The 115,343-nt window shown below is 46.8% G+C and carries 94 protein-coding genes, 1 pseudogene and 1 riboswitch (1 of these 96 running past the window's edge); of the genes and pseudogenes, 24 read left to right on the plus strand and 71 right to left on the minus strand.

The window, feature by feature from the left end:
- Positions 1-90, plus strand: a 90-nt coding sequence (locus HQN88_RS20595) for an IS3 family transposase (protein WP_173115701.1), incomplete at its 5' end; no start/stop codon positions are given.
- Between the two features lie 66 nt (positions 91-156).
- Here HQN88_RS20595 and HQN88_RS20600 read toward each other — a convergent pair.
- From HQN88_RS20600 to HQN88_RS20680, 17 genes are all read right to left on the minus strand, one after another.
- Entirely contained in the window at positions 157-1,845 is a 1,689-nt protein-coding gene (locus tag HQN88_RS20600) for a hypothetical protein (RefSeq protein ID WP_173116038.1), read from the minus strand.
- 29 nt (positions 1,846-1,874) lie between these two features.
- Entirely contained in the window at positions 1,875-3,992 is a 2,118-nt protein-coding gene (locus HQN88_RS20605; protein ID WP_173116040.1) for a phage tail protein, read from the minus strand.
- 393 nt (positions 3,993-4,385) lie between these two features.
- On the minus strand, positions 4,386-6,620 hold the full coding sequence (locus HQN88_RS20610; protein ID WP_173116042.1) for a putative baseplate assembly protein: 2,235 nt from the start codon (positions 6,618-6,620) through the stop codon (positions 4,386-4,388).
- 67 nt (positions 6,621-6,687) lie between these two features.
- Positions 6,688-9,762 carry a baseplate J/gp47 family protein gene (locus HQN88_RS38450; RefSeq protein ID WP_173116044.1) on the minus strand — a complete coding sequence of 1,025 codons (3,075 nt, stop codon included), beginning with the start codon at positions 9,760-9,762 and terminating at the stop codon, positions 6,688-6,690.
- Positions 9,763-9,811: 49 nt separating this feature from the next.
- Positions 9,812-10,213 carry a GPW/gp25 family protein gene (locus tag HQN88_RS20620; RefSeq protein WP_057309160.1) on the minus strand — a complete coding sequence of 134 codons (402 nt, stop codon included), beginning with the start codon at positions 10,211-10,213 and terminating at the stop codon, positions 9,812-9,814.
- A 33-nt stretch (positions 10,214-10,246) separates the two neighbouring features.
- Positions 10,247-10,972: a phage baseplate assembly protein V gene (locus tag HQN88_RS20625; protein WP_173116046.1), complete on the minus strand. Its 726-nt coding sequence runs from the start codon at positions 10,970-10,972 to the stop codon at positions 10,247-10,249.
- Complete coding sequence (locus tag HQN88_RS20630; RefSeq protein WP_173116048.1) at positions 10,972-12,060, minus strand: phage late control D family protein; 1,089 nt, start codon at positions 12,058-12,060, stop codon at positions 10,972-10,974. The genes HQN88_RS20625 and HQN88_RS20630 overlap by 1 nt, the downstream gene beginning before the upstream one ends.
- Before the next feature lie 4 nt (positions 12,061-12,064).
- Positions 12,065-12,691 carry a CIS tube protein gene (locus tag HQN88_RS20635; protein ID WP_068664317.1) on the minus strand — a complete coding sequence of 209 codons (627 nt, stop codon included), beginning with the start codon at positions 12,689-12,691 and terminating at the stop codon, positions 12,065-12,067.
- Between the two features lie 397 nt (positions 12,692-13,088).
- Positions 13,089-19,070: a hypothetical protein gene (locus HQN88_RS20640; protein ID WP_173116050.1), complete on the minus strand. Its 5,982-nt coding sequence runs from the start codon at positions 19,068-19,070 to the stop codon at positions 13,089-13,091.
- 90 nt (positions 19,071-19,160) lie between these two features.
- A complete protein-coding gene (locus tag HQN88_RS20645) occupies positions 19,161-19,607 on the minus strand; it encodes a phage tail protein (protein ID WP_173116052.1) in 447 nt (148 codons plus the stop codon).
- A gap of 17 nt (positions 19,608-19,624) precedes the next feature.
- A complete protein-coding gene (locus tag HQN88_RS38455) occupies positions 19,625-19,807 on the minus strand; it encodes a DUF6760 family protein (RefSeq protein ID WP_081787256.1) in 183 nt (60 codons plus the stop codon).
- Between the two features lie 11 nt (positions 19,808-19,818).
- Complete coding sequence (locus tag HQN88_RS20655) at positions 19,819-20,190, minus strand: phage tail assembly protein (RefSeq protein WP_173116054.1); 372 nt, start codon at positions 20,188-20,190, stop codon at positions 19,819-19,821.
- A 106-nt stretch (positions 20,191-20,296) separates the two neighbouring features.
- Positions 20,297-20,731, minus strand: a complete 435-nt coding sequence (locus HQN88_RS20660; protein WP_056612231.1) for a phage tail protein — start codon at positions 20,729-20,731, stop codon at positions 20,297-20,299.
- A gap of 41 nt (positions 20,732-20,772) precedes the next feature.
- Entirely contained in the window at positions 20,773-22,506 is a 1,734-nt protein-coding gene (locus tag HQN88_RS20665) for a phage tail sheath family protein (RefSeq protein WP_173116056.1), read from the minus strand.
- A 126-nt stretch (positions 22,507-22,632) separates the two neighbouring features.
- On the minus strand, positions 22,633-23,436 hold the full coding sequence (locus tag HQN88_RS20670) for a beta-sandwich domain-containing protein (RefSeq protein WP_173116058.1): 804 nt from the start codon (positions 23,434-23,436) through the stop codon (positions 22,633-22,635).
- Between the two features lie 13 nt (positions 23,437-23,449).
- A complete protein-coding gene (locus tag HQN88_RS20675) occupies positions 23,450-24,028 on the minus strand; it encodes a Pvc16 family protein (protein WP_235550420.1) in 579 nt (192 codons plus the stop codon).
- A gap of 222 nt (positions 24,029-24,250) precedes the next feature.
- Positions 24,251-26,452, minus strand: coding sequence for an ATP-binding protein (locus HQN88_RS20680; RefSeq protein WP_173116060.1), 2,202 nt, complete (start codon positions 26,450-26,452; stop codon positions 24,251-24,253).
- Between the two features lie 153 nt (positions 26,453-26,605).
- On the opposite strand from HQN88_RS20680, the gene HQN88_RS20685 reads away from it, so the two are divergent.
- Together HQN88_RS20685 and HQN88_RS20690 are read left to right on the plus strand one after the other, a co-directional pair.
- Positions 26,606-27,718 (plus strand): GGDEF domain-containing protein, encoded by a 1,113-nt coding sequence (locus tag HQN88_RS20685; RefSeq protein WP_173116062.1) that lies wholly within the window; start codon positions 26,606-26,608, stop codon positions 27,716-27,718.
- A 130-nt stretch (positions 27,719-27,848) separates the two neighbouring features.
- Positions 27,849-28,496 (plus strand): SOS response-associated peptidase, encoded by a 648-nt coding sequence (locus HQN88_RS20690; protein WP_173116064.1) that lies wholly within the window; start codon positions 27,849-27,851, stop codon positions 28,494-28,496.
- A 31-nt stretch (positions 28,497-28,527) separates the two neighbouring features.
- Here the strand turns inward: HQN88_RS20690 and HQN88_RS20695 are convergent, their stop codons facing one another.
- The 5 genes from HQN88_RS20695 to HQN88_RS20715 form a co-directional block, all read right to left on the minus strand.
- Positions 28,528-28,950 (minus strand): DUF1284 domain-containing protein, encoded by a 423-nt coding sequence (locus HQN88_RS20695; protein WP_173116066.1) that lies wholly within the window; start codon positions 28,948-28,950, stop codon positions 28,528-28,530.
- Entirely contained in the window at positions 28,947-29,528 is a 582-nt protein-coding gene (locus HQN88_RS20700; RefSeq protein ID WP_173116068.1) for an NUDIX hydrolase, read from the minus strand. The genes HQN88_RS20695 and HQN88_RS20700 overlap by 4 nt, the downstream gene beginning before the upstream one ends.
- A gap of 103 nt (positions 29,529-29,631) precedes the next feature.
- Positions 29,632-32,997: a cadherin-like beta sandwich domain-containing protein gene (locus tag HQN88_RS20705; RefSeq protein ID WP_173116070.1), complete on the minus strand. Its 3,366-nt coding sequence runs from the start codon at positions 32,995-32,997 to the stop codon at positions 29,632-29,634.
- A gap of 200 nt (positions 32,998-33,197) precedes the next feature.
- Entirely contained in the window at positions 33,198-33,794 is a 597-nt protein-coding gene (locus tag HQN88_RS20710; RefSeq protein ID WP_173116072.1) for a TetR/AcrR family transcriptional regulator, read from the minus strand.
- Positions 33,795-33,966: 172 nt separating this feature from the next.
- Positions 33,967-34,746: a sporulation protein gene (locus HQN88_RS20715; RefSeq protein WP_173116074.1), complete on the minus strand. Its 780-nt coding sequence runs from the start codon at positions 34,744-34,746 to the stop codon at positions 33,967-33,969.
- A 328-nt stretch (positions 34,747-35,074) separates the two neighbouring features.
- Between HQN88_RS20715 and HQN88_RS20720 the strand changes: the two genes are divergently transcribed.
- Entirely contained in the window at positions 35,075-35,446 is a 372-nt protein-coding gene (locus tag HQN88_RS20720) for an iron chaperone (RefSeq protein ID WP_173116076.1), read from the plus strand.
- A gap of 434 nt (positions 35,447-35,880) precedes the next feature.
- Here HQN88_RS20720 and HQN88_RS20725 read toward each other — a convergent pair whose 3' ends face one another.
- The gene (locus HQN88_RS20725; RefSeq protein WP_173116078.1) at positions 35,881-37,293 is read right to left on the minus strand and encodes a hypothetical protein; all 1,413 of its coding nucleotides are present in this window, start codon (positions 37,291-37,293) and stop codon (positions 35,881-35,883) included.
- A 150-nt stretch (positions 37,294-37,443) separates the two neighbouring features.
- Between HQN88_RS20725 and HQN88_RS20730 the strand changes: the two genes are divergently transcribed.
- Positions 37,444-37,659, plus strand: coding sequence for a hypothetical protein (locus HQN88_RS20730; protein ID WP_173116080.1), 216 nt, complete (start codon positions 37,444-37,446; stop codon positions 37,657-37,659).
- 54 nt (positions 37,660-37,713) lie between these two features.
- On the opposite strand, the gene HQN88_RS20735 is transcribed toward HQN88_RS20730, so the two are convergent.
- From HQN88_RS20735 to HQN88_RS20755, 5 genes are all read right to left on the minus strand, one after another.
- Positions 37,714-38,778 (minus strand): polysaccharide deacetylase family protein, encoded by a 1,065-nt coding sequence (locus HQN88_RS20735; protein WP_173116082.1) that lies wholly within the window; start codon positions 38,776-38,778, stop codon positions 37,714-37,716.
- A gap of 109 nt (positions 38,779-38,887) precedes the next feature.
- Complete coding sequence (locus tag HQN88_RS20740) at positions 38,888-39,865, minus strand: polysaccharide deacetylase family protein (protein ID WP_173116084.1); 978 nt, start codon at positions 39,863-39,865, stop codon at positions 38,888-38,890.
- Between the two features lie 11 nt (positions 39,866-39,876).
- A complete protein-coding gene (locus HQN88_RS20745; protein ID WP_173116086.1) occupies positions 39,877-40,137 on the minus strand; it encodes a YqkE family protein in 261 nt (86 codons plus the stop codon).
- A 45-nt stretch (positions 40,138-40,182) separates the two neighbouring features.
- Positions 40,183-42,018 (minus strand): APC family permease, encoded by a 1,836-nt coding sequence (locus HQN88_RS20750; RefSeq protein ID WP_173116088.1) that lies wholly within the window; start codon positions 42,016-42,018, stop codon positions 40,183-40,185.
- Positions 42,019-42,118: 100 nt separating this feature from the next.
- Positions 42,119-42,269, minus strand: a riboswitch (cyclic di-AMP (ydaO/yuaA leader).
- 795 nt (positions 42,270-43,064) lie between these two features.
- The gene (locus tag HQN88_RS20755) at positions 43,065-43,733 is read right to left on the minus strand and encodes a hypothetical protein (protein ID WP_173116089.1); all 669 of its coding nucleotides are present in this window, start codon (positions 43,731-43,733) and stop codon (positions 43,065-43,067) included.
- A gap of 296 nt (positions 43,734-44,029) precedes the next feature.
- On the opposite strand from HQN88_RS20755, the gene HQN88_RS20760 reads away from it, so the two are divergent.
- Positions 44,030-45,472, plus strand: a complete 1,443-nt coding sequence (locus HQN88_RS20760; protein ID WP_246320366.1) for an MFS transporter — start codon at positions 44,030-44,032, stop codon at positions 45,470-45,472.
- A gap of 43 nt (positions 45,473-45,515) precedes the next feature.
- On the opposite strand, the gene HQN88_RS20765 is transcribed toward HQN88_RS20760, so the two are convergent.
- The 4 genes from HQN88_RS20765 to HQN88_RS20780 are packed head-to-tail and all read right to left on the minus strand — an operon-like array spanning position 45,516 to position 49,934.
- On the minus strand, positions 45,516-46,373 hold the full coding sequence (locus HQN88_RS20765; protein WP_173116091.1) for an MBL fold metallo-hydrolase: 858 nt from the start codon (positions 46,371-46,373) through the stop codon (positions 45,516-45,518).
- A 22-nt stretch (positions 46,374-46,395) separates the two neighbouring features.
- A complete protein-coding gene (locus HQN88_RS20770) occupies positions 46,396-48,036 on the minus strand; it encodes a type 2 periplasmic-binding domain-containing protein (RefSeq protein ID WP_173116093.1) in 1,641 nt (546 codons plus the stop codon).
- A 33-nt stretch (positions 48,037-48,069) separates the two neighbouring features.
- On the minus strand, positions 48,070-48,972 hold the full coding sequence (locus HQN88_RS20775; protein WP_173116095.1) for a carbohydrate ABC transporter permease: 903 nt from the start codon (positions 48,970-48,972) through the stop codon (positions 48,070-48,072).
- A gap of 14 nt (positions 48,973-48,986) precedes the next feature.
- Positions 48,987-49,934 (minus strand): ABC transporter permease, encoded by a 948-nt coding sequence (locus HQN88_RS20780; protein WP_173116097.1) that lies wholly within the window; start codon positions 49,932-49,934, stop codon positions 48,987-48,989.
- A 287-nt stretch (positions 49,935-50,221) separates the two neighbouring features.
- Here HQN88_RS20780 and HQN88_RS20785 point away from each other — a divergent pair, with 287 nt between their 5' ends.
- Positions 50,222-52,513 carry a response regulator transcription factor gene (locus tag HQN88_RS20785; protein WP_173116099.1) on the plus strand — a complete coding sequence of 764 codons (2,292 nt, stop codon included), beginning with the start codon at positions 50,222-50,224 and terminating at the stop codon, positions 52,511-52,513.
- 62 nt (positions 52,514-52,575) lie between these two features.
- Here HQN88_RS20785 and HQN88_RS20790 read toward each other — a convergent pair whose 3' ends face one another.
- The 4 genes from HQN88_RS20790 to HQN88_RS20805 form a co-directional block, all read right to left on the minus strand.
- Positions 52,576-53,805, minus strand: coding sequence for an NAD(P)/FAD-dependent oxidoreductase (locus tag HQN88_RS20790; protein ID WP_173116101.1), 1,230 nt, complete (start codon positions 53,803-53,805; stop codon positions 52,576-52,578).
- 211 nt (positions 53,806-54,016) lie between these two features.
- Positions 54,017-54,904: a glycine betaine ABC transporter substrate-binding protein gene (locus HQN88_RS20795; RefSeq protein WP_173116103.1), complete on the minus strand. Its 888-nt coding sequence runs from the start codon at positions 54,902-54,904 to the stop codon at positions 54,017-54,019.
- Between the two features lie 4 nt (positions 54,905-54,908).
- On the minus strand, positions 54,909-55,739 hold the full coding sequence (locus HQN88_RS20800; protein WP_173116105.1) for an ABC transporter permease: 831 nt from the start codon (positions 55,737-55,739) through the stop codon (positions 54,909-54,911).
- Positions 55,736-56,938, minus strand: a complete 1,203-nt coding sequence (locus tag HQN88_RS20805; protein WP_173116107.1) for a quaternary amine ABC transporter ATP-binding protein — start codon at positions 56,936-56,938, stop codon at positions 55,736-55,738. The genes HQN88_RS20800 and HQN88_RS20805 overlap by 4 nt, the downstream gene beginning before the upstream one ends.
- A gap of 221 nt (positions 56,939-57,159) precedes the next feature.
- On the opposite strand from HQN88_RS20805, the gene HQN88_RS20810 reads away from it, so the two are divergent.
- Positions 57,160-57,732: a GbsR/MarR family transcriptional regulator gene (locus tag HQN88_RS20810; protein ID WP_173116109.1), complete on the plus strand. Its 573-nt coding sequence runs from the start codon at positions 57,160-57,162 to the stop codon at positions 57,730-57,732.
- A gap of 111 nt (positions 57,733-57,843) precedes the next feature.
- Here the strand turns inward: HQN88_RS20810 and HQN88_RS20815 are convergent, their stop codons facing one another.
- The 5 genes from HQN88_RS20815 to HQN88_RS20835 form a co-directional block, all read right to left on the minus strand.
- Positions 57,844-58,608: an EcsC family protein gene (locus HQN88_RS20815; protein ID WP_173116111.1), complete on the minus strand. Its 765-nt coding sequence runs from the start codon at positions 58,606-58,608 to the stop codon at positions 57,844-57,846.
- A 33-nt stretch (positions 58,609-58,641) separates the two neighbouring features.
- The gene (locus HQN88_RS20820; RefSeq protein WP_173116113.1) at positions 58,642-59,031 is read right to left on the minus strand and encodes an iron chaperone; all 390 of its coding nucleotides are present in this window, start codon (positions 59,029-59,031) and stop codon (positions 58,642-58,644) included.
- Between the two features lie 108 nt (positions 59,032-59,139).
- Positions 59,140-60,174, minus strand: a complete 1,035-nt coding sequence (locus tag HQN88_RS20825; protein WP_246320367.1) for a polysaccharide deacetylase family protein — start codon at positions 60,172-60,174, stop codon at positions 59,140-59,142.
- 454 nt (positions 60,175-60,628) lie between these two features.
- Complete coding sequence (locus tag HQN88_RS20830; RefSeq protein WP_274318781.1) at positions 60,629-62,323, minus strand: ATP-binding cassette domain-containing protein; 1,695 nt, start codon at positions 62,321-62,323, stop codon at positions 60,629-60,631.
- Entirely contained in the window at positions 62,314-63,165 is an 852-nt protein-coding gene (locus tag HQN88_RS20835) for an energy-coupling factor ABC transporter ATP-binding protein (RefSeq protein ID WP_246320368.1), read from the minus strand. The genes HQN88_RS20830 and HQN88_RS20835 overlap by 10 nt, the downstream gene beginning before the upstream one ends.
- A 141-nt stretch (positions 63,166-63,306) precedes the next feature.
- On the opposite strand from HQN88_RS20835, the gene HQN88_RS20840 reads away from it, so the two are divergent.
- Positions 63,307-63,918 (plus strand): biotin transporter BioY, encoded by a 612-nt coding sequence (locus tag HQN88_RS20840; RefSeq protein WP_173116119.1) that lies wholly within the window; start codon positions 63,307-63,309, stop codon positions 63,916-63,918.
- A gap of 109 nt (positions 63,919-64,027) precedes the next feature.
- Here HQN88_RS20840 and HQN88_RS20845 read toward each other — a convergent pair whose 3' ends face one another.
- The 9 genes from HQN88_RS20845 to HQN88_RS20885 form a co-directional block, all read right to left on the minus strand.
- On the minus strand, positions 64,028-65,545 hold the full coding sequence (locus HQN88_RS20845) for an extracellular solute-binding protein (protein WP_173116121.1): 1,518 nt from the start codon (positions 65,543-65,545) through the stop codon (positions 64,028-64,030).
- 52 nt (positions 65,546-65,597) lie between these two features.
- Complete coding sequence (locus HQN88_RS20850) at positions 65,598-66,464, minus strand: carbohydrate ABC transporter permease (RefSeq protein WP_173116123.1); 867 nt, start codon at positions 66,462-66,464, stop codon at positions 65,598-65,600.
- Positions 66,465-66,486: 22 nt separating this feature from the next.
- Positions 66,487-67,434 (minus strand): ABC transporter permease, encoded by a 948-nt coding sequence (locus HQN88_RS20855; RefSeq protein ID WP_246320369.1) that lies wholly within the window; start codon positions 67,432-67,434, stop codon positions 66,487-66,489.
- Between the two features lie 174 nt (positions 67,435-67,608).
- The gene (locus tag HQN88_RS20860) at positions 67,609-69,207 is read right to left on the minus strand and encodes a response regulator transcription factor (protein ID WP_173116125.1); all 1,599 of its coding nucleotides are present in this window, start codon (positions 69,205-69,207) and stop codon (positions 67,609-67,611) included.
- Positions 69,188-70,942: a sensor histidine kinase gene (locus tag HQN88_RS38460; RefSeq protein WP_173116127.1), complete on the minus strand. Its 1,755-nt coding sequence runs from the start codon at positions 70,940-70,942 to the stop codon at positions 69,188-69,190. Before HQN88_RS38460 ends, HQN88_RS20860 begins: the two co-directional genes overlap by 20 nt.
- A 5-nt stretch (positions 70,943-70,947) precedes the next feature.
- Entirely contained in the window at positions 70,948-71,811 is an 864-nt protein-coding gene (locus HQN88_RS20870; RefSeq protein WP_173116129.1) for an AraC family transcriptional regulator, read from the minus strand.
- Positions 71,812-71,943: 132 nt separating this feature from the next.
- Complete coding sequence (locus HQN88_RS20875) at positions 71,944-72,327, minus strand: Rieske (2Fe-2S) protein (protein ID WP_173116131.1); 384 nt, start codon at positions 72,325-72,327, stop codon at positions 71,944-71,946.
- Positions 72,324-73,454: an amidohydrolase family protein gene (locus HQN88_RS20880; RefSeq protein ID WP_173116133.1), complete on the minus strand. Its 1,131-nt coding sequence runs from the start codon at positions 73,452-73,454 to the stop codon at positions 72,324-72,326. The genes HQN88_RS20875 and HQN88_RS20880 overlap by 4 nt, the downstream gene beginning before the upstream one ends.
- A 160-nt stretch (positions 73,455-73,614) precedes the next feature.
- The gene (locus HQN88_RS20885) at positions 73,615-76,737 is read right to left on the minus strand and encodes a fibronectin type III domain-containing protein (protein WP_173116135.1); all 3,123 of its coding nucleotides are present in this window, start codon (positions 76,735-76,737) and stop codon (positions 73,615-73,617) included.
- 497 nt (positions 76,738-77,234) lie between these two features.
- Between HQN88_RS20885 and HQN88_RS37370 the strand changes: the two genes are divergently transcribed.
- Positions 77,235-77,810, plus strand: a complete 576-nt coding sequence (locus HQN88_RS37370) for a hypothetical protein (protein ID WP_216855773.1) — start codon at positions 77,235-77,237, stop codon at positions 77,808-77,810.
- 57 nt (positions 77,811-77,867) lie between these two features.
- Here HQN88_RS37370 and HQN88_RS20895 read toward each other — a convergent pair whose 3' ends face one another.
- Positions 77,868-79,265, minus strand: coding sequence for an ADP-ribosylglycohydrolase family protein (locus HQN88_RS20895; protein WP_173116136.1), 1,398 nt, complete (start codon positions 79,263-79,265; stop codon positions 77,868-77,870).
- Between the two features lie 84 nt (positions 79,266-79,349).
- Positions 79,350-80,204, minus strand: a complete 855-nt coding sequence (locus HQN88_RS20900; protein ID WP_173116138.1) for an AraC family transcriptional regulator — start codon at positions 80,202-80,204, stop codon at positions 79,350-79,352.
- Positions 80,205-80,411: 207 nt separating this feature from the next.
- Here HQN88_RS20900 and HQN88_RS20905 point away from each other — a divergent pair, with 207 nt between their 5' ends.
- On the plus strand, positions 80,412-81,893 hold the full coding sequence (locus HQN88_RS20905) for an S-layer homology domain-containing protein (RefSeq protein WP_173116140.1): 1,482 nt from the start codon (positions 80,412-80,414) through the stop codon (positions 81,891-81,893).
- A 141-nt stretch (positions 81,894-82,034) separates the two neighbouring features.
- On the plus strand, positions 82,035-83,213 hold the full coding sequence (locus HQN88_RS20910; RefSeq protein WP_216855774.1) for a hypothetical protein: 1,179 nt from the start codon (positions 82,035-82,037) through the stop codon (positions 83,211-83,213).
- A 95-nt stretch (positions 83,214-83,308) separates the two neighbouring features.
- Here the strand turns inward: HQN88_RS20910 and HQN88_RS20915 are convergent, their stop codons facing one another.
- The 3 genes from HQN88_RS20915 to HQN88_RS20925 all read right to left on the minus strand — a co-directional run bounded on the left by HQN88_RS20915 (position 83,309) and on the right by HQN88_RS20925 (position 84,991).
- A complete protein-coding gene (locus tag HQN88_RS20915; protein WP_173116142.1) occupies positions 83,309-83,590 on the minus strand; it encodes a putative quinol monooxygenase in 282 nt (93 codons plus the stop codon).
- Positions 83,591-83,603: 13 nt separating this feature from the next.
- Positions 83,604-84,341 carry an NADPH-dependent oxidoreductase gene (locus HQN88_RS20920; protein ID WP_173116143.1) on the minus strand — a complete coding sequence of 246 codons (738 nt, stop codon included), beginning with the start codon at positions 84,339-84,341 and terminating at the stop codon, positions 83,604-83,606.
- 191 nt (positions 84,342-84,532) lie between these two features.
- A complete protein-coding gene (locus HQN88_RS20925) occupies positions 84,533-84,991 on the minus strand; it encodes a MarR family winged helix-turn-helix transcriptional regulator (protein WP_173116145.1) in 459 nt (152 codons plus the stop codon).
- 287 nt (positions 84,992-85,278) lie between these two features.
- Between HQN88_RS20925 and HQN88_RS20930 the strand changes: the two genes are divergently transcribed.
- The gene (locus HQN88_RS20930) at positions 85,279-85,734 is read left to right on the plus strand and encodes a hypothetical protein (protein WP_173116147.1); all 456 of its coding nucleotides are present in this window, start codon (positions 85,279-85,281) and stop codon (positions 85,732-85,734) included.
- Positions 85,673-86,209 (plus strand): LamG domain-containing protein, encoded by a 537-nt coding sequence (locus tag HQN88_RS20935; protein WP_173116150.1) that lies wholly within the window; start codon positions 85,673-85,675, stop codon positions 86,207-86,209. The genes HQN88_RS20930 and HQN88_RS20935 overlap by 62 nt, the downstream gene beginning before the upstream one ends.
- A 442-nt stretch (positions 86,210-86,651) precedes the next feature.
- Here HQN88_RS20935 and HQN88_RS20940 read toward each other — a convergent pair whose 3' ends face one another.
- Positions 86,652-87,353: a response regulator transcription factor gene (locus HQN88_RS20940; RefSeq protein WP_173116152.1), complete on the minus strand. Its 702-nt coding sequence runs from the start codon at positions 87,351-87,353 to the stop codon at positions 86,652-86,654.
- Positions 87,350-89,560: a sensor histidine kinase gene (locus HQN88_RS20945; RefSeq protein WP_173116154.1), complete on the minus strand. Its 2,211-nt coding sequence runs from the start codon at positions 89,558-89,560 to the stop codon at positions 87,350-87,352. Before HQN88_RS20945 ends, HQN88_RS20940 begins: the two co-directional genes overlap by 4 nt.
- Positions 89,561-89,806: 246 nt before the next feature.
- Here HQN88_RS20945 and HQN88_RS20950 point away from each other — a divergent pair, with 246 nt between their 5' ends.
- The 5 genes from HQN88_RS20950 to HQN88_RS20970 all read left to right on the plus strand — a co-directional run bounded on the left by HQN88_RS20950 (position 89,807) and on the right by HQN88_RS20970 (position 94,423).
- Complete coding sequence (locus tag HQN88_RS20950) at positions 89,807-90,223, plus strand: MarR family winged helix-turn-helix transcriptional regulator (protein ID WP_173116156.1); 417 nt, start codon at positions 89,807-89,809, stop codon at positions 90,221-90,223.
- Positions 90,224-90,334: 111 nt separating this feature from the next.
- Positions 90,335-91,177, plus strand: a complete 843-nt coding sequence (locus tag HQN88_RS20955) for an SDR family oxidoreductase (RefSeq protein WP_173116158.1) — start codon at positions 90,335-90,337, stop codon at positions 91,175-91,177.
- A gap of 218 nt (positions 91,178-91,395) precedes the next feature.
- Complete coding sequence (locus tag HQN88_RS20960) at positions 91,396-92,061, plus strand: hypothetical protein (RefSeq protein WP_173116160.1); 666 nt, start codon at positions 91,396-91,398, stop codon at positions 92,059-92,061.
- Between the two features lie 89 nt (positions 92,062-92,150).
- Positions 92,151-92,849 (plus strand): response regulator transcription factor, encoded by a 699-nt coding sequence (locus HQN88_RS20965; RefSeq protein WP_173116162.1) that lies wholly within the window; start codon positions 92,151-92,153, stop codon positions 92,847-92,849.
- Positions 92,846-94,423 carry a sensor histidine kinase gene (locus tag HQN88_RS20970; RefSeq protein ID WP_173116164.1) on the plus strand — a complete coding sequence of 526 codons (1,578 nt, stop codon included), beginning with the start codon at positions 92,846-92,848 and terminating at the stop codon, positions 94,421-94,423. Before HQN88_RS20965 ends, HQN88_RS20970 begins: the two co-directional genes overlap by 4 nt.
- Here HQN88_RS20970 and HQN88_RS20975 read toward each other — a convergent pair.
- Positions 94,385-96,310 carry an ABC transporter permease gene (locus HQN88_RS20975; protein WP_173116166.1) on the minus strand — a complete coding sequence of 642 codons (1,926 nt, stop codon included), beginning with the start codon at positions 96,308-96,310 and terminating at the stop codon, positions 94,385-94,387. The genes HQN88_RS20970 and HQN88_RS20975 overlap by 39 nt on opposite strands.
- Positions 96,297-97,064, minus strand: a complete 768-nt coding sequence (locus HQN88_RS20980; RefSeq protein WP_173116167.1) for an ABC transporter ATP-binding protein — start codon at positions 97,062-97,064, stop codon at positions 96,297-96,299. Before HQN88_RS20980 ends, HQN88_RS20975 begins: the two co-directional genes overlap by 14 nt.
- A 189-nt stretch (positions 97,065-97,253) precedes the next feature.
- Here HQN88_RS20980 and HQN88_RS20985 point away from each other — a divergent pair, with 189 nt between their 5' ends.
- Together HQN88_RS20985 and HQN88_RS20990 are read left to right on the plus strand one after the other, a co-directional pair.
- Complete coding sequence (locus HQN88_RS20985) at positions 97,254-97,925, plus strand: response regulator transcription factor (protein WP_274318784.1); 672 nt, start codon at positions 97,254-97,256, stop codon at positions 97,923-97,925.
- Positions 97,922-98,956, plus strand: coding sequence for a sensor histidine kinase (locus HQN88_RS20990; RefSeq protein WP_173116171.1), 1,035 nt, complete (start codon positions 97,922-97,924; stop codon positions 98,954-98,956). The genes HQN88_RS20985 and HQN88_RS20990 overlap by 4 nt, the downstream gene beginning before the upstream one ends.
- A gap of 382 nt (positions 98,957-99,338) precedes the next feature.
- Here the strand turns inward: HQN88_RS20990 and HQN88_RS20995 are convergent, their stop codons facing one another.
- The 4 genes from HQN88_RS20995 to HQN88_RS21010 form a co-directional block, all read right to left on the minus strand.
- Positions 99,339-100,544, minus strand: coding sequence for a YhgE/Pip domain-containing protein (locus HQN88_RS20995; protein WP_173116173.1), 1,206 nt, complete (start codon positions 100,542-100,544; stop codon positions 99,339-99,341).
- 61 nt (positions 100,545-100,605) lie between these two features.
- The gene (locus HQN88_RS21000) at positions 100,606-101,229 is read right to left on the minus strand and encodes a TetR/AcrR family transcriptional regulator (protein ID WP_173116175.1); all 624 of its coding nucleotides are present in this window, start codon (positions 101,227-101,229) and stop codon (positions 100,606-100,608) included.
- A 154-nt stretch (positions 101,230-101,383) separates the two neighbouring features.
- Entirely contained in the window at positions 101,384-103,177 is a 1,794-nt protein-coding gene (locus HQN88_RS21005; protein ID WP_173116177.1) for a helix-turn-helix transcriptional regulator, read from the minus strand.
- Between the two features lie 121 nt (positions 103,178-103,298).
- On the minus strand, positions 103,299-103,877 hold the full coding sequence (locus HQN88_RS21010) for a sensor domain-containing protein (RefSeq protein WP_173116179.1): 579 nt from the start codon (positions 103,875-103,877) through the stop codon (positions 103,299-103,301).
- Between the two features lie 310 nt (positions 103,878-104,187).
- Between HQN88_RS21010 and HQN88_RS21015 the strand changes: the two genes are divergently transcribed.
- A complete protein-coding gene (locus HQN88_RS21015) occupies positions 104,188-105,537 on the plus strand; it encodes an erythromycin esterase family protein (protein WP_246320370.1) in 1,350 nt (449 codons plus the stop codon).
- 333 nt (positions 105,538-105,870) lie between these two features.
- Here HQN88_RS21015 and HQN88_RS21020 read toward each other — a convergent pair whose 3' ends face one another.
- From HQN88_RS21020 to dgoD, 5 genes and pseudogenes are all read right to left on the minus strand, one after another.
- Complete coding sequence (locus HQN88_RS21020; RefSeq protein ID WP_173116181.1) at positions 105,871-106,554, minus strand: ABC transporter ATP-binding protein; 684 nt, start codon at positions 106,552-106,554, stop codon at positions 105,871-105,873.
- Positions 106,554-107,675 (minus strand): ABC transporter permease, encoded by a 1,122-nt coding sequence (locus HQN88_RS21025; RefSeq protein WP_173116183.1) that lies wholly within the window; start codon positions 107,673-107,675, stop codon positions 106,554-106,556. The genes HQN88_RS21020 and HQN88_RS21025 overlap by 1 nt, the downstream gene beginning before the upstream one ends.
- A gap of 188 nt (positions 107,676-107,863) precedes the next feature.
- Positions 107,864-108,427, minus strand: coding sequence for a TetR/AcrR family transcriptional regulator (locus HQN88_RS21030; protein ID WP_173116185.1), 564 nt, complete (start codon positions 108,425-108,427; stop codon positions 107,864-107,866).
- Between the two features lie 220 nt (positions 108,428-108,647).
- Positions 108,648-109,972, minus strand: a pseudogene (locus HQN88_RS21035) (IS3 family transposase).
- Between the two features lie 113 nt (positions 109,973-110,085).
- Positions 110,086-111,234 carry a galactonate dehydratase gene (gene dgoD, locus HQN88_RS21040; protein WP_173116187.1) on the minus strand — a complete coding sequence of 383 codons (1,149 nt, stop codon included), beginning with the start codon at positions 111,232-111,234 and terminating at the stop codon, positions 110,086-110,088.
- Between the two features lie 258 nt (positions 111,235-111,492).
- Here dgoD and HQN88_RS21045 point away from each other — a divergent pair, with 258 nt between their 5' ends.
- Positions 111,493-112,158 (plus strand): FadR/GntR family transcriptional regulator, encoded by a 666-nt coding sequence (locus HQN88_RS21045; RefSeq protein ID WP_173116189.1) that lies wholly within the window; start codon positions 111,493-111,495, stop codon positions 112,156-112,158.
- Positions 112,159-112,477: 319 nt separating this feature from the next.
- On the opposite strand, the gene HQN88_RS21050 is transcribed toward HQN88_RS21045, so the two are convergent.
- Positions 112,478-113,215 carry a ThuA domain-containing protein gene (locus HQN88_RS21050; RefSeq protein WP_173116372.1) on the minus strand — a complete coding sequence of 246 codons (738 nt, stop codon included), beginning with the start codon at positions 113,213-113,215 and terminating at the stop codon, positions 112,478-112,480.
- Positions 113,216-113,400: 185 nt separating this feature from the next.
- On the opposite strand from HQN88_RS21050, the gene HQN88_RS21055 reads away from it, so the two are divergent.
- Positions 113,401-114,351 (plus strand): helix-turn-helix domain-containing protein, encoded by a 951-nt coding sequence (locus HQN88_RS21055; protein ID WP_173116373.1) that lies wholly within the window; start codon positions 113,401-113,403, stop codon positions 114,349-114,351.
- Between the two features lie 13 nt (positions 114,352-114,364).
- Here the strand turns inward: HQN88_RS21055 and HQN88_RS21060 are convergent, their stop codons facing one another.
- Together HQN88_RS21060 and HQN88_RS21065 are read right to left on the minus strand one after the other, a co-directional pair.
- Positions 114,365-115,180: an SPL family radical SAM protein gene (locus HQN88_RS21060; protein WP_173116191.1), complete on the minus strand. Its 816-nt coding sequence runs from the start codon at positions 115,178-115,180 to the stop codon at positions 114,365-114,367.
- Between the two features lie 13 nt (positions 115,181-115,193).
- Positions 115,194-115,343, minus strand: partial view of a CLC_0170 family protein gene (locus HQN88_RS21065; RefSeq protein WP_173116193.1) — the 3' portion only. 51 nt of this gene lie beyond the right edge of the window; 150 of the gene's 201 nt are visible here — the last part of the coding sequence; the start codon falls outside the window, past its right edge; its stop codon occupies positions 115,194-115,196.

Consider the following 115,343-nt stretch of genomic DNA (forward strand, 5'->3'; position numbering starts at 1 on the left):
ATGAACTATTACAATCACGAGCGCATCAAGAAAAAACTAAAAGGCATGAGCCCGGTACAGTACCGAACTCATGCCTCACAGGCTGCATAACATAAATGTCTAACTTTTGGGGGTCAGTTCAGAACGATTGAACTTGTTCAGGACGGTCCTATCTACTTACTCCGTGTCACTACCTGCCGAAGCCGCTTCTCTCATGGCCGACAATGCTTCGTCCAAGGAATCTCCGCTTCCGCCGCTACCTTGCACGACGCCTGCCATTTCGGCACTGTATGCCCACCAACGAACACGCACATTGCCTTGCTCACCGGATTGTTGTACTTTCACGCCAATACGGAATGTGCCCTTCTGCGGGTAAGCAATCGTGCCGATTTTCACTTCAGGTGCATCCGACTCAAATTCGCTGCCTTTAAATACCTCCGAAGCCCCGCCATATACGCGGTCACCACTAGAAAGAATATCCGAGAATGCATCGCCGCTTCGCTCTTCTAAACTTGTGATGATCAACACATTCCCTTCTCCGAGTCCGTGTACAATCTCTCCTGAGTAGAAGCTCTTCATCGCACGCCCGAATGGAGATACAGCAATCTTCGTGAAGGGCTCAATTGGAATGTCGACATACCCGCTTACAATGCCGGCAATCCCGCTGCCACCGCCAGCTGGAATACCTAGATCAAATGACAGTTCGCTGATCAAAGGATTGTAATTGACGTTCAACTCTGGCATTTGCCCTGGAGCCAAGGTTTTCACTTTGGACTTCGTTACGAATTGACCGGACGTTTCTTCTCGATATTGGCTGGCTTGACCGAGTCGGTACATGACCGACGTATTGTAGACGTATTCACCGAACGGTACTTGCTCAACCGTTTCTATGACATAAGTCGGTCCGACTTGAATCAAACATATTTTGGCCAAATAAATGCACGGCTCCGATGGGGCTTCCAAGGATGCTTCCAAGGATTGCTTCACGAAATCCGACATTAACCGCTCTTTCACAGCTTCAGTCACGATGCTAATCTCACCAATGGACTGTGCTTGCAGCTCTAGCTGCCGATCATCCAGCTTCAAAGCCCCAGTTCCTGCTTTCACACCGACTATCGCTTTTACAGCAGCAGTACTATCGGCACGAAGCAGCACCTTCATTTCATATTCGCTTTCTTGCGCATCTTGCGGCTCTTGGAACACAATCGTCGTCCCGTTGATCGCCTCTAGGCGATGAGCATCAAGCTCATATTGGAAGGACAATCTGCCAGCTTTCAGTGTTTTCTCAAAACGCAGCGTCATCTCGAACAATTGTCCCGGATTCACATAGCGCGGTGTCGTTTGCAGGACGCGTACCTGCTTATCCTGATACAGGACAATCGTCTGATCTGACAACGAAGCCAGCGGCAATGATGCTGGGTCTGGCGCATCCTCACGGATAAACAGACGATAGCTTTCCAACACACGATTATAATCATTAATTTCGTCCGAACGGACGGAAGAGTTCGCTACGGCGTGTACGGGTTCTTTTTCCTTTTCATCATAGGCAATACAGAGGTACACGTTCTTAGCGTACTGATTATTACTGAACCCATCCATCATGGACAGCTTCATCGTCATCGGAGATGGCACAACAATCTCCCGTCCTAAAGCATCAATAGCGGCACCCATTTCGACCGAAACGGACTTCTCATCCACGGCTACGACCTGCAGGCCTGTTAGAACACCAGAACCATGCAGCAACCGATTCATCATGCGGCGTTTATCATTGAAATACTTTTGCTCGGACTCGAAATCTCTGACCGTTAGCAGCTTCCCATAGAAATACCGATTGCGTTCAAACGGGTAATAACGTGATTTTTTCATAGGGATACCCTCACCTTCTCTACCATTTATTATTCGATTTCGGAATCTAGTCCCAAGCGCGTATGTATATCCATCCGTTTATCACGATCCACATCAATCAGCACCGTATTGTAAGGCATCGATGAGCGCTGATCGAGGGTTAATAAAGTTGGCTCAGACAAGTACGTATTAATACCGAGGTAGGTATGCATATCCGCATACATCCAAGGCTGCAGCACAATCAATTTGCCTTCAGTATAAGCCGGTTTCTGATCTTCAATAATGTGCTCAATCACTAAGCGCTGTTCATCTGTACGCACACTTTCTGGCCTCAGCAGTACGCAGAAGGTATACGGATTGTCGCCATACAACTGGGTAAAAAGCTGCCTCAGCTCTGATGTTTCTTGCATTTGCTTAAATTGAAAATATTCTAATATAAATGGCTCAGCGCCCGTGTAAATATGGAGCATATGCATCAAGCCCTCGCGCGTACCCCGCAGCTTGTATAGCTCAGGTGCCCGCTTGATAAGCTCTCTCAGCTTCTTCTCACCCCAGGCCTCGTGCTCTGTAATCGCGAGCCAACCACCCAACCATTCCAAGTACGGACCCGACACCGCATCTGGATCAAAATGACCCGAAATCCGATCAATCCTATCCTCCATATCGTCAAAAAATGTACTAAACATCGCTAGGAACCGCTCCAAGAAAGGGCTATGTTCCTCATCCTGTTGATACATCGGCGGCAAATACGCGATGAGCGAGGTGCGAGGGTAATACACCCTCAACTTGCGAATAAACGGTGATTTCTGCTCACTGCCGATCAGCTCGATTTTGAACCAGAGATATCGGCCCTTCGCATTCATCAGCAGCGCATCCTTTGGATTCAGAATCGGCTCTGACCAGAGATCGCGCGTCGCTCTTAGCTTTTCTTTAACCGAGATATTCGGATCCGTGAAATAGCTAGTGAGATTTACGTAATCCCCATCAACCATTCCTTCACTTTCGTCTGAGGCATAATACGAAAACCGAACCTGCGTCTCCTCTGGGATATCGGCTTCCAACCGTATTTTGTGCCACGTCGTCTCCGTCTCTGTCGTATCGAGATCAGCAGAAAAGTACACAGCCTCTGGCAATTGCGTATCTTCCAGCAGCATCGTCCGTGCTCGAAGATCCAGCAAGCTAATCTGGCCGCTTATCCGATCAAACACATACAGGCGATTGCGCCCATCCAGCACTAATTTATCTGTGCGTCCCCGGAAGCCTGTTACCTTATCCAATGAGGTACCGTTGCCGCGATATTTTAAAATAAACCGCTCCGTCACACCCTCTTGCTGCGCGTAACCGCTATCCCCTATATAGAGATTATGATTCGTATCAATGGAAATGCCGGCAAATCGCCCCTCCTGCTCCAATTGGAAATGGAACGGCTCTCGCCCATCCTCGTGGAACACCGTCACCGACCTAAGCTGGTTATCCAGCAGGGCAACCGTGCCATCTGCCGCCGCAGTATAATAGCGATCTTGCAGCTTCGAAATCGCAATAGCCTCTGGCATTTGGTGTGCGTCATGTTCATACACACGTATCACTTCGCCTGCCGAATTCCACTGTATAATGCCAATCCGACCATCCTTGGGGACTTCGGGACTTCCATTCATACCAACCGCAATATCCAAAGGAACCGCTATAAATAGCGTATTCGCGGTTTGAAGCTTCGTATTCAGAGATAGGGGATATAAACTTAAACCTTCCCAATTTTGAACCGCCCACATGGTTTGACCATTCGAGATGGAGTAGAGGGCAAGCCTTCTCTCCGTGCTCTCACTGCTATCAGCAATCACAAGAAGATCTGACATCGATGCAAGCATCGCTTGTGAGCTGAATAACTCGTGACCATGACGAAACAATAACTCCCTATGTCGACTTTCATCATCATAAATCCACACATTCGCCGACTCATCCAGCAAAATCAACTTCCGCCCAGGAGCCACCGTCATATCGCGAATAGGAGGAATCCCTTCAAGCTCATCCGTGCGAACGATGCGATGAATGCTGTACTTCTCCGATTGCTGGATTGAAAAACCTTGCTCCAACATATGAACATTCGCATCAAAGCCTTCTTCCCAATCCATTCTTTTGTTTAGCGAAAAAAATGTTTGTCCATCCTGCATCGTTCGTCACCTCTTTTCTATAGCTGAACCCAAAACCTGCTGTGGTGTATTGTCCGTCGCCTCAAACAAATTAAATGGATTTTATGCTGCTAATTTTGCTGATTCTCCCCATCTGGGAGCAATAGCTGGATTTCCTACAGTTAAGTTCCGCCAATATTCACCAAACTACCGATTCGGATCAAATTAGCTGTACTTTTTCCATCTAATCGCTAAATCCAAGGCAATATGGCAAAATTAGCTGTATATTTTACATCTATTTGAAAGCTAGCTACTCAACTGAGCACTACTTCTACTTCTACTTCTACTTCTACTTCTACTTCTACTTCTACTTCTACTTCTACTTCTACTTCTACTTCTACTTAAACATATCCCAACCGCCAACCACACCAGCACTTACAAATCCGTCTGACTAATCGTCTCGATCTCATGATTGCCAGAGTAGACTAACGCATATGGCGGGATATGAATATCCCCAGCGCCATCCTTGTGGAAGCCTGTGCCTTCGGCATCAAGCCAAATGTCCTGTACATACACGACACCTTTGATGCGGGAAATAACGCCGTAAATATCTCCCTTATACACGGTCCGTCCAAAACGCCAACCTTCCGCGCCCTGCCCATGATCCATCGGCTGAAGCAGATTGCGGAGCTCGATCGCGATGCGCCGTTGCTCGTTCTTATACTTCGGCTCCATCACCACGACGGCGTGGACGGTGATCTTAATATACTCTGCTGGAATGACATGCAGCTCCGTTGTCAAAAGCCGATGACGATCCAGATGCATCTTGATCGTCTGCAAGAACCCCTTGCCAGCCTTCGGCTTGTCGCTCTCGCTGTAAGGCACGACCACCACGGTCATCTGCGCCGGCGCCGATACCCGTGGGAAGTCTCGCATCCCCGGCTTATACAGCGGGATGGCTTTCACCCGCGCGACGCGGAGACCCGGCGCCGCCTTCGCGAGCGCCTCGTAGTCCTCGGCGGTCACCGCGCGCGTTGGCGCAGCCAGCTCGCGCTGCACGCGCAGCTTCGCTTGCGCGAGCGTCTCTACCTCCAGGCCGCCACGCGCCGGAAACGGATTCGTTACGTTCACGCCTGGCGAAGCCGTGAACCCGGTCACGAGGCCGTCCTTCACGTTGCCTCGTACGCCCCCGCCCGCCTGCAAGACCAGGAACCGAATGTTCGGTTCCACGGACTTGCGCGGCACTAACCCCGCTTCGTTATTCCCGAAGCGGATCGTCCCTGCAACAGCGTCGTAGACGTAGTGGCGGTCCGTCGACTTCGAGTTATCGAAGTCATCCACGGCCGTCCAGTCGTCCCAGACGAAGCTGTCTTCCCCCCGCGGGCGGTAGCCGACCTGCAGCAGCATGCTGCTGGGCTTATACACGCGTCCGCGGCTGATCTCAAGGGTCTGTCCAGGCAGGCCCTTGCTGCCTCCCACATATCGGCTGTAGTCAAACTCAGCCGTATAGGCAACAAGCCGCACCCGCTGCGCACCCTGCGGCGGGATACTGCCATGCACCCCGTCGCCGAAACGAAGACGGGTTATCCTACGGGCCGAATCCTGCTGCAATTCACAGCAGAGTTCAGTTGGCCCGCAAGTACTTAAATCAGCGACCGTATGCCAGTCGCGCCAACGGCTCTGCTCGTCCAGTACTTGAATCGTGTGCAGGCCGTTATAAGCGAGATACGAGCTCAGCTCGAAGCTCTGATGTGGCTCTCCCGAAGAACTGAAAGCCGTCACCTCGCTAAAGGTTTCCTGCTCCACTGCCTTAACGGCATTGAGCGTAATCTTCTCAATTTTGGGAGCCAGCTCGTAGCCGTCCTCCTCCAGTGTACAGCAGAGCCAATAGCGGCCCCGGTCATCGGCCGGATACAAGGACATGGGCTTCATTTCCGAGGTAATGAAAAACTTAAACTCCCCACTTTGCGAGAGATGAACCGTGGTATCGCTCTTCGGCTCAATCGGCAGCCAACTCTCCGACTGTCCATCTCCGCCTGCTCCTGCGAATGACCAAGCAACTTTGGCAGATGAAATCATCGGTGCCAACTTTTCTGCATGATGGCTTACGGTCACAGGATAGCGGTCAAACAAATTAAAATAGATCGAAATCTCCGTATCCATTGGCAATGCCTGATCAAAACCGAGATACAGATGGGCTCCCTTGCGGGCATCAGCACCAAACGCATAGAAAGCAATTTTGGCCTGATTGTTTGACGTATAATCAGCAGCAGCCGTTTCCGTACGTACGAGCACCTTCTCCAAGGCAGCTGGAACTACCTGTACCGTACTCTGCGTCTCAAAACGCAGCTCCATCGCGGACAGCGGCGTCCCTTTAGGGAGCACAAGCTGCTGCGCAGCGCCAGTAAATGTCACATCGCAAACCGCGGACACCGCATCACGAGGACGAATCCCCAACAGTTTTAGAAACTTACGTTCACTGCGCTCCGTCACCCGATTTAAGTAATATTGCTGCATCTCTGTCATCCATGACATCAGCTCCAGCAGCGTAATCCCTGGATCATGCTCATTCTCATCTGTCCATTCTGGAAATAGTTTTGGAATCGACTTCCGCGCCTCCATCACCATTTGTTCGAACATCCGGTCATCTAAATTGGGAATTGGCAGCACTTGTGCTCACCTCCTTAAAGTTTTCTTTAGAAAACTAGCTTCGTAAGAGTACGCTTAAAGTTTTCTACTATAATACGTTCACAACCACCTTGTGCTTACCGCTCACAATAATGCTATGCGGCAACGATGGCAGACGATTCACATCCAACTCCACGCGCTCGCCGTCTTCGATTTTGTAGACGGTCATATACAGTTTTTCCACATGGCTGATCGCTCGAATTGATTTCAACAGCGCGTAAAAGACGGAAGGATGGATCTGTGCACCGATGGCCCAACCTTTATTATCAAAATTGCCCGTTAACGGGTCAAGGAATCGATTTAATTTCTCAATCGCCTGAATTTCCGTGAGAACGACCGTATCCATCCCCTCAACAGCGACAATAGCTGAAACCGATATTTCCATATACACGGGCTCAATAACCTGCAAACGTTCGGGGAAAGCAACCAAACTTGAGGCACGCCCCAGAATGAATCGTTCCACTTGTTTTTTTAGCTCAGGAAACGTTGAACTGCCTAGTTGGCCCTCTTTTGGCAAAATAACAAGCGTCATTGCTCCGATTTCTTTCTTCATATACGCATTCCGATTCGGAATACACGTCACCTTCGCGATGTTCGGATAGGCTTCTCTAGCCAACCACTCGTAGTCTTTAGAGGAAACAGCTCGGTTACGATGCTTCAACATCTCTGGTCCTCGCACTAACGCAGACTCCAGCTTCTCCGCTTGACAGCCGCCTGATGCGGGCTCAGGGTTATACACCTCACCCACAAAAGCTATCGAATCCTGCATCTGATTGATCTGACGAGCAGGGACATTGCCGATTTGGCCCATAGTAACTTGGTAGGTGACTTTCATTTGCTCTAGTCCGCCCTTCGGCGGGTGCATCCCATGAACACCATCCCCTACACGTATGCGTCCAAAAGTGTGGTCAATCACATAATGCCGATCTCGGTTACTCGATAACGTCAAATCGCGAACCGAGGTCCAACGAACCCATACCTGCAGAATATTGCCCTCTGAATCACGGCGAATGTCCATAAGTGGCGTTCCAGATAATTCATACTCGGAGATATCCTCTTCCGTCACGAACTCGGTCTCATCCACCCATACTTCCTCAGAAACGATTCCTTGTCTGCTGAGTTGGTATTCCGTTTCTTCCAGTCCTTTGACCTCAGGAACTTCACCTGTAATCGTCTCCTGCTGGAGGACATGAACCGTATTCATATACACACCTTGAATCGTCGGAATCTGTACATGTCCCGTCACATCATCATAGATATCATCCCGATTTGTAGCCCGAATCCAGTAACCTTCTTGACCGAATAGAGAGACGCCTGCAAAATCAGATGGACCCACGAACTGCACCGTACCGCTTTGCGTCAAGCCATTCGTTTCATCGATAACCTTGAGTGCCACCCACTCTGGCGGCGTACCTGGGAGCAAACCTGCTCGCAAATACTCCCACTCTAGCATAGGGACGTCATGCTCCGAGAATCGTTGTTGTTTAATCGAGACGAATATTGAAATAGGACCTTTCACAGGCGGTGTATCAAAAGAAAAACATAACGCTGGATGGCTTCCCTCCAAAGGCTGGAAGGGTTCAAATCCACCTGCCAATTGACGGCTATGCTTAGTCCGTTCTTCGAAAACGGTGCTATTATAGGACAGACAGCGATCTGCTTGATAAAGACGATCCTCATATTCATACGTCAGCGCTACGTCGTCAATCCAAGGTGATAAATATAAGGCCTGCGCGATATACGCATTTTCGATATGTAAAATCCGTGCTCGAATCCAGCGATTCTCATTCCCGTTCACATAAGTAGCCTGAAGATCAGGCGGACAGCGGAACTCAATCTCCTTGCGAACCTTTTGCTGTACAGGGTAGTAAAAGAGCTTCTCTGCATCCTTGCCCACATCAAGCCGCACCCACGTCGTACCATTCCAATATTCCCAAGCCACTTGAAGAACCGTCACATGCACAACAGGTGCTTTATCGAACTTGTTCTTCTTCATGACCATTTTCCAGTCAACTTGATCTGCGTTTTCCGCCCCAAAACGATGCTCAATCGCCTGCAGCCCGAAGCTCAACTTAATATCACCATTGGTTTTCGTAAACACTTCCTGACTGCCAATATAGAAGGAGCCATACAGAGCGAATTGATCACCAAATGGATAGAACCCCGAAGGATCCGCATCAATATCATTGTAAAACATCTGATCAGGGGGAATACCGCCCGTTTCAAGTGTATCTACATAGTCTGTTTTGAAAGAAATATGATCCATAGAAAGCCTGCTGTCAGCGAGCGTCGTACCACCAGATTGGAGTGGCTTTAATCGGCATTGAATCCAGCGACCGCTCTGGCCATTCACTTCTTTGAGAGCAAGCTCTTCACGGACACTTTTGAGCAAAATAATCCGATTGCCCTGCGCCTCAACGGCATCAAATGCTTTCCAACCATCAGCTGTTGCGTACAGCCATTCCGTAAGAGCTGGATCTGCCAGTTGGCTGGACATCCCGAACTCCTCAAAGCGTTTCGTCGAGTTCCGGAATTCGATCTCAATCCGTGCCGGATTGGTTACCGTGAAAAGGGAACTGTGCTCTAAGTACAAGGCATGCTCCTGCAAATTATCCCCATCCTGAAGACGAAACAACTTCTTCGGAAACGCATAACCGTGACGACTAGCAAGTAAGAAGTCATCCGTAACGCGGACAATGATATCCTGTTTGCGACTCGTCACATAAATGCTCGAGAGCACGGCCGGCGTCAACAATGCACTGCGTGCCGTTTCATATAGAATCGTATCGGCCTCTATTGCAGCGGCAATTTGCGTGCCAGCCGAAATAAACACAGATTCTTTCGTTCCTTCGTTTAATGCAAATGTCAGGTAGCTACTAGCCGGTCTTGCTGGAAGCAGCGTGACATCGAACATATTTAGAAATGAGATCAGGTTCTTCGTCGGTACGCGATTCAATCGCTTAATATTATCGTGAAACATATCCGCAAACATCAGGAATAAGGCTGAACCCGGATCCGGGTTCTCTGGTGTAAATCGCCACTCCGGCGTATAGTACGGCGCCATTTCCTTCATTTGGGCAATCAGATCAGGTATGTCTCTGGGATCAATTTTGGGAGGTTGCACAGCTCCACCTCCTCTCTGCACGTATCGTCATCGCTTCCGCATCCTCTTTCTATTTCGAACCTTCAAATAAATAAAACGGATAAACTTGGTTAAACAAGTTGTTCGTTGTACGTACCTGATAGGCAATATGAATCATGACTTTAGCGGGGTCATCTGCTTCTGGAATAGCTTTCACTTCAACCTCGTGAACCCTCGGCTCCCAGTTGCGAATGGCTTCTTCAATGTTCGTTTGCAGCAAATGAAGCGTCGTATCGTCGGTTAAACCGAAAATAAATTCCTGAACGCCGCATCCAAAAGAAGGACGCATAACACGTTCACCTTGCGTGGTGCCCAAAATGACGCGAATCGCTTCAGCGATGTCTTCCTCATACTCGGACATTCGGATTCTTCCTGTTGCAGGATCAACCTGAATCGGGAATTTCCATCCTCGTCCCAAAAATGCTTCCGACATCTCGCCACGCCCTCTCGCTAATTGATTTTGAATCTAGTTAATTTTCACCATACTACCTTTGATGTTAATGATTCCATCTGACTTTAGGTCCAGTGTTGCCCCTGCCTTTAGCGCCATGGTAGCAGATGCTTCTATGTTAATTTGCGTAGATTTAATTTTAATTTCCTTCGTACTCTCAATGCCAACCTCGCCCTTAGCGTTCAAGGTAATCTTAGAGGTTTGGCTGACGACCGAAATTTCATTCGCCGATCCGCCTTTGATCAGAATCTTATTGTTCCCACTGGAGTCAGTAATCGAAATGCTCTGATCCTTGTCCTTGAGTTCAATAATCTGGCCTTTTTTCGTTTTCAGCGTGATACTCTCGTCTCCGCTCTTATCATTGAATGACAGCTCATGACCTGATTTGGTTTTAATCATACGCAAATCATTCTTCTCTGCGGGTGTTGGCGGCATATTCTTCGGATTCCACAGCATTCCAATCACAAATGGCATCCGCAGCTCACCTAAATGGAAGGCAACCAGCACCTCATCCCCAACCTCCGGGATAAAAAGACTGCCCATTTCCTTACCACCCATTAACGTCGCGATACGGACCCAATCTGTCTCCGTTTCGGTTTCTTGCATCGGCAATTTAAGCTTCACACGTCCCATTTTATCAGGATCGGTGTTATTCGTAACCACTGCTACCATGACGCCGCCAATCTTCTGACTAGCAAAATCGGACATACCACCAATTGTTATATCGGGAGTTTTGAACATTAGACCGCATTCCCTCCCAGTTGAAACCGAGTTGTATAACCTTCATCGTCGAAAATGTGGGTCGCTCCCGTAATATAGTACGGTTGGTCGAACGTCTTACCAACACCACTCAGCTTGATATAGCGCCCGGCGCGAATCTCTGGAATCCCAATACATTCCCCGCTGCCGCTAACCAGCTTCATTGCACGGCGATTTAATATCGCATCTGCGTAACTTTTGGCTTCCTCCACAGAGGTAACATTCGTATACATATGCTCGATGAAATCACCTTTTGAACCTAAAATATCTTTGCCCGTTTTGCTGTTGGAACCGAGCTTCGCCACGCTTGCTGACTTGCCTTCGATAACTTTTAACTCTTTATTATCCCAAGCTCGTACGGTTACGCCCGTAATTTGCTCGGCTAAATTGTGATCTATCATTAAACTGCGGAGCGTCTTCCCCATTTCCAGCGTCATCACGGCTGTCATCGCCGTTAATGGCTTACGGAAATACAAATTTTTCCCCACAACGAAGAAATCATAGTTAACTAAATTCGCTAAATTTTGAATGAAGTGATAGTCATTGATCTGACTCTGTGATAGTGCCGGAAACACCGTTGTCGTGGCATCCACGTTTGTTTTGAAGCCATACGTTTTGGCGATTTCTTCAACGACCTCACTATATTTTTTCTTATTCCAAGAGCGCGACTTCGTCCCTTTCATCATGAGATAAGAAATATCCATCCCACGTACAACGAGACCAGGGGCACCGTCTTCTGGGAAATCTACCACAACGGACGTAATTTGTCCCGTAAACACAGGCGTAAATTTGTCTACATAACCTAAACCAATATCAATGGCTTTACCTAATGTGAAAGTAGATAGCCATTGGAATTCATTCTTCGTAACATCGTACGCATTCGCTATTCGAAACGAAAAAGAGTCTGCCGTGCCATCAATCGTTGTATCCACGCGTAGATTATCCAGTGCGATATCATCCGACAGCTTCGTGCCATCTACTTTAATATCGTAGTAAGGCGCGTAAAAATCACCATATTTTTTGGCCAGGTCGTCAAATGTAAAAGAGCTCGTATCCAGATCTAAGGCCATTGGCTTAATCCAACCTCGGAACTGAAATGCGGCGTCCCGTGGCTACTTTCATTGGATTATCGATCCCATTCGCTTTGGCGATTTCTCGCCACATCGTTGGATCCTCATACTCAGTGGCGGCTATCGTCCACAGTTGATCCCCTTGGTTCAGCATCTTCAATTTCGTTCGATCTGCCGAATGACGTGGAATTTGCTTCAGTTGATCTTTCTTGCTTAGCGTAGATTTAAATGTAACTTTCAGCTTAGCCCGAACAGGAACACCTGTATCCAGGAACATCGTAAAATGCTGATTTACACCGACGACAACTCCCTTAAAATCCAGTGAACCCCATACGAATCTGCATAGCGGCGGTGCATGGATCTCTTTCTCCACATCGAGGAGACCTGAAATCTTTGTCGTCAACTGACGAACGTCCGTCCCTTTCTCGTAAGTATCGAAAAAGAAATCCATGGTGAGTGTTGTCGTACCCCCGCTCACGAACTGAGCAATTGGCATGGACAGACCCGGCACTGTTTTCCAGTCGTAGTTATTGCTCGTGTCAATCGTATACTCACCTGGGTTAAACATGACTTGTACATTTTCTGTTTTACTGCCTTTATGTACAATAATCATTGCTTTCTTAAGCGCCATAGGAATCCGTCCTTTCTGCCGTAATCATTGATATCAGATCGAGTGTAGCTTGCTGGAGTTAGTCGGTTTTATCGACTAAGTTCACTACAATTACTGCTGGAGTGATTGAGTTAGTCGGTTTCATCGACTAACTTCACTACAATTGCCGATAGAGTGATTGAGTTAGCCGGTTTCATCGACTAAGTTCACTACAATTGCCGATAGAGTGATTGAGTTAGTCGGTTTCATCGACTAACTTCACTACAATTGCCGATAGAGTGATTGAGTTAGCCGGTTTCATCGACTAACTTCACTACAATTGCCGATAGAGTGATTGAGTTAGCCGGTTTCATCGACTAACTTCACTCCTTATGGAGAAATATAGTCCATTTACTATGTGCAATTTATATATAAAAGCTTATATTCCTCGACGTTGCCGTTCGAATTTCATCTTTTTCTCGATTTCTCGGTACACTTTGTCCGCGATTTTGGCGATATCCAGCTGTGGAAGCTGTTTAATCAGCTCTTGCAGCTGCTCTTCGCTTAATTCCGGCGGCGTCTGATCGACTGGTGCTGCTGGTGTTGGTTCAGAGTCTGCGCTCGCTTTGGTGCGCAGCCAGTCCATATCGAGCGGTGCATTCGCCAGTTGACTCGATGAAGCTTGTTTATGCTCCAGCATGCTGAGTGGAGAAGCGAGATGCTCTTGACTTGCTGATTGCAGGAGCACGTTCATCGCTGGCGTACCTTGATGGCTCGCGCCGATCGATGGCGGCTGCGTTCGCGACTGCATCGGCACGCTCATCGCTGGCGTGCCTTGGTGGCTCGCGCCGATCGACGGCGGCTGCGTTCGCGACTGCATCGGCACGCTCATCGCTGGCGTGCCTTGGTGGCTCGCGCCGATCGACGGCGGCTGCGTTCGCGACTGCATCGGCGCGCTCATCGCTGGCGCGCCTTGGTGGCTCGCGCCGATGGACGGCGGCTGCGTTCGCGACTGCATCAGCGCGCTCATCGCTGGCGCGCCTTGGTTGATGTCGGCTTGCATGCCGCCGCCGGGTCTGGCAAGCCGCTGCACCTGCGTGGGCAGCGGCTTGGTTAAGGCAGCAGCAGCCCAGCCTTGGCTGCTGCTGTTGGTGATGCTGGCGCTGCTTAGCGCGCCAGCTGTTGCTGCGGCTGCTCCGCCAGAGGCAGCCGCCTGCACGAGACTGCCCGTCCCCCGGGCGGGCAGTCGATGTTCCGCTGCGGCAGGCGAAGCCGCAGCCATTCCCGCAGGAGCAGCGCGAAGCGCTCCTGCGCTGCTCGCCAGCAGCGGCATGACACGCGGTGTCATGCTCGTGCTCTGGCGAGCTCTCGGCGCACGTGCGGCGCGCGCGACTGAGACCGTCTCTGCGGCCCGTGAAGCGGCCGCAGGCTCTAGGGCTTGCGCTTCTACCTGCGCGCTCACCATAGCCCTAATGGTTTGCTCCGCCGAATCCACTTGGAAGCCTTCCGCTTCCAAGCGGTTCTCCGAACCACGTGCTTCCCGCATAGGCGCGCGCTCACTGCCATCGACGATTGTGCGTCTCTGAAGATGTTCGGCTTGCGCCCCAGACCAGTTCACTGCTCCATGCTTTGGTGAGGCTTCACCATCAGCACCTTGCAATAATCCTTGCCTGATAGCCTGGGAAGATGCTTTATTGATCAATTGCCTAATTCTCGTCTCACTTGCCCGTTGAATCAGATTGCCAGTACCGATATTTCCTGTACCTGGTATCCGCTTCGAACTTTCCATCGTATTTTGACCAAGGATCTGGCGATTTGTTACATCAACAGATCGCTTAAGCGGAGATAAACTTGTTGTTCTTCCAGGAGTGCGTTGCACAGATAACTCTGAACCAACTGTTCTGTTTATCAGTCCTTCATTCTCACGTGTAGCAACTTGTCTCGCATTCTGCCTAATTTCGTTCTCAGATGATCTTTGCACGAAATTGCTACGCACTAATTCACCCGATGTGCGATGTGATTGAACATTGTCTAATTGATTAGCTCTTCTTACCTGAATGCCATTCGTAACGCCTAATGCACGTTGAACGAGCTCCCCAAGAACTGAGTTGCTTATGCCTCTAGCTTGCAGAGGATGTTCCATTCCGTTGTTCGGTTTGGATTGTCTGCTATTCTCACCAAAAGATGGCCGTTGTACAAACTCCCCACGTACAACCTCTCTTGCTGGCTGATTGCGTTGATTGTCTATCTCTCCATCCGTTCGGTTCAATTGAATCGGGGCAGCAGCATTAAAATTCTGTTCTTCGATATGTGCATCCAGCATTCCATTAGTAGAACTTATATTTTCACTGACCGAAGAAGTGCGTGCTCCTACTTCCCCTGCCACAGGTTCACTTGTTGGTTCCAAGCTGTCATCAAAATTCAGCTGTCTCTGGTCTTTCCGATCGGTATCAGCTAACCGCTGCACGTTTCCTGGATCTGCAATACGACTCATATCCAATGACTGCGCATCATCTGATCCGCTTGCTCGTCTTGTTACAGTGCCATTCTCGATTCGTCCGGCCCGAAGCGTAAGCTGACCTCTCGCCCATGCACCAGTTGAGCGCGAAATCGTTTCATCACCCTCGCTGCTTGTTGAAGATAATTGAGTGTGAGAGCTAAGGGTTGGTTTTCGAGATATGAACTCTCCTAAGTCAATTTTACGCTGAATACTAGCCTGCTGCTCTTTCACCTGATTCACACGGGATGGACGTCCAGCTCGTCTTACCATTTCAAGCGGTGTACGACTTACGGATTGAACTACCCCAACAACCGTTGTATCATTCGTTGGTTTACCCGTAGCATGTTCACTGACACTAGACTGTATGTCACTTGTTCCTTTAGCACTGTATGGCTTATTCTCCCTCGATGTTTCAGTTAAAAACAGACTGCGACTCTCTTGAACTAAACTAGCTGGTTGGCGAAAGCTGCGTTGACGCAGCTTCGGGCCGTCCGTCGCAATCTGGCTTGAATTCACGAAGATCATACTGCTTTGTGCTACTTTGGCTGCGATTTCAGCGGCTAAGGTTTGTCTGATAGTCGTCCTCTGAGAAACTGATCCTGCTTGATCCTCTCGTATACCAGGCGATTGTTGACCTGCCATCCTGTTGTTGGTTATTTGGGATGGGCGTAAACTAGTCCGCAATAGACGAACAACTTCTCTTTTTTCTATGTTTTTCTGCTCTATGGGTGTTGGAAGCAACGTTCCTATAGATCGAACGCTCGCTGCTGCAATTTTAGCTGCAATCTCAGTGGTTAACTTCCCAGCAGGACGATTCTCACTCACCACTAGTTTATTGCTATGACTCTGGTCTTCTTGCTTTATTGGTTCTTGTCTTGTATTAACGTCTTGCAAGCCTTGTGTAGTAGCAGAACGAAGTAATTCATCCCCCTTCATTTTGGGCTGCTCAGGAATTGCTCGTTGCAATTTACTTTCTGATATGTCCAGCTCTCGTTGGATAGGTAGGGTTCGGCTATCTACGCTTTGATTCTCCTGCTGACGGTGCAGCCGATTACTTCCAAGCTGTAACTCTCCGTTGAACGTTCGACTAGTATTCTTAGGAACTATAGCGGATTCCCTTAATCGCTGATCTCTAAACTTACTTATTGATCTACCCAACACATCTGTACCTAGATCAGGCTTTACTACGTTAAGTGACAATTGGGCAGAAGCCCTATTCGTTATGTCTTGCATTCGATCTTTGTTTAGACTATTTGTACTCCTAATGAAAGTATCATTATTAGAAGAGGGTTGTCTTTGTATGGTAACGAGCTGCTGCAACCAGCTCTCGTTGCTTTGAATTTTCTGAGCCTTTGAACGTCTATTTTCCATACGCGCAGGCTTCCTATACACCTGACTTGGATAAGCAGTCACAACCTCAACCTGTTTGGAAGCTAAACTTTCCTGCTCTGGCATTCCCACCGTCTCAGAATTAAATGTCGACTCAGCTATAGGTTGCACATCAGTTGGAGGAACTAAGTTCTCTGTGAATCCAACGATTGTTTCATGCGTTGTTTCTTTACTTGCCTCTTGGACATTACTATTTTTTCGTGGTCGTCCTCTTTTTCGCTTCTCAGGCTGGTCGATTGGTTGCAAAACTACAGGTTCTGCATAGCCCAAATCTTGCATTTGTTGTTCTTGCTTAGCTTGATGCTCTGCTTGCTCTTTTTGCTGTTGTTGCCGAAGGCGTGGTTCTTCTTGCTCAAGACTCACTTGAGACTCACGTTGTACGTCATGTTCATTGTTGTATTGCGCTGCTTGTAGTTCCGGCAATGCTTGTGGATTCTCTCTAATTTGTCGCTGATGGAATGCTTGTCGGTCCCGCTCATGCACTAAATTAGCAGCTTGCTCATTCTCTTGTGAAATCTGCGATTGAGCTTGTGCAAACTGTTGATGAGTCTCCTGATGCTCTAGCTCTTCTCGTTGTGTCCGTTGTTGCGTCAATTGCTGCTCTTGCAACTCTTCTCGTTGTACCCGTTGTTGCGTTTCTTGTCGCTCTTGCAACTCTTCTTGTTGTACCCGTTGTTGCGCCGCTTGCTGCTCTTGTAACTCTTCCCGTTGTACTCGTTGTTGCATCACTTGCTGCTCTTGCAACTCTTCTCGTTGCGCCTGTTGCTGCGTTCCCTGTTGTGCTTCTTGCTCTACTCTTTGTCTACTTTGTTGTGCTTCTTGTTGCTCTTGTGACTCTTCCCGTTGTACTCGCAGTTGAGCTTCTTGCTGCTCTTGTTGAATGCGCAGTTGTTCAATCACTGGCGACTGACTTGACACAGCGTCCTGTTGCTTTAATTCATCACGTTCTTGTTGTAATTTCTGGACTACTTCTATCAATGCCGCTTGCTCTTGCATCACTTGTGAAGATGGCTGTGACTGAGCAGTTTCCTGTTGATCACCTGCCTTACGCCAAATCTGTGTCGTGCTAGCGTCAATTCCTCTATTTCTAGAACGACTAGGACTAGATGAACTTGCGGAAGCATGCATAGATCTAGGTAAACGTGATGTTATGCTTGAAGCATTAATCGCCATTGGCTGTAAGCTGGAAGAAAGAAAGCCCTTCGCATTGGAAGCATTACTTCTACCTGTGCGTATTGCGTTTGCCGCTTGATCTCGTTCAGCGGGTTGTCGTTTGCTCGCTTGCGCATCTTGCCCTTCAGCATGTTTGCTTAGCAAACTGCGAATAAAACGAACTGTACTTGGCGATGACTCTTCCGAAAAAGGACCTTCACCCAGCTTTATCGACTTTCTAAATCCGATGGTTTGAGAATCAGTAGAGCTTGATCTTGGCACTTCAGAATCGCTCATGTTGTGCGAACTTTGCTGTGTCAACCCGCGATGACTCAGTGGCGTTTGCGTTACCTCCTGCAAGATTAACTTAGCCACATTGAAAAAGGATGGATTCGATTGCAGCCTATTTTGCCCTGTTAAACGGACATCAACTGCCTCATCGTCATTTCGTCCAAAACTCAACTTCCCAGCTTGGAACTGCTCAAGCCAAACGGAAGCACTTTGAATGGCTTCCACATGCTGAGCAACATTAGCATGATTCACCCTAGCCGTTGTATGTCCATCGTGCTCATTTGAACGGACTACACCGCTATCTTTATTGTCACGCAAAGCTTGTTTATATAATAAGTTAATTGTTTTCTGGCTAATATTCGTTGGTTGACCTGTATGTTGAACGCCATTCACCATAGGGCTCGGTTGATTTATCTTGCTGCTTGTAGAATGTGCTAGCATACCTATCGAAGCAACGAGCTGCCTCATCGAACGTTGCATAATCGGTGAGTTACGTTTATTAACGACGTTAATTGTTTCTTGTTTAGACTGTGTATGATTACGTTTAGCAGCATTAATTTGTTCTTGTTCCGCTAGGATTTGGGCTGCTAGTTCCTTTGCCTTCTTGCTTTTACGTCCCCTCTTCTTCTTGACAGGTACATCAACGGCTGATGGCATCTGTCCAGAGGAAACACTTTTTTCATCCTGATGACTTTCATCTATAAAGGCTTGCTTCGGTAATTGATATCCACTTTGTTTCACTAACTTCTGAATTTGCTGAATCGTTTGCTGTTTCGTGATGAGAGGTGCTGATTCTGGATGTTTCAAGCTTTGGAGCTGTAGCTGTAATTGCAGAATCCAAGCCCGATCACTCGGGTTCTTGATGGATGCTAATTCCTTATCTGTCAGCAAACCTTTCCCCTTAAAAATCAGGGCAAACATACCTAAATAATTATGACGATCCCATCCATACTTCCCCATAATGCCAGAGGCAAATTGCTTCGCCTGACGAGAAGTCTGACCGACAGTTGTAGTGCGTTTACCTTCAGCAAAGCGTAATGAACCCTTCTTCTTGTTCCCACGGGGTTTATGCGATTGTCGAGAGTTCATGAACAATCCCCCTAAAAGTTTTCGTCAGAAAACTGACTTCGTAAGCGTAAATCTTAAGCTTTGCTTTAGCAGTAACATCCTGCCATCATCTTATTTCTTAAAAATCGTCTTCAACCCCGCATGCACTAACTCGACCGACTCGATCGCCACATTGGCGTTGCCTGCATTGAGATCAGGTCCGTTCCATTTCACAGGAAATGCGCTTGTGAATTCCCAACGGCACATCTCTTTACCTTCGACGTTGTATAAAAGAATAGAGCCATTCTTACGACTAATTTTGCCTTGTGCAGCATTATTGTACCAATCCCACAACTCACTTGAGTTGCTGATACCTCTTTTGAGCACAATGTTCGGGTACTTCGTATGTTGAACCATGTAGTGAGGATGGGTGTTCAAGCCACCTTCCCAATACGGCTTTACTTCAATCTCCGACTTCATGCCTGTCACCTCGGAGAAACCTCCGACGATCAGTCCATCAAGCTCAACGAGAAAACGAAAGTTGCCGCCTACATTATGCAATTTGGATGGTTTAGCCATTGTTTGTTACTCACCTCTTACCGAAACACATCAAACGGATTGTCTGGCTGTTTTTTACCTTCTTCGTTCAAATTACGGTTGATACGGGAAATTTCCTCGCACCACGTACGGCGTTCACGGTGTTCCATGGACATAATTTCATCATGTGACCAATGAAAATAGTAAGCAATGAAGCCTACTTCTTCATATATTTTGTCAATGGGGTAGCCCGTTACGCCATCTCGTCCAAAAAAGACACGTCCACATCGAACTCGTGCTCACATTTCGGACAACTTGTATGAATTCTTGGCACGTCCATTTCGTTAATTTGGCGATAAAAGTTTTGCAAGAATGCCAAATCTGCTGTGAAGAACTTCTCAACGACACGTGTATCAATCGCACGCAAGTCCCCTAAATTTGTAATGACACGTGTAAGCAAAATAATCGTTAAATAGCCTGGGTTTTGCTGAACACGTTGGTCACGCATCGGTAAAATTTCATCCGCAGCTGTCGCTAAGCGCATAACACCTTTTTTGTGAAGCGTACCATTGTCATCTACATACCCTCTAGGGAGTTCGAATTCGTATTCTGTTTTGAAAGCCATGGTGTCATTACCTCCTTCGTGGTGAAAACAATAAAATCTTCTATTGGAACAAAAAGAAGAGTCAGGAACCGGAGGTATTCGCTCCGGCACCTACTCTAACTAAACATTACTTCGTACGTGTCATGCCTTCATGTGCAAGCTCTAAGCTCTCGATAGCAACTTCGTTCCCAGTCCCTTTGAAGCTTGGTGCTGAGTACTTGGATGGCCATGCTTCGATAACCTGCCAAGTAGCTACATCTCCGCCCTCTTCGTTGATCGCGATAATCGTGACCGTTTTGCGGGAGATTTTGCCTTGAATGGACTCTGACATCCAGTTGTACATATCCATGGAGTCTGTAACTCCCCATTTCAATGAGATGTTACCGTATTTAGCAAGACCCGGAAGCTTCCGAGGCGTGATGGTTTCGTTTCCTTCTCTGTATTCAATCACCGATAAGGAAGCATCAAATCCAGAAATTTCGCTGAATCCAGCTTGTTGAATACCTTCTACTTCAATTCTAAATCTAAAATTGCGGTATGGATCCCTACGTTCGCCAGCCATAATATACCCCTTTCCTAATATGCGTAATATCTAACGTTAGACTATTCTTCTCTTGTTTTCTGAGTAATACGGAAGATCACGAACTCGGCAGGTTTCACCGGAGCAACCCCGATTACGCAGATCAATCGACCATTATCGATATCATCCTGTGTCATTGTGCTGCGGCCAATGTTAATGTAGAACGCTTCAGAAGGACTTCCGCCCATCAAAGCACCATCTCTCCACACCCGCGTTAAGAACGCATCAATCGTCCGCTGTACACGCGCCCAAAGCTGTTCGTCATTCGGTTCGAAGACAACCCAGTTCGTGCCGTTCTTAATGGACTCTTCGATAAAGATGAACAAACGTCTAACGTTCACATATTTCCATAAACCGTTCGACGATGTTGTACGAGCACCCCATACACGAATACCTTGTCCTGCAAAATGACGGATCAAGTTAACGCCTTGCGGGTTCAGGATATCTTGCTCGCCTTTGTTATATTGGCAATCTAGGCCAACTGCACCGCGTACAACTTCATTCGCTGGCGCTTTTTGAACACCACGGGATTGGTCGGAACGGGAGTAGATACCGATGACGGAACCAGATGGCGGTATGTAAATGTTGCGTTTGTCTAATGGATCAAATACTTGCAACCATGGGTTGTACATCGCTGCATAAGAGCTGTCAAAGATGTTACGGTGCGTCATAACATCCGTTACCTTGGTTTTCTCGCGTGGAATATCGAGAACCGCGAAGCGGCTGCCCAAGTTTTCACAGTGCGCTACAAGGGATAATTGAACCGTAGGCTCAGTTACACCTGGAATCGCGATGATGGACACGACATCGTTATCAATGAAGGACTGAATCCCTGTACGTTTACCCGGACCACGGTCAACACCCATGTAAATATCAGGCGTTACATTCGCAATGGAACCGTTGCTGCCGCCAGACAAAGCGATTTGGAATTTGCCAACGGATTCGTTCTCGCCAGAAAGCACCTCGAAAGGAGCAATTGCGCCAAGATCTTGACCTTCAGTCAAATCCTTCACCGTAATAATGTTCGAGCGGGAAACAATTTTCTCGATGTGATTCGCTGCCGTGATGTTCAGGGATACCCGCTCATACGTCTCAGCTTCGTCACCGTAGAATACGTGAAGTGTAAATTCACTTGTTGTCAGTACTTTAGCAGGTAGCAATCCGCTATCAACAACATCGCCATCAAGAGCTTCAGACAATGAGATAATGTTATCTTGGGAAGCTACTACTTTGCTGTATTGCTTCACGCCTGCTGCTTCAAAAGCAACTACGTCGCCAACGTTAAAGCCAGCGTTGTTTTTAACGCGATATTGTGATTCGCTTAGCACTTCATAGATTTGCGTCTTAGCTTTGCTAGCTGGCACAACAACGATACGAACTTGGTTCCCCCATGTTCCAGGGTTCTTGGAAGCAATCTCTAGAATTGCTGATTCTTTATTCGTAGCCGCTTTGTTCGTTGCTACTTTCGCGTCAGTTGGCGCTACACGCATAACGAAACAGCGATTGCCTCCGTTTAAGTAGAAATGCTCTACCGCATAAGAAAGGAAACGATATTCGCCGAATTCATTCTCGGACAAGTAGCTACCGAATAAACGGTGGAAATCAGCTACGCTCGTAACCAGTTGAGGGACACCTTCAATTTCCCCTCTTTGCGCAAGCCCTATAAACCCGGCCGTACTTGTGCTTGCACCCTCAAGCGGTTGTGCTCCGCTGTCAAACTCTTCCACATAGACTCCAGGTGATAAATAGTCAGCCATTGTTCCCCAGTTCAGTCAGATGGCACTGCTTACTCATTAAATATGGCCAAAGACATGAAACCAGTTCTCTCCTTTCTGCTTGTCATTTTGTATAGAAGATGGACGTGTCCATTCTACTAATTAGGGTTACGCGAGATGTATCGTGCCTAGGTTAGTGGTTGTTCCTTCTACGACTGCGAGATCCTTGATCGTATGCTCGCTATCCGTCCCATACGTAATAACCAATTCGGTATGAAACGTCGGTATCCGATTGCCTCGAAAAGCAATGGCAACCTCTCCACGTTCCGTACTACGGGTTTCTTGAACGGGCAGCAGCATAGAGCCACGCGTATACGGCTTCGTCAATGGGTTCGCAAGTCGAAACCGTTTCTGGTGCTCCAGCACTTCGGAAATGCGGATGACTTCTTCCGCAGGTTGGGAACCTCTCCCTCGCAGCAGGTACACATCACCAACTACAATGCCTCCTGTAAATGACCCTAATGTCATTTCACTAGCACCTTTGTCGGCTTGATCAACCATCACGCGCGCGCGCGCGCAGTCCTCCGTCAGTACGGTCGACTGTAAGTGAGCATCGCGAATTGGAGAGCCAGCTGCGTTCTGAAGCATGAAGCGAATCAGTCCTGCCCCTTGAGAAAAAGGGTATGAAGGTAACGGTTTCATTTGAACAACTTCGATAAAATTGTGTGCGTTAACGGTGATGTTTGTGTGTTCCTGAAAATAGTACTCGCTATGTACCGATAGTCGGTATTCGCCGGGGGATAAGTCGTTAAATATATAGGAACCATTCGATTTACGAATTGCTTTCGAACGGGTGCCTTCTAGGTGAACTTTGGTCGTGTTGCCAAGAGGAGCTTGAGAGGTGAGTGCGTCAATCACACACACAACCAGGGAAACGCGGGATCTCAATTGTGAAATTCGAATCTGATCCACGGGTGAAATCCTCCTAACCTTGAATACGAAAATCGGTTTCCGAAACCCTTTTTGTTGTTCTGATGCGCGTTGAGTCAATATGTACAGGCCCCACTGTGTAAGCAACTGAGAGTCTGTAAGGGGTGTCTGAGAAATTCCACATGTTCATGAGGCTCTCACCTTTAAACGGATCCATGATAATACGAACTTCTTCATCTTGCTCAGCCAATGTACCCACTGTCATCGAACCTCGAAGGATCGAATGATCGTAGAATACTTGCATTGCTCTGCCTAGGATCCGATGCTCATCCAATGCTCTCGAAGAAAGTTCAGCTGGCGATTGTACCGTAACGATGTAACTTAAATCCACAACCATAGGAGGAAACTGAATCTCGTTCGTCCCTCTAGCTATCATATGCGTTTGTCGATTATTGCCGCTCTCACGAACATTATATAGATAGAGTGATAGATAGAAATCCCCTTTATCTACAGGTGATGCGAGCCCAATCATTTCTGGTTGCGGGATGGGATCTGGGGTCATGTTTTCTCTAAGTAGCTTGACTAAAGATGCACTTACATCAGCGATGACAGAATAATTGCCTATGAGTGTCACTTCCTGCCTCTAAATACCTATAAATCATGTGAAAAAGATGCTTAATCTGTCACTTTGTGTATCTTTTTCTATTATAAATGTAAACCGACAGGTTGACTATAGGATTCTTGTATTTATTTATGCTTTTGTCCCGAAAAATGACGATTTTTGACTGAAAATCGGCGTATATAACCGACAGAGGACAATCTCACACAAGTGTAAGATTGCCCTCTGTCTACTGATCTAGTAATCCTCCCACTCCTGCCGTGCGAGGATTTTACCCGATTTCTGCAACTCATGTCGAATGGATTTGATAATATGCCCCATGCGGATGGGTTCACCCGATTCAGCAGCCAAAAATGCAGAAGAAAGAACGACATTCTTGATGTTCCCTCCCGCAATCTCGTATCGCTGTGCAAGGTATTTGAAATCAACATCGTTGCTAAGCGGTGCAGCTGGCGGAAACATCGACTGCCATATTTTCTCCCGATATTCACTATCCGGGAATGGAAATTTAATGACATAATTGATCCGCCTCAAGAAGGCTTCATCAATATTATTTAATAGATTGGTAGCGAGCACAGTGATACCTTGGTACTCCTCCATTTTTTGGAGTAAATACGCTGTTTCAATATTCGCGTACTTATCATGTGAATCTTTCACTTCGGAGCGTTTTCCGAAAAGCGCATCCGTCTCATCGAAGAACAGAACCGCGTTACTCAGCTGCGCTTCTTCGAAGATTTCGTGCAGGTTCTTCTCGGTTTCACCGATGTATTTGCTAATCACCTGCGAGAGATCAACCTTATACAGCTCAAGCTGCAGGTCGCCGGCTACAACCTGTGCCGACATCGTCTTTCCTGTGCCTGGGGGACCGGCGAAGAGCATGCTGAGCCCTTTGCCGTAGGCCAGCTTCTTCTCGAAGCCCCAATCGTTGTACACAACGCCGCGATATTTCACTTGATTGCACGCGTTGCGGAGCTGATCCTTCTGCTCGGGTGGGAGGATGACATCCCCAAACCCATAGCGAGGCTCAATGCGCGTTGCTTTGCGCTCCAGCTTGTGCTGCACCTGCTGGTAGCACGCCTTATACAGCGCGTCGCTGCGCAGCGCGCCTGAAGTACCGGCCCCGGCAGCTGCTGCCTGCCAGGATGAGTACCCGCGCGCGAGCATGAGCGCGCGGCGTATTTGCCCCGGGGTGAAGCGGAATTTCCCACTCATCACCCGATAGTCCACATCCGCGCCGGCGCCGATCTCCTGCGCGAATGCCTGCCAAAGGCGCTCGCGCCCGCCTTCGTCAGGCACGGTAAGTTCATGCTCAAGGAGCAGCCGCTCCTTGGGCTTCCAGCTCAGTCGGTTGAACCGACCGGCTAAGAGAAATACCATGCCGCCATAGCCGTCGAGCAGCTCATGGAACCGACCGAGCCGCTGCTGCGCAGCCAAGTCCGGCTCTGCAGGGTAAAGCACCTCCAGCCGTGTGAAGCACAGGATGGCTTGATGAAGAATCGCTTCGCGAATCATAAGGCTAATCTGTTCATCGAAGCTCGACGCATGCAGCTGTACATCAGCGAGATCTACCAATAGCAGCGGCTTATGGAAGGAACGGCTGAGATGCTTCACCTGCAGTTTTTTGCCAGAACCGGCATTCCCCCAGAGATGGAAGGCAAGCCGTTTGCGTTCAGCTGCTGGCGCTTCGTACATATCCGCAATGAAGCCCCGTAATCGCTGTTGGAAGTCCTCCTGCACAAGCAAGGGGGAGATCTCATCATCCGGGTATATGATCTCCACAGCTGGCTTGAGTTTCGGGTCTAGCTCGCCTGAATCCAGCAGGAAGGTCACAATCCGTTTATCCAGCTGCAAGGGTCTAGATAGCAGCGTCTGTCCACTAACAACCAATGTGTCTGGGTGCAGCACATAGCGAGCCAGCCGACCGTCAGGTGCCATAAAGGTCGTACGCGCAGCCCTCATGTCCTCTGGACTCGTACAAGCAATTTGCAGCGCTAAGCTAATATTTGGCGTTTTGCTAGTTAAATCGTCCAGTAGAAAACCAAAAATCCGCTCATATTTCCGATCTAATTCCACGGCAAGCCCCAGCATGACAATGCGTTCTTCTACTGATGAGAAGCCGAAGACGGTGGATAGATAGGCTAATGGCAGGAATGTGCCCCCCTTGCGGCTTTCTGCAAGGCGACTCACAATCGCACTCTCTAGCTGTTCTATCATACTGAGTACGTCTTGCTCATCCTCATCAATCTCTTCTTCACTGCCAAATCCGCCAATAAGACGAATAAATTCATCCTCCGATACAAACATCCCGCGGAATGAATCTGTTTGTGGATCAGGTGTAAGCTTTTGACGGCGCTTATAGAGAAGCTCTAGCTTCTTATCTAGCAGTTCAAGCTCATCCTTATAATGTTCCCATGCATGCACATACCCTAGAGCTGTCATAGGCCTCCCCAATGACTATATATATTTTTTCAAAACGATTCGATTAACATCATTAATAGCTTGCCTAAAGAGGGGGTTATTCTTTACAATATCAGGATAAGGCACAAATCATTTCGACACCTACTGCCCTGAAAGGAAAGTGGCCACCTTCTGATGGAACAATTTCCAGCACATGATCCGACTTGGAATCGAAAACTCATTCTAACGTTATGGTGGATCCTCATCATTTATGAAGTAGCTGCTACGATTGCTCTAGGTTATGAAATTACCGAGCAGCCGTCGAATTGGTTCAATAGCTTTATGCGTTTTCAACTTCTCCCTACGACGTTGCAGCTTCTTCTTATGGGCCTAGGTTATTTGGCCATCCACTATTTGAAGAACTATAGTGAGTTTATCATGATCGTATGGACTATGACCATGGTTAGTATTTTCATCCTTTGTATTCCTGAAATGACGCACAGCTATGAGCTGCTTTGCATGCCGATTTTATTAGCCTCGATTTATTTTCATAAGAAATATGTTATTTTCGCCTTCAGTCTAGGTGTTGTCTATTTATTCATTCTATTCCTCATACCGATGATACAAGGACAAACAACAAACCCTTACGAAATTATCGTCTCTTTGACCACCTTGACCGCAACGTCTATGCTTTGTTTTGCCATTATGAGCCGTGGACTCGAACTGATTGCCAAGCTTAAACACTCTGTCATACGTGAGCAAGATCTGCTGATTCGTAACGTCATGATTGATCGTCTTTCCAAGGTCGATGCGCTTACCGAATTGTTCAATCATCGTTCTTTCCAAGAGCATACAGACCACCTCATTTCGCATATGCCTCATGATACACCACTGGAGCTTGCCTTAATGGACATCGATAATTTCAAACTTATTAATGATAATTATGGTCATTGGGTTGGGGATGTCGTGCTCAAAACGATCGGCTCCATTCTTAAAGAGGTGCTTGGACCAGATGATATGTCCTTTCGCTATGGCGGTGAGGAGTTTGCCGTATTATTCGTAGGGAAATCGCAACAAGATGTGCTTGCCATTTGCGAAGAAATCATGAAATCCGTACGTGATACGATCATTCCTGAAATGCCGGATCAAAGACTGACGATGAGTATTGGACTCGCGACCTATAATCGAAATACGATGAAAAAGGCATGGTTCCAGCTTGTCGACGAATGCTTGTACACCGCCAAACGCAACGGCAAAAACCGGATACATGTCCATGCTGCCGATATTCAAATGCCAATAGCTGAATAACCCTTACAACCAGGAGCAGAATGCTTCTGGTTTTTTCATATGGAATTGCCGTGGAAAAAAGTGTTAAGCCTTATACATGAATTGGTTGCATTAGGAAAACAATAATGAAAATCAAAATGAGGTGATAATCATGTGTCATTCCATAGCCATTCTGGCTGATGTTCACGAAGTCATGAAGCAATTCCGCGTAGATCGGCTCTTATCTTACAGTTCCAATCGGTATGAGGTCCGCCCAACTGAATCTGTATCTGCTGTGATGATCAATCGCAAGGGAGAGCGTATTTTAGATGAATTTCGCTGGGGGTTAATGCCTTTCTGGGCAAAGGATGCTGTATGCGGTGATCGCAATTCCATTTTCTCCAATATCGTGTTCGAGCGCATCGTCAAAAAACAACGTTGTGTCATCCCCTGCAGCAGTTTCTACGTGGGGCGAACGGAAGGTAAGGAGACGGAGTGGATTCGTTTCAAAATGCGGAGCGGCACGTTCGGCATTGCCGGACTGTACGACATTTGGCAAGCCCCTTCAGGGGGAGAGGAACTTCGCACGTGCATGATGCTTATGACGGAATCCAACTCTGTTGTCTCTCCGTACCACATAAACATGCCAGCTATTCTGGATGAGGAACAGATGGAGAAGTGGCTGCAGCCCGACCAGAAGGATAGTCGCCAGTTAAGATCCTATCTACAACCCATCGATGAGATGCGGATGGTCGCAAATATTCTTTCTTCCCCAGCTGAGAAGCTGGAAATAGGCTCCGATGTCAGTATTTTTGTATGAAAAAAGGACTTGCGCTTACGCGCAAGTCCTTTTACTTCCTCGGTACAGGCGGCAATGCGCCACCTTCCCCTACAATACGTACGCCTTCCGCACAAACACCATAAGGCTCCCAACGGCATGTCGCACAGAGATTGCTGATATCTGTGGGCTTTACTTCAAGAGCAACTTGACCGCAAATGCTGGACCAGGTCAGCTCCATCCCCACCTCCAAGCCAAGCTTGGCAACGATCTCTGCGTCTCGCTGATATACAGTCCGATTCTCACAATGCGCAACTTCATCCTTCGGAAATTCCGCACACAGATCGTCAGGTCCGAGCACAACGCGAATCATCGTCTCAGGCTCTGTGCGCAGCTGCTCATAGACCGTCGTCATATTTTCACAAAACGCTGGGGAATATCCCATTCCTCGGTAGCCTAACAAACAGAGCAGGTGATGTCCGCGAAGCCCAATCATACGTTGTTAACCTTGGGTACACGGTACAATCCGTATCCAGCCATCGCAATGACAGGTTCTTTATCCTCAATTAGACCATCCCCTTTGGCATGCAAGGCGACATCAATGAGCCATTTCGTGAAATCAGCCACTGGCATGGAAGCCATTTCTTCTAGGCTGTAAAAGCCTGCTGCATCTACCTCAACGCCATCCGGCTGAGGAATTCCGCTAATGTAAGTCATTTCGAAGGCTATGTACACATTATGAATGCTTCTTGGCAGATCGCGCACAGCAACCAGTCGTGAGACGGACGCCTCGACACCGGATTCTTCCAATACTTCTCGTACAATCGTCTCTTGAATCAATTCATGCTGCTCAATATAGCCACCAGGGTTCGTCCAGCGGCCTTTCCCAGGTTCTTGCGCTCTGCGCACAAGCAAAATCTTCTCATCCTTCATCACAAGCGCTCCGACACCGATGCTGTAGTTCCCCCAATGTACAAAACTACATTCTGGCGCTGTGCAGGCCCGTCTCTCCGTTCCATCCACATCACGCGTCTCCATGGCAGCTCCGCAGCTACTGCAAAATTTGACTTCCATCTGTCTCAGCTCCCTTGATCATTCATCGTCTAATCATCTATATGCAAGGATACTGCGAAAGATGGACAATAGGCAACCCTCTATTGCAACACAACAACCGCTCCTACTCTCGCGCCATCAATCTTGTTAGTATGACGACGGCTTGGGCTCGCGTTGCCGTACTGTTCGGCCCGAATAAATTATTGTCCAATCCATTGACGAGGCCCTGTTTTGCCGCTTCGGCGATATAGGCCAACGCCCAAGAAGGAATACTCGAATTGTCAGCAAATGAAGTTGATTGATTCATTTCTACAGTTAATCCCAACGATCTGACGATCAGCATGGTCATTTCCGCACGCGTCAGCGAACGGTTAGGACGGAAACTTCCATCCTCATAGCCGTTAATAATGCCCAGCTGAAGAGCCATTGAAATTGCCGGCCGTGCCCACAACCCGATGTCATCTACGTCGGCATAACCGGGCAAGCTCCCTGCTTCCGGTTGCTTCCATCCAAGGGACTTAGCCAACAACTGCACAAACTCAGCTCTTGTCACTTCGCGTTCTGGATGGAACGAGCCGTCTGGATAGCCAGCAACCCAACCTTGAGCTACTGCTCTGCGTATTTCTGCTTCCGCCCAATTTCCGGCAATATCATTTAGACCAGCAGGCTGTACAGGCAGTGCCTCGGTTGTAGTACGGTAAATGGTTATGGTATAAGTCTGCGACAGTCCACTTATGTGTGTTACCTGCAGCGCAACGGTGTTGTCTCCAGGATGTAATTCAATTTCCGCCTCCTCTTGGAGGTTCTTGCCTAGCAGGCTAACCTTGGCATCCATGTAAATTGTTTTTGCTGTAAAATGTATCTTCTTCGCGGCTGTTTTTGCCGTATACGAGCGTATGTCGCTTTTGAATGTTGGGCTTAGGACAAGTGTTTCCTCATCAGCTAGCAAGCTCAGGGAATCTAAATCTGCCGCATTAAATACGGGCTCGGTCGATTCGTTACTAACGCTTCGGATAATGTCCAAACGATATGACTTCTGCGTTATGCCATCTTGTGCTGTGACCACAATGGTTACGGTGTTTGAACCCGGGTTTAGTGCAATCGGACCGAAAGCACTACCAGTTGCCGCTGGGATGCCATTCATTATGAGCGTCGCATGGCTCTCGGTGGAGACAGGCGTCACGCTGATGGAAGAAACATTCGGCTCTACATTTACCGTATAGGCAAGCGTTTCGGCAGCAAACGTTTCATTCAATGCCCCCAAGCTTATTGTCAAAGCGCTTAGCGTAGCTTCGGATGATGGAGCTCGCGTGACGATGATGCTGTACGAGGTTGTCGTCGTGCCGTCCTGTGCTGTGACGAGCAGTGTAATGGTGTTCGCACCAACAGCAAGCGGGATCGGACCATAGACAGCGCCACTCACCGACGCTACATCATTAACCTTTAACGACGACAAACTATCTGTGACGGTCGGCGTCACGGTAATCTCAGTGACATCGTTCGCGACACTAGCCGTATAGGCGGTCCTGCCCGAAGTGAACGTTTCTTGGAAGGTTCCCGGACTTATTGTCAACGCGCTTAGCGTAGCTTCGGATGAAGGAGCCCGCGTGACGATGATGCTATACGAAGTCGTCGTTGTGCCGTCCTGTGCAGTGACGAGCAGTGTAATGGTGTTCGCACCGACAGCAAGCGGGATCGGACCATAGACTGCGCCACTCACCGACGCTACATCATTAACCTTTAACGACGACATACCGTCTGTGACGGTCGGTGTCACGTTCATCTCATAGACATTGTTCGCCACGTCTGCCGTATAGGTAGTTCTGCCGGAAGCGAATGTTTCGCGGAATGCTCCCGGACTTATTAGCAATGCACTTAGCGTAGCAATAGCTGAAGGTTCTCGCGTGACCATGATAGTGTAATCTTGCATTGTGGTACCGTCTTCGGCAGTGACGCTAACGGTAATTGTGTTCGGTCCCACAACAAGTGAAGAAACAGCGAACGGGCTCCCACTTGTAGCCTGCACGTTGTTTACTTTCAGTGTTGCACGACTGTTAGCAAAAGTTGGTGTGACATCTACCGATGTAACGTTATTGGCTACAGTAGCCGTATAGGCAAACGTTCCTGTATCGAACGTCTGATTGAGTGTTCCATTGCTAACGGTAAGCCCACTTAGCGCTGCATCCGTATATGGCGCACGGTTTACCTTGATCGTATAGGTCCGCTTTGCTCCGTTGATGGCCGTCACGACGACTGGAATCGTATTATAGCCTTTACTTAATGTAATGGAAGATGAGGCACTGCCACTGGTTACGCTCGTACCATTAACAGTAACACTAGCTGTAGTATCACTTAGTACTGGCGTAACCGTCGTTGTGGTAACGTTGCTCGCCACGCTGGCTGTGTAGTCTTGAGTGTTCGGCGAGAATGGCGACGGGTTAACTGTAACTCCGCTTGCTGTTAGCCCGGACAGCCGGTTGTCAGGCGACCCTAGCGACTGCTTCCATATGGTATTATAACTTTCGTATCCCACCATTTGGGCATAAGTGCTTAGATACAGCGCCCCCGTATAATCAAATCCGACATTAGCAGGAGCAATTGCGTTCGAGTTGCCTGTAAAATATACCGAGTTTTCGTTCAAACTTGAATCGAACCGGGTAACAAGGCTGCCAGCACTTCCATTGACCGCTACATACAAATAGCCGTCAGTATGCAAGCTGAAGCCTTTAGGAGCATTGATCGTACGAATCCATGTGCTCCCATCGGTCTTCAATTTGATGATTTTTCCAGCGCTATTGTTCCTATTGTTGCCGATGTATACGCCGGAACTGTCTGCAGCGATACCGAAAGGATTATCGATTGTCGCGTTTATGATCGGATCGGAGTCCAAATCGCCCGACCATATCTCTGGACTACTCGTTGAACTGAAGTCGTGCGCATCGAATTTGAGCACGCGATTATTATTCGTATCCGCGATGTACAGATCGTTGCCATACACAGCGATTCCCTGAGCATAATCTAGTCTGCCTACCGAAGGATTAACGCTACTGCCGTCCCATTTGATCATATTGCTGAACGTGTAAACACCGCTTGAAAAGGTAACATCAAATCGGTAAAGGTACCACTTATCCGTTACATAGATATGACCTGCCCCGTCCAACTTAATGGCTAGAGGCTCCATGAAGCTCCCAGAGGAGGCAGTTAACGTCCCTGCCGCTGTTCCGTTCGAATCGAATATTTTTACTGCGAAATTACTTTCATCGGTTACAAAAAAGTAGCCATTAACGGGATCGACATCCAGCCCGAATGGATCAAAACCGAGTGCCGCTGGATCGCCGGATCCACCTGCACCCATCCTCCAATCGGACGCAGCAAATACAGTCTGACTGTATATGGATATTGCCGTTAATATGATAGTTGTAAATAACACTGTTGCTAGAAAGGTCCGTACAATTTGCCGCCTGCCGGGCGAACTCCGAATGATGTCCATGAATATCTCTCCTCAAATGTTCAATTGGAATATCGCTCGTAAATGCTCGGTCGGTGCGGCAACTCTCGGACTGACTACCGAAATCGTTTACTAAACTGAAATTGAATATATTCCGTATAGTATATAATATGAGGAGCGCAAAGAATCCGTCAAGGAAATAGTTGTCATTTGAAGACGGATACGCTTACTAGCATGGTGCATCAAGACATTAACTTAACCAAGCCCTTGATATGTGCTATCGGGTCTGTGCCCCCAAATAAAAGCGAGAAGACGGCATACCCTTCGTTAAATGCAATCACTTGCATGGCAATCAGACGGACATCCTTATCAGGCGCGATCCAGCCCTGTACCTGCAAGGTGTTTACTAATGCTTCGATCCCCGCAATCCACTCGCGATATTTGTGTTTGAGCATGCTATGAATCTCCGGATCATGTTTGGTTTGCTGGTAGAAATCGATTAACACTACGATCCACTTGTCGAGACCTTTTAACATTTGCCCAAGGCGTGTAAGCGTAATTGAAAGAACTTCCTCAAGAGAAGTATCCTTAGGATTAAATTGTTTGGGAATTTCAGCCCATCCATCCGTTATTTGAATTTGATAATTAAGCACATGCATGAATAACATTTCTTTGCTTGTAAAATGACCATAAAACGCACCCTTCGTATGTCCCGTTCGTGCGACGATATCTCCGAGTGTTGTTGCCGCATATCCTTTTTCCGAAAAACACATCATCCCCGCCTCAACGAGCAACTGATAGGTAGCTTCTCTTTTCAACTGAAATTTATTTTTTGTCAAAGTGGCCGCCTCCTGTATCAGTATTTAAAAAGAATCCTTCTATTATTGCCCCAGTCATATTATAACAATGGAATACGGTTCAGTTAAGATATGAATTGACAAAAATATAAAAAGCCTCTCCACAACGGGAAAGGCTTCTTATCATTTATCACTATTGGATGACTACGAAATCTTATAAGTACCTGCGGATCAACTCAGCTAGTTCATCGGCAACGTGGCTAGTTCCTGAATCTAGTTGATTACGTTCGAATCGTACCCTCACAAACCTTTCATCCGTACCCGTCGCTTCGGCAAATAGGCCGGCAAGACCGCGCGCTTTGCGATCAATCTGCAGCAGCAAGTCAACACCGTCCTCGTCCGGGAAGAAAATAATTTCCAACTCATCCAGTTGGCCCCGGAATTGCATGGTGGGCACGAATTCGAATTCTTGAACGAAAGGCAAGCCGTTCTCTCTACCGATAGCTGGCGCATATTCACAAGTTACCTCGCGAAGTCGGAATCCAAGTTCATTGATTGCTTCCAGTACAATCTCAGAATGTGGATGTGGCCTTACTTGAAGCTGATCTTGATCCTTCGGATCAATCGCTTCTTTAATATCCAATCCTGTTTGTATCCACACAGGTGTTCTTCCTAAAGTTGCTGGCGTCATGTTGGGAAGCTGAAACGAGACTGGGAACTCATAGACCTGCTCTGCCTGGGCAGTAAATTCCCCGGTAAGCTGGAATTTGGCTACAGGAGCTTCTACTTGCATCTTTGTATCGTTCTGCTCCTTCAGATACCGCGTCATCACATAGGCATAAACGACACTGATTTGCTGATCGACGCGCCCCCCTTGAATCCGGACTACGCCGCTTATCATTTCCCCGGCATTCACTGTATCTTGATGGAGCATGAGATCAACTTGGGCCGCGCCGATCCCGACGCTCGCGAGCATTCGTTTGTATATAGACATGTGTAAATTGCCTCCTTATGATTCATATACTCCTGATACGAATTGAGGCCCCAGTGGTTTCACATGATGAAGACAAAATTGGATGCAACTGGATAATTGTTCCTTTTTCACTACCATGCTTAGGGGCTTGTAATTCCGTTTTGTGGTATCCTAATTACATCTATTCCTTTGACATAGTTGCCAGGTGCTCTTCTTTCGTCCAAGCTTCAAACACAAGCTCGCGTGAAGCATCCATAACACGGGGGATCACAATCTCCCGATCACCGACCTGTGCTGCGGTTTTTTTTGTTTCATTAAAGTGAATGATTTAATTTGAGGAGTGATACATGTGGAAGTTTTCGCAGAGTTTTTGGGACGTATCGATAATCAGAATCATCGGGATCGAACGGAAGAAGTTTTGACTTGGGTCTCTGAGAAGTTCCCCCATTTGGAGCCGAAAATCGCCTGGAATCAGCCTATGTTTACCGACCACGGCACATTCATTATCGGGTTTAGCGTAGCCAAACCTCATTTGGCTATTGCCCCTGAAAAGGTGGGGATTGTTCAGTTCGCTGATGACATTGTGCAAGCTGGCTACGATCACACCAAGGAATTGGTGCGTATCAAGTGGAATAGTCCGGTTGATTATTCACTACTCGAGAAAATGATCGCGTTTAATGTGGCGGATAAGGCTGATTGCTCAACTTTTTGGCGGAAATAGTACCATTCTATATTTACTAAGTGGCAGCTAAGATGGTCAAAGATGCGAATAGGCATCTTTTTTCGGGGCAAACGATGGAGTAACGACGAATTGATGCGAAAAGGCAACCTTTTGGAGCGAAAGATGCTATTCGGCCGAGTGAAGGCTGAAATTGTTGCCTTTTTGCATCTATTTCAGATAGCATGGTTAATTTGATATAAAAGGTTGTATTATTGCATTTCTCATGCGGCACAGCTGCATGTACGACGCGATTTGGGTGATTTAGAGGCTGTGTAGAACGGGGAGTACGGGTGATTCGGGATCTGAGGGACGGACCTCTGGGGCTCGCTATGGAGTCGGAGTCGAAATTAGAGAGTTAAAAATGGAAAAAAGCCCCCGCCACCTACATGGCTTGAGGCCCTTCCTTGTCGTGCGGTTCCTTCTCCGCCCTCTACTTAAACCAAAAACATCGCCACGATTGTTGTCACGGCTAGGCCGATGAGCACGGGCTTCAGATTCCGCCGCGCGAGCTCGAACGGACTCACACCGCAGATCGCTGCGGCCGGAATGAGCGCCCACGGGATCAAAGTCCCTCCGCCGACCCAGATGGCGGCTACTTGCCCTAGCGCAGTCAGCACAGCTGCGCCAGAACCAATGGCGGTCGCGAACAGCTGCGCGATGGAGCCCGCCAAGGAAATACCCGAGAAGCCGGAGCCATCGAGGCCTGTAATGGCGCCGACGATGGTTAGCGTCACGGCACCAATGGCTCCATTCAGCGGCACGACGCCTGCGAGTGCCACGCCTAGGTCGTTCACGATACCGTGTGAACCTTCTGGCAGTATTTTGCCGAATAGATCCGTAATCGCGGAGTCACCTAAATAGAAGAAGGCCGCAATCGGAATGACGGGACCGAAGACTTTGAAGCCGAATACAAAGCCTTCTATTAAATAGGAAGTGATCTTCTCCACGCCCGCATTTCGGTGAGCGATCAATGTGACTGCGATTAAGATAAACACCGCTGTTCCACCCACGAGAGCGGTTGCATCACCGCCTTGCAAATTCAAGACGAACATCGCAATGACATCTAAAGCGAATAACACGGGAATTGCAATGGCTAGACCCCGTTTCAAACGCTCCCCGATCAACACTTTGCTCTCTTCGTCAACAGGAACAAGCCCGCCACTTTCCTCTAACCGGCTATCGACGAGCCCGCTGCGCCATTTGCCGTTCTTCATATCACGCCGCATCAACCAGAAAGCTGTAATCGTCGTAACAAGTCCCATCACAATGACGAGCGGAATACTCGCTTCCATGACAGAAGCAACTGGCAAACCGGCTGCATCCGCTGTCAATTTGGGCGCTCCTTGAATAATGTAATCCCCAGATAGCGCAATCCCATGTCCGAAGAGGTTCATCGCCATCGCGGCGCCGAGTGCCGGCAAGCCAACGCGAACAGCAACGGGCAACAGCACAGCGCCAATTAGCGCAACCCCAGGTGAAGGCCAAAAAAACCAGGAAGTCACCATCATAATGATGCCGATACCCCAGAATGCGAGCGCGGGTGTTCTCAAAAATTTGGTCAGCGGCGCCACCATCGTTTCATTAATCCCCGTCCGAATTAAGACGCGGCTCATCGCCACGATAATGGAGATAATCATAATCGTCCCCATTAACTCTTTGGTTGCATAAATAAAGCTGTTAAACACACCTGATACAGAGCCGCTCAACGTCTCCGTTGCTAACAACCCTAATGTAAAAATACCCACCACACAAATCATCGTCGTATCTCTTCGTTTAACAAGAAGCGTAAGAATGAAACCAATGAACACTAAATAGACCCAATGAATCGGTAAAAGTTGAATATCCATCCTGCACCACACACCCTCTCAGCCCAAGCAGCAATTGGTGCTACATACTATGCTCGGCTAGGCGTAGGCGTTCGTCTAAATTCGGGCATTTCGTCACCTTGTGGTACAATAAAAAGAACTATTTTAACAAGGTAAGGGGATCATACACTCATGGCAAGGAATCAACGTTTACATACGGATGCAGATTTTCAGGAGGTTATTGACCGACAGGGTGTAGTTCGGATTTTTAAAGATGATCATATCGTCGACTCCAATGCCGTTGTTCTACGGTTCAGCGATACGACCGTGGTCGTACAAACGCGCGTCAGCGATTTGACCTATTATGATCGGGCAGCTTGTGAGTTTTTTGAGATGAAAAAAAGATAGGGTTCTGTTCATGAACAAAAAGAAGCCGCTGCACTGCGGCTCCCTGCCATTGTTTTACTTTTTATGATACAACTTCATTCTCCACATCAAATCATCTTCGGACATATACGACGTGCCGGCATGGATTCTATAAATCTCGTTACTTCCTTTGGTATTGATCCCTTCTTTGGTCGTAAAGAAAAGCTCAATTCCTAATTCCTTTCCTACCCCAATGACCGTTTCATTATAGGAACCAAAAGGAAAGGCAAGTAGACGATACTGTGGTCCTAACTCTTCCTCAATACGGTTTTCAGCTTTTAACAAATCTTGCTTAATTCTCTTACGATATTCATCGTCCGTTTCTAATCTCTTTTCATTTTCCAAATAAATGGGATTTGTAAGCATTGGCATAAGCGTATTGCCAGAACCCGCCTTAACTTTATCATGATGATCGTACGTATGAGAGTAAAAACTCATCCCATTCTGTTTCATTTCTCTCATTTGATCCCATGTTAAACGTGGTGCCTTAGGATGATCTATAGAATCAACGACGATAAATTTAGCAGCATGGAAACCAAAGTTAAGTAATTCAGGGTACGCGTGAGTATAGAACGATTCATAGCCATCGTCAAACGTGATTAAAACCGCATTTTGAGGAACCTGAGCCTCACTCTTCATGAAATGAAGAAAATGTTCCATCGAGATGACATTGTAATCTTCTTTCTTCAACCTTTGCAGGTGACTTTTGAATCTCTTGGGGGAAATGGTAATCCCGTTTTCTTTTTCATCAATGTGATGATAGGCCAGTACAATGACTTTGTCCGTATAATGAACCTTTTGTTTACTATAATCTGCTTGATCAAAAGCTAGCGCATTTACTTGACGCTGCCCTGGTTGTTGTTGCGTTTCGAGTTCTAGTTGTTGTACGACTGGCTTAACCTCTTGTTTGACTTCTTTTATGACAACTGGTTCTGCAAACTGTTCATAAGAGGGCGTACGCTGTTCTTCGCTTTTTACTTGTTCTGGACTAATCGTCTGCTCCAAAGACTTCGGAGAAGTTACAGGTATTACTAAATAAAGGCAAAATAAAAAGCTGGAAAACAAAAGAACAGTAAACGCCAAATTCGTTGGATTTTGCAAATTCAGTCTATTCATGCTGACAACAACCCCGTAGTTGAGATGATAATAAATTACGAAGATAGTATCATGAAAACGCTTTCTTGTAAACTATTTATTACACTACTTTCTCTTACGGTCCGGTTAAATCCATAGAGGCAAGCTGAACGAAGCGGAAGCCTAATTTACGCAGCTGCGGTATTGCTTTGATGACGCCCTCCGCTGTATCCTTCTCGGGATGATTCATGTGTGCGAGGACGATAGACCCATTCGTGGCCTTTGATATCGCGTTGTACACTTGCTCTGCGTTATAAGTCGCTCCCGCATCACCCAGCACGGAGTATCCCGCTAGATCAAATCCTAAATCATGCGCAACAGATACCGCGACCTCATCGTAAAATGCCGTTCCCGACCGGAAAAATAGGGGCCTTTTCCCCGTCAGCTTCTCTATCTGATCCGCATTGTCTTTCATTTCATGAATGACTTCTTTGATATTCTTCGTACCTGCAATACCGTAGGCTAACTTGCCTGTCACGGATAAGGGGCGGTGCTCGGTGCCATGATTTTCGATCTCAAACAAAGGGTTCGATGCCAATGCTCGAAAGATAGACGGATTCGCAGCCATCCATCTTGCATTGATGAATAACGTTGCTGGAATCTGCTCCTGAATCAAATACTTGATCAGCTTCTCATCATAACCGCTGCCTTCCTTCCCGCCGCAGGCATCAAAAGTAAGGGCTATCACTTGGTCCTTCGTATGTAATCGGGTTTTCACACCGGGGACACGTTCCCCCCACTTCGTAGGCACGACAGATGCATAACGAGCGATCAATGATTGTTCCACCGTCGCGAAAGCTCGGACTGACTCAGGTTCTTTTGCTGGCTCATTTGTTAAACTGCCTGAGGTTGAGTAGGACGATGTCGTCGGTTCAGGTGACGCTGTTGGGCTGCTCACAGGAGGTGCGGCTGATGGTGCAAGCGTAGGTGTTGGAGTTGCAGTTCCTGCAGGTACAGACGCAGTTGCAACCGCCGTTTCCACATCCTCAGCACGCTGCTCCACCCCACAACCTGCGAGCGCTAACATCGCACTCATGAAAAAAAGGAGGCACATCGTGCGCCCCCTCATTTATGTTTCCGCCAGTCTAATTTACTTTTCTCCAGCTGATAGGCAAAATCGTTCTCAAGACGCTTCTCTTCCGCTTTGCGAGCCGCTTCTACCTTAGCTCTCTCTGCGTCCTTCTTCGCTTGCTCTTCCGCTTTCATCGCGTCAGCCTGGGCTTTGAGCCCTTCCAGTATTTCCGGACGCAGCAGATCCTTCAGTGTTGCAGGTTTATCTTGCACGCTAGCCGCAGTTGGCGTCATTTTTGCTTTCTTTTTCACCATAATAAGGTCACCTCGTCTACAAGTTCTCCCTATTATTGTACACCTCTATTGATGTAAATGATACGGTACTGTTGCAACAACGATATCCTTATCGGCTTGAAGCTTCGATCGAATCCGTGCCGCAGATTGATTATGGAGCAGACGGTGCCACCATTTTTTCGGCATGAATTGCGGGAGAATAACCATGATCGACTGCTTCTCTGACACATGCGTATCGATGCGATCAATGAATTCAGCCAGCGGCTTCAGGATCGTTCTGTAACGTGATTTGAACACAACGAGTCGAACACCTGGATCCCAAATCTGCCACTTCTCCTGCATCGATTCTTCGTCCTCATCCGAGAAAGATACATAGAACGCAATAACGTTAGGTGAAAGCGATTTGGCATAGTTCAGGGTTTGCTCTACCGCTTTGTGAATCCCAGCCACAGGTACGATAATGACCGGCTCTTTGGTACACACACGGTCTTGTGTGATATCAATCCGCAGCTGTTTGGCTACGTCGTCGTAGTGATGACTGATTTTGGTAATGAGCCAGAGGAGAATCGGTGTAATGATAATGACAATCCAAGCGCCCTCGCTAAATTTGGTAACGGAGAAAATGATAAGAACCGCTAGGGAGACGATACCGCCCAGGCCGTTAATGATCAACTTCCCGATCCATCCAGCTACGCGCTCTTTGAGCCATTTACGAACCAGACCCGTCTGAGCAAGTGTAAAAGATAAAAATACGCCAATCGCATAAAGCGGAATAAGTGCATCGGTTTTACCTTTAAAGCCAATCAACAGCAGGCTGGCTAAAACGCCTAGCGTAATAATGCCATAGTGATACGAAAGCCGATCCCCACGGAAGGAAAACATGCGCGGGAAGTTTTTATCCTGAGCCATGATCGACGCCAAGATTGGAAATCCATTGAAGCTTGTATTCGCAGCCAGTACCAAGATTAGCATTGTCGCGATTTGCGTCGCGTAATACATAACGCCTCGGCCAAAGGCTTGCTCCGTCACCATCGAAAGAACCGAGGTATGACCGTTATGATCCGGTGCCACCCCATACCCTAAAGCAATCAACGTTACCCCACCGAAGACGATGGCCAGCAGGCCGCCTAAGGAGAGAAGTGTTCGTTTGGCATTTTTGACAGAAGGCGTTCTAAAATGCGGTACGGCATCGGAGATCGCTTCGATCCCCGTCACAGCTGAACAACCGGATGAGAACGCCTTGAGCAGTACGAATAACGTTAATGAGTTCGTCGATGCGCTTGGTGCGAATTCGATCGCATGCGTATTCATGGATCCTGTCAGTAAATCGAAAATCCCCTTACCCACTAACAATAGGATACAAAGAATGAAAAAATACGTTGGAATCGCGAATACGGTTCCTGATTCGGAAGTCCCTCGTAAATTCAGCCAGACCATCACCCAAACCAGTAAGATGGTCAGCGGAACAATGTAGGGGACAGCTGATGGAAAAGCAGAGGTAATCGCTGTGACACCAGCCGAAATCGAAACGGCCACGGTTAAGGTATAGTCAATTAGTAGAGATACACCCGTGAGGCGTCCCCACACCATGCCTAAATTTTCTTTCGTAACCATGTAAGCGCCGCCGCCCATCGGGTACGCTTCGATCACCTGTCTATAGCTCAACACGAGCAATAGAATCAACGCGATAATCGAAACCGCAATCGGCAACGAGAAGGCAAAAACAGCAACCCCTACTGTCGCGAGCTCTAACAGAATTTGCTCCGTCCCATACGATACGGATGATAAGGCATCTGACGACAAGATAGGGAGGGCTTTCCAGACAGGCATTTTCTCCGACTCAATCTCACTCGACTTTAGCGGCTTACCGAACACAATTTTTTTCAATGAATCACTTGTCATTTCGCCGTTGTTCCTCCATTTAAAGCTAATTTCACTCATCACACTTGGAAAATGGACGCAAAAAAACACAAGGATAGACCTTGTGTTTTGGACACATGTTCTCCTTTCTCACGATCGCTTACGAGGTTAGCTGCCGGGTTCGGGCCGCGAGAAATCTGCCCTAAAAGGTACTAGGATCCGTACCGTTATTCACCCCATGTTACTTGTGGTTCCCCCGCTTTTCTTAAAAGAAAATTAAGCGAAATATTCAACTGTTCAGGTACGTGTTGAATACTACTCTCTTCTACCAACATAGTAAAGGAGGGAAAAAACGTAAAAAGCTCTCTCCGACCTCTCGATTCCATCAATAATTCGCTTACAATTACCTGAATCGTTGATTATCTTCCATTCTCGTAGGTAATCGGGGTATTTTGAATAAACAGATTGGTTGCAATCCACAAAGTTAACCTTCCATGTGAGTTATGCACTGGATCAAAGGGATTTTTTCTTTAGGGCACTACCTCGTTGATGTGGTTGCCTGAGTTCCTTTTACCACTGCTGCACCCGAGTCAGTCGGTTTCATCGACTAACTTCACACCAATTGCCACTGCTGCACCCAAGTTAGTCGGTTTCACCGACTAACTTCACACCAATTGCCACTGCTGCGCCCTAGTTAGTCGGTTTCACCGACTAACTTCACGCCAATTGCCACTGCTGCGCCCGAGTTAGTCGGTTTCACCGACTAACTTCACACCAATTGCCGCTGCTGCACCCAAGTTAGTCGGTTTCACCGACTAACTTCACGCCAATTGCCACTGCTGCGCCCGAGTTAGTCGGTTTCACCGACTAACTTCACACCAATTGCCGCTGCTGCACCCGAGTTAGTCGGTTTCACCGACTAACTTCACACCAATTGCCGCTGCTGCGCCCGAGTTAGTCGGTTTCACCGACTAACTTCACACCAATTGCCGCTGCTGCACCAAAGTTAGTCGGTTTCACCGACTAACTTCACACCAATTGCCACTGCTGCGCCCTAGTTAGTCGGTTTCACCGACTAACTTCACGCCTCAGTTTCTACCATGCAAAAGGGCCACGGCCTTCTCAGTAAACATGAACTTATGGCTTCTAGCTAAACCACCACCAATGGGTAGAATGAATCCTTTCGCTTCTAACTTACGTACAATTTTTCCGCATGCCTCTCTTTTAAGCTGCAACCACTGGCTCACTTCCTTCAATTGAAATGGCTTATTACATAATAAAGCAAATCTCAGAACCTCCCGCTCATACACTGGTAGCTCGAGCATTCCAGCCCCCTGCGCATTGCCGAAACGGCCAATCCATTCGTACAGGTTTCTTTGGCAGAAACTCGCTTTTTTCTCTAACTGATCTCGGCTATACGGGAAATATGTGTACCCCAGCATCGCAACACTTCGCGCCCGTGCCCTTTCGAATGAGAACCGGTCCCTTGTAATTTTCTCAGCATGCGTAACAAAGCTTTCTTCCTCGAATACGATCCTCAGTTTGGGATGACATACGTCCCCATAAATCTTCACTCCCGACAAACTTATCATTTCAAATTCAAGTTCCAAACCTTCAACCGTCCCCAGTACGGGCAAAACTACCTCCTCCAAAAGTTTCTTCGTTCCCGTCAAATCCCTGCGCAGCATGTCCAGTCTCTGACCTTGTGCTTGTCGAACTTGCTCATTCCAAAAGATCTCATACTCCTTCTCAAACACGTCTACCGCCTCCTAAAAAAATAAAACGCCGCCAACTCCAACAAACAGGAGCTAGCGGCGTGTGCTTCACGCTTATATGATTGCATCCTCACAATACCAAATTCTCGAACACTTCGCAAAAAAACTTATATTTATTTCCATCAACAAATGTGCTAGGAGATAACCTGATGCTGAGCAACCGTGGAAGGCATAGTCCTTTTCCTTAGTAGTTAATCTACGGTCAATTCATTGACACACCCTACCCGTCATGATAAACTCTCACAAAATATATTATAGTTTGGATCGGAAGGTGTACAATGTCAGATACCGCAACCTCATCAGCTCAAGGAACAACGCAGGCTCAACCTGAGATGCCTAGCCGCTTACGAGAAACGCCTGTCTCTTGGTTGCTCTGTTTTACGATTGTACTTGTCATCATGAACACGATGATGTTCAATCTGGCTCTGCCCAAAATTTCCGTACAATTCGAACTTAGTCCCTCAACGGCGTCGTGGATTGTTACGGGGTATTCGATTATTTTCGCCATTGCATCGATCACCTACAGCCGTTTGTCCGACTTCGTGCCTATTCGCAGGCTGTACGTCATTGCCCTGCTCTCGCTCGGAGGCGCCTCCATTCTAGGGCTGTTCACGGACAGCTTCGGCCTATTGCTGTTTACTCGGTTGATTCAAGCATCCGGCGCAGGTGCGATTCCATCGTTGGGTATCGTACTCGTCACCCGCTACATTCCCTTGTCTCGTAGAGGCAGAGCCATGTCGCTCATCCTTTCCGCGGCTTCACTTGGCTTGGGATTAGGTCCCGTCGCTGGCGGATCCATCGTTCAGTATTTGGGTTGGCATTTCCTGTTCGTCATTACAGGGGTTACGCTGCTGCTTATTCCTATTTTCCTTATCCTGATTCCAAAAGAAAAACCAGCAAGCGGCTCGTTCGATTTCATCGGTGCTGTGCTGCTTGGGATTGGGACGACAGGGTTGCTGCTTTTCCTAACTTCCAAAAGCCTCGTTGCCCTCATAGCGGGCATACTTGCGATTGCCTTATTCGCTCTGCGGATTCGCCGAGCCTCTCAACCGTTCGTCTTGCCTGCACTCTTTGGCGACAGACCTTATATGGCGCTCAGCGCAATCGGCGTATCATCTTACATGATTAGCTTCGGCTTCTTGTTCCTTGCACCACAGATGCTTGCACGGGTTTTCGGCTTAGCTCCTCTTACCTCGGGACTGCTGCTTTTCCCAGGAGCACTCCTGGCCATGCTAGTGTCGAATCGTGTTGGACGTATCATTGACCGTTATGGGAACACAGCACTACTTCGTTACGTACCATGGTTGATGTTACTCTCTACGGTGCTACTGGCCCTGACAGCCAGCTTTTCCTACTACTGGATTGCTGCACTCTACATCTTGGTCAGCATAAGCTTCACAACACTTTCTAGCGCTGTATCCAATGAGCTCTCCAGGCAATTGCCGAAGGAACGCATCGGCTCCGGCATGGGCTTGTTCCAATTGCTGCAATTTTTCAGCGGTGCATTCGCCGTGGCTCTCTCAGGGAGCGCACTGGTCTGGCAGAAAGCCCTGCCGCTTGAGCGTGCTTTTGACAACCTCATCTGGGGGATGGCGGTCATTGCGATCCTCACCATAGGAAGCTCGATCCTATACAGAAATTATGCAAAAAAGCAGCGTCCCGACCTCGCCGCAACGGAGTCTGCCAAGAGCCCGGTTGTGGCTGCAACCGCGGCTGAATAAAAGCAAAAACGCGCACCGATATGTCACCGGTGCGCGTTTTCAATTATATCTCCATGCCATCCCACGCTACCGTAATCGGGCATGGGAATTGTTGCTCTTGAATCCAGCTAACTAAATCTGCATGTGTAGAGGTAAAGTGATTAATATGCGTAAGATAAATGCGAGAATTGGTATGCAAAGATCCTTGCTCTAACAGTTTGCGGAATAATTCCATACAGCTAAATGCGTCCAAATGTCCATTTGGTTGAAGGCCGCGGCCGGTGGTCAATCCAAATGTGCATTCACTAATCAACACATCCAATGAAGCATTCTCCAGCTCCTTGAACGTTTCCGGCAAGTACCAGCCAGAATCCACGCCGTAGTATATCTTCTGGCCATCCGGTTGCTGAATCAGATAATTCGCACAGTTCTCCCCCATATTGCCCAAATGATTCCCGCGAAGCGGCGTTACTTCCATGCCAGCAATAGTCACTGATTCGTTAAACGCCAGCTTATGAAAGGCCACTACGCCGCGAGCCTCCAAATCGGAAGTCATGCCTTTCATGATCGGCCGGTTTTGACGATAGAAATCGACGATGTCATAGGCTTGATCTGTAAAATAAAAATGCAGCGGTTCCTTCAAGCGTTCAATCGCCATATTTCGAACATTCATCATCATGTAGTTGAAATGATCTTCATGTGTATGCGTCACCAGTACATGCTGAAGCTTGGTAAAGTCGCCATATTCGATCGCTTGTTGAAAAGAATCTGCCCCTAAGTCAATACACATTCCCTCATTGATTCGGAACATCGAACGGCGGCGAATCTCTGCACCGCCTACCTCCCGTGCGTTGTTACACACGGAACAGGAGCAGAAGGGATTCGGTATGCCCTCTGCTGCACTTGTGCCGTAAAATCTCATCGTTAGTCCTCCTTCATGCTGATTACTTCTGATTCCAGCGGTCATAGGCTGCTTGATAGATCGCTAAATATTTATCCAGTTGCATTTTATTTAGCGTGCTTACATACTTATCCCACTCACTGAGCGGTTTAGCGCCAGTAATAAACTTAACAATATTCTCGTCTGCATAAGCTTCGATATCCGTTGCGTACGAGCTTAATTCGATATTCTCTTTTTCGGTAAAGGTAGGAATCATCAATTTTGCGTCAGGCACCAAGTTAGGACGAATGACATCTTTATTCGCAATCATTTCTGGAAGCACAGCAGCGCTTTGGTCAACCTTTTGCGTCACGCGCTGAGGGATTCCGCCACCTTGGAAAATTGTATACTCCGAGAGCGCTTCATCCACTGTGAGTCCGTTTGGATTTTTCGCAAATTCGTCCTTCAGCTTATAAAATCCATCACTGCCGATGGTATACGTAACACCTTCAATACCAAGTCGAGCCAGAGCCGTTCCTTCTTCGCTCAGGAAATAATCTCCCCAGCGCAGCGTTGCAGCGGGATTCGGGTTTTTGTTCGTAATCACGAATGAGCCTAAATCCCGAACTTTCGGGGAGATGCCCGTCCAATACACTTTGCCGTCGATGCCTTTTAGGACCGGGTTCTGCACGTAATTATTGCGATTTTTACCCATCCACAAATTGTTGTTTCCCTTCGCTACATAGCCAACACGCTCATCATCAACTTTCGCGATCTCCTGCTTCATATCCTGCGATAGAATTTCTTTATCGATTAGACCTTCCTGCCAGAGCTTATTAAAGAAGGTAATCATGTCTTTAAAGGTATTGTCCGTTGCGATATACCGAACTTTGCCCCCATTGTCTACATCCATAAAAGGTGCGATGATCCCGGAATTTCCTCCGAATCCCCAGCTGCCATAGAACGATCTAATAAATTGATCACCGTAGTTCTTATTGCCCTCTTTGTACCCTGAGATTGGAACTTCATCCGCTTTGCCATTCCCGTTAGGATCCTGCTCCTTAAAAGCTTTCAACACCTTATAAAACTCGTCCGTTGTTGTCGGCATTTGAAGTCCAAGCTTGTCCAGCCACTTCTTGTTGATCCACGAGGAAGAAATACGTCCATCTGCTTCACTAATGTTCGGAAGCGAATAAATATGACCGTCAGCCGAGGTAATCGATTTGCGGATACCGTCATTTTCTTTCATAAGCGCTGCCAGATTCGGTGCATAGCCAGCCTCAATCAAAGGATCCAACGGGATAATTTGACCCGCTGCTGCGTATGAAGTAATCAATTGCGGCGACAAATTCGCCCGCATAACAAAGTCCGGCAGATCATTGGAGGCAAACATCAGATTTCTGCGCTCATCAAAAGCGTTTTGCGGTACCGTATCCCATTTAATGACGACGTTCGATTTCGCTTCATAATTTTTCAAGCCTTTATGCTCGTTCCAATCCTTGACCAGCTCATATTTGGAGACCAAACCTTTCAATTGAACAGGCTCCTTTGCAATCGGCATACCTGTTTTATTGATATTCGCCTCTTTATTCGCTGCACCAGTTGCAACAGGCTCTGCACCTTTATCCTTATCGCTACAAGCGCTTAGTATTGGAATTGACGTTATCAGCATGGCAGCTGTCAGTAAGACTAATTTTCTTTTCATATTCGTTCGTCATCTCCTTGATTATTAATCATATTAACCTTTAAGAGCACCAATCATCATCCCTTTAACGAAATACTTCTGAAGGAAGGGATACAACATAAGAATCGGTCCGCTGGATACGATAATAACAGCATATTTGACACCTTCCGCAACGAGAAATTTGCTTGTATCCATTTCAATCGAATCCATCATCACGTTATCCGACTGGTTCATCACTAGAATTTCCCGCAGGAAGAGCTGCAGCGGATACAACGAACGCTCCTTCAAATAAATCATGGCCTCGAAATAGGAATTCCAATGATACACCGCATAAAATAACACAAGAACAGCCATGATCGGCGCACTCAGGGGCAGTACAATAGAGAAAAACGATCTGATATTACCGCTGCCATCCATGTACGCTGATTCATAGAGTTGCTCATCAATGTTGGTTTCCAAGAATGTACGAGCGACAATCATATTGTATACACTGATCGCTGTTGGCAATATTAATGCCCACATCGAATTATAAAGTCCCAAATTCTTAACAAGCAGGTACATCGGTATCATACCGCTGCTGAAAAACATCGTAATGGTGAAGAATATCATAAGCCCGCGACGCCATCGGAAATTTTTGCGTGACAACGGATAGGCCCCCATCATGGTCAATGAAATATTAACTAACGTTCCTACGGTTGTGTAAAGCAGTGTATTTCGATAACCAATCCATATCTCCGTATTCGTAAATACCCGTCGATAGGCTTCCACGTTGAATCCGCTCGGGATCAACCCGATTTTGCCGGCAATCACCAGTTTGGGATCACTGAATGAGGCACTAACGACATAGATCAGCGGGTAAAGCACAATTAACACAAGAATCCCGATAAATACATAAGTAATCGCCAGAAAGATCCGATCTCCGTTAGACTCTCGAATTTTGTGGGAAACGACCTCCATGTTCACCTCTCCTTTTAGAACAGACTGCTGCTGCTATATCGTTTGGCAATCTTGTTGGCGGCAAGCAGCAAAATGATGTTGATGACATTGTTAAAGAGACCCACAGCGGTTGAGAATCCATAATCCATATTGATCAAACCCGTCTTATAAGCGTAAGTGGAAATCACCTCTGAGGTTTCCATGTTCAAGCTATTTTGCATAAGAAGAATACGTTCGTAGCTGAGAGTCATCATTTTCCCCATGAGCAGAATAAATTGAATGACAATGACCGGCATAATACACGGCAGATTCACATGAATCATCCGCTTCCACCGACTAGCCCCATCGATTTGCGCAGACTCATGCAGTTGTGGATCTACAGCCGCTAACGCCGCGATAAAAATGATAGAATTCCATCCGCTATTCCGCCAGATGTCAGAACCGATATAGACACCAGGGAAGTAGTCAGGATTGGTCAAAAAAGGAATCGAATCGATTCCGATCATCCCCAGCAAATGATTCAAGTACCCATTTTCCCCACCGAGGAACAAATTAATAATACCGACAAAGACAACCGTCGAAATAAAGTACGGAGCATAAGTGATCGTCTGCAGCGTCTTCTTCAATCGCTCTTTTCTCATCTCATTGAACATGAGGGCGAGCATGATCGGAATAGGGAAACTGATCAGCGTTTTAAATAGATTAATAACCAGCGTGTTCTTCACAATGCGATAAAATTGGAATGAATTGAAAAGCCTTTCAAAGTTATCCAAACCAATCCAAGGACTACCCATGATGCCGTGGATGGGGTTGAAGCGTTTGAATGCGAGTTGTACACCATACATAGGTCCGTAGCAAAAAATTAGAAAGTAAAGGACAACAGGGATGACAAAAATTAGATAATCCCAATTGTTTCGCAGCCCAAACCTTTTATGGTTAGACCTAGGTAAGGGTGCATGTGCAGCCTTGGTCTTCGCAGTCATATAGCTGCCTCCTTCGTCGAACGATAGAAAAGTGGATATCCAGAATCGATTCGGCGCCTGAATCGGTTTCCTATGGCTCCGAGTATACGTAAGTTTGGAACCTCCGACAATGCTTGATAATCGGCTTTTCACAGCAAAAAATGGTTTCAGCCCCTAAACGGCACCCTGCATTTTTCTCAATACCTAGTCAATTTTCAGCTTTTTGCCCGCCATGAATTGATAACATAGCGCAAAATTTATATACTCGTAAGAAATCATGACCTATTCGACCAGGGGATGTGTTCAGTTTGCGGAAAGCGATTCAGTCCAAGCTCTATCGAAAATTTCTTCTCAGGCACCTTCTGATTCTAGCCGTAACCGGTCTATTATTCTTGGTGACCAATATCATTTCGCTATCAAATACCTATAATCGACTAATGGATAATACTCAACGATCTATGGCCAATACGACCAGTCTGCTGGATACGCGCATTTTGGACCTGCAAAAATTGACATTAACCTTGTCACGGGATACGAAATTGCTTCCCTATCAATTACAAGAATCATTACAATATCCGTATTTGATTGCCGATGAACTTGAAAAGCTAAAGGCTCTGTCTGCCGATCTCGACTCCATTGGCCTGTTCTATCGAAACACAGCCTACAGCTCGCTAAAAAACACGATTTTCACCGATACGGGCATTTATTCGCCTGAGAATTACAGCCGACTCGTCACCGATAGCCGAATCTCGCCAGAAATGCTGCAGGGCAAGCTGGAGAAACTGAAATCACCCATACTTCTGTCTTCACTGGCTAATGAAGATCATCCAGACGGCAAAGAACAAGTGCTGCTGCTCTTAGTTCCGCTTGACAGCACTCCTTTTTCGAGTGGCATTATGATCTACAAACTGAACTATCCGGCGTTGGTTAGTAATTTCCAGCAGACCATTGACAGCGGCAGCTCCCTGATTGCTTTTGACCAATCCAACATGCCTTTTCTCTATTTAAAAGGATCTTCCGATCTCACGTGGGGTGAACTTACGTCAGCGGCGCAAAATTCGAAAGCGCGAATCCCTGGCTATCTCTTCGTGCAGGAAACGTCGTCGAAACAGAACATTCATGTGGTGAACGCCATTCGTCGCAGTGACTATTTTCATGAGTATGATGTTGCGCTCACGATTTCACTAACCATATTTCTCATATCGCTTGCTTTAGGAATTGTGCTTTGCTTCAGCTCTGCCCGGAAAAGTTATCAACCGATCCAAGAGCTATCCAACCGTTTCCCTACCTTGCCATCGGACAAGCCGGCGGCAGGTAATAATGATGAATTAGACCAGTTGACTCGTTACATTGAGCAGATGAGAGATGAGAGCAACCATTTGTCCCATATGATGCACAATCAGGAGATTTTGACGAGAAACCAGTTGCTGCTTGCCTTATTAATGGGTAAGTTGAACGTTGACAATACGACGCAAGATAACCGAATTGCGCTTCATAAACTATTTGGTACACGAGAAATAAGCAGCGTACTTGTCATTATTTTTGATGATTACAATTCCAAGTTGAGCAAAGAGCCGCTTAGCGAGCAGTGGCTGATGAAACATACCATTTGCAATGTGTTGGAAAATTTATCGGGCGTCCATGGCTCGAATTATGCGCTTGATTTAGCCATTGATAATGGGATTGTCGGCATTGTTTCGTGGAATATCGAATTCGCGGAGCAGTGGGAGGCTCGCAGTCGCGCTTTTTCTGAGCAGATCATTGCGTTCATGCAAAGGCATTTTTCCCTTTCGTTGTCCTGTATGGTAGGAGAACCACAACCAACGAATGACCTGCATCAATCGTTCAGTTCGGCCACTTCACTTGCGGAGTATCGGATTTTTGCCGGTAAACAGTCTATCATCACCCCAACTGAATGGTCTCAGCAAAAAATGGAGAATACGACGATGGATAAGCAGCAAATTTCCGAATCTGCTGAAGCTCTCCATGCGGCGGTCTGCTCCAAGAGCTCCGAGCATCTGCAACTATTGATTCATGAGATGGAAGAACGTTTTACTCGGCTGGAGGACGCGCCTACATTCCGCCTAACGTTTCAACAAATTATTTTTACCTTGAACCAACTCGTCAATAATATTCCGCTGTCCCACCGCGAAGCAATCAAATATAAACTGGAATCCCTAGCCGAATTCCAATCCAAAACCGTTGCTGAGGCTTGCGCCAATCTGCTTGATGCGGCACGCAGCATACAAGACAGCTTAGGCGAAGATGCCAATAATAATCGCTTATATGCATCCATGTTAGAGCACGTTTCTCAGCATTATATGGACTATAATCTCAGTCTCTCCACCGTTGCTGAAGAGCTGTCCCTAACACCATCCTATGTCACACGCTATTTTAAAAACAAAAATGGTCTTCCTTTGATGCAATATGTCTCGAAAATCCGTATTGAGAAAGCCAAAGAGTTACTCGAAACCACTCATCTTTCCATTAAGGAAATTGTTGAGCAGGTTGGATTTGTGGATGAGAATAATTTTTCGCGAGCTTTTCGCAAACGTGAAGGCGTGTCTCCGAGTCAGTATCGATCCAATAGCTACAGTTAGTGGTACAAAGACTGAAAATCCCCTCCAAGTATACTTGAAGGGGATTTTACGTTATACGCGCGTTAATTAGGCACATGATAATTGCGGGTCGTGGACTTCTGCTTCCAGATCATTTTCTTCCAAATGAGCGGAATACCCCCAATAAGAAACAGGTAACGGGCATCGATCATTTTTTTGATCAATAGGGCCAATCGACCTTTCACTTTCTTTACTTTGAGTAAACCAACAGCTTCACCGCGGCCCAGGGTTGCTACCGTGCCTTTGAAATCATAGACAAATGGCCTCATCTCTTTGCCTCGAACCGTCAATATGAGATTCCTAGCTGCATTATAGCCCTGTTGAACAGCAATTTGTGCATTCGCGGGATATGGCGCGCCTTCGGGACTTGTCACAATAGAACAATCGCCGGTGATGAAAATCTCAGGGAATTGATAAGACCGTAAGCAACTATCCACTTTCACTCGGCCCCGTTGAACCTCGAAACCCGCCTCCTGCAGCAACGAATTGCCGCGTATTCCTCCAGACCAGACTACTGTACCTGCGCGAATGAACTCACCGTTGCTCAGAATAACCCCTTCCGATGTGCATTCTTTAATCGCGGTCGATAGCTTATACTGCACCCCTTTGCGACGCATTACTTCCATGCCGTATAGGATTAGATCCTCGGGTAAGCCAGGAGGCAGCGCCGATGGGGAAGCTTCCACATTATAAATCCGGACATCTGCCGGATCGACGTCATACGTTTTGCACAGAACAGGTATGCGATCCGCCAGTTCACCGACGAACTCCGTTCCCGTGAAACCCGCGCCGCCAACGACGAAGGTCAGATAATCCTTGCGCTTTGGAGCCATCTTGGACTTCGCGAACATATACTCAATGTGCTGCCGAATAAAGCGGACACTGTTAATGCTTTTGATCGACATGGCATATTCATGCATACCCGGGATCCCAAAGGTTTCCGTCTCACTCCCGAGTCCTACCACGAGATAGTCATAGTCAAGCGTAGCATTTTCCAACACAATCTTCTTATCACTAGGCAAAATTTCTCTTACCGTCGACTTCACGAATCGAATCTTCCGCTCATCGATCAAATCGGAAATGGTCACGCGTGCGTTATCATGATGATCCGTACCGGCAGCCGGCATGTGCAAATGCGTCGTAATAAAGTGATAGTCATGTTTGTTGACCAGGGTCACGTCCATCTCATTTCTTCTCATCTTCTTCTGCAGCCTTATCGCTGTGACAAGTCCGCCATAGCCTGCGCCTAGGATCACGATTCTGGGTTTGCTCATTGCCTCAACACTCCTCCATTTGTGAAATTAATCACATATATGCTTGTGAAAATTATCACAACTCCTCACAAGGTGAGCCGGTAACCGACTCTCTTCTAGTATATGCGCGAGTTCTGCAAATATCACTTCCGACTAACCTAATTATCTAGGATTGTACTCTACCTATATATGAAAAAGCCTATCGACAGGATCAGCGATAGACTTCTCTCTACTATTTCGTTTTCAAATCTTCAATAGAATCGATTGTCATATAGGCAGGTACAACTAGCCCCAATTTGGTCCCTTTTAAGTTTGGACCTAGATCTTCTAGCTTGGTCGCATACTTCCCGAAATAATCTTTATGTGTCGTCGGGAGCCATGCAGCTACAATCGCATCAGCACTTCCATCGGCAAGTCCAGCCCACATTGGACCCGCTTCAACTTGCAGCATCTCTACTTGATACCCGAGCTTCCCTTCCAATACAGTTTTTACAACATTCGTACTGGCAATCTCTGAATCCCAAGCTACATACGCTAATTTCAGCTTCTTACCTTGTTCTGGCGTAAGATCTTTCACCCAAGTATTCACATTACTTGCATGGGCGGCAACCCACTCTGCAGCTGCATCTTCGGGCTTCTTACCGTCAACCACAGCTGACATGACCACTGCCATATCCTCCGGCGTCCACTCAAATCGATCAAGCATCGCATATGCTGACGCTGCTGCTTCTTTCAAACCTTTGCGAGCAATCGTATGAATCTCTTCATCCTTACCAAATGCACCCTTAGGATCACTCAGATATTTCAAATCATATTTAGCGAACATCCAATGAGGTGTCCACCCCGTCACGATGATCGGTTCCTTCGCTTTATACGCTTTATCTAGCGCTGCCGCCATGGCTGCGCTAGAGCCTTCAACTAATTTCCAATCGGTAAGCGCATAGTCTTTCATCGCTTGATCCGTTTGCTTCATTAACCCTGCACCAGGATCAATACCGATAATTTGGTGTTTCACACTACTGCCTACACTAGATTCTGAAGCATTATCTTTCGAGCAGCCTGTCACGACAAGTAAACCGGTAAAGCTAGCGAATAGTAACGTCTTAGCAGCTTTCCTCATATCTCTAAACACTCCTTTTTCTCTTCATCCATAATTGTGTGATGCGATCAAGTAAAATAGCTAATACAACAATAGCCAATCCGGCTTCAAAGCCTTGACCGATTTTGATTTGAGTAACAGCCCTGTACACATCAGCCCCTACCCCCTGCGCCCCAATCATAGAAGCAATAACAACCATCGAGAGCGCAAGCATAATCGTTTGATTAATTCCCGCCATAATAGACGGCATCGCTAACGGAAATTGCAGCTTTACTAATTTCTGCATAGGGGTTGAACCGAAAGCATCTGCGGCTTCAACTAAATCTTCAGCAACCTGCCTTATACCTAAATTCGTCAATCGAATCGTCGGCGGTACAGCAAAAATAACGGATGCAATGACCCCAGGTACCACACCTAGTCCAAAAAAGGTAACGGCAGGGATTAAATAAACGAAAGCCGGCATCGTTTGCATGAAATCAAGCGCTGGTGTGATGATCCTTCGTGCTCGGTCGCTTTGGGCACACCATACACCTAAAGGAATGCCTATAAGAATGGAAATGACTGCTGACGTCATAACCAGTGCCAGTGTGTCCATCGTATGTTCCCATAAGCCAAGATTATCAACTAGCAACAATCCTACAGCAGCAAATAGCGCAAACGACCATTTGCCGAGATAGTAAGCAAGAATCGTAATCAAAACGATAAGTACCAGCGCTGGCGGGAAATGAAAAACGGCAGAAAATGCATTCACAACACCCTCTATGAGGAGCGATAAGAAGTCGAAGAGCCACGAAAGGTTAGCGCCTAACCCATCAACAACCTTCTCAACCCCATCATCCAATGGAACTTTCTTCATTCGTTATTCACGTCCTCTCTTGCCACAACGTTACCTGCAAGAGCCCCAAGAACATCGCCGCGAACAATCACACCCTGAATTTTCCCATCGTTATCCACGACTGCCACAGGATACTTGGCATTGCTGCACACTTCAAATAATTCATGCAGCAGTTGGTCCGGGCCGACAGTTGGCATATCTCGAATCACAATATCCTCAAGACTCTTCTCATAGCGAACAGCTCCCGAAGCATCCTCCGCCGTTATAACACCAATTAATTTCTTGCCTTTATCTACAATAAATAAATTAGATATTCCGCTTTGCCTCATGAGCTGCAGCGCCACACGCGGCCCTCGATCAAGGCCTATGGTCTCTGGCCGGCGCATAACCGTCGATGCGGTGAGTACCTTGGACAGATCAACATCCTCCACAAACCTTTCGACATACTTATTTGCGGGGTTCATCATAATTTCTTCCGGTTTGCCGATTTGGACAATAACACCGTCTTTCATTAGCGCAATGCGATCTCCAATACGAAGAGCCTCATCCAAATCATGTGTAATGAAAATAATGGTCTTCTTCATTTTATCCTGCAACTCTACGAGTTCATCTTGCATGTCCTTCCGAATCAGAGGGTCTAATGCGCTGAAAGCCTCATCCATCAGAAGGATATCCGGATCATTGGCCAAGGCCCGCGCAAGCCCCACCCGCTGCTGCATGCCGCCGCTTAATTGCGAAGGTTTGCTGTCTGCCCAAGCCTGCAAGCCTACCAAATTTAAGGACTCTAGGGCTTTCGCACGTCTTTTTGACTTATCCCATCCTTGAACCTCTAACCCATATTCCACATTCTCAACGACTGTTCGATGAGGAAATAAGGCAAACTTCTGAAACACCATTGAGATTTGTTCCCGTCTGACATTTCTAAGCTCCTCATCATTCATGCGAACGATGTCCTTACCGTGAATCGTGATACTTCCGCTCGTGGGCTCAATTAACCGATTCAGAAGTCGCACCAATGTTGATTTCCCACTACCTGAGAGACCCATAATTACAAATATTTCACCGGCTTCAACAGAGAAGCTAGCCTTATTGACACCTACCGTATGCTTCGTATCCTTATAAATTCTTTCTTTCGAATGTTTCTGCGAAAGCAACGGAAGAACAGATGCGGGATCGGGACCAAATATTTTCGTCACCTGATTAACTTCAATAACCGACATATGCTCACTCCTTTCTTTGGTTTGCATGTCATCCACTTCAATACTCTAACGAATAAACACCGCTTATGTCAACCTTAAATTCTGTACAAACAGTTCAAACAGAATAAACTGTACAAACTTGATTGTCATTTAGTATACTCTTTCTAGCAGCCATTTTTCTTTACTTTTTCAAAATAGTTTCTTACAATAACGATGTAAACCTAAAGGTAGGGTGAGAGATAATGAATCATATAGACGGCATCAGCTTAGAACAAGATCTCGTCATACAGAAGGCACGAAAACGAATCATTGAATCTATTGGAAACAACATGGATTTATATAGCGTTAGTCAATCTACCGGTCATCTGTACGGTTTACTTTTATTTCAAGAAAAGCCGATGACATTAGACGAAATGGGAAAAGCTATGGAAATGAGTAAAACCAGTATGAGCACAGGCGTGCGTACACTGGTTGATCTTAAAATGGTTAATAAAGTGTGGGAAAAAGGTTCCCGTAAGGACCTCTATGAGGTCGAATCCGACTGGTTTCAAACTTTCGCTGATTTCTTTGGCCTCAAGTGGCGAAAGGCTCTAGAAGTTAATTTGCTTGCGCTTACCAAATCCAAAAATGAGTTCCGAAAGCTGAACGAACAATTTCCTGACAGTCTCCCTTTACAAGCTGTTCTTAAACAGGATTTGGATAAAATAGATGCAGCCATTCATTATTACAAATGGCTTGATAGGCTTATCGATTCGTTCGAGTCGGGAGATATTTTCAAGCTGGTTCCCAAAGACTTACCCTCTGATGAATCATGAATGACGGACAACAAGAAAAACCTGAGCGATAGTTGGACCTATGTCCGACTGTCGTTCAGGTTTTTTGTGTTCCATTTCAATAAGGACAGTTAAAGAAATGCCATGTAATGATTACTCGCTGGCGTTCCTAGATTTGTCTTGCAAATTGCGTATCCGATAGCAGTTCATGCCTGCCACGCCAAGCTCCTCCAGCAAGCCAAAGTTAGCCCATGCGCCAACGACGGCACCAATGCCAGGGACGAGCTGGAGCATTTTGCGAAAATCAATTGTGTCCCGATACTCCTGCTGCAGCTGCAGCCAATTCACTTGCTTCATGTAATCAGCGGCAGGCGGGAACGTCTGCGAAATTGCAGGCCAATTCTTAATCGTATGGAGCAGATCCGGCTTCTTCTTCGAACTGGAGAACGCCAACTGAAACACATACAAGATGAATAATCTTTCTCTGTAATCCTTGGTGGAATACCCATAAATATGTGCTAATTCAAAAAGAAATTTCAGCTTAATCCCGATCAGAACCGGGAAATCGGCTAGGCCAAGTAAAATCCCACCAGCCCCTGCACCTGCACCCTCAGCGGCGGCGATTTTTTTGTAGAGGGACAGCAGTTCCTCAGCTTTGACATCGCGGTCCGCCATGGATACATCCTTCAGCGGATCAGTTGCAGGCATATAATTAATTCCGAACAAAGTCGTTTGTATAATCCCTTTTACCGTCGCGGTAATCGTAGTGTGGATCTTCTCGGGAATCACTTGATTGATGCGATTTTGAACAGATTTGGAGGCGCGCTCGATGAGGTTAGGTTTCTTTTGCAGACGAATTTCCCAACGCTTTAGTGTCCCCTTCATTTGCTGTTCATAGATTGTATACGGCTGTTCCATGGCTTCACCACCGTCGGTTAGATTCTTATATCTTCACTTCTTTTTCGGTGATTTCATCTGAGCTTTTTCACTATTTCTTGCCACTCGATACTGCACGATCCTGCTGATTAACGCTAGGGGCAGCGGTCGATCATGCGGAAATTGGACGGCCCCTTTGGACCTCGGATACTGCGCCAACTCCGCCTCAAATTCATCAATACCATTCGGTGTGGGATAAAAGCCAATATGATGTTTGAATGCCGCAAAATGCACCAAATTACCATGTAGGTCAAAGGTAGGCATTTGGTAGCTAATCTTCTCCGTTGCCTCTGGCGCCGACTCTTTAATGACTGATCTGATCGTTTGAAGTTTCTCCTGAAGCTCAGAGGGAAAAGTTGCTATGTAAGCGTCGATTGATTCGAAGGCTGTTTTGGTTTCTTTCATACAGGGAATCTCCTTTATGGGGATTGTTAGTTGTATTATACACGTTAGGTGGGTGAGAATTCATTAGAGAGACAAAAAGGGGCTAAAGCGACATCCGGAAATGTCTCTCTAATTGGCTTTCGGGAGCTTGTTTATGAAAGCTTTCAAGCTTTCTTCCCCGTTAATAAACAGCCTTTTCAGCAAGTAAGGGGACTGTTGATTGGTCGTGAAACCTTGGTCAATCGTAAACGCATAGCGAAGACCGTGATCTTTCAAAATCTTCAACGTAGTTTGGTTATATTCCCCATAGGGATAGCAAAAAACATCCGCTTGTGTGCCTAGCTTCTCCTCAATTAACTTTCTAGCTTCTGCAATCTCATACGCTTGTTGTTCCGCTGATAGCTTAGGTAGATGAGGATGTGTCATGCCATGCGGTTGGATGTCCCAACCGGCTTCTTGCAGCTGCTTGATCTGTTCCCAATTCAAATAACTGGGGTCCTCGACCATGCCAGGTGACATGAAAAGTGTAGCAGGGAAATTGTATTGGGCCAGAATCGGCATTGCCTCTTCCACATTATCCACATAGCCGTCATCAAAAGTAAGCAGTACAGGCTTATCGGGGGCCGTGAGCCCGTCCTCATTTTCAATTAGACTAATAAAAGTCGCCAAAGTGATGGGTGTGTATCCATGATCATGTAGATATTTCATCTGCGCCTTCAGCTTCAATGGAGAAATAACGACCACATTGCCAGGGTCTATCGTGACGCTATGGTAATTGAGGACAGGGATGCTGACTTTGGATGAGGTAGATGGAGTAACAACCCCGTTAGGCATGTAGGTGTCCACTGTAACGGATGGCGTCTGAGGTGAAGGTGCGACCACTTGGACGGGTGTTGGAATTATGTCCATCTGAATAGTTGGCGTCGGCGTTGGGATTGTGTCCACTTGTGCTGGGAGTGGCTGCTCGGGCTTGTCCAGTGGAAGGGATGAAACTTCAATAGGCACAGGGGCATAAACAGGAGTTTGAATTAATTCCTCGGCTTGGGCTTCTATGAGGATAGGGGCAGTTGAAGAATTAAGAGCACTGATGACGAAGAGAAAAAAAAGCGTAAACACACCCGCTAGTATCGTGTAAAATAGGAACCTCTTCCTTCGGACGTTCATAGCAAACCACCCATTTCTCAAGGAATCGTCTATCACTCTATTTGTAAGCAGTAATTGAGAGAAATATTCCTAGATTTCGATAAGGGGTGGGGGGATTGCAGGAGGAACGGAGAGCTTGGAGACCGGTCGAAGGAACGGGGAACTACTGAGAAGTACAAATTCCAACGGACATGAATGACGTTATTTGTGCCAAAATGGGCCTTCTCGGGAACTAACGGACACCCTAGCTGTTAAATAGCGCTAGCAAGGCAATAATTCGATGATTTTAGACATATAAGATCATCCGTGTCCGTTAGCCTAGATAAACAATAGAAAACAACCTAATAGCATCTGCTGTGTCCGTTAGCCTAGTTAAACAATTGAAAACAACCCAATAGCATCTGCTGTGTCCGTTAGCAGCCTGTTTGTTGGCTACTACTAGACCAATAGTGCTACTAGGTTGCTGATACTACTACTACGTAAATAGCAAAATTACCCAGGCAAGTAGCGCAATTACCACTAACATCGTGTCCGCTCTCTCCCACTCCAGCGTATTCTTCCGCAGCAGCAACGTTGTGCCATCGATTTGCTTCATCTCCATCGCGACGGTCATTTGCTCCGCTTTGTGGAACATCCCTAGTAAAAGTGGAACTACCAACGCAGGAATGTCACGCACACGAACACTACCTGGGCGGACGGAGGCTTTTCCCCGTGCTCGCACGATCATCGAGAATTGCTGCCACTCCCGCATGATGAGCGGGATGAAGCGAAAAACAAACGAAACCGCCAAGGAGAAGGATGCCACGGGCAGCTTCACTTTGTAGAAATATTTTAAAGCCCAGTTCAATCCCTGTACGAGCTGGCCATAGGGTGTCGACATCGCAAGCCAATAGCCGGCCAGCAAGACAACGAATAAGCGTACCAGCAGGAAGGTGGTGCTCCAGCCGTTGTCGACGGAGTAACCGAGCGGTGAGAGTTCAATCCCCGCCAGCGCGACGGAAAAGATCAGAAAAATCGCATAGGACGTCGCGATTTTGCGAATCCCGCGCAGCACACTGCGCGGGAGACCGACAAACGCGCAGCCGACAAGCGCTGCGGCCACCGCGAGGCTGCCCCACCCCTGCTGCCCCATCGTGCCGATGGCGAGCAGCAGGTAGAGCAGCCACTTCGCGCGCGGGTCCAGCCCCAGCCACCCCGCCTGCGGCGCGGGTGGCGCAGACGGCCCCGACAGCAGCGGCTTCGCCTGCTGCTGTTCTACCGCCACACTCGCTTCGCGTGTGGCCTCTACCGGCGCCGCTGCCGCAGCCGCCGGAGCACCAGCGCTGCCGGCTTCGCGCAGCGCAGCCAAGATCGCCGACGCGGCAAGCGCCGGCGAGAGCAGATCCGGCGCGATGGCGATGCCAACGCGCGCCAGCTCCACAGCGGCCTCCGCGCAGCTCGGGAGACCAACCCCGGCGCGCGCCAGCACCTCGGGCGCGCGGCAAAGCTGTTGCGGCGAGCCGTCGAAGACGAGCTCGCCATGGTCTAGAACGAGGACACGATCCGCTAGCGGAAAGAACGTGTCCAGATCGTGCGTGGCGACGACGAGTCCGCCACGACCCGCGCGCTCGCGCAGCATGCGCAGCAGCTCGCGCACGGCGGCCGCCTCAAGGCCGGCGGTTGGCTCATCCATGAGGAGCCAATCCGGCGTTGTGGCGAAGGTCGTCGCCAGCGCGAGCCGGCGCTGCTCCCCGCCGCTGAGCGCGAAAGGCGAACGATCCATGGCGAAGACGCCATGGGGATCGAGCGCGTGTGTCGCCTCGCGAATGCGGCGATCGCGCTCTTCTTTTTCGAATTTGTACGGCCTAAGCGAATAAGCAAATTCTTGACGTATGCTCCTGGCGAAAAGCTGCTGCTCAGGGAATTGAAACGTTAGCCCGAAGTGAAGCAATTGCTTAGAATCAGCCTTCATAGGTTTCAGCCAAATCGGCTGCTCATCCAATGTTATCGTTCCCGTTTGCGGCTTAAGGAGACCCGACATCACTTGCAGCAGCGTCGATTTCCCTGAACCCGCATGCCCGATAAGCAATGTCACAGAGCCCTCCTGCAGTGTAAAACTTATATCCTGGAGTAGTGTCACATCAGGTGAATCGGGAGCTGTTACTCCGACTTCCTTCAAAACTATGGACATGAGATCACCTCCGCCAACTCTTCCATGTTCAGGGGAAGAGGGTGTAAAGTGAGTCCTTGCTCTATTAGATGCATCGCCGTTTGAATTACAAAGGGAGGGTCAAAGCCAAGTTCCACACAAGGCGAAGCTTTCTCAAATTTCTTTAACTTCTCAGATTTCTCGTTTTTCTCCATTTTTTCGTATTCCCCATAAAAGAAACTCCTCGGCTCCCCATCAAAGGTAATCCTACCCGCTCCAAATCCGACGACACGGGTCGCATCCGCCACCTCTTCCAGCCGATGTGTTATCCATACAATCGTCGTTCCACGTTGATGTGCTTGGCGCACGGCATCCCGAACTTCTTTGCGAGAAGCTGGGTCCAGCATCGCCGTCGGTTCGTCCAACAGCAGAATCTCTGGATGGGCTGCAAGTGCGGCAGCGAGGTTTACCAACTGCTTCTGCCCTCCAGATAAGGTAGCCATCGTACGCTCCGGTGAAAGTGACAAGCCTACAGCAGCCAAAACTTCCGCATACCAACTTCCACGTTCCTGGGCCGTTAATTGCTGCGCTTGCGGTAAGAAGTCTAATTCCTCCGCGATCGTTTCACCTATGAATTGGGCCTCTGGCAATTGAAGCACGCCTCTTGTCGCCTGCGTCACATCGTTAGCCCTACGGTAAACTTGCCCTTCCGACAATGGGTTCAAGCCTAGCAGCACGCTAGCAAGTGTACTTTTCCCGCTCCCATTGGGTCCTACAACAGCGATCCACTCACCTCTATGAATGTCTAGCGAGACACCTGACCATACGCGACGCCCTTCTCCTGATTCCATTCGATAGACGATCGAAGCATTCTTTAATGTCATTAATTTCTCTCTTGTAGGCATATGTAAAAAAGTTCCTTTCACTTTTCTAGCAGTTGTGCTATCATCTGTATTGTCAACTTATTTGTAAACCATTTGGTTGACAATACATTAACAATACCAGAAACAGGAGTGATCAACAATATGAAACTTACACTACGTGGTGTTATTTTCAGCGCTTTATTTGCAGCTATTCTCGTGTTATTCAGCTTTTTCAAAATCTCAGTTGGCACAGAAGTACCCATTACCCTTCAAACATTAGCTGTTATGCTCGCTGGAGGGTTACTAGGCGCGCGCTACGGATTCCTAAGTATGGCCCTTGTCGTTGTGCTTACTGCAGTCGGTTTCCCACTCCTTCACGGCAGTGGCGGACTTGGCGTTGTGCTCGGACCTACTGGCGGCTTTATTATGATCTGGCCAATCTCTGCTATGCTTATTGGTTTTATTTTACCTCGGATTCGTTTAAATGGCATCATGGGTTACGTCGCTGCGTTTCTTGTTCTTGAAGTTTTCGGCTCACTAATTCTTTATTTAGCAGGTGTACCTTGGTTGATGTATAAGGTTCCTTCCTATACGTTAGAGAAAGCAATGGTTGCTGCATGCTATCCTTTCCTTGCAGGAGATGCGATTAAAGCCGTCGTTGCTGCGCTCATCATTGCACCCGTTCGCCAAGTATTCCCTCCACAGCGTCTTACAGGTTCATCTTCACATAGCGTTGTAAAGGCCGAGAATTCGCAAGATGCGTTGATTCACTAATTCACACTTAATCGCTTAGTACCTTACCTCATATTCGTCCAACAAAGAAGAGCCACCCTTCAAGTAGTTGATCTACTTGAGGATGGCTCTTCCAGTTGTTGACTAACTTTTATTTCTTCGTAAACCATTCGTTCAAAGCATCAATCGCAGTCTTCCCGCCTTTAGCGTCGAACTCTTGTGTAAATTTGTCGAACTCCGCCAAATCACGTTTACCCATAATAAATTTCATCGAATTCTCTTCAACATAATTACGTAATTCTGTGAATTTGGAATCGTACGCTTCAATAGATGGAGCAAAGTTCGTTTCCTCACGCGTTTTGTTGAACTTAAGCTGATGCGTGTAATAAGGCAACAAGCTCTTCGCTTTCAACCTTGCATCAATCCCGAAATCGGTATCTCCTAAGCCGTACATCGAACGCCAGCTAATTTTATCACTTTGCTCTTTGGTTTGCGTGTATTCTCCATTCGCCTCTGTATAATCCTCACCTTTAACACCGTAGTTAATCAGGATATCGGTTTCCGGCTTGTACAAGAAGTTCAGGTATTGAGCTGCACCTAGCTTGTTTTTAGCTTGCTTCGGAATGATAACATACTGCGTTGAAATGGAAGCATCTTGAATGCCCGATTGACCATTTTTGCCAACTGGAGGTGCAATAAACTGTACAGAACCGCCATCTTTCTTTTCCTGCAACGCTTTATCCACGTCAATGCCTGATGAGAAATACAACGTATTGAACACGGCTGTTCCGTTAATCAACTTAGCTTTGCTATCTTTGTTAACTGCAAATTCAGGATCCAATAATCCTTCGTCATACCATTTTTTAAGCGTTGTTATAAATTCCTTGTATTCCGGCTGCACCCAGGAGAATTTCAACTTCCCGTCTTTGACAACTGTGGGCGTGGATACACCAAAGGCAGCGGAGAAAGGGAAGAATCCATCAAAGAAAGATCCTGCACTTGAAGTCGCCATGGTTAGTGGCGCAATATTTTTCTTCTCTTTAATCGTCTTCATCGTTGAATAAAACTCATCGATTGTTGTTGGCGTATTCAAGTTTAATTCCTTCAAAATATCTGCACGCTCGAGAAGACCATTGCCTACCTTTAATGCATTGCGATATGGGATGGCATATATTTTTCCGTCATATCTTAAAGCATCCAAGGACTCTTTCGATGCCATCGAGGATAGATTCGGAATTTGCTTCGCAATCAAATCATCGAGAGGCTCAAGTGCACCTTGTTTGGCCAATTTAAAATAATCCGATTTGCCAGCAACCATCATCAGATCGGGCACATCGCCAGATGCAAAGATAATGGATATTTTTTGCGATGGGTTTTCATTCGGGAGCGACTCATATTGAATGTTAAACCCTGAGTTCTCTCTTAGTTTATTAATAATTTTGTTATTATTCATGGTGTCCGAACCTTTGAATTGCTCCATAACGCCATGATACAGTCGGGTGATTTTCAAATCCTTCAGTGCTTTCGCTTCCCCACCGCTTCCACTCGTTGCCGTTGCAGTCTTGTCTGTCCCAGCCTGGCCCGCATCCTTGTTTGTACTACACCCTGCCATGACTAGCATGCTTAGGATCACACTCATACTAATTGCTGCTGTTTTTCTAAAAACCATAAATTGAACCTCCCTATTTCATTATACATATGAAAGTTTGGATTGGGATGGATTATCCCTTAACCGCACCTAACATAACACCTTTGACAAAATACTTCTGGATGAAAGGATACACACAAAGGATTGGAAATACGACGCAGATAATGGCCGCAGCCGTGGTTGACTCTGGTGTGAGTTCACTTAGAATGTCCCCCGTCGTCATGTCTCCCGTCTTGGCATTCGTCACGATTTGCATCAGGAATACTTGCAGTGGCATGAGACCTCGATCGGTGATGTACATCATCGCTTGGAAGAAACTATTCCAGTAACCAACCGCATAAAACATGGAAATCGTAGCAATGGTTGGTATAGATAAAGGTAGATAGATCCAAGTAAGAACCCGTATATTGGAAGCCCCATCCATAATTGCCGACTCTTCCAAAGCCTCTGGCAGGCTCAGAAAGAAGTTGCGAACCAGGATTAAATTAAACGGTGCCAAGGCTAACGGCAGCATAATCGACCAGAGTGTATTCAATAACCCTAATTGTTTCACCACAAGGTAGGTAGGAATTAAACCCCCGCTGAAAAACATCGTGATGACAAAGAACAGCATAAGCCCTCTTTTTAAAGGAAACTGTCGTCTTGAGAGCGGGAATGCAGCCAATATGGTAACGGCCATACTTACCGCTGTTCCAACAACTGTAATGACCAGCGAATTCCAGAATGAGATGTAAAACTGTTTATACGAGAGTACGTATTCATATGAAGCAAAGTTGAACCCCTTCGGCCATAGCCAAATTTCTTTGGCTAACAGATACGTTTCACTGCTCAAGGACTTCGCAATAATATGGATAAAGGGTACAATGGTTGATATTGAGAGCAACGACAATAGGATGACATTCACATAACCGAATAGGGATTCTCCCCGAATACTTTTCATCACAAACCCTTCTTTCTCTGCCTTAGAAAATTCCTTCTTCCCCCATCTTCCTAGCAATAGCGTTAGCCACAATCAAGAGTACGCAGCCAATAACTGATTTGAATAAACCCGCTGCCGTTGTTAAACCGAATTGCATAGACCCTAGGCCTACTCGAAATACATACGTATCAATAATATCTGCCACATCATAGACGGTTGGGTTATACATAACCAGTACTTGTTCGAAACCTGCATCTAAGATATACCCGATTCGCAGCAAGAGAATGATAATAATAGTCGATTTCAAACCTGGCAGAGAAATATGCCAAATTTGTCTCATCCGATTCGCCCCATCGACAGTAGCTGCTTGGTACAACTCATCATTAATCCCCAGTAAAGCTGCTAGATAAATAATGGCTCCCCAACCCGCTTCCTTCCAGATATCCGAGCCAACGAGAATCCATCGGAATATCCTTTCATCTGACATGAAAAAGATCGGCTGAAATCCTAGCAATTCGATAATTCGATTGATAATTCCAGAGCTAGGAGACAACATATCAATAGCCAGACCGCCAATAATAACCCACGAAATAAAGTGAGGCAGATACGTAATGGTCTGAACCATTCGTTTGAACTTGACGAATTTGAGCTCATTCAGCAGCAGGGCTAGCACGATTGGAATAGGAAAGCCTATGAGCAGTTTCATCAAAGAAATCATGACGGTATTGCGTACTACCCTTGGGAATTCATCGAACGTGAATAACTCGCGAAAATATTGAAATCCCACCCAGTCACTGCCCCACACGCCTTGCATGAGATTGTAATCTTTAAAGGCAATGATGACGCCATACATCGGCATATATTTAAATAGAAAGATGAGAATGACTGCGGGCAATACCATAAGATACAGATCCCAATACTTTAGGAGTTTCACGACCCTCCCTTTTGTTACTGTCTTTTGACTACTTACGTGCATAGCATTTGTCTTCATCGTATGTGTTCTCCTTAGCTAACCAACTCTTCTCTATGTATTAATCATAGCTCTGTGGAAGATGAAAATGTAGACTAATCCTTCTACTTTAATGACCACAATTTCTACGTTTTTTCACGCAAAAAAAAGACACCAACAGCTCGTGTTGAATGTCTTTTTTCATCAAATAGCTTATCACTTGTTCATTTCACTCGGCTTGATTCCCCAATACTTCTGAAAGCTCCGTGAGAAGTAATTGCCATTCTTATATCCGACTCGTTCGGCTACTTCATACACTTTGCTCCCCGCTGCCAGCAGCTCCTTAGCCTTTTCCATCCGCAGTTTGAGCACGCTATCCGAGAAAGAGCTACCGGTCACCTCCTTAAAGATCCGGCTTGCATAGGCATAATTCATATACATCTTCTCAGCGACAAAATATAAACTTAGCTCTTCCTCATATAAATGGCGATCTACGAAAGCCAAAATTTCACTCACCGTAATATGTGTACTCGACTTTCGGCGCTCGCTAATCGATCGACTAATTCGCGCCATCATCCGATTCAGCCACTCCACGAGTTGCTCCTTAGCCAGCAACTGATTAAAGTTCATAAAATCTGTGTAATCCTCGGCAAGCGTTTCGCGTAAACTCCACCCGTGAGAATTAACAATTCGCGTCAGTAATGCCGTGATGCGAAGAAGCATCTCTTTTGCATCGGCAATGGGATGGCTCGGCGAGAAACCGACGTCCATTATCGTGCTGATGAGCTCTGACCTCTTGCTTTCATTACCCGTTTCCACAGCTATTTCAATGTCCTTCTCCAGATCATTCATATTCAACCATACTGTCTTCGAAGGCGCATCGTTTCGATATGGAATAACGGTTTCATTGCCCAGCACGATGCGTTCCTGCAGTGCCGTTCTACTCTGCTTATACGCTATAGGCAGCAAAGCCTGATCTTCCACACAAGTTCCAATGCCGGCGCTGGCTGTCAGCTTCAAACAGGATTTAACCGTGCTAAGCAGTCTGCCTAACTGTTGATTGACTTTGAGTTGAAATCCTGACACCTCTGTATTTGATGGGGCAAAGAAGATAATTGCCGTCAAACCGTCATCATCATGTAGAACGATACCGTCCATATCCTCCACGACATCCCGGGTGATATTAAAGAGAGAATACTGAATTAACGGCCGCTCCCCTGACTGGAAACGGACATCGGTTTCGGCAATCGGATCCATATCGAGCGCGACAGGTAAATAGATGTTGCCTGCTAGAGAGAAGCCGATCTCTTGACTGCGTTTCTCTAATTCCCAAGTAGACAAACGCCCGTTTAACCAATTTTTATAAAAAGATTGTTTAAGATGCGGCAGATGCTCTTTCCATCTCTGCTTCAGAAGCGCTATGTTATGAATGTCATTCAATTCCTGTTCACGAAGCTGCTTGGCTCTTAACACAGTTTCCAGCACAACCTCATTCTCTGCGGGCTTTACCAGATATTTAACAACACCATAATCGATGCTATCACGTGCATATTCAAAATGATCAAAGCCTGTTAAGATAATGACCTTCACATGAGGGTATTCAATCTTCAGCACCTTTGCAAGCTCAAGACCACTCATATCGGGCATATGAATATCTGTAATAACGATATCAATGAAGTCCTTTTCTACAGCCACGATGGCTTCCCTGCCGTTTCCCACAGCACCGGCAATTTCAATATCATAGTCTTCCCACGGAATCCCATAGGCAATTCGCTCTCTGACCTGGAATTCATCTTCAACGACGAGCAGCTTCATGATCTTCTTCCTCCCCCACTCGTATTGGAATGATTAAGGTGACCTTTGTTCCGAGTCCCTCTTCACTTTCAATCAGGACGTCCGCTTCTTCTCCATAATATAACTTCATTCTTGATTTCACATTTTTCATCCCAAAAAACTGACTCGATGGGCTTTCTTGCGGCACTCGGTAAAGCTTACTTGTAAGAATACTTAGCTCCAGTTGAATTTGCTTCAGCACGACGTCTGGCATTCCCATGCCTGTATCTTCTACATCAATAAATAAAAGATGTTGTTGAACCCTGGAGCGAATTCGCAGTTCGCCTTCAAACGGGCATTTCTCAAGTCCATGAATAATCGCGTTTTCTACAATGGGCTGCAGCAGCAGTTTAAGTACAGGGATGGCCTCAGAGCCTTTTTCTAGATCAATCTCAACTGAAAAGTGTGCAGTTCGCATCTGTTGAACACGAATGTAATACAGCAGATGCTGCATCGTTTCCTCTAGCGTAAAATGATTCCGTCCTTTTCCCAAACTAACTCTGAAAAATTTGGCCAAATTCAAGACCATTTCGCTGATTTCTTTCATTTTGTATTTGACGGCAACCGAATAGATAGAATCGAGCGTATTATAAAGAAAATGCGGATTAATTTGCGATTGCAGCAAGCTGAATTCTGACTTGGCTAAGCGCAGCTCCTTCTCATAATCCTCCTCGATCATAATTCTCTGAGACTCTGCCATCTGATTGAACCCGTTCATTACGAGTCCGAATTCATCTCTTCGATCATGCCTGATTTGATAGTTCAGATCTCCCTTGCCAATGAATTTGAAAGCGCCTGATAATTGACGCAAAGGTTTCAGAATTTGAATATACATCAGCCAAGCCGTCCACACGGCAAGTAGGATGCTAATTAGAATAATGAGGTAGGTAAACAATTGCAGGCGATGGGACAGCTTAAAAATTTCGGTCTTTGGCTGCTCTAATTGAATGGACCAAGAGCCGCTTGTTTCTTTCATCATGAACATGTCGGAAGCATCCGCTTGTTTTGCAGCAGCATTCGTCTCCAAGATCAGTCTGTTGTTATAAAATAAGGAGATGTTCATCCGCTCGGTCGTTTGGAGATGTTGAATAATCGTTTGGAGCGACGATTTGTTGACAGCAAATATTAAGATGTTCGGCTCTGGCGAATCTCTTAACACATCAAGCAATCTAATATAATAAATATTGGAGTCTTTCAAATAGAGATTCTGTTCCACGCTAGGATTTGAGTGCGGAATATAGATAACCAAAGTCCCAATCCCATTGACCACTTGCCTAAACCAGGCTTCTTCTTTTACCTTCGGCCATCTCATCGCACCCAGTTCCGTCGAAACGCCATTGCCGCTAGCCCCATGAACAATATAAGCCTCTTGAATGGCACCATTGATATTGGTAAGCGAACCCAACTGCTGCTGCACCATATGAATATCGTACAAATTATGAGGAGCAAGCGGATCTGCGATGTCTCTGAAAATACTTACAATGCTCGAATTAGAGCTAATTAGGAGCGTCTGTTGATCCATATTGTTAGCGATTTGTTCCATATAGGCAAGTGAGGTTAGGAGTGCGCCCTTCGTCCGGTCACTAATTTGCACATTCATAATCCCTTGCGAATAATTATTCGCAAACATACTGACACTGACAAGCGGAATGAGAATCAGCAAAAAAGTTAACGTAAGCTTGAGTTGTAAGGAAATTGAACCCTTTGTACTTTTCACGGTGCTTACTTCCTCCCTATGCCATTGCTTCTTTGTGCAGCTCTCCAACTTCCTGGAGGGCTGCCGTAATATTTGCTGAAAGCATGTGTGAAGGCATAAGCATCGGAATAACCAAGCAGCAAGGAAACCTCACTAATCATAAAATGCGAGGATAGCAGCTCGGCTGCCTTTTCCATTCGCAATCGATGCAAATACTGGAGGGGTGTTACCCCCATCTCCTCTGTAAACATCTTGGAGAAATAAGTACGATGAAGTGATAAGTAATCGGCAACATCTCGAACTGTAATGTGCTCCATATAATACGTGTCCATAAAAGCAACGCTTTTAGGAATCCAGTTTTCTTTGCCGGTCTGACTGTTGTCGGAGGGATCCGATGGAATCATAAGCCCAAAAGTGCGGTATAGGATGGAGCACAGCTCATTATGCCCTTTCATGTCGTAGTTGCGGGGAAGGAACAACTGGCGAAGCGTAGATTCAAGCTCCTTGGACATGACTCCGAACAGGTAAGGAGCGGCCTTGCTGAAGCCAGCGGCAGCAAATAGTTCTGGCACGTGCGGCCCGTCCATAGAGATCCAGGTCATCTGGAGAGCGCTCTCATTCGGAGCTAGTTGATAACGGTACGTACTCCCCGGCAACATCGCAAACACATCGCCCTTCGATAAAATAATGGGCTCTTTGTCGAAGGTGAACTCGACCTTCCCCTCCGTAATAAAATGCAAATTGTAGTACTCCAGAATTCGTAGACCTGAATGGTAGTTAGGCTTTGCGATATTTCGACCAAGGCGAAGGGGCCAGATGCCGCCTTTTTTGGCGAATTCGTCAGGGATGAACATCTGTGATTCATAAAATTCCTTTGCGGTTTCCTGCATGCCGATCACCCTCCTATCCGTTATCACTTCTATTGTAGCAAATGGTGAAGAGGAATGAACATGACGTAATGCGAAATAAAAACCTCTCCTTTGGGCATTGGCTTCTTGGCCCAATTGAGAGAGGTTTTTACTTTAGGACATATGAATGAAGATGAGGTCGTTCTCAATCGAGACACCGAATTTCTCTACCGTGACCTCATATGTTTTGGTGCGCATGGCCGCATCCGTGATCATGCAGCCTGTAGCAATATCAAATTCCCACTGATGCCAAGGGCAACGTACGATTTCACCTTCTCTGTCAAAGTGAAAATCACCTGGGCCTCCTGAAGTCACATAGGCCGTCACCAGCCCTTTGCATAGCTCTGCTCCTTGATGAGGACAAATATTGCGCAGGGCATGAAAGGCACCGCCAATATTATATACACCAACACTGCGCCCTCCAACCTCCACAATCTTATGCTGGCCTGGTGGAATTTCCCCTACTGTTCCCACTTGATGCTGTGTTCCTCGCTTCATTTGATCTCCTCCGTTTGGCGTGGAGGCAGACCATAAAGCTTCGCTGCATTCTGGTAGTAGATGTTATCCCATAGCTCAGACTCGAACTTGGGCAGCGCTTGGCTCGGTGAATCGTAATCCCAATGCGGGTAATCACTGCAGAACATCAATGTTTCTTTAGCATAGATGCTCTCTAACAAATGATCGAGGACCTCTCGGTTCGGCGTCTCCTCAAATGGCTGCGTCGTTACGCGGACGTGCTCACGGAAATATTCGCTTGGCTTCTTACGAACCCATGGGGTTTGTACGCGAAGTCCTTTCCATTCTTGGTCAAGCTTCCATAGGAATGGAGCTAACCAGAGTACGCCTGCCTCTTGCAGCACAACCTTCAGCGTAGGAAAACGCTCGAATACCCCGTCGAAGATGAAGCTGGCCAAATGCGCACCCATGACCGCAGGACGAGCACAACGCTGCTCAATGTAATGCGTCACGTATCCGGCTCCCGTGTGCGGGCCGTTAATCCCCTCTCCTTCTAATCCAACATGGATGGTGAAGGGGAGATTATGACGAACGCAAGCCTCATAGATCGGATCATAGTGCCGACTGCCGTAAGGAATCGTAGCTCCGCTGGAGACAACGACCTGAACCATGTCAGACCTGCCCCCAACGCGGTCAATCTCTTGTGCAGCAAGCTGTGGTGCCTGCTTCGCAATAAATACAGAGCCTCTCAGCCTGCTATCTCGCGCAAGCCAATGGTCAATGGTGTACTCGTTAATTGCCCGGCAATAGGCAGCTGCATAATCATAGTTCGGATTGGCATGAATGGCATAGCCTTCCCCCGTCAGAATGCCATACTCGACATTGTAGCGGTTCAAATGCTGCCTCTGCATCAAGGCTAGATCACTGCCGGCAGAGCCGCCGCCTTCGGGATAAGCGTCAGCCATTCGACCGCCAACGCCCCCATTAAAATGCATACCGCCTGGCAAAGCTGGTCCATATTGCTTAATGAGCTCTTGATACGCTCGCGGCAAATAGGGCTTAATGGCATCCAAACTCGTGCCTTGATGAATGTCGCAATCAATAATGGAACGTTTCAGCTTCGGACGCTGGTCTGATTGTAACTTTGTTTCGGAATTCGAAGTCTGCATCTCTTGTGCCCCTCCAACAGTTTACATTAGATAGCAGGATGTGAGGTCATAGCCGCCAACCATCCTGGCTTCTTGACTCTAATGTTACGTTTCTGGTGTCGAAACAACAATGCTGTCGTGTCTTGTATTTTTTGCGATTTTGTAAGGTGTATCGTATCGGTTATGGAATTGCTCTAACGTAAATATCATCAAAGTAGGCCTGCGCAATATGGGTGTACACACCAATTTTCCCTTGTGAAAACGTACTGTCAGTTACACTGATCTTGAGCGTTCCATTGACATAGGCCTTAAACAAATTCCCGTTCACTTCAAGCTTGAACTGATGCTGAACACCCGTACTTAGCGTAAGCGCCACAGTGCCAAGCGTGCTATCCGAGTCGTTGACAAGCTTTCTAAGCGTAAGCGTATGGGCGTGATCATCATAATACATGTAATAAAAGTTTTTGCTATCAACCAATCTGGCAATCAGCCCCATACGTCCGTATATACTGCTCCAGCTATTCGCTTTTACTTTTGCCTCGACGCTATAATTTTGCCATGATGTATCTCCTGCTGAGGCTTTGGACCCTCCATAGCCTAAATTGTCCGCATAATAAACTTGCGACCCTCCGTCTGATACGATGTTGAAGAGGCCGTAATGTTTCGTCCAAGCGCTGGTACCATTCTCAAAACCTTCATAAAAAATGATATCCGAAGTAGTCACCGATGCCGTACTGCTCGCAGCCGAATAGTTCCCAGATGGGTCAAATGCTTTCACTGCATAGTTGTATGTAGTTAGTGCCGACACAGCCGTATCTGAATACGTGTTCACATTCCCGTTCAATGTCGCAATTTCAGTGCCATTCCGGTACACTTTGTACCCGGAAACGCCAGCATTATCTGTCGATCTGTCCCAAGCGACACTCACCTTCGTTGAGAATGGAGAGACAGCCGTCACATTAGCTGGCGGTGTTGGAGCGGTCACATCGGTGCCAATGAGCGGCTCATACACCAACTCGAAGCCATATCCTTTGTCGGTTTCAAGCGGAACCGTAATTGTATCGCCAACTACACTGATCGGAATTTCCTGCAATCGTACACCATTCATTGTAAGTTTATAGGCTTTGTATGCGCTCGGTGTTTTGGTTGTCTGCAGCTTCACTTCCCCTGTGCCGTACTTCGCCAGCGTCGGTAAAGTTCCACGATAGAAATAGGTCACACTGCCAACCGTCTCTTCACGCTCTCCCGTTCCCGCGGCATCTGTCGTATAAATGATCAACATTCTGTCGCTTTCATCCAGCGGCTGATCGTCTAGGGAAGCTACGGATAAGGTTGCTTTCGGCAAATTCGCCTCCATGGTGATCGGGCCAAGCTCATAGCTGTTGTTGTTCATCGTTCCTGCAGCAGCTGCCACGTAAGGCGTGTTAATGAAGTAAGTATTTAAATTAAGGTCAAAAAGCAGCTCTCCCGTGTCAGAAACCAACTTGTTGGCATTCAAATTGGCAAGCATACTTGTTTTGAGGGCGGTATCATCAATTGCGTTGATGAACGTCTCTGCGACTTGCTTCATTGTCATACTGTTCGTAACCGTAATCTTGTTGGCTGCAGGAATATCACCGCTTGCAATCTGCGCATCTGTGAGGTCCGGCGTAATTTTATAGATCGCATAAGGCTCTCCCGGCTTATCGGCATAGACGGTTACCGTCTTGAACAGATGCGGGATGTACATGCGATTCTGCTCAGGAGATTCATTTTCCGTAGCAGAAGAATGGGTACTGACATACGTTTTGTCTCTCACAATAACAAATTTAGTATCCGCCGGCGTGAGATGAGCTTGCCGGAACACAAGCGTACCTTGGTATTCCGACATCGTAGCAATCGCATCCGTCAGGGAGTCAAATGAAGTCTCTCCGCCCTGTCGCGATGGATTTATGGCTTCACTAACACGGCTTACGTAATGAAAACGGTTCAGCATATCCCAACCTTGGTACGCACCAGCAGCAGCCGTCATCAAGCCAACATCGTCCCGTCCCTTGTTCGGAAACTCGTGATTGAATTCGGTTAAGGCAAAAGGCTTGTTATACAGCTGTCCTAGCGCAAGACCGGGAATATAATTTTTGAAAATAAACGAACCATACTGCGGCACATAATTTGCACTGGATGCTGGATCAAAGATCATGCTGTAGCGCGGATGTGTTAGCGGCTTGTAGGTGAAGGAGTCTTTTCTGCCATCAACAAGGCCATTATACAGATGTGTTTCATGAACATCTGCTTGCGTCCGCCAGTAATTTGCTAAGGAGTCATTGATGTAGTTAATACCGCCGATTGGTGCTTGAACCCCAATGGTGTCCTTGAGATAGGACTTCATGGCACCATAAGTAGCAAATTGCTTCTCTGTAAAGTACTCGGCCAGATCGTTCTTCATGCCCGAAGGCGCGCCCCAGAAAGTATCCGGGAACGTTGTAACAGTCGGACGGCCTTTGCCAACCAAGAACGTGTTAAAGTCATTCATCACCCAGGCGTTAAAATTCGGGTTCGAATAATTCGCATTGTAAAGAATGACTTCGTTCATCGGGGACACGCCCATGATTTGAGGCTCATCCTTCAAGGCAACTGTTGTATACGGATTCACATGATTAAACAATTGATAGGCAAAAGATTGCCAAATGGCTTGCCCATCCGGCAGAAGCGTGGCCAAGTATTTGGATGCAGTTGAACCATATACACTTTCACCTATGCTAGGTACATTTTTGAAATTTGCAAATGCTAAGATATCCAGATCGATATAAATGCCGCGTGCCTTTAGCAACGCATTAAAATAATCAAAATTATCCATCTTGGTTGGATTCAACGTTACCGTTGTGGACGTGAGTGGCTGCATGAGCCCTTTAGCCCAGTCATAGTTTTGATCGATGGACGAGTACCGCACCACATTGTAGCCCATCGCAGCAATTCGGTCGGCCATGATGACCATTTCATCCTTAGTTGGGTCTGTCCCGTAACTACCGTTCAAGTTCCCGCCATAGAATTTCACTTTCGTACCAGGCTCATTCTCAAAAAAATAATCGCCGTACACATCGATTTTCACCGACCCCTTAGAACCCGCTGGTGTATGATTCAGAATAGACAAATCCATGGCACTGCCAGGGACAACCGCCATCGTGGTATCCAGGGGCCGCCAATTACTGTCTGCCACAATCGTTGCTGCGCTAACTGCTGGAGCATGGCCTAAAGTTCCAACAAGTGGCAGTAGTACGGCTGTAATCATGAGTCCTGCAAGCTTTGGTATGATCTTTTTTCTCATCTTTCATTCCTCCTACTTTCGTTTGATACTTCCGTTAAAACCATAATGAAAGCGCTTTTTAAAATAGGGCTGCCTTCGTGGTTTCCACATCACTCCCCATGTATGTCGTGAAATGCTGGATGTAAAACACTGTGCCAGCCTAATATAAGGGATTTCCCATGGAACCAACAATGATCGTTTGTCTTACGGTTTTGTGATTTTGTAGGCTGTGGGCCGTTGGCGGTGCAAAACGTACGTCTACACGTCCCTCTGGGGCGGAAGTAGCTGGGTTAGCTGGATTTCTTATGCGTCCCAAGTTGCATGTTGAGTCAGCGAGATTTCCTATGCGTCCCAAGTTGGATGCTGAGTCAGAGTTTGCGGAATAACTGGATTTTCTACATCTATTTCAGGCTAAAATGAGCTTGTGGAGAGATTAACTGGATTTCCTACAGCTAATTTGGCTCAAAGTGTCCCGTTTGACGAATTTGGCCTGAAATAACGGGAGAAAATCCAGTTAATTGTCAAAATGGCGGGATTTCGCTTTAATTAGCTGCATAAAATCCAGTTATTTCCTTTGGCTTGGTGCCATGTCGGTTAATGTCGATGCCGGGGTTGGGGTTGGGGTTGGGGTTGGGGTTGGGGTTGGGGTTGGGGTTGGGGTTGGGGTTGGGGTTGGGGTTGGGGTTGGGGTTGGGGTTGGGGTTGGGGTTGGTGCTGGGGCTGGGGCTGGGGCTAGTGCTGCTGCTGCTGGTGTTGGTGTTGGTGTTGGTGTTGGTGTTGGTGTTGGTGTTGGTGTTGGCGTTGGGGTTGGGGTTGGGGTTGGGGTCGATGTTGGTGTTGGTGTTGGTGTTGGTGTTGGTGTTGGTGTTGGTGTTGGTGTTGGTGCTGGTTCGGGTGCTGGTGTTGGGGCTGGTGCTGGTGTTAGTGCTGGTGTTGGTGCTGGTTCGGGTGCTGGTGTTGGGGTTGGTGCTGGTGCTGGTGCTGGTGCTGGTGTTAGTGTTGGTGTTGGTGTTGGTGTTGGTCTTGATGTTGGTGTTGATGTTGGTGCTGGTGCTGGTGCTGGTTCGGGTCTTGGTGTTGGTGTTGGTCCATAACCACGCTGAAAACCACAAAAAAGACCGGCCGCGTGGCCAGTCTTTACATTCGTAAAGCTATTTTCCAGCGGCATACTCAGCTGAAATCTTCTTAAATACCTCATAACTGCGATTCGCACATTCCGAAATCGCGATCGGATGGAATCCTGTCACCTCGGCATATAACTTATCGTTAAGCGGCTCGACCCACGAGGCCGGAAGCTTGTCAGCCCCTAGCTTCGCACCCATAATCGATCCAACGGTAGCGCCGTTGCAGTCAGTGTCCCAACCACCTAGAACCGATGTCGTAACAGCTAACTCAAAATCGTCCTTAGCAAAGATCAGCGACGCAGCAACCAACGCTGCGTTATTGTTCGTATGAACACAATGATAGTGCTCGAACGCATTCCAAATCCGCTCGACTAAATCTAATTGATCAACCGCACTGCGTGCAATGTCCACAGCTTGCCGAATATCTTGAGCCAATCGGCTATTGCTAGGAATTTCGCTAAGTCCAATTTCCACAATGCGTTCATTATCAGTTTCGTTAAACGCCGCTGCAATCATGGCAGCCACGAACATTTCCCCGTAAATACCGTTCTTCACATGGGAAAAGGAGGCATCCCGCCATGCTAATTCAGCTGCAAGCTCTGGGTTACCCGCGGCACCGTAAGCAAAGCCATCGGCTCTGATTTGAGCGCCAATCCACTCCCGATACGGATTTAACCATGTTCGTACCCAGTCACTCTTCTGTGCCCAGTCCGCTGTTTTTTCACCTTGCATGTGAGAGGTTACTTGGGCGAAATTCAAATAAGATTGCGTTTCTGCTGTACATACTTGCTGATAGCTAAGGTATTTATGCCATAGCTTACCAATATCCCAACTATCGAAATTCAATCCTTTTTCCTCTAGAAGAATCAAACCTAACACGGTATAACGGATATCATCGTCGGTTTCCATAAACTGAATGTTTTCTTTCCAGCTTTTCTGGCACCAGTCATTCACTTTCAAATCATACTCGACTGACGCTCGTGAAGTCCCCGGGGTATATCCGCTAATTGGCCAAGCATCCGCGCCCTTGAACCATAGCTCTATATTCTTCCAGCCGTCTCTTCCACCACTGCCATACATAAATTGACCATTCTCAAACGGTTTACCTAATGCACACCCGATACTCCGGCCGAGCCACGCACCCTGGAATTGATTGCGCCATGCAGCTTCGGATTTGTCAGCCGGTAATTGCCTAGGCCCTTCAGGCCGTGTCGCACGAATGCCAGCCAAGTCGGAAGGCTCCTGATAAGGGAAGTCTGCACGAATTTCAAGCGCCATCAACTGCTGGTACACGGCCATTAGCTTCGCATCATCATCTTCCGCCGCGGCCCACTTGTCCAGAAATCCGCTGACATCGCAGCCCTCTTCTCCCCTTTGTACAATTTCTAAACGCACAATATCCTTTAATTTCTCCCAGCCAGCCATTGTTTAACCACCTTTATTGATTAGATTTTAAGCTGATTATACGAATTTGGCTTTAACGAATCTTCTCAATTTCTTTCACACTTCTCAAAATAACTGCTTCACGCCAAATTGTTTACGATATTCCTGAGGGGATAGTCCGGCATCCAAGCTAAAGGCTCGATAGAAGGAGGCCAAGCTCTGAAACCCACTGGAAAAGCTAATGTCTGCGATACTAGCTTGGCTCGTGACAAGCTGTTTCTTAGCTTCGCTAATCCGCAGCTGTGTCATATAAGCGATAAAGCTGATGCCTGTATGCTCCTTAAAAAGGCGGCTTGTCCGCGCAGTGCTCCAACCTAGATGCTCAGCAACATCCGTAAGTTGAAGGGGTTCTTGATACCGTTCCTTCACAAAAAGCATCACTTCTTTAATCTCGCGCTGCGAATTGGACATATGCTTCCATTGCTCATTGCTGAAGGCACTCCTGTAATGCCGAAGCAAAATAACACCCAACTCTAGCAATTTGCAACGCGAAATCGTGAGATAACCCTCCGCTTTCGCGTTAAGCTCCTCATAAATCTGTTGAATAAGGACGCCGATTTGCCCCGCAAGCGAAGTTCCAGCCCCAATATGATTCTCAAATCTCTCTGACCGATAGGCAAATGGCAGCAATAATTTTTCATCCTCTTCAAGGAAGAGGCTCGGATCAAAATTCAAAAAAATATATCGGCTTGGATCATGCTGCGCGGATTGAGCAATATGAAGCTCCGTATTATTAACAATAAAGACATCGCCTTTGCGAACTTCGTAAAGCTTATTTTCAAAAATAAATTGCCCTCGCCCTCCCAGGCAATAGCCAATTTCCAAGCTAGAATGAAAATGAAGAGGTTGTGGATACGGTTTTGGACACCACGAATACGCATTAATTGGAATGAGATTGTCATACTCTATCTTCTGCTTCAATGGGTTTCAATCCACCTTCGAAATTAAGTTAGTTCTATTTTACCATCAGCAAAAATGTTGTGGTACATAAAATGAACGTCACATTTTTACGAAATTGTAATGTCTCGCCCCTCATTTTTATGCGATTGTTATGCGCGAAGGCGTAAGCTTAGTCCTGTAGACAACAGCGCAACAAACAAATCCAATCCACTTGAGGAGTGTTTCTCGATGAAAAATAATAAAAAAGTTCTAGCCGCTCTTACGATTTCAGCAACTGTCGGACTATCCGCCATTCTTCCTTACCATGCCTTAGCAGCAAATCCATTCACGGATTCCGCAAATGTTACAGGAATCCAGACTGCAATTGAGCAATTAGCTGCGCAGCAGGTGCTGTCCGGTTACGAGAACAATACGTTCAAACCTGATCAAGCGGTCACACGCAGTGAGATTGCCAAAATGGTAGCCCTCTCCTTCCACGTAAACACGGCAGTGGATGCAGCGACAGCTAGTCCTTTTCAAGATGTGACATCCAAGGATTGGTACTATAATTACGCTATTTCCCTACAGGCACTAGGCGCTATGACTAGTGTGTCGGGCCAACAATTCGCCGGGGCGCAAACGATCTCTGCCGAGCAGTTGAGCAGCATCATTGCGACGGTGCTTCAAGTTGACGGTGCAACGATTCGTCAGTTGCCAAGCTACGCATCACTCAGCAGCCAAGTAACACGCGGTCAAGCTGCCTTGCTTCTCGTCGAAGCTCAGAAAGTAGCTCCTGTTCGTGTGACGAAGTTGGAGGTTTTGAATGGTATTTCCCTACAGGTGACCTTCTCAGCACCGATTCCGACGGCAGAATTAGAGCTGGAGCCAGCGTCCAAAAACTTTGTTTTCGACAATGGACTTGCCATCAATAACGTGCCGCGCTTAAAAACAGGCGCTGTATCCACGTACATTGTTCCAGTTCCAACACAGAAAGCAGGCACAACGTACTCACTGTCTTATAAAGGTCAACCTGCTGTAACATTCACAGCCAACACAGAGAAAATCCGTTTGGATTCCACAGCTCAGGTCGCCAATGATCTATTTGAAGTTGAATCCCATCTAACTGATGGTGTTGCGGATTATGGTTATGTCATCGCGGCGTACAGCAAAGGCCGTCCGGGTTCATTTATCGTTGACGAAAATAACCGATACAATGGCACGACTTACCAAATCCTATCTTCCATGCGGAATCGCCAAGTTCAAATCACCCCTGATGGCGGTGCAACAATGACAGCTAATTACTTGCCATTCACGCAAGCAACCGATGGTCGCCAAGCGCCTAAGTTCATTTTGCCTAACGGAGAAACCTTCAAACCTGGTGTGACTTACACCGTTTCCGCAGACTGGGCGACTTTGAAGAACCCTACTTTTACGGCCAAAGAAATCGCTCCGCTAGAGCTTCAATCTGTAGCAGCAGTAGATACGAAGACGATTGCAGTTACACTAACGCAAGATCCGAAAGATGAAATCTTCGTTTCACGCCGCGTAACCCTAACAGCTGCCGATGGTACAGTTCTAACGGCTGAATACAGCTTGACGACACGCAAAGGTGCCGTTGGCACGTTCACGCTTCTCAATAATGCTCAGTTGGTTCCAGATACAACGTACACAGTTGCGCCAGTGGGTGCATGGGCTACAGCAACAGGCGTCACTTTAAATTTGAAAAAGTAAGCAGCGATCATACAATCGAATAACGAAAAGATAAGGAAGACGACCTGTACTCAGGTTCTCTTCCTTACCTTTGTTTGCTAAACTTATCCACAGGTACTCTTTCCTTAGTTTATTTCACTCTAAATTTCCGAGGTGACCCCTATGATGTTTATGAAAAATAGTTCCCTATTCGCACGTTTAACACCGCTTGCGCTGTTTCTTGTCTTGATTGGCTGTAGCAGCCAACAGCCGAGCGCAGTGGGCACCATCACTCCCACGAAGACATCAACACCATCTCCAACTGCTGCAACACAAACGCCCACGCCAAGTTCCTTACCTGCGACTGCGAGCCCTTCGCCTTCATCGGGTACGACTACAACCCTCATGGTGACGCATTCAAAAAGTAACTACATGTCGTTCCTCGATCCCGCTTCTGGTCGGATGGAGAAACTAGTCGTAGGTAAGGCCCCTTTTGCCATCGCAGAGGGTCCGAATCATCGCGCTTATGTATCGACAGCCGAAGGGGTTGCCGTCATCGATACGAAGCTCCGTACACGGCTTGCTCTTATCCCTTATCAAGCTGATGTGGGTAAACCACGCTTTGGTGAATACCGTTCGGGCGGTATGGGAATCGCCGTGTCGCCAGACGGTAAATTCGTCTATGTCGGTGTGTATCTCGATGGAGGTAAGAGCCAACTTGAAATCCTGGATACCGAAAAGCTCGCAATGACGGGCCGAGTTCCTGTTGGCGTTCGACCTTTTGATGTTGTAAGCAGCCTCGACGGCCGCGAAGTCTACAGTATCGACCACGACGGCTACACGGTGACGGCTGTCGATCCTTTTACCCTCAAAGGTCGCACATTAGAGGCTGCTCCTTTCGGTAAAGGCGGCTTCGAGAAGCCGCACTACGCCGCCGTCCGTGCAGATGGCCGCCTACTTCTGCCTTACCAAGGCCGCGGCCTTGTGGTACTTGACCCGAAGAACGGAAGCTACACAACGGAACCCTTGACGGGGAACACCCATCAAGAGGGAGTTACGCTTACCCCCGACGGCAAGCAACTGCTGATCGTTGGCATCGGCTCGGCAGGCAGTGCGACGGGTAAGCCTAATTTGACTGTACTTGATGTGAATACCTATACAGAGAAGATTCTTCCGTTAAGTCGCATGCATCAAATGGTCGCCAGCAGTGCCGATGGGCATTATGCCTATCTGACGGGAGGCGTCACTTATGCTGATACCGGCTGGAATGGCATGACGGTAGTCGACCTGTCAGCAGGAACGACACGCGAATTCGAGCTGCCTGACTACCCGCTGGATGTACAGCTTATGACGAATAACTAGCATCAGCTGATATTTGCCCCCTTTGCGGCACACCAATTCCTCACAAAAAGCTATCCGCATTTACGGATAGCTTTTTTTATAGGAACATCCTTCAATTATTGATTTAAACGATACATGTTAGCCGGCTCCGCAAGAACATTGCGCGCATACGCCAAGAACTCGGTGAAATGCTCCGATTTATTATGACGATCGATCGCTTGCTCATCCCGCCACTCCTCAAGCATAGCAAAACTACCAGGTCTAGACACATTCTCATAAAGGTTGTAGCTGATGTTCCCCTCCTCGGCTTGCGTAGCCGTAAGCAGCAAATTAGCCTTATTCAGGAAGGTCTCGCGCTCCTCCACTTTCACTGTCATTTGTACTTGTAAAATAATCATGGTTATCTTCCTCCTATTTGAAATCAAATCCCTGCTTCTCAAGCATATCTCTTACTCGCGGATAATAGATCCGGTTGTATATGGATGACACGGTTTGTGACCAGTTCCTCGTTTCTTTTCCATTCGTACGTTTCTCCATATAGACAGAAACTTCATCGTCATATTGTTTAATTAAGCCCTTAAGTTCGGTATTATACGTTTCTTCGTGCCAAACAGCCGCTTGCGGAAGACGATGCTTCTTATCCGAGGTATCAACAGGGTGACCAACCACGAGACCGCTGACTGGGAACACATACTCAGGCAGACCTAGCAGCTCGATGAGCTCTAGAGGCTGTCTTCTCACTCCTCCTATCGGTACGATTCCAAGCCCTAACGATTCAGCCGTAGCTATCGCGTTACCCATCGCCAGACCTACATCTGTGGACCCTACGATAATGGACTCTGCACCATCCGTAACGACTAATTGCTCGCCGTTAAGCTCCGCGGCAATTTTAGCTCGATAAAAATCCGCACAAAATAGTAAAAAAACGGGAGCTTGCTCGATCCAAGACTGATTGCCGGCAAGCTCTGCAATTTTCGATTTCGTTTTCGGATTTCGAATGCTGATTACGGTGACTTGCTGTCCATTAATGGACGAAGCTGCTGCTTGTACTGATTCTATAATCATCCTCAAATCCTGATCGCTTACCGGTTGTTCGGTATAGTTTCGGATAGAGCGATGGTTGATGAGCGTATGATAGACATCATTCATTTAAATTAACCCCTTTAGTCATAATTTTGTTCAGTTGAATTTAGGGCGTATATGTTACACTCATTCTTATCCGCTGGGACGTTCTCGAGGTATTTAATACCTCTGATATCTGACATAGGCAATTAATGACACTAATATATAATTGATATTTGCAACTATTACGCAAAAGGCCACCTTCTTTCTAGGAGCTTCTAGGAAGAAGGTTCTTTCGTAAACGGAGTACTGCCCAATGCCGTATTCATGAGACTAAGCGTTTCAAATACTTGTTCATGCTTCTCTTCCGGAATACCCGCGAATACATTGCGCAAGTATACGTCCATGGATTCTGCGATGTGCAGCTGTTTCATCTCGCCATCCGAGGTCAACGACAATACGACATAACGCCGATCATTGGGATCGGGTAGTCTATTGACCAAATCTAGCTCAACGAGTTGCTGAACTTGTCTGCTAAGTGAGCTTGTATCCGTAACAAGCAGCCCGGCAAGATCATTAAGCGATAAGTTCGGTCGCTTGCCTAACTCGTATAGAATATGGCTCTGGATGACTGAGATGCCGCAGTCATGGGCGCCGTCTTTCTGTAATAGTCCAAACACTCTCACAAGCCGCTGGAAGGTTTCCCTTACGTTAATATAAGGAGAATTAGTAGTCATTGTCATCACCTGAATGAAGTATAACATACAATAGTTGATAATTACAACTAATATGGGCAGCCTCCGCCGGGAACCGGCGAAGCGAACCAAAAAGCTGCCTCTCCGTCATTAGATGAACTGGAACGTCACCGGTCACAACGCCTGTCTCACCTCAAGTTCATAATCCAGTTCGAACTGACAATTTTGAAAGCGGAACCATTACGAACTGGAATTTAAAATACGGTGACTGGAACGTTATAACGGATGGCAGTAAACGTCTAAATACGACGACAACTACCGGTGTTTCCATGGCAGTGTACAACGATGCCCCCTCCTCCAACTACAGTTGGGCAGACAGCTCTGTGCAAGGAACGATCAAGTTCAACGGCACGACAGGCAATTCCGGTCTCGTCGCGCGATATGTTGACGTTGTCGGTGCTGCTCCTACGAATTACTACTATTTAAGACTGAATGCAACCAATAATCGAATTGAACTTGTGAAAGTCGGCACGACGACGACCACTGTTCTTGCCTACTCCCCTGAAACGATTGTTTCTGGAACCGATTACAAGTTGAAATTTTATTTATATGGCTCCACATTGAAAGGATATCTGAATGGCGTGGAACGACTCTCTATAAGTGACGATGAGTTTACACTTGGCTCCGCAGGTATTCGAAGCGAAGATCAGGGGATCAGCGTCGATGACTTCATGGCTACCCGTATTATGTACAGTGACGATTTGGAATCTGGCAATGCTAGATAGATGGACGTTGGATACAGGCACTTGGTCTGTAGTGACAGATGGAACGAAAGTCCTGAAGAATACCTCCATCACCGCTGAAGCGCGTGGATTCGCAAGCAGTGCCTTGTATGCCAACGCCTTTGTCTCAGGCAACATCAAGCTGCTCACTAACACAGGCTACGCCAGCCTCATGGGTCGCTATACCGACAGCAACAACTTCTACATGCTGCGCCTTGATAAAGTGGCTGGCAAACTGGCGATCAGCAAAAAACAGAACGGTGTCGTGACAGATCTAGCGTCCTATCCGCTTACGATTAATATTAACCAATGGTATCGAATGGAGCTTCAAATGATTGGTAATCAATTGAAGGGTTACTTGAATGGCGAAGAGAAATTGAGCGCTACTGACAATGCTCCCCTTCCCGCAGGCAAGGTCGGCGTTCGCGCTTACACAGCCAGTTTCGAGGTCGATAATCTATTTGTAGAAGCAAGATAATTTTTTGAAGAAACGCTATTACGATTGCCTGCCGTCGAGTTAAGAAACTGCTGAGTAGCTAAAGTGGAAAAGGCTGTCCAACGTCCGTTCAGACTTTGAACTGCACCTCAATTGTTAGTTGTGTCTAACATTTGGGGTGCAGTTCACTTTTGAAACAGCCTCTTTTTTTAATAACGGATGAGTTAATAAACCTGCCTCCTGCTATCTAACTGGATTTTCTCCATCTTTTTGAAACGGATTTCTCGAATTTGAAAGATTAACTGTATTTCCAGTAGTTATATTCCTTCGATTTGCTCGATTCTTCATAAGACATACCTATTAAATGTATTTTTTCCATCTAATCCCGAAAATACGTCAGATTCGAGCAAATTAGCTGTAGTTTATACATCTAAACAAGAATCGGCAGTCACCTTACGTTCGCAAGCCACAAACCAAACTCAAATCAGCTACAATCCCCCTTCGCCATATAACCAACGCCAGGGTAGGTCACAATTAGCTCCTGCCCTTCGGCGTGGGCCTTCAGCTTCTGCCGAATTCGCGCGATGGTAACACGCAAATACTCGACCTCATCGCGGTACTCGCTTCCCCAGATCTCGCTCAACAACTGCTCATGCGTCATGACTTTGCCTTCATGCTGCAAGAGTAGAACGAACAGATTGTACTCTGTCTCCGTAAATTTCACTTCCGCTGTGCCTAGTCGTATTCGGCGCTGAGCTAAATTGACGTTAACAGGTCCAACGGTCAATTCACTTACCGTAGATGGCGCTGGCATGCGTCCATCCAAACGACGAAGCACGGCATTGACTCTGGCAAACAGCTCGTCCAACGAGAAGGGCTTGGTCAAATAATCATCTGCCCCGAGATTCAACCCCTGTACTTTATCCGCGCCATTGCTCCTTGCGGTTAGCATAATGACAGGCACACTAGAATAGGTACGCAGTCTGCGCAATACTTCGAAGCCATCCATCCCTGGCATCATTAGATCCAGCAAAATCAAATCCGGATCGACAGACTCCGCCTTCTCCAACGCCTCAGCCCCGCTTTGACAGGCCACCGTTTCAAAACCTAAAGACTTCAAATTCGCCGCTATAAAACGAATGATTTTGGGCTCATCGTCGACAATCATGATTTTCTTTGCGCTCATGCCAGCTCATCTCCCCCATTAAACCGCGGAATCGTAAGTAGGAATCGGCTTCCCTCACCCAGCTGGCTTTCAACCTGAATGGTTCCGCCATGGGCTTCCATAATTCCTTTGCAAATTGCCAACCCAAGCCCTGTGCCCCCAGTTTGACGACTGGACGATACGTCCACGCGATAGAAGCGATCGAATAATTTAGTCAAATGTTCCTCTGCAATGCCGATCCCATTATCCTGCACGTGAACGTAGACATACGTTTCATCCGCGTGCGTGGTCACCTTAATGATCGGTTCCCGCTCGTTATATCGAACCGCGTTGATGAACAAGTTCAAGAATACCTGCTCCATACGGAGCTTATCTGCAAAGACAAGCGGAATATCCGCAGGCAGCTCAACCTCGAACTGCAACCGATCCGCGCTGATATCTTCAGGCAGTCGATGTCTAGCACTTTCGATTACAGCGGCTAACTTCAACGGTTGTGGATGAATCCCCATCGCACCTGATTCGATTTTGGATATATCCAGCCACTCATCAATGAGATCTTGGATACGGCCTATGTCCTCATGGATGCCCTCAAGCAGCTCCAACTTAAAGTCCTCATCCCAGTGCGCGTCCCTGCGCAGTAAGGTTTCCACCCCACCGCGAATACTCGTAATGGGGGTTTTGAATTCATGCGATGCCAGGGAAATGAGATCGTTCTTCAACGCGTCGATTTCATGCTCCTTCGTTCTGTCACGCCACACATAACCGCGGCCAAATACCCGCCCCTCCCGCGCAACCTGAAACGCGGATACCATCATAAAGCGTGGCTTGCCTTGCACTGTTTTCACTGTTAAGGCGCTTTGTACCCTAGGCTCCGCCGTCAACTTACGCAACTGGAGCTCGTCCTGATCCTCAGGCAATAGCTCAGCAATTCGCTCAAATAAATCAGCCTCTGGCATATTGGATAATTCGCCCATTGGAATCGCGAAGCTTTCCGCCATCTGATGATTGGCATACAGCACGTTATGCTGCACATCAATCAGGACAATCGCATCAGACATGCTTTCTAAAACAGCATTCAACGTCGCGTGCTCGTCCTGCAATCGCTGGGTTCGCTCCTCCACGCGATGCTCAAGCTCGCTATTCAACTGCAGCAAGGCACGTTGGTTTTCCTTGATCTGCGCGGCCATGCGGAAAAAATGCTCGGCAAGCTGATGCAGCTCTGCGGGCGCTCCGCGCGGAACCGCTTTCTGGTCAGGCTGGGCGAACGAGCCTCCAGCTAGTCGCTGTGTATAGCCGACTAAAGCATGAATCGTGCCGTTTAATCTTTTGGCCAATAAACTGCCTAGCAGTAGGGTTAAAATGAGCGTGAATACGACCAACAGCAACGTGATCCGTAAAGATTCCGTGAATGCTGCGTTGACAGCGGCAGTCGATCTGCTTACCCATACGATGAGATTCAAGTCTGGGATCAGCTTATAGGTAATAAGTTCTCTATGTGACGAGGTGCTTAATGTGTAGGTGCCCTCGCCTTGTTTTAACATTTTGGCGTCTGCAACGACAGGCTCTTTCGATAAATCCGCCATGGATTCCGTTAGCGCCGCATTCGGATGGTAAATGGGCTTGCCAGCATGATCCAAAACGACAGGATATGTCTCTGTCCCATAATCATATTTCGTGACGAGCGTCTTGATTGGCGCTAGTTCAAGTACAGCCAACACGAACCCATCTACTTGCTTGTTGCCTTTATAGATCGGTACAGCAATCGCTATTGCCGGTTGGTTCAAGCTCTCAGGACCTTTAAATAATGAAGATATAATGGCTTTCTGCCCAGTCTTCACACGAGCCGTGTAGTCACGAGCGTTAACATCCGCACCAATCAGATTCGTTGACATCTGGTGTGTGGCTTTGATCATTCCTTTATCATCGATTACGTAAATGCCTGTGAATCCCGCCAGATTCTCTTGCAAGGACTGCAGCTTCAAAGTCAGGCTCTCCCGATTTCGAAAAGCCGCATCCGATGCCGAAATCGTAGCTGCCAAGGTTTCAACGGCATTGCGATGATAGGACATGTAAGCTTCAACCGCGTCTCCAAGGCGATACGTCGTTTGGCGCTGGTTTTGGTTCGTTTCCTGTGTGATATGCTTAATTTGCGAAACTTGGAAGCCGCCTAGAATCAGGATCGGAATCAAGGCCATTAGAGCAAATGTGATCGTTAAATGTGACCTCATGGAATAATGCTTCAATAGGAAATACCCCGCTCTCCAGCTCAAGCTTATGCTTGGCTTTCCAACTTATTTTACCACTGTCAAATTTGTAATGAAAATGAAATCTAACTTTCATGTTGTTTTAATGTAACTTGCCTATAATAAAGACCAACCCCCCTTTAAAATATAAACTTAGACCCACAGCCCGTTGCTGTGGGTCTCTTTTTTTGGCATACTAGTTAGACACTATACACCAAAGGGCGGCTATGTATGACAACACCTGAGCATGAATGGATGACGACCAAATTTCGCGGGATCAAGAATGTCATTTCCTCCTATTTAACACAGGTGCTGCCTGAGTTTCAGATATCACCGATCATGATGTACGTCTTAGAGTATCTGCGCAAGCATCCAGACTGCATCGCGGTGGATATTGCCAACGAATTCGGGCTAACCCGCGGAGCGATTACACAGCTATTGGATAAAATGGAAGAACAGGGACTCCTCGTCCGCAAACCCCATCCGACCAGTCGCCGCAGTCATCTTCTACAAATGACGGATAAAGGGAACGAACTCATAATCCACATCCTTGCTGCGTATAATACGAAAATCGAACAACTCTTCACTTCTTATACAGAAGAAGAGCTCGCTACATTGCAACAGCTATTAGCTAAAATGCCTGTTTAAAATCCCAACAAACGTTGGGATTTTTCATTTTCCAGTTGACGAATTCGGCATCCAGGTATATTGTTTAGTTTCTAAACAGTTAAACAAATAAACACATAAGGAGTTCATCATATGCATAAAATTATCGCGATTACGGGGGCATCCTCAGGTATCGGGCTTGCAACTGCCTTGAAGTTTGCCGAGCTTGGCTGGATCGTCTATGCAGGTACGCGCAATGTCGCTCGCGATCAAGAGCAGTATGCGAACGTCGCAAATCTTCATTTTATGGAAATGGAAGTAACGGAAGCCGCTTCTATGGAAAAAGCCTTTGGCGAGATTGAAAGCAAGCACGGTCATCTCGATGTGTTGCTTTGTAATGCAGGCTTCGGATTCCTCCGAGCGCTGGGTCAAGCTAGCTTCGAAGAGATTCAAGCCGTATTCGATACGAATGTTTACGGGGTCATGCATACGATTCGGGCTGGCCTTCCCTTGCTTCGCAAATCGGATTCCGCTCATCTTATCGCAACAACGAGTGTTGGCGGCTTGGTCGGTCAACCTTTCAATGAAATCTACTGCGCAGCCAAATTCGCTGTAGAGGGATTGCTTGAGAGCTTGGCTACTTACTATAAGCCTGCTTTTGGTATCGATGTCACACTGCTGGAGCCTGGCGCGATTGCGACGAATTTCAACGCTACGGTACTGGGGCACGTGCAGAAAACCGGCGGCATCTTGGAAGATGACTACAAACCAATCATAACCGAGTACTTGGACGCGTTCTCCAAACGCAATTCGGTGCCACAAACCTCAGAGTCTGTTGCAGACGTTGTCGTTAAACTCGTAACAGAGATGGATCCTAAACCGCTTCGTCTTCGTACTTCTGAACAAGCAGAGGCTTTCGTCCAGTACAAAGTGAGTCAAGATCCAACAGGTCTTGCTGGGATGTTGAATACGCGTAAGCTGCATTTAAATAGATAAGAAACAAACATTTGTGGGTTTCAAATGGGTTCATATCATAGGCATCAGTTCTAATACACACCACCACAGCGGCTTGGTCCCTGGGGTGGTGTTTTCGTGTAAACACATAATTTCCCACAATCTTACGATAGGATGTCCATAATCTTTCGGTACAGTAAGGGTGTAAGGGAAATCAATCATCCCTGCATGCTACATAAATCGAGAGGAGTTTTCACACTATGAAAACAACATGGAAAAAACGCGCCGTTCAAACGAGCCTGCTAGCTATTATGACAACCATCGCCTTCGGTGCAGTAAGTGCATCTGCGGCAGATACAACAAGTGAGACACAACCCACTTCCAAAACCGTACAAATGGTAAAGGCTGTTGGAGCAGTGCCAGCCCTTCACTTCCGCTCTTCGAGTGTAGGCTTGCTTAACCAACCTGCTCATGAGCGCAACTATTTGAAAATGCTTGCGACTACGTACGCACCGGATACTCTAGCTGATTGGAAGAAAGCACTCGATGATCGGAAGCAAGCAGAAGCGGATCTGCCACAACCTACTTTCATTGAGACAATAACCATTTCAAGTAAAGGCCTAACGAAGTCCGATGGAACAGCTCCAGAGCAGATCACCCGTCTTCTTCCAGTTGAGGATGGAGTTACGAGTGATATAATGATACCAAAGCCTGTAGAGTCTGAAAGCATGATAGCAAAGCCTGTAGAGTCTGAAAGCATGATACTTCAACAAAAACTAACAAAAGCGGTAGAAGCGGAAGATGCAGAAGCGATCCGTGCGATCTTGCCAGATTTATTGAAGGATTTTGTAAAGGGAACAGAAGACGTGCGTGAAATGTCTAAAAAAATCAAAGAGCAGCAAGCAAAGGAAGCTGAGAAAAAATAAACGGTAAGTAAGGTGGATTCGATCGCATATCCTGCGATTCGGTTCCACTTTTCCTCATGTTATAGAAGGCAAGGAAGGCGTGATACACGATGTATAGCATCTTTTTAGTAGAAGACGAAGAACATTTACGAGGCGTATTAGCAGCATATTTGGAGAAAGAGGGGTGGCAGGTGCGTTCGTTCCCCGATGGAACTTCAGCCAGAGATGTGATCTCGGAGCGGCCGGACTTGTGGGTCCTCGATATCATGCTGCCAGGGATCGATGGCTTCCAACTCATCCGAGAGATTAAAGCCGATCAACCCTCACAGCCAGTGATCTTCATCTCGGCCCGCGATGCCGATATCGATCGCATTATTGGTCTTGAGCTTGGGAGCGACGACTATTTGGCCAAGCCGTTTCTGCCACGTGAGCTAGTCATTCGCTGTCGCAAGCTGCTAGAGCGCGTATATGCGCGGCAAGTGAACAGCGTGCTGACAGCCTCCATGGAGCGCCGCGCACAGCTTACTACGCTGGCTTCCTACACGATTGACGAGCTCGCTCGCACCTTAAGCAATAGTGAAGGCACCACGCTCGATTTGACATCGAAGGAATACGAGTTGCTGCTCTACTTCGTGCAGCATCAGGGACACGTACTTGAACGCGAGCAGGTGCTGCGCGCGGTTTGGGGCATTGACTACTTCGGCACCGATCGTGTCGTTGATGATTTAGTACGCAGATTGCGCCGCAAGCTGCCAGACATGCGTTTAGAAACCGTATACGGATACGGGTATAGGATGGCTAAAGCATGAGTATTCGACTAGGCCAGTGGCCGCTCGCCCTGAAATTATGGGGGGCCTTCGCCGCATTAACCCTACTCATTTTCACACTGCTCGCGGTGTTATTGCCTTGGACGCTGAAAGGATTTTTCACCGAGCAGCTTTACAATATTTTGATGGATACCCAAAGTGGTCTACAAGTAGAAGCCATACAGCCTGCGACTCCCACTTTTGCTATACCACTATCTGTGCAGCCTTTAGACATGACGACGACTATTAAAGCTGCGCAATCCCATGGCAGTAGTGTCCTCGTTGTTCCTAACGGTGATGGCAGTAGTATCGTACAACTAGGAACTGAATCGGTTGTTTCTGTTCCCACTTTGACCAAAACCTCATCGCTTTCTGCTCAGATGACGGCTCCTCTTGAAAGCACACTGACCGGCCCTTCAATTCGGCATTTTACGATTAGTGGTACACAAGCAGCGGAGGCCGTAGCAGCTACAGCTGCTACTACGAAAACACTCCATTCCGCCGAGCCGTTCATCGCAGCCATGGAGAAAGATGCGCTATCCCAAATGCAGCCCGTCGCCAAGTATACACGCAGTATCGATAATAACAGTATCTTTTATGTCATCCGCAAAGAGTTCGTCCAAGGAGCACCCAACTTTATCGTCTCCTATGCTTGGGGCAACTACCGCAACGATCTTATCATGTCGATGTTCGGCAGACTCATGCTGCTGATGGTTGGCCTCATTGTCGTCAGCTGGATGCCATGTTTATTGCTTGCGCGCTATTTCACGCGTCCACTCGTTCAGATGGAACAGCATGTGGGACGTATGGCTGAACGCGATTGGCATGAGCCCATCGACACGGGCCGCCGCAAAGATGAGATAGGCCGCCTGGGCAAAGCCATTGAAGGGATGCGGCAGCGGCTTGTGAAACAAGATCGTGCGCAGCAATTCTTCCTGCAGCATACGTCGCACGAACTAAAAACACCGGTCATGGTGATACGCAGTTATGCGCAATCCATTCAAGACGGTGTTTTTCCAAAGGGCACGCTAAGTGCCAGTTTAGGTGTCATTATGCAAGAAGGCGAACGCCTAGAGAAGCGCATCCGCGATCTGTTATTACTAAACAAATTGAATTATTTTACGGCCAAAGAGAAGCCTTTCCATACTTTTGACATCAAAGCGGTCATCGAAGATGTTGTTGAACGGCTCCGCTATAAGCGTCCTGAGATTACCTGGGAGCTGAGCTTAGCTCCTCATACGCTCCTTGGAGATCAGGAACAGTGGAAGATCGCTTTGGAAAACATGCTCGATAATCAGCTTCGTTATGCCGAGACTTGTATTCGGATTCGGATGAGTGCTGCTCCTCATTTTGAAATTCAGATGAGTAACGACGGTCCGCTGCTCGATGAGACAATCGCGGATAATCTCTTTGAGCCTTTCCGCACCGGTGGCAAAGGACAGTTCGGACTTGGCTTAGCCATCGTGAAACAAATTATGGATCATCATGCAATGAACGTTGGGGCCAAGAATGAAAGCGATGGCGTCACGTTTACCATTTTACCTGCTGACGATACGGTTCGAGGCTCCGAGACATAGCACGAAATAGCAGAAATAAATAGCTGCATAAAGAATCGTCGTCGTGATAACCGGGATTAGGATTTCTCCGCTAATCAGCTGGATCGTCGTCAGCGCTTTGAGAACCATGATGCTGTGCAGGACGCCTAGTATGAGCGGCAGCATGAACACGAACAGGGTCTGTTTGGCAATCGTCGTCCTAATTTCTTTGCGGCTTACACCGATTTTGCGCAGCATCGCATAGCGCTCTTTATCTTCGTTGGCGTCCGTTAGCTGTTTGAAATAAATCATACATCCGGTCGCGGCTAGGAAGACAAGTCCTAGGAAGCCCAGCGTGAATATGTCCATGCCAGCGGACTCTAAGTTTTGGCGATATTGATAATAGAAAGAGGACAGCCCGTTCTGATCTGTTTTCAGCTTCATCATGGAGTTAGAGGTCAACTTCGTTGAGCCTTGATTCTTGACGACATACCCTTTGTACGTCACTTCTTCTGATCCTGGAAGCAGCTTGGCATACAGGGTGTCACTCACGATGAAGACGAGATCCGGGAAACTCCAAGGAAGCACTCTGCCTACGATACGCTGTTTCACCGTCAAGGTCTGACTCCCTGTCTGAGAGTTAAACGAAATCGTATTCCCAACCACCTCGTTATCGGTAAAAGTGGCATATCTCGGCTGAATGATGGCGACATCGTTGTCTTGCAGTTCAATCGATCCTTGTCGATTCAACACATCGGAAGTCTTATTGTACATCGAAGCCGAAAGGAGCTTAATCGGAACGGCTTTCGCATCATAACTCGATGGATGATAGTAGAAATTCGTCACGTCCGCTGTAACTCGGATAATCGGAACATCCAGCTTAGCTTCGATTGGATGTTCTTTATCCTGCTCCAACATAGCACTAACTTGCCCATCGAAGCTTGCTCCTTGTGAAATGTGCATATAGCTGAAAGGAGCTTCCTCTTCTGCATCCTTGGTGATCGTAAAATAGGCGCTTGAGCCTACCGTAACGGCACAAAGCGTTAAGGCACTGAGCAGGGCAATCATCGTGAACATCCGCGTATTCCCACGAATGCGGTAAATCAATTGCGCTGTGGAGATCATGTTCATACCTTTGTAGTAGCGAGACTTTGTCTTTTGGGCGATTTTCAAGATATAAATGAGCGCATACCGGAATAGCAGATACGTACCGCCGATCAAAGTGCCGAAGATAATAAGAAAGTTCCGTCCCATTTGGGCAGAAGTCGTCATAGGCTGGAACACGGTCCAATATCCAATAATTAATAACGCAACAGCCAAAACCGCTGAGAAAGCCGAAGGCTTCGGAACCTGTTCCCCTTCTTGCTCTGCCTTGAACAATTCCACGAGCTGAAAACGATAGATCAAACGATAGCTATGGATCGATGTGATCACGATAATGACAGCGAATACGATCAACGTGTTCACAATCGCCTCAGAGGAAATACTGAAACTGACTTCAACCGCTGAATCCAGCAATTTGAGGAACATCATCGCAAACAGCTTGGATAGTAAAGTCCCCAGCACAATCCCCACCGCAACGGCTCCAATGCCCATCATCATATTTTCATAAAATAACATGGTGCCAATCTTACGCTTCCTCACGCCGAGCAAGGCGTACAAGCCTACTTCTTTCTTTCGTTTTTTGGTGAAAAACGAGTTCGAATACCAGATAAACACCGCGACGAACAAGATGAGCACAATCGAAGCTTGTGTGAAAACAGACTTCATGCCCTCCCATTTCTGCATATTCGCCGCGATCTCCTCACTGTAACGTAAAGATACGAACGTATAGTAAATCACGACACTGAAAATCATCGAGATGAAATAGATCAAATAGTTTTTCAGATTACCGATGACATTTCTTCTAGCCAGACTAAATAAGGTCACTTGCCCCACCCCCTAGCACCGAGAGCACATCCATGACTTTGTTGAAAAACTCCTTGCGCGAAGACGTCCCCTTATTTAACTCCGTAAATAATTGACCATCTTTAATAAAGACAACGCGTGTACAATAACTAGCTGCAAATGCATCATGTGTTACGATGAGAATAGTCGATTTATCCTGCACGTTCAAGCTCTGCAAGCTTTCCAGAAGCTCTGTCGCAGACTTGGAATCCAAAGCTCCTGTCGGCTCATCTGCCAGTACGAGACTGGGGTTCGACACGATGGCGCGGCATGCGGCTGTTCGCTGCTTTTGCCCACCAGAAATTTGGTACGGGTACTTATCTAGCAAAGGATCGATGCCGAACTTCTTGCTGATTACCTCTACGCGGCGCTCCAATTCAGCCACCTTCATTCTTGCTAGGGCAAGCGGGAGAATGATGTTCTCTTTCACAGTCAACGTATCGAGCAAGTTGTAGTCTTGAAAAATAAAGCCCAGCTTGTCACGGCGAAAGTTCGCTAGCTCTGCCTCCTTCATCTTCATGAGACTAATCCCGTCGACAACGATTTCCCCCGAGGTTGGCTGGTCGATGGTGGCTAACAGGTTCAACAGCGTCGTTTTGCCTGATCCAGACGGTCCCATAATACCTACAAACTCACCTTGGGTAATGGTTAAATCGATATCTTTCAGCGCCGTAAATACATTGCCTTTGGTGCCGTATACTTTCTTCAACTGCTTAGCTTCAACGATCGTTTTCATATCGGTTATTCCTCCAATAACATGGTTTGCTTCCTGATACCTCTATCCTACTATCTCCGGGACCATGCAACCATCGAAGTAACTTACAACTCCTCCGCGTTACCTTACAATTTTGTCATGATTATGCTGCTAATGCTGGTGAAGTGGTATAATCGGCTCATCCGTCCCTTAAGGAGGCATCGATTGTCTGTGAAAATTATGATCGTGGAAGATGATAAAACAATACGGGATACGGTGGCTGAAGCGCTGGGCCGCTGGGGGTTTGAAACGATTATTATCGAGCAATTCGACGCCGTACTCACCGTTTATGTGAACGAAAATCCCCATCTCGTGCTGATGGATATTAATTTACCAGCGTTCGACGGATTCTATTGGTGCCGCCAAATCAGAGAAGTTTCGAATGTTCCGATTCTCTTCCTCTCATCTCGCAATACACCCATGGATATGGTCATGTCGATGAATATGGGTGGCGATGATTTTATTCAGAAACCTTTCTATACGGATGTCCTCGTTGCAAAAATTAATGCCCTGCTGCGCAGAACCTATTCCTATATGGAAACATCGGCTAATGTAATGGCCCATAATGGGGTTGTCCTGAATTTGAAGGATGGTGATATTGCTTGTGGGGATCAGAAAACAGAGCTTACCCGGAATGAATTCAAAATTCTCACTATCCTCATGCAACATCAAGGCGCTATTGTCAGCAGAGAGCAGATGATGCGCGGACTTTGGGAGGATGAAAGCTTCGTAGACGACAATACATTAACCGTTAATATTACCCGCCTGCGCAAAAAGCTTGCAGAACTTGGACGCGATGATTTCATCACAACCAAGAAAGGGCAAGGGTACATGATCCCATGAGCTTTTTCTCTTATTTGAAGGATAAACGATATTTCTTAGGGATGTACGCAGTAACGATGCTATTCATTTCAATGATTATGCTTGTCAGTGTAAAAGGGCAGGCCGCCCTCAATAATATCGCCTACACGAATGCAGGCTGTTTTCTATTCGCAGCCCTATATATAACCTTTGGCTACTTCTATCGGAAGTCCTTCTTCAAGGAACTAAATGAGTTTCTTGGCAAAAACCAACATCAAGATTGGGCCATAGCGGCGATGCCAGACCCTCAAACCAACGGGCAAGAGCTCTATCTACAGCTGTTAACTCAGTTGTCGAAAGATCAAGCGAATGAAACGAATCTCCTACAGTCAGAGATCCGTGGTCACCAGGAATTCATCCTCTCTTGGATTCATGAAGTGAAGCTGCCCATCGCAGCCAGTCGTCTCATCATGGAGAACCGTGCCGGCAAAACCGCGGAATACCTCGTAGACAAGCTCGAAGATGAGATGAGCAAAATCGATAGTTATGTCGAGCAAGCGCTCTACTACTCGCGTATCGACTCCTTTTCCAGAGATTATTTCATCTCGGAGTTGTCGCTGACCACCCTTGTGAAGGATAGTGTCAAGAAGGTAGCCAAACTGTTTATCGCCAAACGGATACGTCCCGACATGGAGTCGCTGACCCACAACGTGAACAGTGACAGCAAGTGGCTGGGCTACATCGTGAACCAGATCGTGGCGAATGCCTTGACCTACACCGACAATGGCGGCAGCATCACCTTCCGTTCTGAGGAAACAGGCTCCGAGAAGCGGTTAATTATTACAGATACAGGGATAGGGATTGATCCCGCTGATCTAGGTCGCGTGTTCGATAAAGGCTTCACAGGGAAAAACGGCCGAACACACAGCCGCTCCACTGGGATGGGACTCTACTTAGCCAAGCAAATGGCGCTGAAACTGGGTCATGATCTGTCAATTACCGGAGCGGTTGGCGAGGGGACTACGGTCACCATTCATTTCATGAAGATGCAGCATTACAATGATTTGCGTTGATGTTTATAAAAGGAGAAAGGCGAAAAGCCTCCGAACCTGAGTGTCAGGTTGGAGGCTTATTGTCATTGGACCTGGTATTGGCCACTGGATAAGGGAACGTCAGTGCGCTAATGGGTCCATAACGGGGTGCTTATCGTGTGAAGGGGAACGTCAGTGCACTATTTTACCTTTATTACCTATATTTCCTTCCAAAATAGCAGAATAGCGCACCCTCGTTCCCCTTCGAAGCCAAACAGATCAAAAATCATGAAAATAGCGTACCCTCGTTCCCTCTCCGGTTAGTTAACCCCATTAATGACCTACTAGAAGGAATAGGGTCGGGGAGGGTGACCCTCCTTCGCCCAAATCACATTTCTGTGGTATCTACAACAGACGGACTGTGTTACATAGAACGTGAAGCCTCTACCTGAGCTGCTGGTTGCTCGTGCTTTTTCAACAAAGACAAGAAAATAACCACGATCGCTACGGCACCCATGATGCCTAACGTCCACATCGGACTGCTCAAATTCAAGTTCTGACGGAAGTAGAACAAATCACGAAGTCCTTCGGCAGAGAAACGAAGCGGCAGCCAAGCGTACAGCCAGTCATGGCTGAATGATGGCAATAGTTCGGCTGGCAGAGAAAGCACCGGTGCGCCGAAGAAGAACACCAGCACGAATAGCGGCACTCCTTTTAAACCAAGCCAGCTCACGACGGCCGTTTGCAACAGGAAGAAGGCGAATCCGACCAAAGTAAGGAATAAGCCGATCTCCCAATAACTTGGGATGGATAACCCTAACCATTGGCCGGCTACCAATAGAATACTGACGGCAGATACCGCGGTAATGACGACACCACTGAGCAATTGAGAAACTTGGATGCCGAAGCGATGCGAGCGTGAGCCCGTTTGTGTTGCTTTACCAGCAGCCATGAAAAGCAATAAAGTCGTCACCATGGCTCCAAACCATGCAAGTTGGGTCAATACAACAGGTGCGTTACCATTGGCACTGTTCGCGCCAACCGCATTGATGTTCTTGCTCGTGACAACAATCGGCGATGCGAATGCTTTAGTTTGGTCCACGGTAAGGGTGCCGCCTTTTTGACTAACTTGCGCTAGCAGCTGCTCTCTAACCTGACCATTAACGCCATTAAGGATCTGAGTCAGAACACCGTTCGCCATCGTAGCCGCGGTATTATTCATCCCTTGATTCACGTATACCGTTACGGATGAAGCCTGTGGCTGAGGGGACAATAAGCTTGCTAGCTTATGGCTGAAGTCTGCTGGAATGACAATCGCAGCGTAGGCTTGCTCTCTGTCCATCGCATCGATGGCTTCTTGTTCACTGGCCATAGTCGTCCATTTGAGTGGAGAGACCGTATCTGCTTGCGCTGGAGCAGCGGTTATTTTCTCCTGAATGAGCTTGCCAAAATTCATTTCCTGGCCTGTTGGAAGCTTCTCACCCGTATCCATCTGAACTAGCAGCACGGGCAGATTCTTAGGCGTTGGATTCACCGTCGAACCTAGCTGCGCAATACCCAATAAAAGAATGACGAGGAAAACGGCAATAATAGCGATATACGGATGTTTCTGTTTAAAAAAATGATTCATTGTAAAGCCTCCTTTAATATATTCATTCAACGTTGTGTGAACGAAATTGCTAAAAAAGAAATCACTTTCTCCAAAGTGACACGGTGAAAGCGACCATTCTTTCTAAATAACTATCAACATCCGTCTCCAACATATTCACCGCTGTGAATTGTCCGAGAACGGCCATCATACCGACGGAAATAACTTGTTTGGCCGCTAAGCCAAAGTCCATCTCTCGGATTTCACCAGCCTCAGCTCTTCTCGCCAAAGCTTCCTTTAACGCTTGATGCCGTTGTAAAATCAACTGGGTCATGAAATTCTTATCCTCAGATAAAATATTATCCGAATCTCGCAGCATAATTTTCATAAAATCCGGGTCCCCAACAAGTGTGCCCACCAGTCTTGAGATAAACAGATATAACGCTTCTTCCAACGGCTGGCCTGGATGGATCCCTTTAATTAACTGATCCATCAGCTCCATGCGATCACGCTGAGCTTCATGGAAAATAGTCTCCAATATTTCTTGCTTGCCGCCTGGAAAATAGTGATACAACAAGCCATCTGTGATCCCGATATGCTTATTCATTGCGCGAATCGATGTCCCGTGATAGCCATGCTCGGCAAACAACTGCTTAGCACCAAGCAAGATTTGCTCTCTACGTTCAGCAGCCTGAAGATCGCGACTTGTTTTCGGCACTCTTTTCATAGTTATAATCTCACTCTCATCATTTCATTCAACGATCGTGTAATGAATTATAGACCACTTTTTTTGTAAAAGCAAGAGGTTGATGGCAGCTTCATCATCATCAAAAAAACGACAAGAAAACACCTCATAAACGAGCATAACTATCGTTCGAAATCTAGCTAACAATGATCCCGACTTCCAATGCTTTCTGGACTGCCTCTTCCTTGTTGCGTACTCCTAGCTTAATATAGGCCGAGGAGGCGTAGTTTCTGACCGTGCCGACCGATAAATACACCTTGGACGCTATCGTCTTGTACCCGAGCCCTTTGGCAACAAGCTGCAATATTTCTATTTCCCTGTAAGTCAGGTCATAGTCGTTATTGGCTTTCAGTTGCGTTGATTCGACGCTCTTATCGAGTTTCTCGAATATTTTATGGGACATTCCCTTATCGATTAATGTGCCTCCTCTGTGAATAAGCCGAATCGTATCTGCCAGCTCTAACGGTTCGGTTGATTTCAGCAGGAAGCCGTCCGCACCGCTGCGCAGTAAGTCCAATGCTTGCTCCGCATCCTGGAAAGTCGTGAAAATCAATACGCGGATCTGCGGCCATTGCTGCTTGATCATTTTGGTTGCCTCGGCTCCGTTCATGCGTGGCATATCCAAATCCATCAGCACTACGTGAGGCTGGAGGCGTCCGCACAGGTCGAGAGCCTGTTCGCCATCCTCTGCCGATCCGACTAATTTCAAGTCCTGGTACTTGTCGAGCAGCACCCGGAGACTTTCCCGAATAAAAGGTTGGTCGTCGACGATCAACAGCTGAATAAGGTCGTCCTCTATTTCCGCTTGTCGCGGCAACGAACAGGTAACAAGCATCCCGTCCCCTGGCTTCGTATAAACGGACACTTGACCTTGCAAATTCATGGCCCGCTCCCTCATCGCGTTCATGCCGAAGCCCTCCCGCCATTCTTCCATCCCTCTTCCGTTGTCATGCACCTCCAGCCTCGTATCTTGCTGCCCGAATTGCAAAGAAACGGTAATTTCCGTTGCCTGACCGTGACGAACCGCATTCGTAAGAGATTCTTGCAGGCAGCGCATGAACGCCATTTTCGCTTGTCGGGACATTTGGTACTCGTCTCCAAACACACGAAAGCTTACGTTGATCCGGGCATGCTCCTGAAATTCATCTCCAAGCTTTTGCAGAGACTGGACCAAGGAAAGAGACTGCTGTGGAGAATCCATTTGATGCAAGTAGCCCCTCACCTCCTCTATACTTTTACGGCCCAACTCAAGCAAGGAATCCAGCCTCTGTATACCCGCTTCAGTAGCAAGCTCGGAGCGCAACGCTTCCATTCCCATGATGATGGAAGTATAAGCATGACCGACAGTATCGTGAAGCTCTCTCGACAGCCTGTTTCGTTCTTCTGCCAGCGTAATACGCTCGATGTGGGACATATATTGCTCAAGCACCGCATTTTGCTTGCGGATCGTTTCATTTTGCCGATGATTGACGATCAATAAATGAAACGCGAATCCCATCACATAAGCAAATCCATAGTAGGTTACCATGAACCAATAGCTGTTAACTGGCGAAACGACATAAAAAATTCCGGGTATTACCAAGACTGCTGCCGGAGCCGTCCAATAATAAGACCGATGAGCGCTATTCGCTGCAATCAGAAAGGCTGATGCAAGAAATGAAGGGAAAGCTTCTGGAAACAACGAGGTTAAATGTACACACAACCCGCCAAATAGCAGTATTTCTGTGAATAAATAATATTTGTAGTTCAGCAGTAAGCAAACCCAGGGAATAGAGAAAGCGGCAATCTCCCAAAAAATAACGATCCAAAGAGGCAGCACTAGACCTTCCTGAAATCTAATCGTCGTGAGGACGAGCGAAACGCTAATAATAAGGCGAAGCCCCAGCATAATCCAGTCATACCAAAACCACTGTTTGACCATATCCAACAAATCATTCAACCCCTAAGCAACTTTCTGTTTGTTTCCTATAGTATTATAGACCAAACCTTCGTGTGGTACATAACTGGCTGTTTACGTTACTGCATCTGCACAAAGGCCGGAAACAAAACAGCTATCGGTCTAGCTGCTGAATCATGGTGCGCGTATAACCTCCGATTGTTGTCACCAACCGGTCACTTAACTTGACGCTTATTGCGGCAAGAACCGCTCCCAGACCCATGGTAAAGAGTGATTCCGCAAAAGTATCTACTTGCATGAAAATGACATTCAAATCGATGTATCGATACAAAAGTGGTGCCAATAGGAATGCAAGCGGTCCTAAATAGAGAACGGCTACGCTGATGAGACTGACGAGCCCGATCCCCAACTTCTGCATTAACCAAAAGACGGCGAACCAGTTGCGACGATCCGTAAGTTCTAATTTGGCATGAACCCAGACCGATGCATCCGTTGTTATTTTTTTGTTGTAAGGTTCCGTCGTAATATCTGTATAAATTTTCGTCTGCGTGCGCTCGAATTGGATGAAGGTTGTCGTAGTTCGCAATACGCGTGTAACTAGTGGAATGCCGATTACCGTAAATGAAAGACTTAAACTGAACGTCAGAGCTACCATATAAAAGCAAAAGTAAAACAAGCCTGTAACGAAAGTTAATAATAAAAAATAACCATTTTGGATGAAACCTGATTTCATAAGGTTCATCGCTCCTCTCCGTTTATTCTATCGTTGGCTTCTTCCATCAACCGCACCAGGTGGTGGTTGCCTACTGCTCCATACTAACCGTACAGCTGTCATACCCACCAGTGACAACATGTCATCTTTACTTTGTGACATGTTGGCGCTGACCGGTTCGTTAGCCAGCGCTGCTTGTCACATGAAATAGTGAAGATTTGTAACTAGCTTAAATGATACTGAGTTAGTGACAATTGAACTACTGAAGACGACCCCATATGCTTGTGTGCAGAAAGAGACGTACTTCAAAAAAATCCATGAGGTGAATTCAATGAACAAAAGAAGGAAAATTATTTACGGTGGAGTTTCCGTAATGCTAAGTGCATCGATTCTAACTGCAGGTTGCAGTACGAGACCAACTGATAAGTCGGATCAAATAGGAATAACCCAACCAGTTGAGACAGCTCAAATATCTCAAAATAGTGTTGCGAAATCACTTGAATCGCAGGCGAAGCAACTGAAGTCGTTAGATCCGAAACAACCATTGAATGATTTAAAACCGCTAAAAGACATGATAGGGAATGCAAATTTTGTTGGTTTAGGAGAGGCCACTCACGGAAGCTCGGAGATTTTTATGATGAAGCATCGCCTCGTGAAATATTTGGTCACTGAGCTGGGCTTTACTAATTTTGGTATTGAAGAGGATTGGGGTAACGGTTTAAAGCTAAACGAGTATATCCAAACGGGAAAAGGCGACCCAAGGGAGTTTTTGAAGCTGTTATACCCAACTGATGAGATCGTCGCTATGGTAGAATGGATGCGGGAATACAACTCTGATCCTGTAAATAAAAAGAAAATTCAATTCATCGGACTAGACTTAAAAATGCTGGATCAAAGTGTCTTCGATAAAGTGATCAATTACGTTAAGGAGCATCATCCTGATTTGCTGCCGGAAGTCGAGCAAAGCTACAAAGAGTTGTCATCGGTGGCAGGTAATCTACAGGAATATATGAAGCTGACTACTGAAGTGAAAGAAAAGCATATGACAAATGCGCAAAAAATAGTCAAGCTACTTGAAGACAAAACTAAGTCGATTAGTGAGATTGATTCACACGAGCTAGTTTGGGTGAAAGGGACGACTAAGGTGATAGAGAATTTTACGAAGATGGTGATTCCGGCTGACTATCCGAGCATGGTAAAGCTGCATGATCAGTATCTAGCCGAGCATGCAGTTTGGGCTCAAGAAAAACTTGGCGGCAAAACGATGGTTTGGGGGCACAATATTCACATAGCTAAAGGTGTTATCACTGAGAAGATGTATCCTAAAGTCGCCGGAGAGTTTCTGAAAGAACGTGTTGGCAATCAATATGTAGCAATTGGCTCCACCACCACGGAAGGTAAATTTACAGCATTCAGTGAAGATAAGATTGCAGCAGATACCATTCAGAAGAACGTGAGCAGTTCCAATCATATGTTTGGACAAGTTCATTACGATCAGTTCCTGTTAGATCTTCGAAAATTGAATGGAGATGCGCAGCAATGGGTAAAAGAAAAGCAGCCATTCTTGGATGGCATTGCAGTGATCATTCCTAACGAACCGCAATATTATGATGTTTCCCTTCAAGAGCAATTCGACATTATCTTTCATATTCAAAAAACGAGCCCTTCGCATATCAAGTAATATGAAGTAAAAAAGACGACCCATTAACTTGTTACCATATGGGTATAGTCTCATTTCAAACTCTAATTGCTTAATTTCGAGCGACTTTCTTGTCGCTATTATGTTTTGTAGTGATATTCTTGTCGTAAAAAGAACGACATGAATATCACTACAACCATAAAACCTTGATTATCAGGGTTCTTAGTAGGCATTTTCATCTCGTTAGATTAGTGACTATAATTAATTAATTATTGGTTTTGAAATCATAATGACAAATTACATTTATAACTATTTAGTTAGATAAGACAATTGTTTACATGAAAAAAATAAGAACTCAGCATGAATATGCAAAGGTCAATAATTGACCAAGTTCATTTTACCATCTTCCATTCGGTATACTCTGTTGCAATATTCAAGCATCCGCTCATCATGGGTAACCATGATCGCCGCTTTCTGACGTGACTTAACCTCTTGGGCGATAAGGCTGACCACTTCATGTGCCCGTTTGGTGTCCAAGCTTGCTGTCGGCTCATCGGCCAAAATGACGTTAGGTTTGTTAATTAAAGAGCGAGCGATGGCAGTACGCTGTTTCTCCCCCCCGGAGAGTTCTTCGGGAAAGCTCTTTAGCTTCGCACCGAGCCCCAGTTCTTCAAGTAACTTAATGGCGAATTTTTTATCTTCCGCTGTAACCTTCCCAGACATCTTCTTCACTAAAAGCAATTGATCAAGTACGTTTAAATAGGGAACCAAATTCGATGACTGCATAATAAACCCAATTTCCCTCAACCTAATGTTAGACAATTCTTTATCAGAAAGTTTAGAAATATTATGCCCATTCAAGTTGATTTCTCCTTCGGAAGCTTTGAGTAGTGCTCCCGCAATGGATAAGAATGTACTCTTACCAGACCCCGATGGTCCAACTACAGCCACAAACTCACCCGGCACAACGGAGATAGAGACATGATCGAGTGCAGCAATCCGATTGTTTCCTTCGGAATAATACTTTGTGATATTACTAAGCTGTAATCCTTTATTCATTATTCGACCCTCCCGAGCGCCTTCAGCGGATCTATTTTAATAATTCTGCGAACCGAAACTAATGAACTGAGCAATGCAATAACAAGAAGGATAATCGAATATCCAATAACTAGATTCGTTTCAAGCTTGAATGGCATAGCCTTTGGCATAATGGCAGCTGTCCCGTAAGTGAGCACAATACCGACAATAATACTGGTCAACGACAACACAAATACTTGGGATATGATCGCTTTGCTCAAGAATCCGTTCCTTGCACCGATCGCTTTCATAATGCCGAATTGGTTGGTCTTCTGTATGGTAATCACATAGAAAAATACGCCAAGAACGAATGCGGATATCGCCAAGAGAAAAGCTAGCATCATCAGAATTGAGCCGTTCTCTTCTTTATAACCTGGCATCCCTTGCACAGCTCCCGCACGAGTAACTGTATCCGTATTCGATAGCTTACTATTAATTAAGTTTGGATCAATATTAGTTCCTTGAAGCATAATAGCGTTCACAGGATCCGCAATTCCTTTACTGGAACCGGGTGCTGCGAAGGCAATTTTACGCCATTCAGATATGGGTGTAAACACGGCTGAAACGTGATTGTAGGTTTGATTTTCGACAAATCCGATAATAGTTAACGACTCTGTAGATCCGTCTAATTGAAAAATATCTCCAAGTTTAAACCCCTTATCCTTCATTGTCACATTCGCAACGACATTCTTCGGGTTTTCAGATGATAAAGGTTTCCCCTCGATGATGGTTGGCTCCAAGAAGCTTCCAGGGTTGATACCAATAATGGCGATGTCGACTTTATCTTCATTTTTGTTGCTTTGACCCTTAAGCGCTGTTGCCATCGAGCTCCCCATTGGTGAAGCAGCAGTTACATTTGGTAGTTTCTCTACATCTGCCACCAAATGATCAGACAGTAGTGATTTACTCATTGAAGACTGCGACCCTTGTTGGAAGACGACATAATCGGCCTGCATGTTCTTGAATACTGATGCAGCAAGCGTCGATAATCCATTACCCAAACCAGATAGGATGAACACCAACCAGGCGATCAGCACGAAAATGATCACGATCATTGAAAACCTCATTTTACTATGCATTAACTCTTTCATAGCCAAAAACATTCTATTTCCAACTCCTTACCCCAATTTATTTGACACCTGTGTCATATTCAATGAAACAAGATTTGTGTCATTAGCATTAAATCACGTAACTGACACTTGTGTCATATTTGATGAAACAAGATTTGTGTCATTAACAATTAAATCACATAACTGACACTTGTGTCAAAAATTAATTTAGACTACTTTTACTAACTCCTAGAGCCTCCGATCCATATTTGAAACAAGAGATTGCTCCATTGCTGCGCAGGGAGATTCATCATATTCGGGGTATTAAGCAGGTTAAAAAAAGTACTAATAAGGACAGGGAGTGGGATATCAGTTCTTAGGCTTTTCTCCTTTTGAGCCCGTTCGAATAAGCGTGTTAGTTGAACTTTGAGAATGGAATGCGCTTGCTCAACGAATAAAAGATCATTCAGAGCCTTTTCATGTTCTGTCTTAATTTTATGAGCATCTCCAAGGATTTGATGAAGATTAGATTCTTCTACATAAATGTCAAGCAACTGCTGTAGAGCTGCCAAAGTGTCCGTCTCATCAACTGATGAGGCATTTGTTAATACATTAGAAATCACTCGCTTCATACAAGCTGCGACTATTTCTTCTTTATTGGCGTAGTATTGGTAAATCGTGCTTCTGGCTCCAGGCAAATGCTGTGAGAGAAGTTTGAGATGAAATCCGTCGTAACCATATTCAAGTATTAATCTTTTTGTCATGTCAAGCAACTCTGTTTCAGTAAAGGATTGTTTTCTTCCCAAGCTGATTCGTCTCCTTTCCCGTCATGTAAGAATCATTTTATCAAAAAAATAGTAAAAGTAGCAATGGATTGCTTAGCTTATATTTTCGAAAAAATGTTGATAGACCACCCTAACATTCGAAAGACATGTCTGCCATTACTCTATACATCCAGAAAAAAGAGGACGGCATATGGAAAGACTAAACTGGAACCTTAGTCAAGGACACTTTGAAAAAAGAATGTTAAGCTGCACTTAAGAGATGATTCCTGTATTGAACAGGAGTCATCTTTTTTAATCCCCACTGATATCGTAATGATTATAGTAACGAATGTAGCGGTTAATTTCCCGTTGCACCTCGGCAAAATTTGTACATTGTTGGTTCTTAATATGATCTTTCATATGTCCGAAGAAGGACTCTTGCGGGCGTTGTCCCAGCAGTTACCACGTCGTGACATCGACTGCCCAAGGCCCTAGCTCTTCAATATTTTCTGGTAGGTGGGGCTCGTATAATGGGCCCCTTGATCGGAGTGAATGAAGGCATCTTGATGGAGCTTAAAGCGTCTCTGTCTCATTAATAATTCAATGGTTTCTGGAGCTAGCGGCAGATGGAGAGACTGAGAGAGGTTATGGGCTAGAAGCTCCCCTGTGGAAGCATCCAAAATGGTCGACAAATAAGCCGTTTGCGATTTACCGAACAGAAGATAGGTAATATCGGTGAGCAGCACAAGGCCTGGGATTTCTTTCTTAAAGTCCCTCTGCAACCTATTGGGGAGTGTACGGTGTTCTTGTGTTGCTTTGGCCATGAGTCGATACGGGTTAGGTTTCCGATGAGGACATACGAGGTCAAACTTTTTCATTAGCCTTCGAATACGCTTTAGGTTGTAACAGGTGTCATATTCATTTTCCAACGTCATCTTAATGGATCTGGAGCCCTTTTTGTAACCTCTTCGATCAAATGCTTTCTTGATGAGTGCACCTGCCTGCTCATCCGCTAGTGTACGCTCATGGCGCTTGTCAGCAGAGTTTAGATAGTTGTAATAGCCGGAGCGAGACACGTCAAGCAATTGGCAGAAGTAACGTGTCATTCGTCCCAAGCCTTGCCCAACAGCCTCTTGAATCAGTTTAAAACACTCACTTTGGTTTAGGTTTTCTCCGTTTGCTAACAGCCTCCTTTCGTTCCTGTCTGACTTTTTTACGTATTCTAGCTGAGCCTCCAAGAGCCTAATCTTCGCTTCTTGTCTAACAATAATCTCGTCAGGAGACAAAGCCATTTTTGAAGGGCGAAGTACGGCTTCTTTTCGCGAGTCTGCAAGTCCAATAATTCCGTCTTTTTCGTAGGCTTTCTTCCATCGATCTGCGCACTGTTCAATACGCTTCATTCCAAGGACCTCCACATGAAACCCACGATTCAAAAATCTCTCTTGGTGTCCTCTTTAACAGGTACTGATCAATGAACAAACGTTTGAATTCATCTGAATACGTAATTGATTTTTCACTGACTCGTAAGACATACGGGTTGTTCGTTAATTGCTCCCGTTCGATATTACTAAAATGTTTTTTACTCATAAGCTCGCCCCCACTGTTCACTCTAGTATACAAAAAGGTACCCATGCACTAAACACTTTTTTTAAAAGTGTCCAGTGCATGGGTACCAGTTTACTTCTCTCTGCTTATTTATTTTACCACTCAGCTACTGAGCCGTCTTTATGACGCCATACGGGATTTCTCCACCGATGACCAGTCTCGGACATTTTCCGAACGTATTCTTCATTAATCGTTATGCCAAGACCAGGACCATCAGGAATTGTAACATATCCGCCTTCATAGGAGAATACAGCAGGATCGACGATATAATCAAGCAAATCGTTACCTTTATTATAATGAATGCCAAGACTTTGTTCTTGAATAAAAGCATTGTAGGCTGTGGCATCTAACTGTAGGCATGCTGCTAGTGCAATTGGCCCTAACGGACAATGAGGTGCTAGAGCAACATCATAGGCTTCTGCCATCGAGGCAATTTTTTTACATTCGGTAATCCCTCCCGCATGAGACAGATCCGGTTGTATGATATCAACATAACCATCTTCAAGGAGCTTTTTGAAATCCCACCGAGAGAACATACGCTCGCCTGTAGCTATTGGGATATTAGTATGATGTGCAAGATCTCGTAAAGCTTCATTGTTTTCTGGTAAAACGGGCTCTTCTATAAACATGAGACGGAAAGGTTCTAACTCCTTGGCTAAAACTTTAGCCATTGGCTTGTGTACTCTGCCATGGAAATCTACACCGATCCCCAAATTCGGTCCAACTACGTCTCGGATCGCAGCGACCCGCGCAATGACCTGATCGATTTTCTCATACGAATCAATAAACTGTAGCTCTTCGGTGGCATTCATTTTGATGGCAGTAAATCCGGCTCTTACCTTCTCCATTGCATCTTGAGCTACGTCGCTCGGACGGTCACCCCCGATCCAAGAATACACCTTTATGGAATCCCTACATGCGCCACCTAGCAGCTGATAGATTGGAGCATTGTAGAATTTCCCTTTAATATCCCATAAAGCCTGGTCAATTCCAGCAATTGCGCTCATAAGAATAGGACCCCCCCGGTAAAAACCGGACCTATACATAACTTGCCAATGATCCTCAATACGCATAGGATCCTTACCAATTAAAAAGTCCATAAGTTCAGATACAGCAGCTTGCACAGTATGAGCTTTCCCCTCAACGATCGGTTCTCCCCATCCAACAATGCCTTCATCGGTTTCTATTTTCAAGAACAACCAGCGTGGTGGAACAATAAATGTCTCATAGCTTGTGATTTTCATTAGATTTACCTCTTTTCTTAGCTTCTTGTATTGGAATATTCATCCGATGACTTCGCCTTTCAAATGCCCATTCCCTATAAATTTAGCCCGAAACTTTACTAAAGTTCAAAATACATACTATCTATATTCGAATCATAGTATCTATTTTTCTCTTTGTCAATTCACATATTTTAATTTCTATACGTGTAAGTTACGTGTGTTTACAATATCTTCTGTGTTAGAATAACAGATAATAATTTGGAGGAAGGAGGCTACATCATGAAAAAAACAGTGTTTGAAACCACCATTAACGTATTTAAACAAAAAATTATGGATAAGGAATGGGCCCCGGGAGATCGGCTTCCTACCCTCCAGCAATTGGCCAATCATTTTTCTGTTAGCGTAACGACTGTCAGGGAGGCTCTTCGCACTTTAGAAAGTCAAGGGATGATTAGCATTGAACACGGACGTGGCATGTATGTTAGAAATGACCCGCTTTTACTCGAAGATCCGACGATGAAACTAGAAGAATTAGGTCATATTTCGCTTGTTACTGTGTTGGAAGCGAGATTATTAATAGAACCGGAATTAGCTGCATTATGCGCCCGATATGCCTCACAATCACAAGTAAAAAAGCTTCATGAATTAACCATACAACTAGATCAGGAGATGAAAGAGGGTGGATCTTACCTAGAGACAGACTTGGCATTTCACCAAGTGATTGTGGAAGGCGCGAAAAACCCTGTTCTTGGAAGAATGATGGAGGCCATTATGCCCCTTCTTAAAGACGGCAGGAAACAAACCAACACGATGCCCCACATGAGAACGAAAGCTTCGCACTATCATGCGTTAATTGCCATAGCTATTGAAGAGCGGCAATGTGAGAGGGCAAGAACCCTGATGCATGCCCATATTACCGACATGCTGGAGGCTTTGAGAAAATGATCGGTCGGAACCGTTTCTACGAGTTAACTGGATTTTCTACATCTATTTCCGGCTAAAACTAGCCTTTGGAGAGTTTAACTGGATTTCCTACATCTAATTTTGCTCGAAATGTCCCGTTTGACTAAATTGAGCTGAAATAACGGGAGGAATCCTGTTATTTTGCAAAACATCGTATTTTCGCTTGAATTAGCTACAGAAAATCCATTTATTGCGCGCGATGTGGCTTCGCATGACGGTTGTACTTGGTCAGGAGTCAGACACGTTGAAAAAGAGCATACCCCCATTCAATAGGAGGTATGCTCTATGCGATGCAATGATTCTACGCTTTAACCTTCGCTTTAATTTCTTCCAATGGCTTGTGGTTACCGTATTTCGGATACTCGCGCGTAGATGGCGCTGCCCACTGAACCGCATTGGAGATGACGCGGCGGATTTGCTCATTGTAGTACGTACGGTATGTTTCATGACCTGGACGGAAGTAGAAAATCTTCCCGTTCCCACGGTGGAAGGTACAACCGCTGCGGAATACTTCCCCGCCTTCGAACCAGGAAACCATGATAAGCTCATCCGGTTGCGGGATGTCAAAGTGCTCCCCATACATTTCCTCTGCCTCAAGATCAATGTACTCGCCAATGCCTTCCACGATCGGATGACCTGGAGCAACGACCCATAGACGCTCTTTTTCGTCGGCTTCACGCCATTTGAGATCACAGGATGTGCCCATTAGGGTTTTGAACACTTTGGAGAAGTGACCGGAATGCAGGACGATTAGGCCCATACCTGCCCACACACTCTTTTGAACACGAGCTACGATTTCATCTTGTACTTCATCATGTGCTTTATGCCCCCACCAAATGAGGACGTCCGTATTGTTCAAGACTTCTTCCGACAAACCATGCTCAGGATCGTCTAATGTTGCATAGGTGACTTGAACGGAACCCCTTAGACCCTCACCAATTGCCGTGTGAATCCCTTGTGGGTAGGCAGTACGTACGATTTCACTTTCTTTTTCATGACGAAATTCGTTCCAAACGGTTACATTTAATGGTTTACTCATCATTCTATGCCTCCAAGGTAGCGTATTCATTCTTACTTCTGAGTATAGGTTTTCCCAAGTACCTAGGAAAGGCCGAATTGTGCCTATTTCTTATTCAATAGTGTCATCTGCTATCCTGCAATGTTATACTAAATGGGACTAAATCTTATTCGAAATTGTCCAGCTTAGTGAGGTATCCCATGCCTATGAACTCTACTCTTAGTCCTACCAACTTAACTGAAATTAGAAATGAAGAAGTCGTGTACCAGAACCCGCTTCTTTTCTTAAAAATATGGGAAATCAAACATGACTATCCCCAATGCGGCTTACCTGATCCTTGGACATGGCATTGGCACAAGCAGGTCGAGTTTCTGGTGGTTTCCCAGGGTCAACTCGCCATCCAAACCAAGGATGCCTATACGGTGATGGAGGCAGGGGATGTCATTCTGCTTGGTTCCTCACAGCCGCATCGCACACATAAATACTCGGAAGAGCCCTTGCATCAAATTGTATTTCAAATTGATCTGACGCAGCATTTCGATCTGAGCACACTCGCTTATTTGCATTTATTTTCGGAGCTGACGCACTCGCTTGAGCCGTTTAATGAACTTTTCCGTTCAAATACGGGGGTTAGAGCAACCGCTTACCAACTTATCCGGCAAATTTATGAGGAGTCACAAACGCGTACCATCGGCTATGAACTAGCCATCGTTGCTGCCATTAAGCACCTCCTGCTGCTCCTGCTGCGCAACGATAAACGTGATCTTGCTGGGCTGACCGAGGATTCCGGTATCTCACGTTTGCGTCCAGCGCTGGATTATATCGACGAGCATTTGACAGAGCGAATTACGGTCGAAGATGTGTGCCGCATTCTGAATCTGAGTTATCATTACTTTATTAAGTATTTTAAAAAAGTGATGGGACTATCCTTTATTGATTATGTGAATTATAAACGTATCAAAAAAGCCGAGCGCCTCCTGCTCACAGGGGATCTCAGCATTATGGAAATTAGCTATGAAGTCGGCATTCAGAACATGGCTCAGTTCTATAAAATGTTCAAGCGATATAATCAATGCTCGCCTAAGGAATTCAAACAGCGGCTTCGGGATCACACGGATGTTCAGGATGAGCAGCCGGCCGCAGTACAAACAGAATAAAGAGCAGCGGTCCTCAGGGGAGGAATCCCGCTTGGCTGATGAAGACACGCTCCTGCGGAAAATGCCGCAGGAGCTCTTCGTGCACGCGCCGATACGCATCCCGACTGTACCAGTCGGTCAGCCCCAGCGCGTCATAGATAGCACGCACGCCGATGCGCCCCGTGCGCCCTCCCCCACTGCCATCGCCCATGAAATAATCGTCGATGCACACCCGATCCACGATGCCCGAGAGCCGCTCGGCGAAGCCGACCGAGCTGGGCAGCGCTGGCGCTATCGTGGCCTGCACCGGGATCCCGCGCGCGGCAAGCTCGCGGAGTGCCTCTAGCCGCGCCGCGATTGGTGGCGCGGATGGGGTGAACGCGCGGCGGATGTCCTCGCGGTCCGTCTCCACCGTCATGCTGACTCGGACGCGGTCGCCGAGCAGCTCAAGCAGGTCCGCATCCCGCGTCACGAGCGTGCTGCGGGTTTGCACGAACAAGAAGTCCGGCGGATGCTCGGACATCCCCTCGAGGAGCGCGCGGGTGAGCCGCTCCTTGTATTCGATCGGTTGATACGGGTCCGTCGCCGAGGAGAAGAAGATCGTGACGGGCCCTTTGCTTTTGGCCCTCGCCAGCTCCTTGGCGAGGAGCGCGGGCGCGTTCTCCTTTACATCAACCCAGCTGCCCCAAGCTTCGCTGCGGAACAAGGCCACGGGCATTTGTCGCACATAGCAGTACGAGCAAGCAAAGGCACAGCCCGTGTACGGATTTAAGGTATGCGAGTAACCTTCGAGGAAGCCGCTTGCTTTGGTCAGCAGCTGCTTCGATTGCTTGTGCTGCACGTTAACCATATCACTCCCCCTTTTATTTCCAGAACCACTTCTCATACACCCAGTAGGCTATGAACGAAAGGACGCCTAAGGAAATATTAAACCATCCGACAATGAAAGCCACCTTTTTCTCTTTGAACATGTTTGCCTTCGCATAAACTTTCACATCGAAGACTAGTACAAG

Source organism: Paenibacillus qinlingensis, from assembly GCF_013204845.1.
GTDB classification, from domain to species: Bacteria; Bacillota; Bacilli; order Paenibacillales; family NBRC-103111; genus Paenibacillus_E; species Paenibacillus_E qinlingensis.

Coding starts and splice junctions, on each gene's coding strand:
- HQN88_RS20600 (WP_173116038.1), bottom strand. CDS start 1,845: ATGAAAAAATCACGTTATTACCCGTTTGAACGCAATCGGTATTTCTAT.
- HQN88_RS20605 (WP_173116040.1), bottom strand. CDS start 3,992: ATGCAGGATGGACAAACATTTTTTTCGCTAAACAAAAGAATGGATTGG.
- HQN88_RS20620 (WP_057309160.1), bottom strand. CDS start 10,213: ATGTCGGAAGCATTTTTGGGACGAGGATGGAAATTCCCGATTCAGGTT.
- HQN88_RS20625 (WP_173116046.1), bottom strand. CDS start 10,972: ATGTTCAAAACTCCCGATATAACAATTGGTGGTATGTCCGATTTTGCT.
- HQN88_RS20630 (WP_173116048.1), bottom strand. CDS start 12,060: ATGGCCTTAGATCTGGATACGAGCTCTTTTACATTTGACGACCTGGCC.
- HQN88_RS20635 (WP_068664317.1), bottom strand. CDS start 12,691: ATGGCGCTTAAGAAAGCAATGATTATTGTACATAAAGGCAGTAAAACA.
- HQN88_RS20640 (WP_173116050.1), bottom strand. CDS start 19,070: ATGAACTCTCGACAATCGCATAAACCCCGTGGGAACAAGAAGAAGGGT.
- HQN88_RS20645 (WP_173116052.1), bottom strand. CDS start 19,607: ATGGCTAAACCATCCAAATTGCATAATGTAGGCGGCAACTTTCGTTTT.
- HQN88_RS20655 (WP_173116054.1), bottom strand. CDS start 20,190: ATGGCTTTCAAAACAGAATACGAATTCGAACTCCCTAGAGGGTATGTA.
- HQN88_RS20660 (WP_056612231.1), bottom strand. CDS start 20,731: ATGGCTGGCGAACGTAGGGATCCATACCGCAATTTTAGATTTAGAATT.
- HQN88_RS20665 (WP_173116056.1), bottom strand. CDS start 22,506: ATGGCTGACTATTTATCACCTGGAGTCTATGTGGAAGAGTTTGACAGC.
- HQN88_RS20680 (WP_173116060.1), bottom strand. CDS start 26,452: ATGACAGCTCTAGGGTATGTGCATGCATGGGAACATTATAAGGATGAG.
- HQN88_RS20685 (WP_173116062.1), top strand. CDS start 26,606: ATGGAACAATTTCCAGCACATGATCCGACTTGGAATCGAAAACTCATT.
- HQN88_RS20690 (WP_173116064.1), top strand. CDS start 27,849: ATGTGTCATTCCATAGCCATTCTGGCTGATGTTCACGAAGTCATGAAG.
- HQN88_RS20695 (WP_173116066.1), bottom strand. CDS start 28,950: ATGATTGGGCTTCGCGGACATCACCTGCTCTGTTTGTTAGGCTACCGA.
- HQN88_RS20700 (WP_173116068.1), bottom strand. CDS start 29,528: ATGGAAGTCAAATTTTGCAGTAGCTGCGGAGCTGCCATGGAGACGCGT.
- HQN88_RS20705 (WP_173116070.1), bottom strand. CDS start 32,997: ATGGACATCATTCGGAGTTCGCCCGGCAGGCGGCAAATTGTACGGACC.
- HQN88_RS20715 (WP_173116074.1), bottom strand. CDS start 34,746: ATGTCTATATACAAACGAATGCTCGCGAGCGTCGGGATCGGCGCGGCC.
- HQN88_RS20725 (WP_173116078.1), bottom strand. CDS start 37,293: ATGGATATTCAACTTTTACCGATTCATTGGGTCTATTTAGTGTTCATT.
- HQN88_RS20730 (WP_173116080.1), top strand. CDS start 37,444: ATGGCAAGGAATCAACGTTTACATACGGATGCAGATTTTCAGGAGGTT.
- HQN88_RS20740 (WP_173116084.1), bottom strand. CDS start 39,865: ATGTGCCTCCTTTTTTTCATGAGTGCGATGTTAGCGCTCGCAGGTTGT.
- HQN88_RS20745 (WP_173116086.1), bottom strand. CDS start 40,137: ATGGTGAAAAAGAAAGCAAAAATGACGCCAACTGCGGCTAGCGTGCAA.
- HQN88_RS20750 (WP_173116088.1), bottom strand. CDS start 42,018: ATGACAAGTGATTCATTGAAAAAAATTGTGTTCGGTAAGCCGCTAAAG.
- HQN88_RS20760 (WP_246320366.1), top strand. CDS start 44,030: ATGTCAGATACCGCAACCTCATCAGCTCAAGGAACAACGCAGGCTCAA.
- HQN88_RS20765 (WP_173116091.1), bottom strand. CDS start 46,373: ATGAGATTTTACGGCACAAGTGCAGCAGAGGGCATACCGAATCCCTTC.
- HQN88_RS20770 (WP_173116093.1), bottom strand. CDS start 48,036: ATGAAAAGAAAATTAGTCTTACTGACAGCTGCCATGCTGATAACGTCA.
- HQN88_RS20775 (WP_173116095.1), bottom strand. CDS start 48,972: ATGGAGGTCGTTTCCCACAAAATTCGAGAGTCTAACGGAGATCGGATC.
- HQN88_RS20780 (WP_173116097.1), bottom strand. CDS start 49,934: ATGACTGCGAAGACCAAGGCTGCACATGCACCCTTACCTAGGTCTAAC.
- HQN88_RS20790 (WP_173116101.1), bottom strand. CDS start 53,805: ATGAGCAAACCCAGAATCGTGATCCTAGGCGCAGGCTATGGCGGACTT.
- HQN88_RS20795 (WP_173116103.1), bottom strand. CDS start 54,904: ATGAGGAAAGCTGCTAAGACGTTACTATTCGCTAGCTTTACCGGTTTA.
- HQN88_RS20800 (WP_173116105.1), bottom strand. CDS start 55,739: ATGAAGAAAGTTCCATTGGATGATGGGGTTGAGAAGGTTGTTGATGGG.
- HQN88_RS20805 (WP_173116107.1), bottom strand. CDS start 56,938: ATGTCGGTTATTGAAGTTAATCAGGTGACGAAAATATTTGGTCCCGAT.
- HQN88_RS20810 (WP_173116109.1), top strand. CDS start 57,160: ATGAATCATATAGACGGCATCAGCTTAGAACAAGATCTCGTCATACAG.
- HQN88_RS20815 (WP_173116111.1), bottom strand. CDS start 58,608: ATGGAACAGCCGTATACAATCTATGAACAGCAAATGAAGGGGACACTA.
- HQN88_RS20820 (WP_173116113.1), bottom strand. CDS start 59,031: ATGAAAGAAACCAAAACAGCCTTCGAATCAATCGACGCTTACATAGCA.
- HQN88_RS20825 (WP_246320367.1), bottom strand. CDS start 60,174: ATGAACGTCCGAAGGAAGAGGTTCCTATTTTACACGATACTAGCGGGT.
- HQN88_RS20830 (WP_274318781.1), bottom strand. CDS start 62,323: ATGTCCATAGTTTTGAAGGAAGTCGGAGTAACAGCTCCCGATTCACCT.
- HQN88_RS20835 (WP_246320368.1), bottom strand. CDS start 63,165: ATGACATTAAAGAATGCTTCGATCGTCTATCGAATGGAATCAGGAGAA.
- HQN88_RS20840 (WP_173116119.1), top strand. CDS start 63,307: ATGAAACTTACACTACGTGGTGTTATTTTCAGCGCTTTATTTGCAGCT.
- HQN88_RS20845 (WP_173116121.1), bottom strand. CDS start 65,545: ATGGTTTTTAGAAAAACAGCAGCAATTAGTATGAGTGTGATCCTAAGC.
- HQN88_RS20850 (WP_173116123.1), bottom strand. CDS start 66,464: ATGAAAAGTATTCGGGGAGAATCCCTATTCGGTTATGTGAATGTCATC.
- HQN88_RS20855 (WP_246320369.1), bottom strand. CDS start 67,434: ATGAAGACAAATGCTATGCACGTAAGTAGTCAAAAGACAGTAACAAAA.
- HQN88_RS20860 (WP_173116125.1), bottom strand. CDS start 69,207: ATGAAGCTGCTCGTCGTTGAAGATGAATTCCAGGTCAGAGAGCGAATT.
- HQN88_RS20870 (WP_173116129.1), bottom strand. CDS start 71,811: ATGCAGGAAACCGCAAAGGAATTTTATGAATCACAGATGTTCATCCCT.
- HQN88_RS20875 (WP_173116131.1), bottom strand. CDS start 72,327: ATGAAGCGAGGAACACAGCATCAAGTGGGAACAGTAGGGGAAATTCCA.
- HQN88_RS20880 (WP_173116133.1), bottom strand. CDS start 73,454: ATGCAGACTTCGAATTCCGAAACAAAGTTACAATCAGACCAGCGTCCG.
- HQN88_RS20885 (WP_173116135.1), bottom strand. CDS start 76,737: ATGAGAAAAAAGATCATACCAAAGCTTGCAGGACTCATGATTACAGCC.
- HQN88_RS20895 (WP_173116136.1), bottom strand. CDS start 79,265: ATGGCTGGCTGGGAGAAATTAAAGGATATTGTGCGTTTAGAAATTGTA.
- HQN88_RS20905 (WP_173116140.1), top strand. CDS start 80,412: ATGAAAAATAATAAAAAAGTTCTAGCCGCTCTTACGATTTCAGCAACT.
- HQN88_RS20910 (WP_216855774.1), top strand. CDS start 82,035: ATGATGTTTATGAAAAATAGTTCCCTATTCGCACGTTTAACACCGCTT.
- HQN88_RS20915 (WP_173116142.1), bottom strand. CDS start 83,590: ATGATTATTTTACAAGTACAAATGACAGTGAAAGTGGAGGAGCGCGAG.
- HQN88_RS20920 (WP_173116143.1), bottom strand. CDS start 84,341: ATGAATGATGTCTATCATACGCTCATCAACCATCGCTCTATCCGAAAC.
- HQN88_RS20925 (WP_173116145.1), bottom strand. CDS start 84,991: ATGACTACTAATTCTCCTTATATTAACGTAAGGGAAACCTTCCAGCGG.
- HQN88_RS20930 (WP_173116147.1), top strand. CDS start 85,279: ATGGCAGTGTACAACGATGCCCCCTCCTCCAACTACAGTTGGGCAGAC.
- HQN88_RS20935 (WP_173116150.1), top strand. CDS start 85,673: ATGACTTCATGGCTACCCGTATTATGTACAGTGACGATTTGGAATCTG.
- HQN88_RS20940 (WP_173116152.1), bottom strand. CDS start 87,353: ATGAGCGCAAAGAAAATCATGATTGTCGACGATGAGCCCAAAATCATT.
- HQN88_RS20945 (WP_173116154.1), bottom strand. CDS start 89,560: ATGAGGTCACATTTAACGATCACATTTGCTCTAATGGCCTTGATTCCG.
- HQN88_RS20950 (WP_173116156.1), top strand. CDS start 89,807: ATGACAACACCTGAGCATGAATGGATGACGACCAAATTTCGCGGGATC.
- HQN88_RS20955 (WP_173116158.1), top strand. CDS start 90,335: ATGCATAAAATTATCGCGATTACGGGGGCATCCTCAGGTATCGGGCTT.
- HQN88_RS20960 (WP_173116160.1), top strand. CDS start 91,396: ATGAAAACAACATGGAAAAAACGCGCCGTTCAAACGAGCCTGCTAGCT.
- HQN88_RS20965 (WP_173116162.1), top strand. CDS start 92,151: ATGTATAGCATCTTTTTAGTAGAAGACGAAGAACATTTACGAGGCGTA.
- HQN88_RS20970 (WP_173116164.1), top strand. CDS start 92,846: ATGAGTATTCGACTAGGCCAGTGGCCGCTCGCCCTGAAATTATGGGGG.
- HQN88_RS20980 (WP_173116167.1), bottom strand. CDS start 97,064: ATGAAAACGATCGTTGAAGCTAAGCAGTTGAAGAAAGTATACGGCACC.
- HQN88_RS20990 (WP_173116171.1), top strand. CDS start 97,922: ATGAGCTTTTTCTCTTATTTGAAGGATAAACGATATTTCTTAGGGATG.
- HQN88_RS20995 (WP_173116173.1), bottom strand. CDS start 100,544: ATGAATCATTTTTTTAAACAGAAACATCCGTATATCGCTATTATTGCC.
- HQN88_RS21000 (WP_173116175.1), bottom strand. CDS start 101,229: ATGAAAAGAGTGCCGAAAACAAGTCGCGATCTTCAGGCTGCTGAACGT.
- HQN88_RS21010 (WP_173116179.1), bottom strand. CDS start 103,877: ATGAAATCAGGTTTCATCCAAAATGGTTATTTTTTATTATTAACTTTC.
- HQN88_RS21015 (WP_246320370.1), top strand. CDS start 104,188: ATGAACAAAAGAAGGAAAATTATTTACGGTGGAGTTTCCGTAATGCTA.
- HQN88_RS21020 (WP_173116181.1), bottom strand. CDS start 106,554: ATGAATAAAGGATTACAGCTTAGTAATATCACAAAGTATTATTCCGAA.
- HQN88_RS21025 (WP_173116183.1), bottom strand. CDS start 107,675: ATGTTTTTGGCTATGAAAGAGTTAATGCATAGTAAAATGAGGTTTTCA.
- dgoD (WP_173116187.1), bottom strand. CDS start 111,234: ATGAAAATCACAAGCTATGAGACATTTATTGTTCCACCACGCTGGTTG.
- HQN88_RS21045 (WP_173116189.1), top strand. CDS start 111,493: ATGAAAAAAACAGTGTTTGAAACCACCATTAACGTATTTAAACAAAAA.
- HQN88_RS21050 (WP_173116372.1), bottom strand. CDS start 113,215: ATGAGTAAACCATTAAATGTAACCGTTTGGAACGAATTTCGTCATGAA.
- HQN88_RS21055 (WP_173116373.1), top strand. CDS start 113,401: ATGAACTCTACTCTTAGTCCTACCAACTTAACTGAAATTAGAAATGAA.
- HQN88_RS21060 (WP_173116191.1), bottom strand. CDS start 115,180: ATGGTTAACGTGCAGCACAAGCAATCGAAGCAGCTGCTGACCAAAGCA.